The 113,303-nt window shown below is 66.7% G+C and carries 111 protein-coding genes, 2 tRNA genes and 1 pseudogene (2 of these 114 cut by a window edge); 67 read left to right on the plus strand and 47 right to left on the minus strand.

Annotated features, from left to right (window positions below; translation table 11 throughout):
- From ACZY0X_RS08970 to ACZY0X_RS08995, 6 genes are all read left to right on the plus strand, one after another.
- A protein-coding gene (locus tag ACZY0X_RS08970; RefSeq protein WP_463769529.1) for an acyl-CoA dehydrogenase crosses the window boundary here: on the plus strand, positions 1-9 show its 3' end. 2,220 nt of this gene lie to the left of the window's left edge; the window shows 9 of its 2,229 coding nt (coding positions 2,221-2,229); its start codon lies beyond the left edge, outside the window; the stop codon is at positions 7-9.
- Between the two features lie 46 nt (positions 10-55).
- Positions 56-1,264 carry a thiolase family protein gene (locus ACZY0X_RS08975; protein WP_463769531.1) on the plus strand — a complete coding sequence of 403 codons (1,209 nt, stop codon included), beginning with the start codon at positions 56-58 and terminating at the stop codon, positions 1,262-1,264.
- A gap of 17 nt (positions 1,265-1,281) precedes the next feature.
- On the plus strand, positions 1,282-1,695 hold the full coding sequence (locus tag ACZY0X_RS08980; RefSeq protein ID WP_354523756.1) for a Zn-ribbon domain-containing OB-fold protein: 414 nt from the start codon (positions 1,282-1,284) through the stop codon (positions 1,693-1,695).
- A 193-nt stretch (positions 1,696-1,888) separates the two neighbouring features.
- The gene (locus ACZY0X_RS08985; protein WP_463769533.1) at positions 1,889-2,524 is read left to right on the plus strand and encodes a TetR/AcrR family transcriptional regulator; all 636 of its coding nucleotides are present in this window, start codon (positions 1,889-1,891) and stop codon (positions 2,522-2,524) included.
- A 40-nt stretch (positions 2,525-2,564) separates the two neighbouring features.
- Complete coding sequence (locus ACZY0X_RS08990; protein ID WP_463769535.1) at positions 2,565-3,644, plus strand: oxygenase MpaB family protein; 1,080 nt, start codon at positions 2,565-2,567, stop codon at positions 3,642-3,644.
- A gap of 3 nt (positions 3,645-3,647) precedes the next feature.
- Positions 3,648-4,022 (plus strand): hypothetical protein, encoded by a 375-nt coding sequence (locus ACZY0X_RS08995; RefSeq protein WP_463769537.1) that lies wholly within the window; start codon positions 3,648-3,650, stop codon positions 4,020-4,022.
- A 30-nt stretch (positions 4,023-4,052) separates the two neighbouring features.
- On the opposite strand, the gene ACZY0X_RS09000 is transcribed toward ACZY0X_RS08995, so the two are convergent.
- The gene (locus ACZY0X_RS09000; protein ID WP_463769538.1) at positions 4,053-4,997 is read right to left on the minus strand and encodes a manganese catalase family protein; all 945 of its coding nucleotides are present in this window, start codon (positions 4,995-4,997) and stop codon (positions 4,053-4,055) included.
- Between the two features lie 434 nt (positions 4,998-5,431).
- Between ACZY0X_RS09000 and ACZY0X_RS09005 the strand changes: the two genes are divergently transcribed.
- Positions 5,432-5,989 carry a CsbD family protein gene (locus tag ACZY0X_RS09005; RefSeq protein ID WP_463769540.1) on the plus strand — a complete coding sequence of 186 codons (558 nt, stop codon included), beginning with the start codon at positions 5,432-5,434 and terminating at the stop codon, positions 5,987-5,989.
- 24 nt (positions 5,990-6,013) lie between these two features.
- Entirely contained in the window at positions 6,014-6,691 is a 678-nt protein-coding gene (locus ACZY0X_RS09010) for an IF2 family translation initiation factor (RefSeq protein WP_463769542.1), read from the plus strand.
- A 90-nt stretch (positions 6,692-6,781) separates the two neighbouring features.
- Here the strand turns inward: ACZY0X_RS09010 and treS are convergent, their stop codons facing one another.
- Positions 6,782-9,034, minus strand: a complete 2,253-nt coding sequence (gene treS, locus ACZY0X_RS09015) for a maltose alpha-D-glucosyltransferase (protein WP_463769544.1) — start codon at positions 9,032-9,034, stop codon at positions 6,782-6,784.
- A 142-nt stretch (positions 9,035-9,176) separates the two neighbouring features.
- On the minus strand, positions 9,177-10,163 hold the full coding sequence (locus ACZY0X_RS09020) for a GlxA family transcriptional regulator (protein ID WP_463769546.1): 987 nt from the start codon (positions 10,161-10,163) through the stop codon (positions 9,177-9,179).
- Positions 10,164-10,308: 145 nt separating this feature from the next.
- Here ACZY0X_RS09020 and ACZY0X_RS09025 point away from each other — a divergent pair, with 145 nt between their 5' ends.
- Positions 10,309-10,956, plus strand: a complete 648-nt coding sequence (locus tag ACZY0X_RS09025; RefSeq protein WP_463769548.1) for an HD domain-containing protein — start codon at positions 10,309-10,311, stop codon at positions 10,954-10,956.
- Positions 10,957-10,967: 11 nt separating this feature from the next.
- Here ACZY0X_RS09025 and ACZY0X_RS09030 read toward each other — a convergent pair whose 3' ends face one another.
- Positions 10,968-11,396, minus strand: coding sequence for a hypothetical protein (locus ACZY0X_RS09030; RefSeq protein WP_463770651.1), 429 nt, complete (start codon positions 11,394-11,396; stop codon positions 10,968-10,970).
- Positions 11,397-11,512: 116 nt separating this feature from the next.
- On the opposite strand from ACZY0X_RS09030, the gene ACZY0X_RS09035 reads away from it, so the two are divergent.
- From ACZY0X_RS09035 to ACZY0X_RS09045, 3 genes are all read left to right on the plus strand, one after another.
- Complete coding sequence (locus ACZY0X_RS09035; protein WP_463770577.1) at positions 11,513-12,166, plus strand: LmeA family phospholipid-binding protein; 654 nt, start codon at positions 11,513-11,515, stop codon at positions 12,164-12,166.
- A 49-nt stretch (positions 12,167-12,215) separates the two neighbouring features.
- Entirely contained in the window at positions 12,216-13,178 is a 963-nt protein-coding gene (locus tag ACZY0X_RS09040) for a flavin monoamine oxidase family protein (RefSeq protein WP_463769550.1), read from the plus strand.
- A 199-nt stretch (positions 13,179-13,377) separates the two neighbouring features.
- A complete protein-coding gene (locus ACZY0X_RS09045) occupies positions 13,378-14,202 on the plus strand; it encodes an alpha/beta fold hydrolase (RefSeq protein ID WP_463769552.1) in 825 nt (274 codons plus the stop codon).
- A gap of 24 nt (positions 14,203-14,226) precedes the next feature.
- Here the strand turns inward: ACZY0X_RS09045 and ACZY0X_RS09050 are convergent, their stop codons facing one another.
- Positions 14,227-14,376 carry a hypothetical protein gene (locus ACZY0X_RS09050; protein WP_463769554.1) on the minus strand — a complete coding sequence of 50 codons (150 nt, stop codon included), beginning with the start codon at positions 14,374-14,376 and terminating at the stop codon, positions 14,227-14,229.
- A 335-nt stretch (positions 14,377-14,711) separates the two neighbouring features.
- Here ACZY0X_RS09050 and ACZY0X_RS09055 point away from each other — a divergent pair, with 335 nt between their 5' ends.
- Positions 14,712-15,950 (plus strand): KasA/KasB family beta-ketoacyl-ACP synthase, encoded by a 1,239-nt coding sequence (locus ACZY0X_RS09055; RefSeq protein ID WP_463769556.1) that lies wholly within the window; start codon positions 14,712-14,714, stop codon positions 15,948-15,950.
- On the opposite strand, the gene ACZY0X_RS09060 is transcribed toward ACZY0X_RS09055, so the two are convergent.
- A complete protein-coding gene (locus ACZY0X_RS09060) occupies positions 15,927-16,145 on the minus strand; it encodes a hypothetical protein (protein ID WP_463769558.1) in 219 nt (72 codons plus the stop codon). The genes ACZY0X_RS09055 and ACZY0X_RS09060 overlap by 24 nt on opposite strands.
- Before the next feature lie 28 nt (positions 16,146-16,173).
- Positions 16,174-17,535, minus strand: a complete 1,362-nt coding sequence (locus tag ACZY0X_RS09065; protein WP_463769560.1) for a WS/DGAT/MGAT family O-acyltransferase — start codon at positions 17,533-17,535, stop codon at positions 16,174-16,176.
- A 54-nt stretch (positions 17,536-17,589) separates the two neighbouring features.
- Here ACZY0X_RS09065 and ACZY0X_RS09070 point away from each other — a divergent pair, with 54 nt between their 5' ends.
- The 3 genes from ACZY0X_RS09070 (at position 17,590) to ACZY0X_RS09080 (ending at position 19,713) form a co-directional block, all read left to right on the plus strand.
- Positions 17,590-18,462 carry an alpha/beta fold hydrolase gene (locus ACZY0X_RS09070; RefSeq protein WP_463769562.1) on the plus strand — a complete coding sequence of 291 codons (873 nt, stop codon included), beginning with the start codon at positions 17,590-17,592 and terminating at the stop codon, positions 18,460-18,462.
- 44 nt (positions 18,463-18,506) lie between these two features.
- A complete protein-coding gene (locus tag ACZY0X_RS09075) occupies positions 18,507-19,043 on the plus strand; it encodes a cysteine hydrolase family protein (RefSeq protein WP_463769564.1) in 537 nt (178 codons plus the stop codon).
- 124 nt (positions 19,044-19,167) lie between these two features.
- Positions 19,168-19,713 carry a type 1 glutamine amidotransferase domain-containing protein gene (locus tag ACZY0X_RS09080; RefSeq protein ID WP_463769566.1) on the plus strand — a complete coding sequence of 182 codons (546 nt, stop codon included), beginning with the start codon at positions 19,168-19,170 and terminating at the stop codon, positions 19,711-19,713.
- Between the two features lie 12 nt (positions 19,714-19,725).
- Here the strand turns inward: ACZY0X_RS09080 and ACZY0X_RS09085 are convergent, their stop codons facing one another.
- Positions 19,726-19,905 (minus strand): hypothetical protein, encoded by a 180-nt coding sequence (locus ACZY0X_RS09085; protein ID WP_463769568.1) that lies wholly within the window; start codon positions 19,903-19,905, stop codon positions 19,726-19,728.
- A 122-nt stretch (positions 19,906-20,027) separates the two neighbouring features.
- Between ACZY0X_RS09085 and ACZY0X_RS09090 the strand changes: the two genes are divergently transcribed.
- From ACZY0X_RS09090 to ACZY0X_RS09110, 5 genes are read left to right on the plus strand one after another with little or no spacing between them, the layout of a single operon-like run.
- Positions 20,028-20,735 (plus strand): glycosyltransferase family 2 protein, encoded by a 708-nt coding sequence (locus ACZY0X_RS09090; protein ID WP_463770579.1) that lies wholly within the window; start codon positions 20,028-20,030, stop codon positions 20,733-20,735.
- On the plus strand, positions 20,732-21,688 hold the full coding sequence (locus ACZY0X_RS09095; RefSeq protein WP_463769570.1) for an acyl-CoA dehydrogenase family protein: 957 nt from the start codon (positions 20,732-20,734) through the stop codon (positions 21,686-21,688). The genes ACZY0X_RS09090 and ACZY0X_RS09095 overlap by 4 nt, the downstream gene beginning before the upstream one ends.
- Positions 21,685-22,452, plus strand: coding sequence for a PIG-L deacetylase family protein (locus tag ACZY0X_RS09100; RefSeq protein ID WP_463769572.1), 768 nt, complete (start codon positions 21,685-21,687; stop codon positions 22,450-22,452). Before ACZY0X_RS09095 ends, ACZY0X_RS09100 begins: the two co-directional genes overlap by 4 nt.
- Positions 22,449-23,120, plus strand: a complete 672-nt coding sequence (locus ACZY0X_RS09105) for an SAM-dependent methyltransferase (RefSeq protein ID WP_463769574.1) — start codon at positions 22,449-22,451, stop codon at positions 23,118-23,120. The genes ACZY0X_RS09100 and ACZY0X_RS09105 overlap by 4 nt, the downstream gene beginning before the upstream one ends.
- A 53-nt stretch (positions 23,121-23,173) precedes the next feature.
- Positions 23,174-23,626, plus strand: coding sequence for a hypothetical protein (locus ACZY0X_RS09110; RefSeq protein ID WP_463769576.1), 453 nt, complete (start codon positions 23,174-23,176; stop codon positions 23,624-23,626).
- A 12-nt stretch (positions 23,627-23,638) separates the two neighbouring features.
- On the opposite strand, the gene ACZY0X_RS09115 is transcribed toward ACZY0X_RS09110, so the two are convergent.
- Positions 23,639-24,001, minus strand: a complete 363-nt coding sequence (locus ACZY0X_RS09115; protein ID WP_463769578.1) for an STAS domain-containing protein — start codon at positions 23,999-24,001, stop codon at positions 23,639-23,641.
- A gap of 174 nt (positions 24,002-24,175) precedes the next feature.
- On the opposite strand from ACZY0X_RS09115, the gene ACZY0X_RS09120 reads away from it, so the two are divergent.
- From ACZY0X_RS09120 to ACZY0X_RS09140, 5 genes are read left to right on the plus strand one after another with little or no spacing between them, the layout of a single operon-like run.
- Entirely contained in the window at positions 24,176-25,039 is an 864-nt protein-coding gene (locus ACZY0X_RS09120; RefSeq protein ID WP_463769580.1) for an STAS domain-containing protein, read from the plus strand.
- A gap of 27 nt (positions 25,040-25,066) precedes the next feature.
- Complete coding sequence (locus tag ACZY0X_RS09125) at positions 25,067-25,459, plus strand: STAS domain-containing protein (RefSeq protein WP_463769582.1); 393 nt, start codon at positions 25,067-25,069, stop codon at positions 25,457-25,459.
- A gap of 25 nt (positions 25,460-25,484) precedes the next feature.
- Positions 25,485-25,868 carry an ATP-binding protein gene (locus ACZY0X_RS09130; RefSeq protein WP_463769584.1) on the plus strand — a complete coding sequence of 128 codons (384 nt, stop codon included), beginning with the start codon at positions 25,485-25,487 and terminating at the stop codon, positions 25,866-25,868.
- On the plus strand, positions 25,865-26,488 hold the full coding sequence (locus ACZY0X_RS09135) for a SpoIIE family protein phosphatase (RefSeq protein WP_463770581.1): 624 nt from the start codon (positions 25,865-25,867) through the stop codon (positions 26,486-26,488). Before ACZY0X_RS09130 ends, ACZY0X_RS09135 begins: the two co-directional genes overlap by 4 nt.
- The gene (locus ACZY0X_RS09140; RefSeq protein ID WP_463769586.1) at positions 26,488-28,665 is read left to right on the plus strand and encodes a SpoIIE family protein phosphatase; all 2,178 of its coding nucleotides are present in this window, start codon (positions 26,488-26,490) and stop codon (positions 28,663-28,665) included. The genes ACZY0X_RS09135 and ACZY0X_RS09140 overlap by 1 nt, the downstream gene beginning before the upstream one ends.
- 71 nt (positions 28,666-28,736) lie before the next feature.
- Here the strand turns inward: ACZY0X_RS09140 and ACZY0X_RS09145 are convergent, their stop codons facing one another.
- On the minus strand, positions 28,737-29,105 hold the full coding sequence (locus ACZY0X_RS09145) for a hypothetical protein (protein WP_463769588.1): 369 nt from the start codon (positions 29,103-29,105) through the stop codon (positions 28,737-28,739).
- Positions 29,106-29,271: 166 nt separating this feature from the next.
- On the opposite strand from ACZY0X_RS09145, the gene usfY reads away from it, so the two are divergent.
- Together usfY and ACZY0X_RS09155 are read left to right on the plus strand one after the other, a co-directional pair.
- Positions 29,272-29,583: a protein UsfY gene (gene usfY / locus ACZY0X_RS09150; RefSeq protein ID WP_463769590.1), complete on the plus strand. Its 312-nt coding sequence runs from the start codon at positions 29,272-29,274 to the stop codon at positions 29,581-29,583.
- Positions 29,584-29,593: 10 nt separating this feature from the next.
- Entirely contained in the window at positions 29,594-29,881 is a 288-nt protein-coding gene (locus ACZY0X_RS09155; protein ID WP_463769592.1) for a hypothetical protein, read from the plus strand.
- An 8-nt stretch (positions 29,882-29,889) separates the two neighbouring features.
- Here the strand turns inward: ACZY0X_RS09155 and ACZY0X_RS09160 are convergent, their stop codons facing one another.
- On the minus strand, positions 29,890-30,381 hold the full coding sequence (locus tag ACZY0X_RS09160; protein ID WP_463769594.1) for an STAS domain-containing protein: 492 nt from the start codon (positions 30,379-30,381) through the stop codon (positions 29,890-29,892).
- A gap of 255 nt (positions 30,382-30,636) precedes the next feature.
- On the opposite strand from ACZY0X_RS09160, the gene ACZY0X_RS09165 reads away from it, so the two are divergent.
- From ACZY0X_RS09165 to ACZY0X_RS09185, 5 genes are all read left to right on the plus strand, one after another.
- The gene (locus ACZY0X_RS09165; protein ID WP_463769596.1) at positions 30,637-30,894 is read left to right on the plus strand and encodes a DUF7218 family protein; all 258 of its coding nucleotides are present in this window, start codon (positions 30,637-30,639) and stop codon (positions 30,892-30,894) included.
- A 31-nt stretch (positions 30,895-30,925) separates the two neighbouring features.
- On the plus strand, positions 30,926-31,426 hold the full coding sequence (locus ACZY0X_RS09170) for a DUF6328 family protein (RefSeq protein WP_463769598.1): 501 nt from the start codon (positions 30,926-30,928) through the stop codon (positions 31,424-31,426).
- A gap of 145 nt (positions 31,427-31,571) precedes the next feature.
- Positions 31,572-31,784 carry a hypothetical protein gene (locus ACZY0X_RS09175; RefSeq protein ID WP_463769600.1) on the plus strand — a complete coding sequence of 71 codons (213 nt, stop codon included), beginning with the start codon at positions 31,572-31,574 and terminating at the stop codon, positions 31,782-31,784.
- Positions 31,785-31,837: 53 nt separating this feature from the next.
- The gene (locus ACZY0X_RS09180; RefSeq protein ID WP_463769602.1) at positions 31,838-32,836 is read left to right on the plus strand and encodes a GNAT family N-acetyltransferase; all 999 of its coding nucleotides are present in this window, start codon (positions 31,838-31,840) and stop codon (positions 32,834-32,836) included.
- Complete coding sequence (locus tag ACZY0X_RS09185) at positions 32,836-33,672, plus strand: shikimate 5-dehydrogenase (RefSeq protein WP_463769604.1); 837 nt, start codon at positions 32,836-32,838, stop codon at positions 33,670-33,672. Before ACZY0X_RS09180 ends, ACZY0X_RS09185 begins: the two co-directional genes overlap by 1 nt.
- Before the next feature lie 10 nt (positions 33,673-33,682).
- Here ACZY0X_RS09185 and ACZY0X_RS09190 read toward each other — a convergent pair whose 3' ends face one another.
- From ACZY0X_RS09190 to ACZY0X_RS09200, 3 genes are all read right to left on the minus strand, one after another.
- A complete protein-coding gene (locus ACZY0X_RS09190) occupies positions 33,683-34,519 on the minus strand; it encodes a hypothetical protein (protein WP_463769606.1) in 837 nt (278 codons plus the stop codon).
- Positions 34,520-34,577: 58 nt separating this feature from the next.
- Positions 34,578-35,273, minus strand: a complete 696-nt coding sequence (gene lpqN, locus ACZY0X_RS09195; RefSeq protein ID WP_463769608.1) for an envelope biogenesis lipoprotein LpqN — start codon at positions 35,271-35,273, stop codon at positions 34,578-34,580.
- A gap of 94 nt (positions 35,274-35,367) precedes the next feature.
- Positions 35,368-36,339, minus strand: coding sequence for a linear amide C-N hydrolase (locus ACZY0X_RS09200; protein WP_463769610.1), 972 nt, complete (start codon positions 36,337-36,339; stop codon positions 35,368-35,370).
- An 89-nt stretch (positions 36,340-36,428) separates the two neighbouring features.
- Between ACZY0X_RS09200 and ACZY0X_RS09205 the strand changes: the two genes are divergently transcribed.
- Both ACZY0X_RS09205 and ACZY0X_RS09210 read left to right on the plus strand, forming a co-directional pair.
- The gene (locus tag ACZY0X_RS09205; protein ID WP_463769612.1) at positions 36,429-37,106 is read left to right on the plus strand and encodes a DUF5642 family protein; all 678 of its coding nucleotides are present in this window, start codon (positions 36,429-36,431) and stop codon (positions 37,104-37,106) included.
- A gap of 34 nt (positions 37,107-37,140) precedes the next feature.
- The gene (locus ACZY0X_RS09210) at positions 37,141-37,770 is read left to right on the plus strand and encodes a DUF5642 family protein (protein WP_463770583.1); all 630 of its coding nucleotides are present in this window, start codon (positions 37,141-37,143) and stop codon (positions 37,768-37,770) included.
- Here ACZY0X_RS09210 and ACZY0X_RS09215 read toward each other — a convergent pair.
- Both ACZY0X_RS09215 and soxR read right to left on the minus strand, forming a co-directional pair.
- A complete protein-coding gene (locus ACZY0X_RS09215) occupies positions 37,767-38,363 on the minus strand; it encodes an alpha-ketoglutarate-dependent dioxygenase AlkB (protein WP_463769614.1) in 597 nt (198 codons plus the stop codon). The two genes, ACZY0X_RS09210 and ACZY0X_RS09215, sit on opposite strands and share 4 nt — an antisense overlap.
- Positions 38,364-38,393: 30 nt before the next feature.
- Entirely contained in the window at positions 38,394-38,825 is a 432-nt protein-coding gene (soxR, locus tag ACZY0X_RS09220; protein WP_463769616.1) for a redox-sensitive transcriptional activator SoxR, read from the minus strand.
- On the opposite strand from soxR, the gene arcA reads away from it, so the two are divergent.
- Entirely contained in the window at positions 38,824-40,071 is a 1,248-nt protein-coding gene (gene arcA / locus ACZY0X_RS09225; protein ID WP_463769617.1) for an arginine deiminase, read from the plus strand. The two genes, soxR and arcA, sit on opposite strands and share 2 nt — an antisense overlap.
- A gap of 67 nt (positions 40,072-40,138) precedes the next feature.
- On the opposite strand, the gene ACZY0X_RS09230 is transcribed toward arcA, so the two are convergent.
- Positions 40,139-40,990, minus strand: coding sequence for a hypothetical protein (locus tag ACZY0X_RS09230; protein WP_463769619.1), 852 nt, complete (start codon positions 40,988-40,990; stop codon positions 40,139-40,141).
- Positions 40,991-41,101: 111 nt separating this feature from the next.
- Complete coding sequence (locus ACZY0X_RS09235) at positions 41,102-42,577, minus strand: dolichyl-phosphate-mannose--protein mannosyltransferase (RefSeq protein ID WP_463770585.1); 1,476 nt, start codon at positions 42,575-42,577, stop codon at positions 41,102-41,104.
- Positions 42,578-42,670: 93 nt separating this feature from the next.
- Here ACZY0X_RS09235 and rsmI point away from each other — a divergent pair, with 93 nt between their 5' ends.
- Positions 42,671-43,507 (plus strand): 16S rRNA (cytidine(1402)-2'-O)-methyltransferase, encoded by an 837-nt coding sequence (gene rsmI, locus ACZY0X_RS09240; protein WP_463769621.1) that lies wholly within the window; start codon positions 42,671-42,673, stop codon positions 43,505-43,507.
- Here rsmI and ACZY0X_RS09245 read toward each other — a convergent pair.
- On the minus strand, positions 43,463-44,731 hold the full coding sequence (locus tag ACZY0X_RS09245; RefSeq protein WP_463770587.1) for an aminodeoxychorismate synthase component I: 1,269 nt from the start codon (positions 44,729-44,731) through the stop codon (positions 43,463-43,465). The genes rsmI and ACZY0X_RS09245 overlap by 45 nt on opposite strands.
- Positions 44,732-44,927: 196 nt before the next feature.
- On the opposite strand from ACZY0X_RS09245, the gene ACZY0X_RS09250 reads away from it, so the two are divergent.
- Entirely contained in the window at positions 44,928-46,229 is a 1,302-nt protein-coding gene (locus tag ACZY0X_RS09250) for an MFS transporter (RefSeq protein ID WP_463769623.1), read from the plus strand.
- Complete coding sequence (locus ACZY0X_RS09255; RefSeq protein WP_463769625.1) at positions 46,226-47,866, plus strand: amidohydrolase; 1,641 nt, start codon at positions 46,226-46,228, stop codon at positions 47,864-47,866. The genes ACZY0X_RS09250 and ACZY0X_RS09255 overlap by 4 nt, the downstream gene beginning before the upstream one ends.
- On the opposite strand, the gene ACZY0X_RS09260 is transcribed toward ACZY0X_RS09255, so the two are convergent.
- The 4 genes from ACZY0X_RS09260 to metG form a co-directional block, all read right to left on the minus strand.
- Positions 47,845-49,374, minus strand: coding sequence for a PucR family transcriptional regulator (locus tag ACZY0X_RS09260; RefSeq protein WP_463769627.1), 1,530 nt, complete (start codon positions 49,372-49,374; stop codon positions 47,845-47,847). The genes ACZY0X_RS09255 and ACZY0X_RS09260 overlap by 22 nt on opposite strands.
- A 45-nt stretch (positions 49,375-49,419) precedes the next feature.
- The gene (locus ACZY0X_RS09265) at positions 49,420-50,319 is read right to left on the minus strand and encodes an RNA polymerase sigma-70 factor (protein ID WP_463769629.1); all 900 of its coding nucleotides are present in this window, start codon (positions 50,317-50,319) and stop codon (positions 49,420-49,422) included.
- Positions 50,316-51,518 (minus strand): NAD(P)/FAD-dependent oxidoreductase, encoded by a 1,203-nt coding sequence (locus ACZY0X_RS09270; protein ID WP_463769631.1) that lies wholly within the window; start codon positions 51,516-51,518, stop codon positions 50,316-50,318. The genes ACZY0X_RS09265 and ACZY0X_RS09270 overlap by 4 nt, the downstream gene beginning before the upstream one ends.
- A gap of 103 nt (positions 51,519-51,621) precedes the next feature.
- The gene (gene metG / locus ACZY0X_RS09275; protein ID WP_463769632.1) at positions 51,622-53,193 is read right to left on the minus strand and encodes a methionine--tRNA ligase; all 1,572 of its coding nucleotides are present in this window, start codon (positions 53,191-53,193) and stop codon (positions 51,622-51,624) included.
- 26 nt (positions 53,194-53,219) lie between these two features.
- Between metG and ACZY0X_RS09280 the strand changes: the two genes are divergently transcribed.
- The 3 genes from ACZY0X_RS09280 (at position 53,220) to rsmA (ending at position 56,225) form a co-directional block, all read left to right on the plus strand.
- A complete protein-coding gene (locus ACZY0X_RS09280; RefSeq protein WP_463769634.1) occupies positions 53,220-54,089 on the plus strand; it encodes a TatD family hydrolase in 870 nt (289 codons plus the stop codon).
- Positions 54,090-54,192: 103 nt separating this feature from the next.
- Entirely contained in the window at positions 54,193-55,320 is a 1,128-nt protein-coding gene (locus ACZY0X_RS09285; protein WP_463769637.1) for a transglycosylase family protein, read from the plus strand.
- Entirely contained in the window at positions 55,317-56,225 is a 909-nt protein-coding gene (rsmA, locus tag ACZY0X_RS09290; protein ID WP_463770589.1) for a 16S rRNA (adenine(1518)-N(6)/adenine(1519)-N(6))-dimethyltransferase RsmA, read from the plus strand. The genes ACZY0X_RS09285 and rsmA overlap by 4 nt, the downstream gene beginning before the upstream one ends.
- A gap of 29 nt (positions 56,226-56,254) precedes the next feature.
- On the opposite strand, the gene ACZY0X_RS09295 is transcribed toward rsmA, so the two are convergent.
- Positions 56,255-57,052 (minus strand): serine/threonine-protein kinase, encoded by a 798-nt coding sequence (locus tag ACZY0X_RS09295; RefSeq protein WP_463769639.1) that lies wholly within the window; start codon positions 57,050-57,052, stop codon positions 56,255-56,257.
- 153 nt (positions 57,053-57,205) lie between these two features.
- Here ACZY0X_RS09295 and ACZY0X_RS09300 point away from each other — a divergent pair, with 153 nt between their 5' ends.
- The gene (locus tag ACZY0X_RS09300; protein WP_463769642.1) at positions 57,206-58,162 is read left to right on the plus strand and encodes a 4-(cytidine 5'-diphospho)-2-C-methyl-D-erythritol kinase; all 957 of its coding nucleotides are present in this window, start codon (positions 57,206-57,208) and stop codon (positions 58,160-58,162) included.
- A 295-nt stretch (positions 58,163-58,457) separates the two neighbouring features.
- Positions 58,458-60,095, plus strand: a complete 1,638-nt coding sequence (locus ACZY0X_RS09305; RefSeq protein WP_463769644.1) for a fatty acyl-AMP ligase — start codon at positions 58,458-58,460, stop codon at positions 60,093-60,095.
- A gap of 129 nt (positions 60,096-60,224) precedes the next feature.
- Here the strand turns inward: ACZY0X_RS09305 and ACZY0X_RS09310 are convergent, their stop codons facing one another.
- Positions 60,225-61,439 carry a YbfB/YjiJ family MFS transporter gene (locus ACZY0X_RS09310; RefSeq protein WP_463769646.1) on the minus strand — a complete coding sequence of 405 codons (1,215 nt, stop codon included), beginning with the start codon at positions 61,437-61,439 and terminating at the stop codon, positions 60,225-60,227.
- A gap of 408 nt (positions 61,440-61,847) precedes the next feature.
- On the opposite strand from ACZY0X_RS09310, the gene ACZY0X_RS09315 reads away from it, so the two are divergent.
- From ACZY0X_RS09315 to ACZY0X_RS09335, 5 genes are all read left to right on the plus strand, one after another.
- A complete protein-coding gene (locus ACZY0X_RS09315; RefSeq protein ID WP_463769648.1) occupies positions 61,848-62,246 on the plus strand; it encodes a RidA family protein in 399 nt (132 codons plus the stop codon).
- Positions 62,247-62,266: 20 nt separating this feature from the next.
- Complete coding sequence (locus ACZY0X_RS09320; protein WP_463769650.1) at positions 62,267-63,904, plus strand: amidohydrolase; 1,638 nt, start codon at positions 62,267-62,269, stop codon at positions 63,902-63,904.
- Entirely contained in the window at positions 63,901-65,274 is a 1,374-nt protein-coding gene (locus ACZY0X_RS09325; protein ID WP_463769652.1) for an amidase, read from the plus strand. Before ACZY0X_RS09320 ends, ACZY0X_RS09325 begins: the two co-directional genes overlap by 4 nt.
- The gene (locus ACZY0X_RS09330) at positions 65,271-66,344 is read left to right on the plus strand and encodes an urea transporter (protein ID WP_463769654.1); all 1,074 of its coding nucleotides are present in this window, start codon (positions 65,271-65,273) and stop codon (positions 66,342-66,344) included. Before ACZY0X_RS09325 ends, ACZY0X_RS09330 begins: the two co-directional genes overlap by 4 nt.
- A gap of 117 nt (positions 66,345-66,461) precedes the next feature.
- A complete protein-coding gene (locus ACZY0X_RS09335; protein WP_463769656.1) occupies positions 66,462-67,019 on the plus strand; it encodes a helix-turn-helix domain-containing protein in 558 nt (185 codons plus the stop codon).
- Positions 67,020-67,029: 10 nt separating this feature from the next.
- On the opposite strand, the gene ACZY0X_RS09340 is transcribed toward ACZY0X_RS09335, so the two are convergent.
- Complete coding sequence (locus ACZY0X_RS09340; RefSeq protein ID WP_463769658.1) at positions 67,030-67,653, minus strand: AAA family ATPase; 624 nt, start codon at positions 67,651-67,653, stop codon at positions 67,030-67,032.
- 49 nt (positions 67,654-67,702) lie between these two features.
- The gene (locus tag ACZY0X_RS09345; RefSeq protein ID WP_463769660.1) at positions 67,703-68,227 is read right to left on the minus strand and encodes a DUF6611 family protein; all 525 of its coding nucleotides are present in this window, start codon (positions 68,225-68,227) and stop codon (positions 67,703-67,705) included.
- A 183-nt stretch (positions 68,228-68,410) separates the two neighbouring features.
- On the opposite strand from ACZY0X_RS09345, the gene ACZY0X_RS09350 reads away from it, so the two are divergent.
- The 3 genes from ACZY0X_RS09350 to ACZY0X_RS09360 all read left to right on the plus strand — a co-directional run bounded on the left by ACZY0X_RS09350 (position 68,411) and on the right by ACZY0X_RS09360 (position 71,337).
- On the plus strand, positions 68,411-69,367 hold the full coding sequence (locus tag ACZY0X_RS09350; RefSeq protein WP_463769662.1) for an ATP-binding cassette domain-containing protein: 957 nt from the start codon (positions 68,411-68,413) through the stop codon (positions 69,365-69,367).
- Positions 69,364-70,218 (plus strand): ABC transporter permease, encoded by an 855-nt coding sequence (locus ACZY0X_RS09355; protein ID WP_463769664.1) that lies wholly within the window; start codon positions 69,364-69,366, stop codon positions 70,216-70,218. Before ACZY0X_RS09350 ends, ACZY0X_RS09355 begins: the two co-directional genes overlap by 4 nt.
- Positions 70,219-70,302: 84 nt before the next feature.
- On the plus strand, positions 70,303-71,337 hold the full coding sequence (locus ACZY0X_RS09360) for a 4Fe-4S binding protein (RefSeq protein WP_463769666.1): 1,035 nt from the start codon (positions 70,303-70,305) through the stop codon (positions 71,335-71,337).
- 80 nt (positions 71,338-71,417) lie between these two features.
- Here ACZY0X_RS09360 and pth read toward each other — a convergent pair whose 3' ends face one another.
- The 8 genes from pth to ACZY0X_RS09400 all read right to left on the minus strand — a co-directional run bounded on the left by pth (position 71,418) and on the right by ACZY0X_RS09400 (position 77,441).
- The gene (gene pth / locus ACZY0X_RS09365) at positions 71,418-71,996 is read right to left on the minus strand and encodes an aminoacyl-tRNA hydrolase (RefSeq protein ID WP_241403508.1); all 579 of its coding nucleotides are present in this window, start codon (positions 71,994-71,996) and stop codon (positions 71,418-71,420) included.
- Positions 71,997-72,022: 26 nt separating this feature from the next.
- Positions 72,023-72,682 carry a 50S ribosomal protein L25/general stress protein Ctc gene (locus ACZY0X_RS09370; RefSeq protein WP_463769668.1) on the minus strand — a complete coding sequence of 220 codons (660 nt, stop codon included), beginning with the start codon at positions 72,680-72,682 and terminating at the stop codon, positions 72,023-72,025.
- A gap of 130 nt (positions 72,683-72,812) precedes the next feature.
- Positions 72,813-73,679 (minus strand): oxidoreductase, encoded by an 867-nt coding sequence (locus ACZY0X_RS09375; protein ID WP_463769670.1) that lies wholly within the window; start codon positions 73,677-73,679, stop codon positions 72,813-72,815.
- A 25-nt stretch (positions 73,680-73,704) separates the two neighbouring features.
- On the minus strand, positions 73,705-74,319 hold the full coding sequence (locus ACZY0X_RS09380; protein ID WP_463770591.1) for an LpqN/LpqT family lipoprotein: 615 nt from the start codon (positions 74,317-74,319) through the stop codon (positions 73,705-73,707).
- Positions 74,320-74,384: 65 nt separating this feature from the next.
- The gene (gene arsC / locus ACZY0X_RS09385) at positions 74,385-74,723 is read right to left on the minus strand and encodes an arsenate reductase (glutaredoxin) (RefSeq protein ID WP_463769672.1); all 339 of its coding nucleotides are present in this window, start codon (positions 74,721-74,723) and stop codon (positions 74,385-74,387) included.
- Between the two features lies 1 nt (position 74,724).
- Positions 74,725-75,705 (minus strand): ribose-phosphate diphosphokinase, encoded by a 981-nt coding sequence (locus ACZY0X_RS09390; RefSeq protein ID WP_463770592.1) that lies wholly within the window; start codon positions 75,703-75,705, stop codon positions 74,725-74,727.
- Positions 75,706-75,807: 102 nt separating this feature from the next.
- Positions 75,808-77,277, minus strand: coding sequence for a bifunctional UDP-N-acetylglucosamine diphosphorylase/glucosamine-1-phosphate N-acetyltransferase GlmU (gene glmU, locus ACZY0X_RS09395; protein ID WP_463769674.1), 1,470 nt, complete (start codon positions 77,275-77,277; stop codon positions 75,808-75,810).
- A gap of 92 nt (positions 77,278-77,369) precedes the next feature.
- Positions 77,370-77,441: transfer RNA gene (locus ACZY0X_RS09400), tRNA-Gln, on the minus strand.
- A 119-nt stretch (positions 77,442-77,560) separates the two neighbouring features.
- Here ACZY0X_RS09400 and ACZY0X_RS09405 point away from each other — a divergent pair.
- On the plus strand, positions 77,561-78,154 hold the full coding sequence (locus tag ACZY0X_RS09405) for a TetR/AcrR family transcriptional regulator (protein WP_241405503.1): 594 nt from the start codon (positions 77,561-77,563) through the stop codon (positions 78,152-78,154).
- Positions 78,155-78,189: 35 nt separating this feature from the next.
- On the opposite strand, the gene lysA is transcribed toward ACZY0X_RS09405, so the two are convergent.
- Entirely contained in the window at positions 78,190-79,530 is a 1,341-nt protein-coding gene (gene lysA, locus ACZY0X_RS09410) for a diaminopimelate decarboxylase (RefSeq protein WP_463769676.1), read from the minus strand.
- A 130-nt stretch (positions 79,531-79,660) separates the two neighbouring features.
- Here lysA and mfd point away from each other — a divergent pair, with 130 nt between their 5' ends.
- Together mfd and ACZY0X_RS09420 are read left to right on the plus strand one after the other, a co-directional pair.
- Complete coding sequence (gene mfd / locus ACZY0X_RS09415; protein WP_463769678.1) at positions 79,661-83,359, plus strand: transcription-repair coupling factor; 3,699 nt, start codon at positions 79,661-79,663, stop codon at positions 83,357-83,359.
- Positions 83,360-83,393: 34 nt separating this feature from the next.
- On the plus strand, positions 83,394-84,377 hold the full coding sequence (locus tag ACZY0X_RS09420; protein ID WP_463769680.1) for a nucleoside triphosphate pyrophosphohydrolase: 984 nt from the start codon (positions 83,394-83,396) through the stop codon (positions 84,375-84,377).
- A 71-nt stretch (positions 84,378-84,448) separates the two neighbouring features.
- Here the strand turns inward: ACZY0X_RS09420 and ACZY0X_RS09425 are convergent, their stop codons facing one another.
- Both ACZY0X_RS09425 and ACZY0X_RS09430 read right to left on the minus strand, forming a co-directional pair.
- Positions 84,449-85,720, minus strand: coding sequence for a Dyp-type peroxidase (locus ACZY0X_RS09425; RefSeq protein WP_463769682.1), 1,272 nt, complete (start codon positions 85,718-85,720; stop codon positions 84,449-84,451).
- Positions 85,717-86,643, minus strand: a complete 927-nt coding sequence (locus ACZY0X_RS09430) for an EfeM/EfeO family lipoprotein (protein WP_463769684.1) — start codon at positions 86,641-86,643, stop codon at positions 85,717-85,719. Before ACZY0X_RS09430 ends, ACZY0X_RS09425 begins: the two co-directional genes overlap by 4 nt.
- Positions 86,644-86,880: 237 nt before the next feature.
- On the opposite strand from ACZY0X_RS09430, the gene ACZY0X_RS09435 reads away from it, so the two are divergent.
- The 6 genes from ACZY0X_RS09435 (at position 86,881) to ACZY0X_RS09460 (ending at position 95,137) form a co-directional block, all read left to right on the plus strand.
- Complete coding sequence (locus ACZY0X_RS09435) at positions 86,881-87,612, plus strand: lytic transglycosylase domain-containing protein (RefSeq protein WP_463769686.1); 732 nt, start codon at positions 86,881-86,883, stop codon at positions 87,610-87,612.
- An 83-nt stretch (positions 87,613-87,695) separates the two neighbouring features.
- Complete coding sequence (gene eno, locus ACZY0X_RS09440; RefSeq protein WP_463769688.1) at positions 87,696-88,982, plus strand: phosphopyruvate hydratase; 1,287 nt, start codon at positions 87,696-87,698, stop codon at positions 88,980-88,982.
- Between the two features lie 12 nt (positions 88,983-88,994).
- The gene (locus ACZY0X_RS09445; protein ID WP_463769690.1) at positions 88,995-89,717 is read left to right on the plus strand and encodes an FtsB family cell division protein; all 723 of its coding nucleotides are present in this window, start codon (positions 88,995-88,997) and stop codon (positions 89,715-89,717) included.
- The gene (locus tag ACZY0X_RS09450) at positions 89,710-90,201 is read left to right on the plus strand and encodes a DUF501 domain-containing protein (protein WP_463769692.1); all 492 of its coding nucleotides are present in this window, start codon (positions 89,710-89,712) and stop codon (positions 90,199-90,201) included. The genes ACZY0X_RS09445 and ACZY0X_RS09450 overlap by 8 nt, the downstream gene beginning before the upstream one ends.
- A complete protein-coding gene (locus ACZY0X_RS09455; protein ID WP_463769694.1) occupies positions 90,198-91,163 on the plus strand; it encodes a Ppx/GppA phosphatase family protein in 966 nt (321 codons plus the stop codon). Before ACZY0X_RS09450 ends, ACZY0X_RS09455 begins: the two co-directional genes overlap by 4 nt.
- 332 nt (positions 91,164-91,495) lie before the next feature.
- Positions 91,496-95,137 carry an Ig-like domain-containing protein gene (locus ACZY0X_RS09460; RefSeq protein ID WP_463769696.1) on the plus strand — a complete coding sequence of 1,214 codons (3,642 nt, stop codon included), beginning with the start codon at positions 91,496-91,498 and terminating at the stop codon, positions 95,135-95,137.
- Positions 95,138-95,397: 260 nt separating this feature from the next.
- Here the strand turns inward: ACZY0X_RS09460 and ACZY0X_RS09465 are convergent, their stop codons facing one another.
- Positions 95,398-97,281, minus strand: a complete 1,884-nt coding sequence (locus tag ACZY0X_RS09465; RefSeq protein WP_463769698.1) for a propionyl-CoA synthetase — start codon at positions 97,279-97,281, stop codon at positions 95,398-95,400.
- Between the two features lie 60 nt (positions 97,282-97,341).
- Here ACZY0X_RS09465 and ACZY0X_RS09470 point away from each other — a divergent pair, with 60 nt between their 5' ends.
- Positions 97,342-98,292: an alpha/beta fold hydrolase gene (locus ACZY0X_RS09470; protein WP_463769700.1), complete on the plus strand. Its 951-nt coding sequence runs from the start codon at positions 97,342-97,344 to the stop codon at positions 98,290-98,292.
- A gap of 77 nt (positions 98,293-98,369) precedes the next feature.
- Here ACZY0X_RS09470 and ACZY0X_RS09475 read toward each other — a convergent pair whose 3' ends face one another.
- Genes ACZY0X_RS09475 through ACZY0X_RS09500 form a run of 6 tightly spaced genes read right to left on the minus strand, consistent with a single transcriptional unit; the run spans position 98,370 to position 106,374 of the window.
- Positions 98,370-99,050 carry a response regulator gene (locus ACZY0X_RS09475; RefSeq protein WP_463769702.1) on the minus strand — a complete coding sequence of 227 codons (681 nt, stop codon included), beginning with the start codon at positions 99,048-99,050 and terminating at the stop codon, positions 98,370-98,372.
- Positions 99,051-99,058: 8 nt separating this feature from the next.
- Entirely contained in the window at positions 99,059-101,575 is a 2,517-nt protein-coding gene (locus ACZY0X_RS09480) for a sensor histidine kinase (protein WP_463769704.1), read from the minus strand.
- 7 nt (positions 101,576-101,582) lie between these two features.
- Positions 101,583-102,458 carry a potassium-transporting ATPase subunit C gene (locus tag ACZY0X_RS09485; RefSeq protein ID WP_463769706.1) on the minus strand — a complete coding sequence of 292 codons (876 nt, stop codon included), beginning with the start codon at positions 102,456-102,458 and terminating at the stop codon, positions 101,583-101,585.
- 2 nt (positions 102,459-102,460) lie between these two features.
- A complete protein-coding gene (gene kdpB, locus ACZY0X_RS09490) occupies positions 102,461-104,611 on the minus strand; it encodes a potassium-transporting ATPase subunit KdpB (protein ID WP_463769708.1) in 2,151 nt (716 codons plus the stop codon).
- A 2-nt stretch (positions 104,612-104,613) separates the two neighbouring features.
- On the minus strand, positions 104,614-106,284 hold the full coding sequence (kdpA, locus tag ACZY0X_RS09495) for a potassium-transporting ATPase subunit KdpA (RefSeq protein WP_463769710.1): 1,671 nt from the start codon (positions 106,282-106,284) through the stop codon (positions 104,614-104,616).
- Positions 106,285-106,374 (minus strand): potassium-transporting ATPase subunit F, encoded by a 90-nt coding sequence (locus tag ACZY0X_RS09500; RefSeq protein WP_241403530.1) that lies wholly within the window; start codon positions 106,372-106,374, stop codon positions 106,285-106,287.
- Positions 106,375-106,706: 332 nt separating this feature from the next.
- Here ACZY0X_RS09500 and ACZY0X_RS09505 point away from each other — a divergent pair, with 332 nt between their 5' ends.
- The 3 genes from ACZY0X_RS09505 (at position 106,707) to ACZY0X_RS09515 (ending at position 108,759) form a co-directional block, all read left to right on the plus strand.
- On the plus strand, positions 106,707-107,903 hold the full coding sequence (locus ACZY0X_RS09505; RefSeq protein WP_463769712.1) for a hypothetical protein: 1,197 nt from the start codon (positions 106,707-106,709) through the stop codon (positions 107,901-107,903).
- A gap of 132 nt (positions 107,904-108,035) precedes the next feature.
- A tRNA-Leu gene (locus tag ACZY0X_RS09510) sits at positions 108,036-108,109 on the plus strand.
- Between the two features lie 455 nt (positions 108,110-108,564).
- Positions 108,565-108,759, plus strand: coding sequence for an excalibur calcium-binding domain-containing protein (locus ACZY0X_RS09515; protein ID WP_463769714.1), 195 nt, complete (start codon positions 108,565-108,567; stop codon positions 108,757-108,759).
- Positions 108,760-109,208: 449 nt separating this feature from the next.
- Here ACZY0X_RS09515 and ACZY0X_RS09520 read toward each other — a convergent pair.
- A pseudogene (locus ACZY0X_RS09520) lies at positions 109,209-109,346 on the minus strand (YegP family protein); the annotation flags it as partial.
- 709 nt (positions 109,347-110,055) lie between these two features.
- On the opposite strand from ACZY0X_RS09520, the gene ACZY0X_RS09525 reads away from it, so the two are divergent.
- A complete protein-coding gene (locus ACZY0X_RS09525) occupies positions 110,056-111,465 on the plus strand; it encodes a hypothetical protein (protein ID WP_463769716.1) in 1,410 nt (469 codons plus the stop codon).
- 583 nt (positions 111,466-112,048) lie between these two features.
- Here ACZY0X_RS09525 and ACZY0X_RS09530 read toward each other — a convergent pair.
- On the minus strand, positions 112,049-112,795 hold the full coding sequence (locus ACZY0X_RS09530) for a gamma-glutamyl-gamma-aminobutyrate hydrolase family protein (RefSeq protein ID WP_463769718.1): 747 nt from the start codon (positions 112,793-112,795) through the stop codon (positions 112,049-112,051).
- Positions 112,796-112,936: 141 nt separating this feature from the next.
- On the opposite strand from ACZY0X_RS09530, the gene ACZY0X_RS09535 reads away from it, so the two are divergent.
- Positions 112,937-113,303, plus strand: the 5' portion of a protein-coding gene (locus tag ACZY0X_RS09535) for a type III glutamate--ammonia ligase (RefSeq protein ID WP_463769720.1). The gene runs 965 nt beyond the window's last position; 367 of the gene's 1,332 nt are visible here — the first part of the coding sequence; the start codon lies at positions 112,937-112,939; its stop codon lies beyond the right edge, outside the window.

Genomic DNA, 113,303 nt, shown 5'->3' on the forward strand with positions numbered 1-113,303 from the left:
CGCAAATGACGGTCGCCTCGACCACAAGTGAGTACTCGAACGCCGGAGGGTAGTAATGGGTTTACGTGGTGAGGCCGCGATAGTCGGCTACGTGGAGCTGCCGCCCGAGCGGATGCAGTCCGCCGCGCCGGCGCCGTTCACGATCGAGCAGTGGGCCCAGCTGAGTGCCGCCGCCCTGGCCGACGCGGGCGTCTCGGCCGAGCGGGTCAACGGAATCGTCACCACGCACCTGGGGGAGTCGGAGATCTTCGTGCCCTCCACGGTGGCCGAATACCTCGGGATCCGGGCGGATTTCGCGGAGATGGTCGACCTCGGCGGTGCCAGCGCCGCCGGAATGGTGTGGCGCGCGGCGGCCGCGATCGAACTCGGCATCTGTGACGTCGTGTTGTGCACCGTGCCGTCGCGCTACATCACCGCGATGTCGGAGAGGAAGCCGAAGCCGATCGTGGACGCCATGTTCTTCGGCGCGTCGAGCAACCAATTCGGTTCCCCGCAGGCCGAGTTCGAGATTCCCTACGGCAACCTCGGCCAGAACGGCCCCTACGGGCAGGTAGCCCAGCGCTACGGATCGGTCTACGGCTACGACGAGCGGGCGATGGCCAAGATCGTCGTCGATCAGCGGGTCAACGCCAACCACACCGAGGGTGCGATCTGGCGCGACAAGCCTCTGAGCATCGAGGACGTGCTCGCCAGCCCCGTCATCGCCGACCCCCTGCACATGCTGGAGATCGTGATGCCCTGTGTCGGCGGCGCCGCCGTCGTGGTCGCCAACGCCGATATCGCCCGGCGCGCACGCAATCGCCCGGTGTGGATCAAGGGATTCGGCGAGCACGTGCCCTACAAGACGCCCACCTACGCCGAGGATCTCCTCGACACCCCGATACGACGGGCGGCCGAGACCGCGTTCGGGATGACCGACCTGACCCGCGACCAGATGGACATGGTCTCGATCTACGACTGCTACACCATCACCGTGCTGCTCAGCCTCGAGGATGCGGGATTCTGCGAGAAGGGCAAGGGCATGGAGTTCGTGAGCGAGCACGACCTGACGTTCCGGGGCGACTTCCCGCTCAACACCGCCGGTGGTCAACTGGGCTTCGGCCAGGCGGGGCTGGCCGGCGGCATGCACCACGTGTGCGATGCCACCCGCCAGATCATGGGCCGTGCCGGTGACGCGCAGGTGCCCGACTGCGACCGCGCCTTCGTCTCGGGTAACGGCGGCATCCTCAGCGAGCAGACCACCCTCATCCTGCAGGGCGACTGAACGGAGCCATCATGACCATGCCCAGCTTCGAACGGCCCATGCCGGTCAAGACGCCAACCAGTGCGCCCTTCTGGGATGCGCTGGCGCGTCATGAGATAGCGATTCAGTACTCGCCCTCGGCGCAGACCTACGTCTTCTACCCGCGGGTGCTTGCGCCGCGGACACTCGCCGATGACCTCGAGTGGCGCACGATATCCGGTATGGGCACGCTGTACTCGTACACGATTGCCCGCCGCCCCGTCGGCCCGCACTTCGTCGACGCCGTCCCGCAGCTTCTGGCGGTCGTCGAATGGGATGAGGGACCCAGGTTCTCGACCGAGATGGTCAACGTGGCACCGGAGGAGTTGAGTGTCGGCATGCGGGTGGCGCCGGTGTTCTGCGACTACCCCGACCACGACGTCACCATGCTGCGCTACGAACCGGCCACCTGAGCGGCTCGCACAACAACCCACGCACGCCCACAACGACCCGCGCACGCCGAGACTGCGGGGAGATCGCGCTTTCGACTGAGAACGCGATCTCCCCGCAGTCTCGGCGTGGGGTGATGACGTTGTGACCAGCCGGAACCTACACATGTGTAGCAAATTCCTACACATGTGAAGCTTCCGGTGGTACGTTCGTGTCATGCCGACGCTGGCGAAGGCGAAACCGCGAGGTCGGGCCGCACATCTCGGCCCGGAGCGACGCCGTCCGCAGGTGCTCGACGCCGCGCTGGAGATCACCGTCGAACAGGGCGTCGCCGAGGTGACGATCGGTGCGATCGCCGACCGGCTGGGCGTCACCCGGCCCGTGGTGTACGCCTGCTTCGCAGACCGGATCGAGATCATCACCGCCCTGCTGGAGCGCGAGACCGCCTACCTGCGCGACGCACTGGTCGAGACGCTGCGCTCGGCACGCGGCGACGACCCGGAGTCGGTCTTCGTCGGTGGTTTCGTGTCGCTGTTGAATGTCGTCGCGGCCCACCCCAACTCGTGGCGGGTGGTCTTCTCGGCCCGGCCCGATCCCGCGGTCCTCGGCCGCTTCAAACGGGTCCGCGCGGAGTTGGCGAGCAAGGCCGCGCACTGGATCGGCCCGGCCCTGACCGCCTGGTGGGGCTTCACCGACCTGGACGCCAAGCTGCCCGTGCTCATCGAGTTCTTCATCTCCTCGTGCGAGGCGGCGGTGCGCACACTGCTCGACACCACGAACACCTGGACGGCCGATGACCTCGGCGCGATGTACGGGCGCATGGTCTGTCACGCCCTTCAGGCCGCCAAGTAATCCATCCGACAACAGCATCCGATGACAAGGGGAGTAATCGATGACGATCACAGGTACCGCTAGACCGCCCCGGGGGAGTGCGGCGCAGCCACACGAGGACTACGGATTCTTCGGTCCGGACTCGGTGACGTGGAAGGTGTGGGGCTATCCGACGTCGCTGACCGTGGGGTTCCAACGGTCCGTCGTCGTGGAGGAACTCGACCCCAACCTGGTCGCCGCGGTCGACAAGACGCACGATATCTACAAGCGGCCCCGCACCCGATACGACCGCACGCTGCGCTACTTCGCGATGGTCGCCTTCGGAGGGTCGCGCGAAACTGCCACTGCCGCTGATGTTCTGGTGAAGATCCACTCCAAGGCGATCGGCACCGAACCCTATGGTGGCGGACGATACGATGCGAACGACCCGGCCTCGCAGCTGTGGATCCACCTCACCGCGTGGCATTCGATTCTCTACGCCTACGAGAAGTACGGGCCAGGCCCGCTCTCGCCGCAGGATGAGGCCCGGTACTGGGAGGAGTGCGCGGTCGCCGCCGAGCTGCAGACGTGCTCGCCGGATGACGTCCCGCGCACACGCGACGGAGTGCGACGCTACTTCGAGTGGATGCGACCGCAGTTGCAGGCCAGCGAGATCGCCGTCCAGGCGATGGACCATCTACTCAAGGCCGACGTGATGCTGCCACCCATGCCGCGAGCCGCGCGACCCGCGTCCTGGCTGGTCAGCCGGGTACTGCGGGCGGGCACCATCGCGACTATGCCGCGGTGGATGCGGGAGATGAGCGGGCTGCAGCAGCCCAGGATCGTCGATGCGCTGGTGCGGCCGATCCTGTGGACGAGCTTTCACGCGATCCGCATCAGCCCCCGTGCGGAGTTGATGGCGCTCAAGATCCTGTCACCGATGACGCATCCGGTGGTGGCACCCATCAAACTCGGTGTGGCGCCGGTGAACCCGGAGGTCGTGACGCCGGCCGAGGCGCGAAGCCGGTACGGACTGGCTCGACCGGCCGAGGCGCACCAGGAGTTACGGGCTCGCCAGGCGGAGCGGGTCTTCGGGGAGGGCATCGAGCCCAGCGACGAGGGCCTCGTCGAGTCCGAGCCGATCCTCGGTCGGATGAGCTGACCGGTGAAATGGGTTGCAGTCCTTCGTGACCGCGTCGTCCTCGCCCTGGTGGCGGTGGCGATCCTCGTCACGGGACTCTTCGCGCTGTATCTGCCGACGGCACTGGATGATTACGACAAGTGGGGATTCCGGATCACGTGCGGGTCCGCGTTGTCGGCTGACTACGATCAGGCCGCGACCGCCGACGCACACGCGGCAGGCGCCGGCGACTACGCCGACCAGTGCCAGTCCGCGATCTGGTGGCGCCGCGGCTGGGCCAGCACGCTGGTGCTGATCGGCGCGGGTCTGTCGATCGCCCTGCTGGTTTCGGTGGCAAGGAGTCCATCGTCGCAACCGGCCGGGGGAGGCGGGTCGCGGGGTCCAACCGGCGGGAGATGAAGCGACGCCGACACCCGACCCCGCGTGCCGCTACTTGTCGGAAAGATCCTTGGCGGACTGGATCTCGACCTCGGCGGTGGCCTGGATAAGCGCCAACAGTTCTTTGTCCAGACCGGGAGCGAACTCCTCGCGCCGTTCCGGTGCGATGGTCATTGGGAACCCCTCCGGCATGACCGCGGTGCTCAGCTCGGTGCCGTCGTTGGACGGCGACGCCCCTCGATACAGCTTCGCCGCCTGGCTCTGGTCGTCGGAGCTGAAGGTGTACTGAATGCTCTGCAGTCCCAGATCGAGGAGCTTCTTGACCTCAGGGAACTTTGCGGCATTCGTCTTGGGGATCGGCAGCGCCGCACCCCAATTCACCCCGAGGCTCTCAAGTGCCTTGGCGAATGCGTTCTCATGAGCCTGGTCGCGAACGATGAGGTAGGCGATGGTGGAACGGGCTGCCTTGTTGTCGGTCATCTGGTAGATCCGGCACTTCTGCAGCCGTCCCGTCGACTCCAACATCAGGTTGTACAGCAGGTCGAGGACCAGGTTCCCGCTGTTGTAGACGTAGGACCCGAGCCACGGATTGCCTGCGGCATCGACTGGTAGCGCACCCTGGGCACCGACCAGGTAGTGGTGAATGTTGCTGGTGTCCAACGCGATCTTGAGGGGCGTTGCACCCTTGGCTCCCGGCTGATCGACCGTGTCTGTCTTCTTGCCGTTGTACTCCGGCGACCCGTCCAGCAGACGCGCGATGGTCGTACCGATGAGCTCCACGTGGCTGATCTCCTCGGTGCCAACGCCCTGGAGCAAGTCCTTGTACGGCTTCGACTTCGCGTCACCGCGGAAGTTCATGCTCTGGAACAGGTACTGCATCATGGTGCGCATTTCGCCGAACTGGCCACCAAGGCCCTCTTGTAAAGCGTTGGCGGCGGCTGGATCGGGCTCGTCGACAGCGATCTCGTTGATGAGTTGTTGAGTGTGCAAGTACATGGTTCTCCTTCGTCAACTTCCGGCGCTTTGACGCAGCATCGCGCTAGTCGGAGTTCGATCAGTGGGTGGCGGCGCATGTGCCGACCGGATCGGTCGACGTATCGGATGGGGCGCCTTCTTCGTGATTCGCCGGCGATGCTCAGGTTTCTGGAAGCATGCGGTTCAGGCTTGATACCCAGGCATTTTCCGCGCAAACGCCGGTGTCGCACCCTTATGAATCACTTGGCGCACACCGACGTGTGACGCGGGTCGCGCGGCAATGGCCACGGTGTGAGGTTTCAAGTTGTTGAAACGGTGTATCCCTGTGCAGTAGCAACGGGGTTGGACCTTGCCGCCGGCGGCACGCTGGCCCGCGAGTCCGTGGCTGACCAATTCAGGGCCATTCAGCGGTGGCTTCGCGGCCCTAGGGCCTCACGACGATCTCTAGGAGAGACATGACAGAGCACGACAAGGCTGACGAAGCCCGCAAGGGACTCTTCGACTCGGTCAAGGGCAAGGTGAAGGAATTCGCCGGCGCGGTGACGCGAAACGACTCGTTGACCGCCGAGGGCCAGCTTGAGCAGATCCAGGCGCAGGAGCGTAAGGAGGCGAACGCTGTCGAGGCGGTCGCCGACGCCGAGGCCAAGCAGGCCCGAGCACAGGCCGCGGACGCCAGGCTGGAGGGCGTCGAGGAGCGCATGGCGGTGGACGCCGAGACGGCGGCCGCCGAGACGTCCATCAAGAGTCAGCAGGACGCGCAGAAGCGTGCAGTCGAGCGGGCCGGGGCTCAGGAAGCCGTGCGCGGGATGACCCAGGCTGAGATTGATGCCCAACGCGACGTTGAGCGGGCCAAGGTCGAGGAGCGCCAGGAGATCAACGCTGCCACCGGCGAGTTCGTGGATGCCGTCGGCGCGCATCAAGCATCGGTGCAGGAGGCTTCCGCCGAGCAGGCCGAAGCCGATCGCATCCGAGCACGCGCCGACCGCCTGACCAACGACGCCGACCTGCCCTGAGCCCCTCGGATCTAGGAGAGATCAATGAGAATCACCGAACTACCGATCGCAGTTCTACGCTTTCAGTACCAGCTTCTACGGACTCCGCTCGAACTAATCGAAGACCGAGTGGTGTCGCGGATGGGCGCGGAAGCGCCTGCGCGACTGTTCTACGAGCGCTCGCTCGGCGTGCTCGACGCGACCGTTGGCAGCGCACTGGGTGATCCGAGGTTGGAGAGGCGCGGCTCAGCGCTTGTCGACCGCAGCGACGCGCTCAGCCGGGCAGCACAACTCGAGGAGACTGCGGCCCAGAAGAAGACGACCGCCGATGCCGAGCTGGCGGCCAGTCGCGACAAGGTCGCAGAGGACCGCGAACGGGCCAGCGAGGACAAGAAGCAGAGTATTGAGGAAGCTCGCACTGAAGCAGAGCAGCGCAAGCGTGCCGCAGCGCAGGAGGCGCAGGAACGCACCGTCGCGGCTAAGCGGCAGGTGGACGAAGTGGCGGCCCGGCGCAAGAACGCAGCCGAGGAGATCAAGCGCAACGAGCAGGCGAAGATCCGTGCAGCCGAGCAGAAGGTCACTTCGGCAGCCGACTCCAAGCTCAAGGATGCCCAGGACAAGCGTAACGAGGCTGAGAGCAAGCGTGCGCAAGCGAATCGGGTTGAGCAGTTGGCCGACGTCGAGAGGCAGAATCGTCAGGCCCAGCGGGCTGCCAAGCCCTAACGACTACGACAAGTGTGCCCCTCCGTCGTTCCGATGGAGGGGCACACTTGTCGTCAGAGCTTGCGGTCAAAGGGTCTGCGACACAGTGCTTCAGGGACTGCTCGACTCTGCGACTGCCGGCTCCTGAACGGGCGCCTCGACGAGAAGCGACATACCGTGGTGGGCCGGCATCTCGACGGTGAAGCTGTGTAGATCATCCACTGTCGCAAACGGCTTGCCGGTGAACATGTCCGATACCACCCCGCTGGGAGGCAGCTTCTCGGACCGCACGGTACCTGCGACATCCTCGTTGGCGAAGTTGAGCACGGTGAGCTGATACTGCCCCTCGTCGGCCAGTTGATGCACCAGCACCAGCATGCCGCGGTGTGAGACCTCGGGGATGTCGATCTGGCGGCTGGTGGCGATTCCGTAGTGGGACCGAACTCGCAGAATTGCCTGTAGCTGGCGCAGGAAACTGGCGTCGTCGGCCATCTGCTCGGGAATGGAACCGTAAAGGCTTCTGCCTCTGGGCATTCCGGCCAGCGATTGAGTCGCCGACGGGTTGACGCCCATCAGGTCGTGAGCCGATCGGTGAATCCAGCGGGTGTCGCCCCCGCGCAGCAACTCCGGGATGTTCGAGGGTGGCAAGGTCAGCATCCCGCACAGATCCCATCCCGACAGTGCGAAGACACCGGGCTGCAGGGCGTTGAACATCGCCAGCAGGAGATGAGCCCGTCTGATGTGATCGATATCGTCGATGGTGTCCAGGTCGGTGACGCCGAGGGTGGCAGCGATGACGGTGGCAGTGGTGCAGGCGATTCCGTTGGTGGTGAAAACCAGGTTGTAGGGACCGTTCTGGCCCGTGAGCTTCTGGGTGAGGTCGGCGCGGATCGTCTCGCCGAGCGCCTCTCCGGTGATCTCCTCGCCCTTGTAGGTGAAGACGTCATCGCGGTGGCCGGTCGACCAGTGCACCAGTTCGTAGGTCAGCTCGTCGTGGTTCTGCAGCGCGTGCACCAGGGAGGCGGGGTCGACTCCGAGTTCGAGCGTGGTGCGCAGTGTCAGCCGGAGGAACTCCGTGTCGGCGGTGGCCAGCGCGTGTTGATAGGCAGGTCGGTTGATGAAGTCATAGGACAGGTCCGCACCAGCCGCGCCGACGTCTCGTATGTCGTCGATGGTGAGGTTCAGCTCCTGGAAGGTGAAGCCGCCGACCTTGCGCACCATGCTCGCGATCAGGTGGTTGGCGGCCTCCGACAGAGGATGGCCCTCCGACCACGCCGTGCTGTCCTCGGCGGCGGTCTTCTCCGCGCCCAGGAATCCGTTCGCGTCCAGTCGAAGTCCACCGGTGCCCAGGTCGGTGAGCGAGTGCAGGGCGTCCCCGATGACCAGGCGCATGCCGGCGAAGGACGGGTCCAGCCAGTTGATCGAGGGCTGACCGTCCTTGAAGTAGTGCAGGTAAACCCATCGGCGCTGCACACCGTCGGTGCCAAGCACCGAACGGGTGACACTCCAATTGGTCTCCTTGACGCCCTCGGCGTAGAAGATCACCCGCTGCAGCCGGCCGATGATGTAGCCGGCCTTGTCCAGCCACTGCTCGGTCTCGGCGTCAATGTTCACCGAATCGGCTCCGGGCGGCACCGCGGGCAGGTTCTCCCAGTCGCGCTCGTCGATCTCGACCATGTGATAGATGCCGGGGTAGTCGGCGTACTTCATCTCCGCCAGCCGGAAGTCCGCGCCCTTGCCGGTGTGCCCCGGCACGATGTCGTCGATGATGGTGCCGCCGTACCAGTTCGCGGTGCCGCACATGGTGCGGAACTCGTCCTCGGTGCCGAAGGCTGGGTCGATCTGGGTGCTGATGCGGTCGAAGTGGCCATCGACGCTGGGGGTCTGCTCCCATCCGGAGAGACCTCCGGCGCGTTTGACGGGACCGGTGTGGATGGCCTCGATGCCGATCTCGGCGAATGCCTTCCACATGCCCTCATCGGCCATGGCCTTGAGGAATGACTCGTTGGGACGGGTGATCAGCGACAACGGATACGCGGTGAACCACACCGAGGCGGTGTCGACCGCGTGGCGGGGGCTCGGGGTGGCATACGGGTTCTGCCACATCGAACCCTGGCCGGAGAACTGCTGACTGATCTCGTTGGCGTCGGCCAGCATCGATTGCGTGAGCAGCCAGGACACATATGCCGGGTTGTCGGCGGTCGCGGGCCCGTCCTGGGCAACGGAACGCCGGGTGAACGGTGCTCGCACACGCGGGCGGAACCGAAGCGAGCGCGGGCGCGCCGGGTGCAGATGTTCGTCGAAGGTGGGTTCGGAGGGCTCGTGGGCCTGATCGTCGGGTTCGGACTCTGCCGCCTCAGACATGTGCCCCCTTCGCGATGTGTTGGTCGTCGACCGGTTGTCGTGTCGCAGTATTGCCAGCGCGACGTGGGGTTGAAACAAGTCGTGCGTTCCAGCCTCCAACGTAGCGCGGCTCGGTGCCGAGCACCGGGCTCGGCCATCGCGGCTAGCGGGACGCGTGCCGACGTGCCGTCTCGAAGCGCTTGCGGTAGGTGCCGGGTGTGATGCCCAGTTCGCGCTTGAACAGTCGGCGCAGGGATTCGCCGGATCCGGTTCCCGTCCGTTCCGCGACGTGATCGAGGGAGTCGTGACCGCTGGTGAGCAGGGTGCAGGCCGCCTCGAGCCGCGTCCGGTCGACGAAACGTTGTGCCGTGTAGCCAGTCTCGGCGAGGAACAGTCGGGATAGGTGGCGAGCGCTCACCCCCGCGGCCTCGGACAGCGAGCGCAGGGAGTGGTTGTGACTCGGATCGCTGGTGATGAGGTTCATGACGTTCCGCACGATGGAGCTGTCGGTGGGCAGCGCGTCCAGGCGGACGCTGAACTGTGATTGGTCACCGGGGCGGGCCATGAAGACGACCAGCTCCCTGGCGACTTCGCGGGCCAGTGTCGCGCCGTGGTCGTGCTCGATCAGCGACAGGCTGAGGTCGATACCCGCGGTGACACCTGCCGATGTGACGTAGTCACCGTCGGTGACGAAGATTGCGGCCGAGTCCACAGTGAGTTCGGGAAATCGGGCGGCCAGGTGGTTTGCGAGCTTCCAGTGGGTGGCGACCCGTCGCCCGTCGAGCAATCCGGTTGCCGCAAGGGGGAACGCTCCGGCGCAGATGGAGACCGTGCGGCGGCTGCGTTTCGCCAGTGTGCGGACGGCGTCGATGAGGGCGGGGTCGCTGATGCTCCTCTGCCAGTTCGGTGCACCGGGCACCAGGAGCGTGCCGATGGGCTGCGGCAGCGCGTCCACCGCCATGTCGACTCCGAGCCGGATCCCCGAGCTGGCGACCACGTCCTCGCCGGTGAGTGAGGTGTTGATGATCCGGTAGTGCGCGCCGAGGGCGTTGGCAGCCGCGAAGGCGTCGATGGGTCCCGTCACGTCGAGCGACTGGATGCCGTCGTAGAGCAGTACGACGACGGCATGGGGGACTGGGCCTGGTGCCATGGTGGCCAATCTGCGCCGTTGTGGCGGCCATGTCCACATGTGAGGGTTTCGCGTCCATCTGGACGCTGCCGCTCCACGCTCGGGCGGCCGATGCTGGAGGAACCGGGAGCCGCGTCGGCGCCCCAGCGCAGAGGAGAGGAATACCATGGCCAACACCCCTGAAGTCATTGCCGGAGTGAGCATCCCAGACAGCGTTCTCGCTCGGGAGGCCACCGAGTTGATCCGGGACACCACCAATGAGCTGATCTTCCATCACTCGCGACGAGTGTTCCTGTTCGGAAGTCTGCAGGCGCGCCGCCAGGGCGCAACCCCCGACCCCGAACTGCTCTACATCGCCGCCATGTTCCACGACACCGGTCTGGTGGCGCCCTATCGTGGTACCACGCAGCGGTTCGAGATGGACGGTGCCGATGCGGCGAGGAAGTTCCTCATCTCGCGCGGGCATTCTGAGCAGGAGGCCCAGATCGTATGGACGGCAATCGCGCTGCACACCACGCCTGAGGTGCCCCACAAGCTGGATCCGGTGATCGCCGCGACCACGGCTGGGGTGGAAACTGACGTCGTCGGGCTTCGGCTGGACGCGATCACCGTCGGCGAGATCGACGCCGTTACCGCGGTGCATCCGCGGCCGGACTTCAAGAACCGGATTCTGCAGGCGTTCGTCGACGGATTCGGTTACCGGCCCGAGACCACCTTCGGCACCATGAACGCCGACGTGCTCGAGCACTTCGTGCCGGGGTTTCATCGGATCGACATGGTCGACCTCGTCAAGAACTCGGCCTGGCCCGAATAGGTCCGGGGCCGTCAGCTGCGATTTCGGCGATCCGTGTTGTTCTTCAGGCAGAATCGCAATGGTGACGACGCCGCCGCGGGGCCCCGGCCAGCCTGGTTGGCGCGACAGGGGGACTCAGCCGCCTCCCGACCCTGAGACGCGACGGATTCCGCGCCCCCGGCAACCCGAACCTCCGACCGAGCAGATCCGGCGCAGACCGCCACCACCTGCGGGCCGTCCGCCGGCTGGGGGTCCGCCGCCGGGATACCGGCCACCCGGTGGTCGCCCGCCACCGCCACCTCCGCGTGCAGCGCCACCGCCCCCGCCGCTGCCTCCGCGCGCAGCACCCCCGCCGCTGCCTCCGCGCGGAGCACCCCCACCGCTTCCGCCGCGGTCAGTGCCACCGCCACCTCCGCCGCGGGTAATGCCGCCACCACCACCGTCACCAAAGGCGCCGCCACCGCTGCCGGACAGTCCGCCATCCAAAGGTGAAGAGCCGAAGAGGTTCTCACAGTTTTGGAACCGGCAATCGATCATCCTGGTCGCGGTCATCATCATCGCGATCCTGACGGGTGGACTGGCCGGCGGGGAACTCTATGCGCGACACCGCGCGGACAGCATCCTGGTGGCGGTTGCCGAGTGCGTCGTCCAGGACGGTGCCACCATCTCCTTCGGCGTGAACCCGCCATTCCTGTGGCAGCACATCACCGGGCACTACACGAACATCTCCGTGGAGACCGCGGGAGACCGGGTCCAGGACGCCGATGGCATGACGGCCGACGTGACGCTGGCCGACGTGCGACTGCAGGAGACCGACGACGCCAAGGGCACTATCGGATCCTTGGAAGCCACCCTCACCTGGAAATCGGCAGGCATCAAGGACACCGTGGCCGCGAATCTCCCCGGGGTGGGCAGTCTGATCACCGGTGCCCGCACCGATCCCGCCGCGGGCACGATCATCCTCGAAGCCGGAGACAACAGTGTGACGGCCAAACCCGTGGTCGCCGATGGCGATCTCAATCTGCAGGTTCTCGACGTCAACGGCCCGCTGCCGAAGGACGCGGTGCAGACGGCGCTGAATGACCTCACCAAGAAGCTCAACGACAACTACCCGCTCGGCATACACGCGGACAGTGTCGAGGTGACCGCTAGCGGCGTCGTGGGGAAGTTCTCCAGTCAGAACGCGTCGATCCCCAAGGAGGACGCGGACCCCTGCTTCGCGCGCCTGTAGGAGTGGCCGGTACTCCCGACGACCTCACTGAGCGGTCTGCAGGCACGGCATGACGATGGCGAAGGGGTGGTGTTTGGACCTCGCGGTGTGCGCCCCGGTGTTGTGGCCGAAAGCCTCTGAAACAGCGACACAGTATCTGCAGCGGCTCGGCATTGGCAGCACGAACTACCCGTTGGCCCTGCTTGGAATTCAAGTCGATCACGAACAGTTCGACGCGTATCCGGCCGCCGAAATCGTCGAAACTCTCACGTCCTGCTTCGATGTGTCGAAAACGGGCAAGATTGAACCCGACGGTTACGCGGGTGACTTCAAGCTGCTGGCGCCATACGACGAAATCCCCACAGCTGTGGCTGAAGGCGTCGATATTCGGTACAACACAGTTGTCAACACCATTCAGTATTCCGAAAACGGAGTGACGATACAGGCCGGGCCTGAAGCACTCGAGGCGTCCAAGTGCATTGTCGCGGTGCCCATCGGGGTTCTGCAGCACGACGACATCACATTCGATCCTCCGTTGGAGTCGGACCGACGTAAGACGATCGACGGCATTCAGCAGACGGTGGCCTTCAAGACGATCCTCGAATTCGATCACCCGGTACGGCCCGAGGGCTTTGACATGGTGAACCAGCATGATGTGGGTCCGTGCCAGTTCTGGGACGAGTCAACGGGCATGCCTGGTTACGACGGGCAACTCATTGTTGCGTGGGACACCGGTGACCGGGCACGTGAATTGCTGACTCTGCCTGAGGAACAGCGGTTCGCGGCGGCGCTTGAAGGCGTCCACAAACTGACGGGTGATAGGGGGCTGCGGTACCTCAACGCCTCGAACTACGACTGGCGGAACGACAAGTTCGCTTACGGCGCGTACGCCACTGGCGAACGGCATCCCGAAGTCATCTACAAACCGATGAAGGACACCGTCTTCTGGGCGGGTGCGATTATGAGTTCGGTGGCCAAGGCCCACTCGAGCGGGCTCGACGCAGCCGGAACCACTCTGAAGGTTCTCAACTAAGTCGTAGCGGCGGGTGCGATGGGTCGCGGCGAATACGCCGCAGCCCATCGCCTCCGCCGTGTTGCTTGGCCTGCGCGGCATTACCGCTACCGGGTCTCTCTGCTACCGGATAGCCGTAATCCCGTGGTCTTTCGAGCGGCCGGCGGTGGTCGACGTGCGACGATCGTGGTCTTAGAGTCCACTGCGCAGAGAGGTCATCATGCCCACGATCACCACGACCGATGGTACCGAGATCTTCTACAAGGACTGGGGCACTGGGCAACCCATCGTCTTCAGTCACGGTTGGCCGCTATCGGCCGACGACTGGGACAACCAGATGCTGTTCTTCCTGGCCCAGGGCTACCGCGTCATCGCCCACGACCGCCGTGGCCACGGCCGCTCCAGCCAGACCGGTGACGGCCACGATATGGACCACTACGCCGACGATCTCGCAGCGGTGGTCGAGCATCTCGATCTGCACGACGCGATCCACGTCGGGCACTCGACCGGTGGCGGCGAGGTGGCCCACTACCTCGCGCGCAACGGCCAGGACCGGGCAGTGAAGGCAGCGCTCATCAGCGCGGTGCCCCCGTTGATGGTGCAGACCGACGCCAATCCCGAGGGCCTGCCGAAATCGGTCTTCGACGACTTGCAGGCGCAACTGGCGGCCAACCGGTCGAAGTTCTACCGCGACCTGCCGTCGGGGCCGTTCTACGGTTTCAACCGGCCGGGGGTGGAGCCCGTCGAAGCCGTCATCGCCAACTGGTGGCGGCAGGGCATGATGGGCGGGGCCAAGGCGCACTACGACGGAATTGTCGCGTTCTCCCAGACCGACTTCACCGAGGATCTCAAGAGGATCACCATCCCGGTGCTGGTGATGCACAGCGAGGACGATCAGATCGTGCCGTACGTGGCGGCCGGCCCGAAGTCCGCGGAACTGCTACCGAACGGAATCCTCAAGACCTATCAGGGATTCCCGCACGGTATGCCCACCGTGCAGGCCGACGTGATTAATGCTGACCTGCTGGCATTCCTGCGGTCCTGACGGCAGGGCCATCGGCCGAGTTCGTCACCCGCTGGGTTCGTCCTCGTCGTCTGCCTCGATCACGTCGGGAGTGGGCTTGTCGATGTCCACGTCATCAGCCGACTGCATGGGCCGGCCGCGGTCGTCCTCGTCCGGTTCCTCGGAGTTGTCGTACAGTCCCGTTCCGCGTGGCACAGCCACACCTGTCCTCTCTTTGCGTCAGGCGGGCGTTAACGCCCGTCACCACGGGGAGGATGCCCGTCAGTCTCCCGGTGAAACGACGGGATGCCGACTTGTGACGGGCCCCACGCGCCCGGGGTGATTTCCCTCATCGCCGGTGTGGCCTTCGTGACAGCGCAGGCGTGGCTATTTTGAGTTTCGCCGAGGTGGCGATAAAAACGGTGGCAACAAGTTTTGGGAGTATCCGTCGGTGGCTACCTCTGCAGAGCAAACGGCGGCATGTTTCCTGGCGTTTTGGGGTATCTGGCGCGGTGACGTTCTAGCGTCGGCTATCAGAGAGGCGGATAACCATGCAGAGTCCACTTCCCGACGTCGTCATCACCGGTGTCGCGCTCACCACGTCGCTGGCAGCGAACACCGAGGGCACTTGGTCTGCGCTGGTCGAAGGCCGTAGCGGCATCGGCCCGCTGTCGGCGCCCAATCTGGAAGGCCTGGACCTGCCGGCCAAGATCGGCGGGAAGCTCCTGGAGGACTTCGACGCCGAGTTGTCCCGCGTTGAACTTCGGCGTCTGTCGTATCTGCAGAAGAACGCGCTCGTGTTGAGCCGACGCGCGTGGGAGGACTGCGGATCACCCGAGGTCGACACCACGCGGCTCGGCGTCGCCGTGGGCACCGGGCTGGGCACCACCGAGGAGGTCATCCACGCCTACGAGGCGATGCGCAGCAAGGGGCTCAAGGCGGTCTCGCCATTGGTGGTGCAGATGTTCATGCCCAACGCGCCGGCGGCGACAGTCGGGTTGGACCGCGGTGCCCAGGCTGGTGTCACCACACCGCTGCGGGGCGATGCGTCCGGCGCGGCCGCGGTCGCGGAGGCGTGGCGGAGCATCCAGTTCGGCGATGCCGACATGGTCATCTGCGGTGGGGTCGAGTCGCACATCGAGGCTGTTCCGATCGCCGCGTACTCCCAGATCGAGGGCGTTCTGTCGACCGACAACGACGATCCGCAGGGCGCGTGCCGCCCGTTTGACCGCGATCGGACGGGCACGGTTTTCGCGGAGGCCGGCGCCATGCTCGTCATGGAGACCGAGGAGCACGCCAAGGCGCGAGGCGCCCGCATCCTCGCCCGTGTCATGGGTGTCGGGATGTCATCCGACGGCTATGACACGTTCTTCGCCGATCCCGGCGCCGAGCAGCAGGCCTATGCGATGGAACGGGCGATAGAGCTCGCGGGGCTCGCTCCGACCGAGATCGACCACGTCAACGCCCACGCCGCAGGCGTGGTGTCCGGTGACCTCGCCGAGGCGACCGCGCTGAAGAAGGTGTTCGGGGAGCACCGCCCCGCGGTGTACGCGTCGAAGGCCGCGCTCGGACACTCCTTCGGGGCGGCTGGCGCCGTCGAGTGCGCTCTGACCGTGCTCACGCTGCGCGACGGCATCGTGCCGCCGACACTGAACCTGCGCCACCTCGACGAGCGGATGGACCTCGATGTCGTGACGGGCGAGGCCAGACGGGGTGACTACCGGTATGCCGTCAGCAACAGTTTCGGCTTCGGCGGCAACAACGTGTCAATAGTCTTCGGGCGGTACTGACTCGTCGGACGGCGGTGAGGGCTCACCGCGCTCACCGAGGACGTACGCACGGCAGTCGCACTGCTGGTAGGGATGGTCATCATCCTCGTCGACGATATCGTCGGTGCAGTTCAGGCAGCCACGGCACCTCCCGAACATCGTGTGTTCGGGGTGGCGATGTCCGCACAGGCAGCGGTCGTAGATTCCGTGACTCATCGAACCGGATCCCGTGTAGCGAGGGCGGTCAAATGCCGACAGCCTTCTCGAGCTGGGCAAGGGAGTCCTCGAGGTGGCCCAGGAGACGCTGCAGGTGCGGCACGCTGCGTCGACAACCGACCAGACCGAAGTCGAGGTTGTCGGCGTTGTTTGTGAGTGAGATGTTGAGCGCCTGACCGTTGAGTGCGATGGAGAAAGGATAGTTGCCGTCGAGCCGGGCGCCGTTCCAGTACATCGGCTCACGCGCACCGGGCACGTTGGAGATGACGATGTTAAACGGTGGTGGCGTCGATGAGACGACGCCGGGCACCAAGCCGAGCGCGATGCCCGACATCAGGAATGCGGATAGCGCCAGAGCCTGGGTGCGCGGCAACTCGGCGAACACCTGCTTGTTCTCGCGCATCGACCTGTTGATCGCCTCGAGGCGTTTCGCGGGGTCCTCGATATCGGTGGCGAGGTTGCACAGGATCGTGCCGACCATGTTGCCCCCGGCGTCCTGCTCGTCCTCGGCTCGCAGGCTCACCGGAACCATCGCGATCAGCGGGGCGTCCGGCAGCGCCTCGTGGTCGATGAGGTAGGCGCGCAATGCGCCCGAGCACATGGCCAGTACGACGTCGTTGACCGTCGCACCCGTCGCGGACGTGATGCCCCGAATCCGTGCCAGCGGCCACGACTGTGCAGCCACCCGACGGGCGCCGCCGATCGGTACGTTGAACATTGTCTTGGGTGCCCGGAACGGCAGCGTCAGTTGCTGTTCGAGGAGGGCGGCTTTGGCCAGGGACAGTCCCGACGGAGCGAGCAGGGCCAGGGAACCAGCATTGTCGAGGAGCGACTTCAACGGTGACTTCGACCGCTCGACCGCGGTGCGCTTCTTCGGCCCGATCGTCCACGGCACCAGGGGGTCGCGGTCATCGGAGTCCGGTGTGAGCGAGCGAATCAACAGGCGCTGCGCCGAGACGCCGTCGATAAGCGAGTGGTGGAACTTGACGTAGACCGCGAAGCGGCCGTCGGCCAGACCCTCGACGAGGTGTGCCTCCCACAGCGGCCGGTGCCGATCGAGCAGCGTGCTGTGCATCCGCGACGTCATCTCCAGCAGGTCACGTACCCGACCGGGGCGTGGCAATGCCGATCTGCGCACGTGGTAATCGATGTCGATATCGTCGTCGAACGCCCACGCCACGTTGGAGATACCGCCCAGCAAGCTGCCAGGGTGTTTACGGAATGTCGGCTGGATGTCGTCGCTCTTGACCATCACCTCGTAGAGGTCCCGTAAGTAGTCGGGTCCCGCGTCGGCGGGTGGCTCGAACAACTGCAGGCCGGCGACGTGCATGGGATGCTCACGTGACTCACCCACGAGGAATATCGAATCCGTGGGCGAAATCAGCTTCACCTGCGAAAGGTTACCCGCCGGTAGGCTGGAAGTCCGAAGGGATCGGAGACCGCGGTGACAGAACTGAAGTTCATCGACATTCACGGCGAGCGGTTCGCCTTCCACGACGAGGGCGAGGGTGAGGCGCTGCTCTTGATTCACGGCATGGCCGGGAGTTCGGAGACCTGGCGTGCGATCCTGCCGCAGCTCGCCAAGAAGTACCGCGTGATTGCTCCCGACCTGCTGGGCCACGGTCAGTCGGCAAAGCCGAGGACCGACTACTCGCTGGGGGCGTTTGCTGTGGGTCTGCGCGACCTGCTCGACGAACTCGGAGTCGACTCGGCGACCGTCGTCGGTCACTCGCTGGGCGGTGGTATCGCGATGCAGTTCCTCTACCAGCATCCCGAGTACTGCAGTCGGCTCGTGTTGATCAGTAGCGGTGGACTAGGCCAGGACGTCGGCCTGATTCTGCGCCTGCTGTCGGCGCCGGGCGCCGAACTCGTCATGCCTGTCATTGCGCCCGGACCCGTGCTGCGGGTGGGGAATTCGGTGCGCGGCTGGCTGACCTCGATGGGGCTGCGGTCACCGCGGGGCGCCGAGATCTGGAACGCGTACTCGTCGTTCTCCGACCCCGCGACGCGTGAGGCGTTCCTGCGCACGCTGCGGTCGGTCGTGGACTATCGGGGCCAGGCGGTCAGCGCACTCAACCGGCTGCAGTTGCGCGCCGAGATGCCGACTCTGGCCATTTGGGGTGAGGACGACACCATCATCCCGGTCGATCACGCGTACGCCGCGCTCGATGCACGGCCGGACTGCCGCGTCGAAGTGCTGTCCGGCGTGGGCCATTTCGCGCATGTCGAGGCACCCACCGAGGTGGTCGACCTCATTGACGAGTTCATCACGAGCACTGCTGAATCCGTGGCCGACTCCTCGGGATTCCGCACTTAGCTGACTCCGCGCATGGCGGCGGAATTGGTGGGTACTCCGGTTCGGTGACTAGAACCGCGGTGCTGGTGATCGACATGCTCAACACCTACGACCATCCCGACGCCGAGCAGCTCGCGGCGAACGTGGCCGAGATCATCGACCCGCTCGCCGATCTCATCGCGCGCGCCCGGTCGCGAGACGATGTCGACCTCGTCTATGTCAACGACAACCGCGGCGACTTCAGTGCAGACACGCGGGACCTGGTACGGGCCGCGCTGAACGGCGAACGAGCCGACCTGGTCGAGCCGATCGCGCCCGGCGAAGGGTGCATGTTCTTGACCAAGGTGCGCCACAGCGCCTTCTACGCCACGCCGCTCGACTACCTGCTCGGCCGGATAGGGGCGCAGCGCGTCGTCCTGACCGGCCAGGTCACCGAGCAGTGCATCCTCTACTCGGCGCTCGACGGGTACATCCGGCACCTCGACGTGGTGGTGCCCACCGATGCCGTCGCGCCGATCTTTCCCGAACTCGGCGACGCCGCACTCACGATGATGCGGCGGAACATGTCAGCCGATCTGGTGTCGGCAGCGGACTGTCTGTGACAGTGGCTATTGCGGACATCAGATAGGGGGTGCGCGTCGCGACAAGCTGACGCGTTTCACTGGGCTGGTTGCCGGGAAGCTCCATCTGGAGGCTGAGATTCAACCCGAACGGAAGGGGTTCGCCGTGAGCAATGTCCTTGATGGCAAGCGGATTGCGATTCTCGCGACCGACGGTGTCGAGCGCCGCGAACTCGCGGAGCCGCGGAGTGCGTTGAGTGATGCCGGCGGTCAGACCGAGTTGCTGTCACTGCAGGCCGGACAGATCAGCGCCCGTGACCACGACCTCGAGCCGGCGGGCGAGTTCGACGTCGACCGCATCGTGAGTGATGCGGCCGTGGACGAGTATGACGCGCTGTTGATCCCGGGCGGCACCGTCAACGCGGACAAACTTCGACTCGACAGTTCCGCGGTCGACTTCGTCCGCGACTTCGTGCAGTCCGGCAAGCCCGTCGGCGTCATCTGCCACGGTCCGTGGACTCTGGTGGAGGCCGGTGTCGTCAAGGGCCGCACCTTGACGTCGTATCCGAGCATTCGCACCGACCTGCGCAACGCGGGGGCGAATCCGGTCGATGAGGAGGTCGCGATCGACGGAAACCTGGTGTCGAGTCGATCACCCGACGACTTGCCTGCGTTCTGCAAGGCCATCGTCAGCCAATTCGCCGGCGGCTGACAGCCAGACCGCTCAGTCCGGCTTGCGGTGCCTGCCACGAGCCTCGGCACCCGACTCGCCGGCGTCGAAGTCGTCGTCGGGAGCTGTGCGGCCCACGTGTGAGTCGCCATCGTCTGAGTCGGCGCGCGAACTCGCCACGTGCGGGTCCGCCTCGACGTCGGGCTCTGAGCGTCCGGATTCCCGAGGTGTCATGACCGTCCTCTCGTCAGGTGATCAAGTCTGCGATTACCCGCATTCCGACGCCTACAACCACTGATCGGGGAGGGTTTCGGAGCATTCTCGCGGGGTAGATCTAAACCGTGCTTGATCAGCAGATGACCTACCAGCAGGCTGTCGTCGTCGTTCCGGCGCATGATGAGGCGCGGCACCTACCGATGTGTCTGAAGGCCGTCGTGACCGCGGCGGCGTGTCTGCCGGTCCCGGTCCTCGTGGTGGTGGTGCTGGACTCCTGCACCGACGATTCGAAGCGACTGTCGGGGCGTTTCGGCTCCGACGTGCACTTCGTCGAGATCGAGGCGGGCAACGTCGGTGCGGCCCGTGCCGCGGGTTTCTCGTACGCGCGGTCGACGTGCGGCATGGGCTCGGATCAGTCCTCCGTTTGGTTCGCCACCACCGACGCCGACAGCGTGGTGGATCCGGACTGGCTCGTCCGCCAGACGGCATCGGGTGCCGACATGGTGCTCGGCGTGGTCCGCGTCGCGAATTGGAGGCACTATCCCGCGGCGGCGATCCGTCGCTATCTCGCCGCCTACCGGGCCAAGCGGCGGCCCGACGGTCACGGACACGTGCACGGAGCCAACATGGGCTTTCGGGCCGAGGCGTACTGGCGGGTGGGCGGTTTCGCGAACCTGCCCAACGATGAGGACGTCGACCTGGTCAGGCGATTCGAGGAACACGGCTACCGCATCGACCGTGACGCGCGGCTTTCGGTGGTGACCTCTGCGCGGCAGATCGGCCGGGCGCCACGGGGATTCGCGGCGCATCTGCGCTCGGTGCAGCTCGCACGGCAGGACCAGGTGTGAGCCCGGAGGGCGGCAGTGTCGAACTGCTCTGGCGCTGGCTCCAGTCAGGACACCTCGACCTGCCGGCCCCCGGGTCGGGACAGACCGCCGCCCGCTGGTGGAAGCTGGCCGCGATGACCGAGAATGACGTCGTGGCAGGACGATTGGCCGAGGCCCACACCGACGCCGCGGCGATCCTGACCGAACTGGACGGTCCGACTCCCGAGCGCGACCAGCTCTGGGGTGTGTGGGCCGCGGAGGCACCGGACAATGTGGTGGTCGCCTCGGACGCTCATGACGGCGTGATGCTCAACGGAAGCAAGGCGTGGTGTTCGGGAGCCGGATTGTGCACGCACGCACTGGTCACCGCCCGACGCGACGACGACCACCGTGGCCTGTACGCCGTCGATCTCCGCACCGACGGCGTGCAACCACTGGCGGCGAGCTGGCGCAACGCCGGTATGCGTGACAGCGATACCCGGTCGGTGCAGTTCACCGACGTGCCCGCGGTCCCCGTCGGCGCCCCGGGGGAGTACCTGAGCCGGCCCGGATTCTGGCACGGCGCCATCGGTGTCGCGGCCTGCTGGCTGGGTGGCGCGCGGGCCGTCGCAGGCCCGCTCTACCGTGCTGTGGCCGACGAGCACAGCTCCGCATCGGCGGACGCTCACGCCCACGCGCACCTGGGTGCGATCGATGCGGCGCTGGCCGCCGCCGAGGCCATGCTGGTATCCGCCGCGTGCGTGGTCGACTCCTCGCCCAATAACGTTCGCGCCGAACTGATCGCGCGCCGGGTCCGCGCCGTGGTCGAACATGCCGTCGACGAGGCGATCACCCGCACTGGCCGGGCACTGGGCCCGGCGCCGCTGGCGCTGGACGGTCGGCATGCCCAACGGGTCGCGGACCTGACGATGTACGTGCGCCAGAGCCACGCCGAACGTGACCTCGCAACGCTGGGCCGGTTGGCGGCGCGATGACGACGGCGCGGATCAGCAACTGCGCCCGGTTCGCCGAGCGGTCCATCGCCGGGGGCGGCACGCCGAGCAGTGCGTGGCTCGGGTGGCGTCGCGACGTCGAATCGCTGGACCTCGACGAGTGCCCATCGCTTATCGTCGTCGCGCCTCACCCCGATGACGAGACACTGGGTTTCGGCGCGACCGCGGCGTCCCTGCGGATGCGCGGCGTGGACGTCACGGTTGTCGCGGTCAGCGACGGTGGCGGCGCCTACCCCGGCCTGTCTCCTCTGGAGCGCCGCTGGTTGGAACGCGACCGCCGTGCGGAGACCGAACTGGCGACCAGGATGCTGGGTCTGGCCCCCCCGATCTGGTTGGGTCTGCCGGACGGCGAACTGGAACGTCACGAGGATGCCCTCGCCGACGTGCTGACCGAGTTCCTTTCGGCCGCCGCGCCGGGATCCTGGTGCGCGGCGACGTGGCGGGGCGACGGCCACCCCGACCACGAGGCGGTCGGCCGGTCCGCTGCGGCGGCGTGTGCCGCCACGTCGGCGACACTGCTGGAGTACCCGATCTGGATGTGGCACTGGGCCGAGCCAAACGACGCCGACGTGCCGTGGCAGCGGATGCGCCGCCCCGTCGTGGACGGCGGCTGTTCGGTCCGGAAGCGCAACGCCGCCAATGTCTTTCGCACACAACTCGCACCGTTCGAACCCGGTGGTGACCCCATCTTGCCGCCGTTCGTCGTGCAGAGACTTATGGCGGTCGGCGAGATGGTGTTCCTGTGACAGGGCGGCTTTCCGACAGCTACTTCGACGATATGTATGCGGCGTCGCGTGACCCCTGGCAACTCGAAGAACGGTGGTACGAGGCGCGCAAGTACGCGATCACCATGGCGATGCTGCCGCGGCGGCGCTTCCGGCACGCGTTCGAGCCGGGATGCTCAGTGGGCGTGCTCACCGAGATGCTGAGCCAACGGTGTGACCGGGTGACGGCCACCGACGTCGCAGGGGTGGCGCTGCAGCGTGCCCGCGAGCGGCTGTCTTACGGTGACCAGCTCGGCGGCGTCACGCTGCTCCAGTCCTCCCTCGACGGGCCCTGGCCCGCCGACGTCGACCTAGTCGTGTTGTCCGAGGTGGGCTACTACCTTGACGCACCCTCGCTGCGCGCCGTGCTGTCCCGAGAGTGTCCTCGACTGCCGCGCGGGGCCACGCTGATCGCGGCGCACTGGCGCCATCGGGTCGATGACTACCCGCTGACGGGTGACGAGACCACCGACATCGTGGCGCACACACCCGGATTACACCTGCAGGCGCGCTACCTCGACGATGACGTCGTCATCGGCCTGTTCAGCGTCGGTGCGGCACCGTCGGTGGCTGCCAGCACCGAGGTCCCCGGCGCGTTCAACCCGCCGGAGGGTCGTCAGGGTTTCCGCACTCGGCCACCCGGGTATTGACACATGCAACGAAGACGTCGTCACCGGGACGACGCGAACCAGCGGAGAAGGACATGGCCTCACGGCACCGAGTGCGGGAACGGGGACTCAGCGGGGCAAATTTCACGATTGCGGCAATCTCGGCGGCCGTTGCGTTCGCCGCGGTGGTCTCCGCTGCTGTCGTGTACTTCATCGGGTCCACGGTGTCCTACGCGGGTGAGGCCTCCGATACCGTCGTACCGACCCCGCAGACCATCGGTCTGGAGGGCACGATAGTTGCCGTATCGGCAGATTCGGTGACCGCACGCGGCGCGGATGGCTGGGACCGCACTTACCTCGTCAACGCCGACACCACGGCGATCACCGGTGCCGGAAGCCAGGTCGGCAGTGCCGGTTCGACTTTCGCGGTCAACGACAAGGTGTCCATCGTCGGCGTCATCCTGGACGGCACACCCGTCGCGACGGCCGTCGCCGACCGTTCGGTTTCGAACCTGAATGGTCCGCCGATGGATTACGCGCTTCCGTAGCTAGCGCGTCCGTTACTGCGCAGCGTCGCGCAGACCCGTCAGAGCGTCCTCGACCGACGGGTAGAGCGCCAGGAACTCGTCGAGGCGGGTCAACTGAATTGGCCGTGCCGTCACCGGGCCGGTGGCCACCACGGCGAATCTGCGCGAACCGCCCAGTCGTTCGTGCGTCTCGGCGAGGATCCGCAGTCCGACGGACGCCAGGAACGTCACGGCGGTGAGATCGATGACCACACCGGCGGGCCCGTCGTCGAGCAATTCGGTCAGGAGGTTCTCCAGGGCTGGCGCGGTGGCGAGATCCACCACACCGTCGACTGTCAGTACGGTGACATCGTCCCGTCGCTCAACAGAGGTCGAGATCCCATCATCTGATGACAACGGCCATCCCCTCCCTCTCTCCCCGTGGCGCATCACAACACCATTCCCTGCGCGAGCCTAGTGCCCGCCGACGACCCGCTGACATTATTCGAGTCTGCGGCTCGCCGGGTGTCGCCAGGCTAGTGTCGAATTCGGCGATGCGCACAGTGGTCCGCGACTCGGTGGGAGAGCAGAATGTCTGAGGACTTGGAGATCGACGCGGTATCCAGCGAGAGCTTGCTACCTCAACTGGTGAAACACCTCAGACAAAACCGCACCGTGCTCCGTGAGGAATGGGCTCGCCGCATCACGGTGGCCGAATTGCTGACGGCCATGACACCCGAGGAGTTGTTCTCCGAGGCGACCGCGGTCTATGACAACTACGTCGAGGTGCTCGAGACGGGCAGTGTTGAGGCACTGCAGGCCTACGCCCGCGACCTGTCCGAGCGCATCATTCCCCGTGGTGTCGAGACAGACGAGGTGCTCGGCATCGTGCTGTTATTGCGCGACGTCCTCGCGCGCTCGCTGTTCGAGAAGTACCAGACCGACTTCGACCTGCTCAACCGCGTGCTCGACGCCTACGAGCCCGCCGCCAACCGCATCGCAAACACCGTGGGCGTCAGCTTCGTTCAGGAGCGCGAGCGCATCATCCGTCAACAGCAGGAGGCCATCCGCGAGCTGTCCACCCCGGTGCTTCAGGTGCGCGAGCAGCTGCTGATCCTGCCGATCATCGGCGTACTCGACAGCCCTCGCGCCCGTCAGCTCACTGAACAGTTGCTGCGGGCGATCCGCGCCAACCGCGCCAAGGTCGTCGTCATCGACATCACGGGTGTGCCGACCATCGACTCGACGGTGGCCAACCACCTGGTGCAGACAGTCGACGCGTCGGGCCTCATGGGCGCCAACGTCATCATCACGGGGCTGTCCTCTGACATCGCGCTCACCCTGGTGACGATCGGCCTGGACCTGTCGAAGATGAACGCGGTCGGCGATCTGCAGGGAGGCATCGAAGAGGCCGAACGCCTCCTCGGCTACGACGTCACGCGCGCCGGCGACTAGCGCGCCAGACGTCGCACACGGATTCTCATGCCAGTACCCATCCTCAAACAGGGCGCGATCCTCATCGCGACAGTGCAGGCCGCCCTGACCGACTCCGATACCGAGCGGCTGCGCCAGGACTTGATGGAGCGCGTCAGCCGGTTCCGTGCGCGCGGCATCATCGTGGACGTCACGGCGATCGATGTCATGGACTCCTATGCGGCGCGGTCGCTACGCAACATCGCGCACATGACCCGGCTGCGTGGGGCGGACACGGTGATCGTGGGTTTGCAGCCCGAGGTTGCCTTCGCGATGGTGCAGCTCGGGCTCGTCTTTGACGGGATGCACACCGCACTCGACCTCGAGGAGGGTCTGGCGCTGCTCAATCGGCAACTGGCATCGCGTCGAAAATCGATGAACGGCCGAGACATTGACGACTGAAAAGCCCGCCGTCACCGTCGTCGACGTGAACGACTCGGACGACATCGTCACCGCACGACAGGCGGGTAACCAGCTCGCACGAGACCTCGGCTTCTCGCTGACCGACGTCACGATGATCGCCACCGCCATATCCGAGATAGCCCGCAACATCACGAGTTACGCCGGCAGAGGTGCGATCCGCATCGACGTGCAGGTCCGCGAGGGGCGCCGCGCGCTGGTGGTGCACGCCGAGGACGCGGGCCCGGGAATCCACGACATCGACCGCGCCATGGAGGAGGGCTACTCGACGGGCCGCGGCCTAGGGCTAGGACTCCCCGGCGCCCGGCGCCTGATGGACAGGCTGACCGTGGACTCGGTGCCCGGTCGCGGCACCGTCGTCGAGATGTGGAAGTGGACGCCGCAGCGGTGAACGACATCGGACGCATCGGACCCATCGAGTGGGCAGTCGCCGCACGCCCACTCCCCGGGCAGGACGTGTGCGGTGATCTCGCCGTCGTCATCGCGGTCGACGCGGAGGCCGCCGTCTTCGGCGTGATCGATGGGCTCGGTCACGGTCCCGACGCGGCGCTGGCGGCACGACGCGCGGTTGCCGTCGTCGGCGAGCACCGGGGTGAGTCTCTCGAGGAGATGGTGACGCACTGTCACCGGGCGCTGGCGAGCACGCGAGGCGCGGCGATGACACTGGCTCGCATCGACTTCACCACCGACACGGTGAGGTGGGTGGGGGTGGGAAACGTCGCCGCCCATCTCGTCTCCCGTGCACCCAGTGGGTTGGAGACGAGCTTCTCGGCACGCCTGGCCAGTGGAATTGTGGGTTTTCAGTTGCCACGCGTCGACTCATCAGAGTCGGCCGAGATGCGTCCAGGCCACCTGTTGGTGATGACCAGCGACGGCATCACCGATGACCATCTCGACGCGCTCGACTTCGGCGCGCCAGCCGAGACGATTGCGGAACGGATTCTGCGGGAACACTGCCGCGTGACCGATGACGCACTGGTCCTCGTTGCCCGGCACCGAGGCACTCTGTAATGCCAGGTGGCGACTTCTTCCAGAGCTATGGGCAAGCCTTGCGGCGCTACCTCAGCGATGGTGAGGAGGCGAGCCTGGCCGCTGGTCACGAACTGGGCCGTCGGGCGCTGGAGGAGAAGGTCAGCCTGCTCGAGATCATCGAGGAGCACTCCCGCGTGGGCGATCAGGAGTCGGCGTCACCGGCAGCGGCGCTGCCGTTCCTGCTCCAGACACTCGCCACCTTCGACGTCGCGACGAGCGGCTTTCTGGACGGTGCCAAGCGCTATGCGCAGCAGCGTGCCCGGGCCGATGACCTCGCCGACCGCGATGCGTTCCGAACTGCGCTGGTGAACTCGCTCCAGGAGGGATTCTTCGTCGTGGAGCGCGACGGCACCATTACCGAGGTCAACGAGGCCTTCGCCGCCATCACCGGGTGCGGGGCCGACGGTCTGCCCTACCGCTGGCCCTATCCCTGGCTGGTCGACGAACAGGTGGCCGCACAGCGGCTTCGTCAGCTCGTCGCTGAGGGGACTCTGCAGTCCGAGACCCCGATCCAGCACCGCAACGGGCGCATCACGTGGGCCGCTGTGAGCATGAACGCGGTGACCTCCGACGGGGATGACCGTGGCGCCTACGTCGGCACCATCCGCGATATCACCGCAGCGCGCGCGGCGGAGGCGCGCAGAAGCGCTGTGGTCCGCTTCGCAACGGACATCGGTGTGGCCACGAGCGTCACCGAGGTGCTCGACATCCTGCTCGATGAGTGCCGCACGATCGAGGTGAGGCGCATCGTGGTGGTGCGGTGGACGCGGGCCGGCGCGGAGCCCATCGTCCGGGCCACCGATCGCAGCACTGCGTGGCGTGACCTCGATACTGCGCTGCAGGTCGCGTTTGACGGTGCCCGGCGGTGGCCGCCGTTGTCGGTCGAACCGGTCGGAGTGTCGGAGGCAAGCCCGCTGTCGACGGGCATGATGACGGTGTTGTCCGGCGCGGACGACACGGCGCTGTGGCTGGAGTACGGGCAGCCACGGATGACCAGCGACGAGGACCGGCTCCTGGTGGCGGCGCTGGTCGGCCATCTGAGTCTCGCCGTGCAGCACGTGCGTCAGTTCGAGGCGGCCCGCGAGGCGTCCCTGACGCTGCAGCGCGCCATGATGCCGACCACCAGACCGCCGGTCGGATTCGCGGTGCGCTACGAACCTGCGGTGTCGCCGCTGGAGGTCGGTGGCGACTGGTACGACGTGCTGGTGATCGGAGACGATCGGATCGGCATCATCGTGGGGGACTGCGTGGGAAGTGGGCTGGGCGCCGCTGCGGTCATGGGCCAGCTCCGGAGTTCGGCGCGCGCACTGTTGGTCAACGGCGCTGAACCCGCCCGGCTGATCGAGGAACTGGACTCCGCGGCCATGCTCATCCCCGGCGCCTACTTCACCACGGTGTTCGTCGGCACGCTCGACACGTCGACGGGCGATCTGACCTACAGCAGCGCTGGACACCCGCCCGCACTGCTGGCCGCACCCGACGCGGCCATCGAGATGTTGACCGAGGCGAGTGCGGTGCCATTAGCGGTGCAGCATCCCATCACTCGTCCGCAGGCCTCGACGAGGCTGCAGCCGGGTGCCACGCTGATGCTCTACACCGACGGTCTGGTCGAGCGCCGCGGCCTGGTGATCGATGACGGAATCCGCAGTGCCGGTGACATCCTGGTAGACACCCTCGGCTCCTCGGCGGAGGATGTCGCCGACGCGATGCTCGGAAGTCAGACGCCCCCTGGTGGATTCGACGATGACGTGGCCATCGTGGTGTATCGGAGGCCGCCCACTGCGCTGCGGCTCGAGGTGGTGGCGACACCAGATAAGTTGGCCGACATCCGTGCTCGCCTGGCTGACTGGCTGCGGGCCGTCAGCATTCCCGACGAACTCGCTGCCGACATCACCCTCGTCGTCAACGAGGCCTGCACCAATAGCATCGAACACGGGTACCGCGGCAGGCCAGCGGGCCCCATGTGGGTGAGCGCAGAGGTGAACGGTCGTGAGATCTGCATCGAGATAACAGATTCCGGCTCCTGGAAGACGCCCGATCCGAACCCGCGAGTGCGTGGACGCGGGGTTCCGCTGATGCGGGCGGTGAGCGGTGGAATGTCGGTCGATGGCACCTCGGCGGGGACCACCGTCACCATGTCGTTCCCCTTCGACTGAATTCCCGAAGCCCCTGCGTACGACGGGTTGACGCGCCGATCCCCAGAGTGAATCGCCGTGGCCGGACGTCCCTAGAAAGTGGTCGCCAACAGCACTGCCGCTGCGGCGAGCAGCGCCCAGCCGAGCCCAGGCACGACGATGCCCCAACGGCGGCGAGCGGTGAACGCCGAGACCGCCACGGCGAGCACGGCGACCGCCGGCGTGCCGTAGAGGATGAGGCCGAAGGTGGTCTCGTTCGGTCCCAGTTCGGTGCACGTGTTGCTGGTGCATCTCGCTGTACCGAGCACCTGTAGGTAGGCGTACCCGACGACGGCCAGAGCGCCGGGGATCAGCAACGCGGCGAGCACCCAGTTCAGGATGGTCCTCCGGCGATGGCGCTGCGGCGAGGTGGAGTCCTGTGACGTGCCTCCGACGTTCTGTGCGGTGGATGACGCGGACATTGAGTCGCCTCCGGGGTCGGATGAATTCGGTGGGAGATGGCTACCCCCATACCCTCCGCACCGAAACTCCTGGGACGCCGACCATCTTGGCGTTTCGTGCGATTGGCGCCGGGTATCCGAGGGAGTGCGCGCGCCACGGCGACGGGTGCGCAGGAGGGAGTCCGACATGGGTGATGATTCCAAGGATCCGATCGATCACGCCAGGACGACGCGGCAGCACGCGGGCGAGACGATGAAGAACGGCACCAACGCCCCTGGTCTGGTCATCTTGGCACTCGGCGTGATGGCGATGGTCTTCGGACTTGCGGCCTTCGCCTCTGGCGCCGCCACCGCGGGTTCGATCGCTGCGGTCATCGCCGTCTGCGCCTATGTCGTGGGCGGTGCATGGCTCTTCGTCACGCACCGACGCGTCCGGCAGCAGGAGCTGAGGTGGGCCGCCGAACGTCCGCACGCCGAGGCGCCGCCTCCAGCCAGTTGAGGATCGTGCCATGGCGAGAAGTGGGCCGGGTCCCACCGACTTCTGGGAGCCCCTTGTGGGACTCGTCCTCGTCATCGTCGGCATCGCGTCGGTCGGTGCACTGCTGGTGGCTGCGGGCGGAGGCTACGCAAGTCCGGCGTTGATCCTGACGGGTGCGGCAGCGCTTCTGCTCGGCGGGGGCCTGATGCTGATGACGCATTCCGGACGGCACGACCGAGGCCTGCTCGGGACCCATACGGATGCCGAGCAGCGCCGCCGCTACCGCGCTGAGTTCCGCATCAGGCGGTCCGGGCGCTGACCGTCTTTCTAATCGGTAGTTGTCTGGTGCGCAACGAGTCTGAGATGTGCCCGGGGCGGCCGCACCGCGGTGTGGATCGCACCCTGCAGCGAGCGCGCCACAGGGAGTGCGCCTGCCGGATCACAGATCCGCAGCAGCCGGTTGACCTCGTCGCTCGGCAGCACCACGAGGTTCACACCGTGTTGCGAGCATGCGACGTTGATTCGGTGCAGGACCGAGAACCCCGCGGTGCCGAAGAAGGTCAGCCCGCGCAGATCGAGGATTAGTCGCTTGGCCGTGCCGAGGTGGTGCTCGACGAAGTCCGACAGGTTGGTCGCATTCGAGGCGTCGATCTCGCCCGCGACGGTGTGCAGCGAGATGTAGGAACCGATGGGCCGCGCGGTGAAATGCGTGCCGCGGTGCCGGGATGTGCCCCGGCTGCGTTGGTGTGCAAGTGACATATCGAGAATTCCATCCGCGATGACGTACAGGAGTGAGTTCGGCCCGCGTTGGTGGGCCACTGCCGCAGTGTGAATTGCGGATTCCGATGCCGTTGTGTGCGGGGCTGGGGGTCTCAACCTCCACTGAAACGATAGTGCGCAAACCCCTGCTCGACAATGGTTCTTAGTGTCTTGTAATAGTGCCTGATCAGTTTGTTGTTCTTCGGCATGCGGCGCTGGCGAGCCCAGGTCGGGGTCAGCGCGACGGATTCCGCTGTTTGCCTCCGACTGCAGTGGGAATCCCTCTCCAAATCGAGGTATGGAGGTGTGAGGACGATGCCCAATCCGTCGCTCAAGAACGAGGACATGTACGAGGAACTGCGCAAGCAGGGCAACTCGAAGGAGAAGTCCGCACGCATCTCGAATGCCGCCGCCGCGCGCGGTAAGTCGGCCGTGGGGCGTAAGGGCGGCGAGTCCGGATCGTATGACGACTGGACTGTCCCCGAACTGAAGAAGCGCGCGAGGGAACTCGGCATATCGGGCTACTCGGATCTGACGAAGGCCCGCCTGGTCGCAAAGCTCCGGAATCACTGAGTCGGCACCAAGAGACCGGCCGGAGTTGGTCATGGACGTCGACCATCCCCAGGCCAATCAAGCCTGGGATCGCGACGCCCGCGGTGAGACGGAAGTCCAGCGACTGGACCGCAACTGGTCGAGTCTGCTGCAGGAACTTCGGGTAGTGCAGACCGGTGTTCAGCTGCTCACCGGATTCATGCTGACTCTTCCATTCCAGCCCCGATTCGACATGCTCGATGAGGGCATGCGGATTGTGTATCTGGCCAGTGTGGGCTGTGCCCTGGCGGCCACCGTTCTGCTGGTCGCGCCGGTCGGATTGCATCGGGTGTTGTTCCGGCAGCGCCGCCTCGCATCCCTGGTGGCGGCGGCGCATCGCCTCGCGTACGGGGGCCTGCTGCTTCTGGGTGCGGCGCTGGTGGGGATGACCGTCATCGTCTTCGACGCGGTGGCGGGCCATCAGACCGCCTACATCGCGGGCAGTGTCGCGACGGCGGCCTTCGCGATGTTCTGGGTGATTGTGCCGGTGGTGATTCGCGTCTCACATCGGTGACCGCGATCGAGAACTCTTCCCGTATTTGGGAATGACGGGAGCGGTGATCCGGGTTGGTTCTAGTGGGATGTCACCCGCAAGGGATCCCGGACACCAGGAGATACGAAACGTGAACGTGACTGCAAGAGAACCAAAATCAATAGCGGTGATCGTCGGCAGCGTCGCCGTCGCGGCGGCCGCCATCACCGTCGGCGTACTACAGGGGTCTGCGAATTCGGAGACCTTTGCCGGTGATATGAGCACCGGGGTGACCGTGACCGCGACCACTGCGCCGAGCGAGGCTCCCGTCCCCGCGGCGGCGCCCGCGATAAAGGGCCCGGCCCCGTTGCCACTAGAGGAGCAGGGGCTGCCCGGCTGACGTGTTTGGCCACTTCCTTGCCGGTAGCGACGGACCCGCCGTAGCCTCGGGACGTGGCGGCTTCCGACACTGTCAGCCCCGACGAACTGGCTGGCATGGGGTTCTTCGCCGGCTGCCCGATTGAATCGTTGGGGCCGCTGGCGGCTCAACTGCGACCCCTGTCCGCCGTGCCCGGCGAGGTGTTGATGCGTCAGGGCGAGGATGCCGTCTCGTTTCTGCTGATCGCGTCCGGCCACGCCGAGGTCTCACATTCGGATGCCGAGGGCGTGACCACCGTCGGCACTGTCGGCCCTGGCCTGATTGTCGGTGAGATCGCTCTGATGCGCGATACGCCGCGTTCCGCCACGGTGAAGGCTGCGGAACCGCTCAGCGGGTGGATCGGGGGCCGCGAGGCCTTCGCGACCATGCTCGACGTGCCGTGCATGATGACGCACTTGGTGCGCACGGCGCGTCAACGGCTGGCGGCTCACGCCAAGCCGATTCCGGTCACGTTGCGCGACGGTAGCCAGATGTACCTGCGGCCGGTGCTGCCCGGCGATAACGAGCGCACCGTGCACGGACCGGTGCAGTTCTCCAGCGAGACGCTGTACCGACGCTTTCAGAGCATGCAGAAACCGACTCCGACACTGATGAGCTACCTGTTCGAGGTCGACTACGTCGATCACTTCGTCTGGGTGATCACCGATGGGCCGGACGGACCGGTGGTCGCCGACGCGCGATTCGTCCGGGAGGGAGCCGACGCCAGCGTGGCCGAGGTGGCCTTCATCGTCGGGGATGACTACCAGGGCCGGGGGATCGGCACATTCCTCATGGCCGCCCTGGCCGTGGCGGCCCGCAGCGACGGCGTACACCAGTTCACCGCCCGGGTGCTGGCCGACAACTACGCCATGCGCGCGATCCTGGAGCGCTACGGCGCCCTGTGGCATCGCGATGACCTCGGCGTGGTCACTACGGTGATCGACGTGCCCACTCTGCGCGAGTTGTCCCTGCCGCCCACGGTCTACCGCGAGATCAGATCACTGGCGAGACAAGTGATGCGGGCGTTGGGCTGATGGCGAACTCGGCCGGCAACCGACCTCCGTTGAGCAAGGACACACGGCTGTGCATCTCGCTGGCGGCAAGGCCGAGCAATATCGGCACCCGATTCCACAACCACCTGTATGACGTGCTGGGACTCGACTTCATCTACAAGGCGTTCACCACCACCGATATCGCGGCGGCGATCGGCGGGGTGCGCGCACTGGGGATCCGCGGGTGCTCGGTGTCGATGCCGTTCAAGGAGGACGTCATCGACCTCGTCGACGAGGTCGAGGCATCGGCGCGGGCCATCAACTCGGTCAACACGATCGTCAACGACGACGGACACCTTGTGGCCTCCAACACCGATTACCTTGCCGTGCAACGCCTGATAGACGACCACAGGCTGGATCCGTCGTCGACGGTGCTGATCCGCGGCAGCGGTGGAATGGCGAGTGCCGTTGGCGCGGCCTTCCACGACTACGGTTTCGACACGGGCACCGTCGTCGCCCGCAACGCCGATGCGGGACGCGAACTGGCGGCGCGACTCGGCTACGAGTACAGCGCCGAGGTGGCCGACCGTGTTGCCGCGATCATCGTCAACGTCACGCCGATCGGGATGGCGGGTGGACCGGAGTCCACCGAACGAGCCTTCGACGAATCGACTATCGCCCAGGCGAACACGGTGTTCGACGTGGTGGCGCTCCCGTCGGAGACACCGTTGATTGCCGCGGCCCGCGCGGCGGGCGCCCACGTCATCACCGGGGCCGAGGTGATCGCTCTACAGGCAGCCGAACAGTTCGAGCGCTACACCGGGGTGCGGCCGACGGCGGAGCAGGTGGCTGAGGCGTCGGCGATCTCGCGGGCGTGACGCTGCGGTGTCACGCGTTCGCCACGATGATTCCTCGGCGTACCTCTTCCGGGATGTGGTCACTGGAACCCGCGTAGAGCAGCCGCGCCCCGATGAACCACGACAGCGACGAATGCACGGCATCGGCGGTGGGGGATGCGTCGTCGGGCAGCGCAAGTTGGAAGGGCAGCGTCAGCGGCGATCCCGTCTTGAGTGCAATCGCCTTGCCCAGATCGATGATTGGCCCGTCCAATGCACTCAACTGGGCGGGCTGGCGGACCATGGGATGAGACTCGCGGTGGCGCTGCCAGTGCACCGCGAGATCGCCGTCGGGTAGGTCGGTGGCAGGGGTGAGAACCACGTGACCGGACACCGTGTCGCCTGCCCTGAACACCGATGCGGCCAACACGATCTCGAGATCGGTCTCCGCGACACCCGACACCCGCTCCATCGGCGCCACGAGGGCCTCCACCGGGTCGACGTCCTCGACCCCGATCAAGACAGTGAAGTCCCCGCGGGTGCCGATATCACGCCCACCGCGTTCGATCGCTACCCGGCACGACCACCGGGCGATCTGTTCGGATGATCCGGGCGCCCACGATGGCACCGTGAAAGTCGATGTCGTTCCGGCGAACTCGCCCGTGGTCACCGGAACGTCGACGCGGCTGACGCAGACCCAGTCCTCGGCGTCACGCTCGCCACCGTGGTACCGGTAGAAGTTGTCATAGCCCCACTCCAACCGCACCGAGTCGACCCTGTCGAGGGGCCTGTCACTGGTGACGGTCGCGGTGACTGACTGGCGCGGCCGAACCGCGTCCGGTGCCACCGCAACACGCACGCCACCCGCGCCGCCGCCGAAGAGGCTCACTACGTCTTCCTCTGCGACTCCGCGTACTCCTCGGGATGGTGCGGTTGCGGTGCCGCGGTCATGGCGTGATGACGGTCTTCTCGTCGATCTCAGACGTGGCGGTCATCAGCGGATTGATCTGGTCCTCGAGGCCGTCGGCGTTGAGCTGGACGACGAACAGGCCGTCCGCACCGGGGATCACGATGGTCTTCTGGGCGATCATGCGCTTCACGCCGTCACGGACGTAGGTGCCACCGATCTGGTAGGTGTCGAATCCGCTCAGGGTGCCGGTCTTACCGTCGCCGCCCTCGAATCCGGGCAGGTTCTTCAGTTCGCCCGGCGCGTACTCGATGACCTGCGCGGGGTCGACGTCACCGGTCAGCTTCGACATCAGCGTGACAATCGTCGGCGGGTCGGTGGCCATCGCCGGGTCGCCCGTGAACAGGATGGCGCTCCACGCATAGGGCGGGGTCCGCTGGCCGGCGTCCTCCCAGCCCGCTGGAATCGGTAGCTCGAGGGTCGGCGAACCGGGATCTCCACGCTTGACCGGAGTTTCGGTGATGCCGCTCTTCTTGATGTAGTCGGCAATGGTCTCGTTGGCGGTGGACGGTGCCGCCGAGGTGGGCGCGGCAGCGCTGGTCTCGCTGGTCTCGCTGGTCGATGACGGGGACGACGACGTGGCCTCCGTCTTGGAGTCCGATCCGCAGCCCGAGAGGGTCAGGGTCAACGCGACGACGGCGACCGCAGCACCGCCGGCCTTGGTGAACGTGTGCATATGCAGTCTCCTGTCGTGGAAAAACAGCCTGAGCCTACGGTCAGCAATCCGAAAAAGCACGTAGAACGAGCCCGTGGTGTCAGAACCCGTGGTGTCAGAAACCGATGTCGTGGGTCGTGAACCGCCCCGTGACATCGCCTGCCAGTGATTCGTCGTGGGGATCGACCGCCAGCGTCGGGGCACCCTCGTGCAGGTCCAGCCCGGACATCTGAACCCAGATCGTGCTTGGGCTCGTGCTCAGCTCGAACACGTAGAGGCGGTTCGTCGTATCGCACACGGTGCGGTACTCGGTGTTGTAGACGCCGAACTCGCCGTACGGCGCGCCGAACGGTACCGACACGTTGCGCATCACGGCCAGCACGCTCGCGACGGCCTGACGCTCGCTGGTGGGTTCAGGCAGCAGAGCGCTGTAGTAGGCGGCGCGCTGAAACCTGTCGACGGGATTGACGTTGCCGGGCAGCGGCATGTCGCGGCTGGGGTGGGAGAAGTCCTGCTTGGACAGCAGCGCGAGCTGTTCGTCGTAGGTGGGATCGTTGGTCATCAAGGTGAACTCGCGGCCGTGGTGCACGACGAGCTTGCCCGCCTCGAGTTCGAGGATGGCGCTGTCGCCGGTGGCGTCCTCGATGGCCAGGTGCAGGGTGGCGTCGTGACCGTTGGCGCCGACCATCACCAGCTGGACGCCGTCCATCAGCGCCAGTGCCTCGGACACCGTCGCGGCCTGATCGAGCAGGTACTGCGCCCACACGCCGGTGTGCAGACCGGGCAACGCGGTGTCACGCGGTCCGACGTCGGTGGACTTCAGGTACAGCGCGTGGACGGCCAGCCCACGCTCGTTGAGACCGTCGACGGTGCCCAGCCCGTAGACCGTCGTCACGAGGCTGCCGTGGGTGCTCGTCCACCGCAGCGGGTTGTCGGGCACCACGACCTCGGTGAGCAGCAGTCCGCCGTTGCGGGCGCGGCCCCTCGGAAACGCCACGATCAGCGGTTCAGTGGACTCCGGCCAGTCCATGCTTCGGCCCGATAGCACTGCTAACTGGTTGGTATTCCACAAGACTCGCGTGCACATGTGGGCTCAGCTCCTCCTCGCGTTTCCGCCGGCGGCGTGTCCTGAGCCGACTTCGGTGCGGGTCAGCGTAGCTGTGATATCAAGACGACGTGCGCGTACCCGCCCTCTGTTCGGCGGCAGTCCTCTGCGTGGCGTGCGGTTCATCCGTTGCGCCCGAACCGTCCTCTGCAACAACGGGGCTCCCCGCGCACGCCGCGGTCGCCGAACCGGCGAGGATCGGCGCGGCGCGCAGCGATCTACCGCCGGGATACGAGGTTGGCGACCTCGCCGGACGCGCCGCTCCGGTGGCGCTCTGGGGTCTGGGCGAACCGTGGACGGTGGAGCCACCGCAGTGCACCCCGCTGGTAGACCCGCCGCTGGACTCGGCGACCGTCCGTGGGTGGTCGGCGTCGGGGCCGGGCGGCATCGTCTATGCCGTGGCGGGCTCGGTGGCCAGCGGTCTGGACGAGCCGCTGCGCGAACAGTGCGGCACGTTCTCGGTGATCACGGGGCGCACCACCGCGAAGGTCGAGACAATCGACGCGCCCGTCGTCGACGGCGCATCGACGCTCGGCCTGCGCACCGAGGCAGCCACCGTCGTCGAGGGCGGTACTGAAACCCATTCCCACGCCGATACCTTCACCGCCTACCTGGGCGACGTCATCACCTACGTCACCGTCGTCACCGACCCGGGGTCCACCGGTGCGCCGCTCGGACCGGGGTTCGCCGCGGAGCTGCTGACCTCGACCGTGTCGGCGCTACGCGGTTCGCCAGCCCCCGGCGGGTAGATTGGCGGCGGTGTCGAGGACGTGGGTGGCCCTGATGTTTGTCGTGGTGCTCACGGCTTGCTCGAGCGGATCCGATGAGTCGTCGGGCGACATCGCCAAGGTTGTCGACCTGGCGTCGAGCTTCGGCCCCGAGTTCAAGGTGACCGAGGTGGACCCGACGGGCATTGACCCGCGTCTGCTTGCGCCGCAATCGCTTCCGCCGGGCGTCACATTCGATCCGGCCGACTGCGCCAAGTTCGCCACCGGCCTGGCGGTACCCGAGGGGCTCAAGGGCAATATGGCCGCGGTCACGGCCGAGGGTGCGGGAAACCGGTTCATCACCATTGCCCTCGAGACATCCGAGGAGATCCCGCTGCCGGAGCCGGGCGAGGGCTGCCACAAGGTCGCCTTCGCGGGGCAGGGCTCCCGTGGTCTCGTCGAGGTGGCCGAGTCGCCGACAATCGAGGACGCCCGCACCCTTGGCACGCATCGCGTCGTGCAGACGATGGTGAACGGCAAGCCCGCCGCGGGTGAGATCTACAACTACGTAGCCGGCTTCGGTCAGTACCTGGTGATCGTCACCGCCAACCCCCTGGTGCTGCCCGACAAGCCGGTGGGTCAGGTGGACACCCAGCGGGCCCGCGACCTGTTGGTGTCGGCCGTCGCCGCCATCCGCGGGTCCTAGCGCACGTCGCGTACGCGGAACTGGATGCTGATCCGGGGGCCCTTGGGCCGGGCGGTCTTCGGCACCGCGTGCTCCCACGTGCGCTGACACGAGCCGCCCATGACCAGCAGGTCACCGTGCCCCTGGGGCAGTCGTAGCGAGGAGCCACCCGCGCGGGGCCGCATGGCGAAAACCCTTGTCGCGCCGAGGCTGACGATCGCGACGGTGGTGTCCTCGGTGCTGCTGCGGCCGACCGTGTCACCGTGCCACGCCACGCTGTCGGTCTCATCGCGGTACAGGCACAGGCCGGCGGTGGTGAAGGGCTCACCCATGTCGCGCGCGTAGATGTCGTTGAGCCGCACACGCAGCCTGGCGAGGCCCGGATGCGGGGGAGGTTCGGCGGTGAGGTCGTGGAAGCTGACCAGGCGGGGGACGTCCAGCACCCGGTCATACATCTGTCGACGCTCGGCGCGCCACGGTATCGACGCCATCAGCTCGTCGAAGAACTCGTCGTGGTCGCCCAGCCAACCGGCGCGGACGTCGATCCACGCGCCGTCGCCGAGGCTACGCCGCTCGGCGCAGTCGAAGAGAGACCCCTGAACCGACAAGGACACGACCGAATGTTATCGCACAGGCGTTCGAATTCACAGATTGGCCGCCCCGGGGCCCTGCTCGGCCAGGACGTCGCCCGGATTCGCCAGAGAACACGTCTTGAGGCTCAGGCAACCGCAGCCGATGCAGCCGGTGAGGTTGTCACGCAGGCGTTGCATGTGCAGGATCCGCTCGTCGAGATCGGCGCGCCAGGTCGCCGACAGGCGCGCCCAGTCCTTGCTCGTCGGTACGCGGTCCGTCGGGAGCGTCGCCAGGACCTCGCGGATGCGGGCCAGCGGGATGCCGAGCCGCTGCGACATCCGGATGAACGCCACGCGGCGAAGGGTCTCGCGGGGGTAGCGCCGCTGGTTGCCCGACGTGCGCCGGCAGTGGATCAGGCCCTCGCGTTCGTAGAAGTGCAGCGCGGAGACCGCCACCCCGCTGCGGTGTGACATCTCACCCGGTGTCAGTTCGATTGTCTCCATGACCTCAACGATAGTTGAGGTGCGGATTGGCGTTACGGTGCTAGACGTGACGGAAACGCAGCTGGGCGCCGATTCCGAGGTCGGCACGCTGCGCGCCGTCATCGTGCACCGGCCGGGTGCCGAGCTGCAGCGACTGACACCGCGCAACAACGACAGGCTGCTTTTCGACGGCCTGCCGTGGGTGGCCAAGGCGCAGCAGGAACACGACGCCTTCACCGCGCTGCTGCGCTCGCGGGGCGTCGAGGTGCTGCTCCTGGCCGACCTGCTGACCGAGGCACTGTCCAGTGGAGCGGCTCGCATGCACGGCATATCGGCGGCCGTCGACTCGCGTCGCCTGGGACAGCCGCTGGCGCAGGAACTCTCGGCCTACCTGCGCTCGCTGGAGGCCGGCCCGCTTGCGCACGTGCTGATGGCAGGCATGACATTCAACGAGTTGCCGCACGGTGAGCTCTCGCTGGTGCGGCGCATGCATCACGGCGGTGACTTCGTCATCGATCCGCTGCCCAACCTGCTGTTCACCCGCGACTCGTCGTTCTGGATCGGGCCGCGGGTGGCGATCACCTCGCTGGCCCTGCCCGCCCGCATCCGCGAGACCTCGCTGACCGACCTGGTGTACGCGCACCATCCCCGATTCCTCGGGGTGCGCCGGGCCTATGAGTCGCGCTCCGCGCCGGTCGAGGGCGGTGACGTCCTTCTGCTGGGGCACGGTGTGGTGGCCGTCGGGGTGGGGGAGCGCACCACGCCCGCGGGTGCGGAGGCGCTGGCGCGCAGCCTGTTCGACGACGATCTCGCGCACACCGTGCTGGCGGTGCCGATCGCCCAGGAACGCGCCCAGATGCACCTCGACACCGTGTGCACCATGGTCGACGTTGACGCCGTCGTGATGTACCCGAACATCGTCGACTCCCTGTCGGCGTTCACGATTCACCGCACCCCGGGTGGCGTGCGGATCGACGACGCGCAGCCGTTCGTCAGGGCGGCTGCCGAGGCGATGGGCATCGAGGCGCTGCACGTCATCGACACCGGCCTCGATCCCGTGACCGCCGAGCGTGAGCAGTGGGATGACGGCAACAACACGCTGGCCCTGGCGCCCGGCGTTGTCGTCGCCTACGAGCGCAACTCCGAGACCAACGCGCGGCTGGCGGATTCGGGTATCGAGGTGCTGGCGATCGCCGCCTCGGAGTTGGGCACTGGCCGCGGCGGTCCGCGGTGCATGGCGTGCCCCGCCGCCCGCGACCCCCTGTAGCCCACCTCCCGCCGACGACGGCCGTGAGACTGCGCCCAGGGTCGTGATTCGCGCGCAGGCACGACCCTCAGCGCAGTTTCACGTGATGGCCGCGTCGCGCGAACGCATCTGCGGTCCGCGTGATGACGAATCGCCGCGAGTGTTCGGCCACGACGTGCAGGTCGATCCAGCCCTGGCGCCTGACGAGTTCGTTGCGGCCGATGTCGTGGACGTAGCGAGGGCGACTACTGCGGTGTTCTTCGCCGTCGTAGTCGGCGCCGACCATGGGCTCCTCCCAACCCATGTCGAGGAACGCGTTCGCGAATCCGTCGGTGATGTGTATCTGCGTGGTGGGTCGAGGAAAGCCGGCGTCGATGTACCACAGGCGCAGTCGGGTCTCCCTTGGTGATTGTCCGCCGGCGTCCATCAGGTCGAGTGCGATTCCCGCGCGGCGGAGTCCACGCGCGCGACGATGCCGGGAGGCCAGCGAGAGCGCTTCGGCTGCGGTGACGTTGCAGGCCCCCGCCAGGGCATCGAGATGTCGAACCGCGTCGTCGCGCGGAAGGTGGCGGCCGAGGTCGAGTGCGGTGCGTGCGGGTGAGGTCACCAGCATCCCGCCGATCTCGACGACCTCGTCGGCGTCGATCCTCTCGTTGCGCATGATGATGCCGTTCGGCGAGCGGTCGCGTCCCCCGATGAGTTCGATCGGCGTGACATCGTCGATCCACTTCGCACCGTGCAACGACGCCGCCGCGCGTCCGGCGATGATCCCGTTGCGACCCGACCACAACCATGCGGCGGCGATGCGCGATCGAAGATTGGTGATGGCGGTCTTCGGCAGGTAGACGCCTGGGAAGATCGGCGAGTAGTTCCAGCGCAGCTGGCTCCGCGTCAGGCCGCCGCTGGCCAGTCGCTCGCTGCCGACGAAGATCTCGCGCATGCGGTCATACTCGGTAGTCGAGGCGACAAATCCGCGCCGTCGCGGTGAGACTGCGCGTAGGGCTGTGGATAACTCGAATTCACGACCCTGGGCGCAGTTTCACGCGCAGGGTTAGCGCCAGGACGGTAGCCAGATCTGCATGTGCCACGTCGACTGGGAGATCGGCAGGCCGGTGAGAATGGGGAACATCCAGGCGAAGTTCGTGATGACCGCCGCGACGTAGAAGCACACCACGAACAGGCCGAGGGTGTGTCTCTCCGCGTTTTGCCTTGGCGCGTAGAGGATATCGCCGAGGATCAGTGCGATCGCCATCACCAGGAACGGGGCCATCGGCGCGGCGTAGAAGAAGTACATCTGCCGGTCGATGTCGGCGAACCACGGCAGGAAGCCCGCGAAGTAGCCGACGAGGACGGCGGCGTAGCGCCAGTCTCGTTTGACGAAGGCCCGCCATATCGCCCAGCCCAGCACCGGTACCGCGATGAACCACATCGCCGGCGTGCCTGCCAGCATCACGGCCTTGACGCAGGACTGTGCGCCGCATCCCGCGATGTTGTCCTGATCGATGGCGTACAGCACGGGCCGCAGCGACATCGGCCACGTCCACGGCTTGGACTCCCATGGATGGTGGTTGCCATCGGCGTTGGTCAGCCCGGAGTGGAACGTGTACACCGAATACGTGTAGTGCCACAGTGACCGGATCGCGTTGGGCAGCAACCCGTCGTCACCGATCGTGCGGCCCTCCTCGTGCCGGTAGGCCCCGGTCTCGGAGGCGAACCATCCCGCGAACGACGCCAGGTACACGCCCAGCGGGATGAGGCCCATCACGTACACCGTCGGGCCGAGATCGCGGCGCAACGTCCCCAACCACGGCCGCGGTACCCGGTACTGGCGCCTGGCCGCGACATCGAACGCCAGCGTCATGAGGCCGAAGAACAGGATGAAGTACAACCCCGACCACTTGGTCGCGAAGGCAAGGCCCAGCAGCACGCCCGCACCGAACCGCCACCAGCGCACCCCCAGTCGCGGACCCCATGCCGTCTCGCCGATGCGGCCTTCCAGCAGCGCGATGTGCATGCGCTCCCGCATCTGGTCGCGGTCGACGATCAGCGCACCGAACGCCGCCACCACGAAGACCACCAGGAACACGTCGAGCAGCGCGGTCCGTGCCGACACGAAGCTGACACCGTCGGCGATGATCAGCAGCCCGGCGATGCCGCCGATGAGCGTGGATCGCGTCATGCGGCGCACGATGCGCGCCACCAGCAGCACGATGACGACACCGCAGACCGCGCCGCTGAACCGCCAGCCCAGCCCGTTGTAGCCGAAGATGGCCTCGCCTGCGGCCATGAGCAGCTTGCCGACCGGCGGATGGACCACCAGGCCGTAGCCGGGATTGTCCTCGACACCGTGGTTGCCCAGAATCTGATACGCCTGCGGCGCGTAGTGCTTCTCGTCGAAGATCGGCGTGCCGCCGTCGGTGGGCGAACCGAGGTTGAGGAACCGAGTGATGGCTGCCAGTGCCGTGATCACAGCTGTCATGACCCAGCCCTGCATGCGGTCCAGCGGGCCGAAGTCCGGCACCGGCATCAGCGGGGCGGGACTGATCACCGGCACCGCGCGTGGGGTAGCCACGTGGTCGACGGGCGGGGCGGTCACGCTTGCGATCGTAGGCTGTGCGGTGTGACAGATGGCCGACTGCTGCTGGCAGCCACACCGTTGGGCCAGGTCGGCGACGCCTCGGCGCGTCTGATCGAGGCATTGGGCAGCGCCGACGTGATCGCCGCCGAGGACACCCGGCGTGTCCGTGGGCTGGCTCAATCGCTCGATGTGAAGCCCGCGGGACGCATCGTGAGCTTCTTCGACCAGAACGAGGCCTCGAGGGTGCCGTGGCTGATCGAGGAGATCACCGGCGGCGCGACGGTACTGGTCGTCAGCGATGCCGGCATGCCGCTCATCAGCGATCCCGGGTACCGGCTGGTCTCCGCGTGCGCCGACGCCGGACTGACGGTGAGCTGTCTGCCCGGTCCGTCGGCGGTGACGACGGCGCTGGCCGTCTCGGGCTTGGCCTCGGACCGGTTCTGCTTCGAGGGTTTCGCGCCGCGTAAGCACTCCGCGCGCCTGACGTGGCTGGCCGCGCTGGCCAAGGAACAACGCACATGCGTCTTCTTCGAGTCGCCGCGTCGGCTGGGCGAACTCCTGCGCGACGCCGTCGAGGCCCTGGGTGCAGACCGTCGCGCCGTCGTGTGCCGCGAGCTGACCAAGACCCACGAGGAGGTCAAGCGGGGCTCACTGGCCGAGCTCGCCGACTGGGCCGCCGACGGTGTGCTCGGTGAGATCACCGTCGTCCTGGCGGGTGCCGTGCCGAGTGCCGACCCCGACACGATGGTCGCGGAGGTCATCGCGCTGGTGGACGACGGTATGCGGGTCAAGGACGCCTGCGCTCAGGTGGTGGCCGCCAACCCGGGTGCCCCGTCACGGCGTGAGTTGTACGACGCCGTCCTGCGCGCTCGCGATTAGCTCCCCGATGCGGTCGGCGCCGACGATCGCCGCGGCCTTGTGCAGGCACTCCTCCCACTCGCGGGCGGGGTCGGAATCGGCCGTGATGCCGCCGCCGACACCCAGCACCGCCGAGCCGTCGGCGGCGAACTCCACCGTGCGGATCGCGACGTTCAGTTCGCAGCCGGCGACCGGCGAGGCCAGCCCGACTGTCCCGCAATAGATTCCGCGTCTCGCCCGCTCCCACGTCGTGAGCAGTTGGCGGGCGCGGGTCTTCGGTGTACCGGTGACGGAGGCGGGCGGGAACGTCGCGTCGAGCACCGCGGCCATCGGCAGGTCGACGTCGACGCGCGCCGTCACCGTCGACACCAGGTGCCACACACCCGGCGCGGGTCGGACCACCAGCAGCTCGGGCACCGTCACCGAGCCGGTGACCGCGACGCGACCGAGGTCGTTGCGGACCAGGTCGACGATCATCACGTTCTCGGCGACGTCCTTGACCGACGCGCGCAGCGCCGCCGGCGGCTGGTCCAGCGGCAGCGTGCCCTTGATGGGGCTTGACGTGACGTCGTGGCCCCGTCGGCGCAAGAAGAGCTCCGGCGACAGCGATGCCACCGCACCCCAGTCACCCGTGACGAACGCCGCGCGGGCGGGTGCGGTGCGTGCCACGGAGTCGGCGAACAGGTCGACGGGCGCACCGTCGATCCGCCCGACGAACTGGGTGCACACGCAGGCCTGGTAGACCTCGCCCGCGCGGATGGCCTCAAGGCAGGCGGCCACCCCACGGTGGTGGGTGGCGCGGTCCGGCGCCTGCCAGTCGAGGTGGTAGGGGCGAGTGTCCGGCGGCGAGCGGAGCGCGTCGGTGATCCAGCTGGGAAGTGCTGCACCGGAGAGGCTTTCGTACCACCATCGGCCGCCGACGTCTTGGCGTAGCACGCTGTCCGTCCACCCGCCAGCGGCGACCGGGATGGTGGGGCCGCGGCCGTCGGCACCGGGATCCGGATAGGACAGGTAGCCGATCCATCCGCCGCCGACAACACCGGTCTGGGCGCCGGGCGCGACATCGAACACCTCGTCGACACCGACAGGTGCGACGTCGACGCTGGGGGCGATCACGGCGCGGGAGCCGAACCAGTCACCGGTCAGCGCGGCCGGTGGCGGCAGTCCGAGCCGGGACGTGGCCGCGGTCAGAGCGCGCAGCACCGCCGGGGCGTTACCCGGGTCCGGCAGCGGCTCAACGTGCACTGTGCCAGCTTGCTGCGTCGTGTACTCCCAGGCAAAGCGCCGCAGGTAGAGCCTGGACATTTGTCGACTCAGGAGCGATGGACTCAACGAATGTCACATTGTGTCCGTCACAACTCGCTCCATAGCGTGATCACGAGCACCTCGCGTCCCAGCGGCGTCGTGCATTCCGGCAGTCTTCGTTCAGTAAGGAAAAACAGTGGCGAGAGATTCGGTCCCAGAAGCGCGGCCACGGCGGGCGGCATTGGCCGCCCTCGCCGGAACCAGCATCGAGTGGTACGACTTCTTCATCTACGCGACGGCCGCCGCGCTCGTCTTCCGTGAAGTGTTCTTCCCTCCCGACATGGATCCGGTGCTCGGCACCATCGTCGCGTTCGGCACCACCTCCTTCGGCTATCTGGGCCGGCCGCTCGGCGCATTCATCTTCGGCTACTTCGGTGACCGATTCGGTCGAAAGCCCGTGCTCATCAGCACCCTGCTGTTGATGGGCATCGGCACGGTGGGCATCGGTCTGCTGCCGTCCTATGAGTCAGTCGGCGCCATCGCACCGCTGCTCCTGATAACCCTTCGCCTGCTGCAGGGCGTGGCAATGGGCGGCGAGTGGGGCGGTGCGGCGCTGTTGGCGATCGAGCACGCCCCGGCCGACCGTCGGGCGTTCTTCGGGTCGTTCGCCCAGCTCGGCTCCTCAGTGGGTGCGACGCTGTCCGCCGCGGTGTTCGCCGTTTCGGCACATATTGGCGACGGCCTTGCCTCGGGCTCCTGGCGGATACCGTTCCTGCTGTCAGCTGTGCTGGTGGTCGTCGGACTCATCGTCCGCCTGGTGGTCGGGGAGTCGCCGGAGTTCGCCCGTGCGCGCGCTGCTCAGGAACTCTCGGCGACGCCCGTGGCAGAGGTGTTCCGATCACCGCGGCCCCTGCTCATCGGATTGGGCGCGATGCTCGTGGCGACGGGCGGTTACTATGTCACATCGTCGTTCTTCCTCGCCTACGCATCCGAGGAGGCCGGAGTTCCCGTCGACCTGTTGCTCAACGCGCTGATCATCGGCGGTCTCTTCGAGATGGTGTTCGTTCCCCTCGCCGGTTGGCTCGGCGACAAGTGGAAGCCGCAATACGTGGTGGTGGTCGGCCTCATCGGTATCGCCGTCATCTCGGTGCCGCTGTATCTGCTCGCACACACCGGATCGTTCCTGGTGATCACGGCGATGCTGGTGGTGACGGCCCTGTTCACCGGATTCAACTACGGACCGATCGCGGCCGTACTCGCCAGCATCTTCCCAGTTCGGGTGCGCTACACGGGAACATCGCTTGCCTACCAGGGTGCGGCCCTGACGGCCGGCGCGTTGACGCCGATCGTGCTGCCCACCCTGCTCGGAATGTCGGGCGGTTCGCCGATCCTGATCTTCGGCTACCTCGCGGTGCTCTGCGTCGCGGCCGCCAGTTGCGTGCTGGCAACGCGGAAGCTCACCGTCCTGGTCGGTACGTCGAAGGAAGCGGTTGCATGACAAGCGATCTCAACGAGGTGCTGATCGTCGGGGGCGTCATCCGGCCACACGCGAGTGATGCTGCGGTAGCGGCGATGCTGATACGCGGCGACCGCATTGTCGCGGTGGGGACCGAAGCCGAGTGCCGCTCGCAGGCCACGGGCGAGGTCGATGTCATCGACGTCGACGGAGCCACGGTGCTTCCGGGCTTCGTCGACGCCCACTGCCATCCGCTCATGCACGGGCAGTTCGCGTCATGGGTCGACTGCAGCTGGGAAGCGGCGCCGACGATTGACGACGTCGTCGCGGCGCTCGCCGAGCGAGCGGCCAGCCAGCCTGGCGCGGTGCGCGGCAGGGGTTTTCACCACGGCAATGTGGCCGAGGCACGACTGCTCACCCGCCACGACCTCGATCGCGTCGCCCAGGACCGGGAAGTGCTCGTCTTTCATTCGAGCGGGCACGGCGCCATGGCGAACAGTGCGACGCTGCTCGCGATGGGGGTCACGGCCGACACCCCTGATCCACCCGGCGGGCACTTCGGTCGAGAGCCTGACGGCACACCCGACGGCACCGTCTGGGATGCGGCGGCGGACTGGCTCACCGGGCGTCACGGCGTGAAGATCACCAACAACGGCCCGAACTTTCACCTTTCCGACGATGCCGCGGCACTCGACGCACAACTGCTCGCCGCACAGGCGGAGATGCACTCACGCGGCGTCACCACGATCGTCGACGCGCAGGTGACGGCTCGCGAACTCAGCGCGTATCTGCGTGCGAACAAGGCCGGTGCGCTGACCATCCGCGCCGAGCTGCTGATGATCTCGAGCCTGATCGGTGAACTCGAGAACCTGGGAATCTGTGGTCGTTTCGGCGACGACCGCCTCGCCATCGCGGGCGTGAAGCTCTACGCGGACGGCGCGCTCACCGCCGGCACCGCGCGCTTCTCGGAGCCGTACTGCTGCAGCCCCGACGACTTCGGCTACCTCTACCATCCGAACGGAGAACTCGCCGATCTCATTGCCCGGGTGACCGCGCTCGGCCTGCAGGCGGCAACGCATGCACAGGGCGACGCCGCGATCCAGTTGGTGCTCGACGCGCACGCCGGCCTGCCCGCGCCCACGCGCGACGCACGCCACCGGATCGAGCACTTCGGCGGTCCCAGCGAGGAGCAGGTGCACCGTTGCCGCGATCTCGCGCTGTGGCCGATAACGCAGCCGCAGTACCTCCTGCGCTACGGCGACGAGTTGACAGGTGCGCTCGGCGAGCGTGCGCAGCGTCTGACCCCGCTCGGCGAGATCCGGGACGCGGGCGTCCCGGTGGTGCTGTCCTCGGATGCTCCGGTCTGCCCGCCGCATCCACTGGAAGCGGTGGCCGCCGCCGTCCAACGTCGAACCCTGTCGGGACAGCGACTCGGGTCAGACGCCCAATGTCTCACCGTTGCGCAGGCATTGCGGGCGCACACCCTCACGGCGGCGGCGTCGGCGCACCGCGAGCACGCCGTCGGTTCCCTGGAGGCAGGAAAGTTCGCCGATTTCGTCGTGCTCGCCCGGGACCCGTTGACCGTCGAGGCCGAGGAACTCCCGGGAATCGACGTCGAGGCGACGTGGGTGAGCGGGCGAAAGGTGTTCGACCGCAGTCATTCCTCGGTCATCAGCTGAACCGCGGTCCAGAGTTCCAGGCGGTCGCGCAGCTTGTCCAGGTCGAGGCCGAGCAGGCGCCCGGCCAGCTGCATCCGGTTGCGCAGGGTGTGGCGATGGATGCCAAGCTCGCGAGCCGTCGCGTCCCACGCGCATTCGTTCTGCACCCACACTCGTACGGTCGTGAGAAGTTCGGCGCCCTTGTCCACGTCGTGCTCGTGCAGAACGCGCAGGATGCCGCGGGCCACCGTGCCCACCTGATCGCGGCGCAGCAGTCCGAGCATGCCCTGGTCGAGGAACTCGGGGAAGGCCACGCTCGGACGCCCGGTCTCGACGGCGTGCCGTAGCGCGCGTTCGGATTCGGCGACCCCGCGGGACAGCGCCTCGAACGGCACGGCGGCCGATATGCCGACGGGAATCGAGTGGCGGGCGAGCAACTGCAGGAGTTCCTGGGGCGGCGGACTCTCGGCCAGCATGACGATCCGATCGCCGCGCTGGGTGAAGAAGACACGGCCACGGCGTTCCTCGGCCTCCCGCTCGAGGGCATCCAACAGGAAGTCGCTGTGATGCGGCCGCGGTGCGACCATCACGGTCACGGGTTCAGCGGGCAGCCCGCCCCAGACTGACGTCGCCGTGCGCATCGCGAGCGCCCGGTCGCCCTTCAGGAGTTGCTCGAACAGACCCGACCGCAAATGGTGATACGCCTTGTCGAGGGCCCGATTCTGCGTGAGCGCCAGGCTCGCAAGGGCGATAACACTGTTGACGAGATCGGCGGCCGCCGGATCGGACCACTCCAGACCCTCCAGTACGAGCGCCCCGTCGAGGCGTTTACCGTGGCCGATCGTCTGGACGGTGAATTCCCGATCGCCGAGCTCGACACGTGACGAGGAGCGCACGCCACGCTCCAGCGAGGCGCGCACCGCGTCACGAATCGCGTTGTCCAGCTCCGTGATCGGTGGATCTGTTGGAGACCGGATGCGCGAGCCCGCGGCGTCGAACAACTGCGCTGAACAGTCCAACTGCTCGGCAAGTTCGACCAGGATGGACGTCAGGCCATCGGGCCGCAGCGCCGCCCGCGCGATCGCCCGCTGGGCGTCGAGTGACCACCGGATACGCGCGTGCTGTTCCTGAGCCAGCTCATCGGCCACATATCGGGCGATGGCCAGAAACGGTGTGAGATCGATGATCAGGAACAACGGCAGACTGTGCCGACGGCACGCGGACTCCAGCTCTGGTGGCATGTGAACGTGAATCAACGGGGTGCCGAAGCCCAGGCCGAGTATTCCGTTCGCGCTGAGCCTCGCGACGTAGGCGTCGTAGATCTCCTCATCATGCGACCCGCGCGGGAACTGGGAGCCGTCGGTCAGCAACAGATGCCCCGCGTCGAGAAACGGGGTCGGGTCGGGCAGTTCGGAACTGTGCACCCACGTCACCGGTTCGTCGATCGACGGTTCGGCCTCCCCGCCCCCGACGACAAGCTGGGTGCTTGCGTCCCAGCGCGCCAGCAGGGAGCGAATCGTGACGGGCATGGAGTTGACAGTACGACGCCCTCGCTGCCGGCTACGCCGGGATGCCTAGCGGCCGATCGCGCGCGACACCGTCACGCCCGCCAGCTTCTCCGGGTTGCGCATGGCGTAGAAGTTCGTGATCTTGCCGTCGACGATCTCCACCGACACGACGCCCTCGAGGTTGTCGCCGAGGTAGAGCACGAGTGCCGGCGCACCGTTGTAGAAGGCGGGCTCGGCGCGACCGTCGGGCCCGCCGAGTCGGATGAGGCCGATGACCAGGCGCGCGACGCTGTCCGCCCCCGACACCGGTCGGCGTGCGGCACTGACCTTTCCATCGCTGTCGGCCGTCCACACCACGTCGGGGGCGAGCATGCTCATCAACCCGTCGATATCGCCCGTCGACGCGGTCACGAAGAACTGCGCCGTGAGTTCCAATGAGGTCGTGGGATCGACGGGCTCGAAGCGCTTGCGCCGGGCCTGTACGTGCTCGCGGGCGCGATGGGAGATCTGGCGCACCGCGGTCGTGGACTTGCCGATGGCCGATGCGATCTCGCCGTGCTCGAATCCGAACACCTCGCGCAGCACGAAGACCGCGCGCTCATCGGGGGTCAGCGTCTCGAGCACCACCATCATGGCCATTGACACCGACTCGGCGAGTACGACGTCCGACGACGCGTCGGGGGCGTCGAGCAGCACGGGTTCGGGCAGCCACGGCCCGATGTACTCCTCGCGCCTGCGGGCCTGGGCACGCAGCGCGTTGAGCGACTGCCGGGTGACGAGCTGGGCGAGGTAGGCCTTGGTGTCCTGCACCTCTGACAGGTCGACCTCGGCCCAGCGCAGATAGCTGTCCTGCAGTACGTCGTCGGCCTCCGTTGCAGCGCCCAGGATCTCGTAGGCGATGGTGAACAGCAGCGGACGCAGCTGCGTGAATCGTTCGGCGTGTTCGTCACCCGACAGTGTGCTCATCGGACGGCAGCTGCCCTCGCCGCGGCCAGACGCTGCGCGCGCTTGCCACCCTTGAGCCAGAAGTACGAGCCCGGCTTGCGTGCCTCCTTGGCCAGGAACCCGACCGTGCCCTTGCAGATGGTCTCCTTGATCATCGCCGCGGTGCGTCCACCGATGTAGAGCGGAATCACCCGATCGTCGAAGTGGGCCAGCTGGATGGTGGCCGCGTTGCGCCCGAGGCTGATGCACTGCCCGGTGAACGCCTGGTTGATCACCGCGGGTTCGGAGCCCTCGATACGGCTCAACACCGTGTTGGCGGCCTGCGCGCCCAGCGGAATCGCTGCCTGGCAGCTCATCCGCAGTGGTGAATCCGATGGTGCCGAGGCATCGCCTGCCGCCACGATGTAGGGGTTGTCGACGCTGGTCAGCGTCTCGTCGGTGAGTAGTCGCCCGATGGCGTCGGTGGCCAGACCGCTGCGGACGGCCAGGTCGGGCACGCCGAATCCGGCTGTCCAGATCGTCACGGCGCTCCGCAGTTCACGCCCGTCGGTGAGTCGCACGGAGTCCGCGCGGACCTCGGTGACCAGTGTGTCGGGCCCGTCGACGACCTCGACGCCCAGCTTGCGCATCACCTTGGCCACCGACTTGCGGCCCCTCTCGTGCAGGTACGGGCCGAGCACGCCGCCGCACACCAGCGTCACCGCGTGCCCCGTCTCGGCGAGCTCGGTCGCCATCTCGATGCCGGTCGGACCCGCACCGACGACCGTCACCGGTTCGCCGGGCCGAATGCCGGCGATCGCCTCGCGCAGCGGGGCACCGTGCTCCAATTCCGATAGGGGGTGCGCGAATTCGGCGGCGCCGGGCACGGTCAGCGCGGCACCGGTGCTGCCGACGGCGTAGATCAGGTAGTCGTAGTCGACGGTGCCGCCGGAGGCCAGCGTCACGGTGCGCGCCGGGGCATCGATCCGCTGCGCCGTGTCGACCAGCAGTCGGATATCTGCGCCGAGCATGTCGGCGTAGTCCACCACCGCGTCATCGGAGCCGGTGACCAACTGGTGCAGTCGAATCCGTTCGACGAACTCCGGTCGCGGATTGATCAGCGTGATGGTCACGTCGGGGTTCAGTCGTAGGTGATTGGCCGCGATGACGCCCGCGTATCCACCGCCGATCACAACGACGTTGGTCCGCTGGCCCGCTGCGGCTTCTCGCTCCGGTGTCATGTCCACTCCTCTGGGGTCGATCCGGCTCCTCGTTGAACCGGGCTGACCTCAAGACACCTGGTAGCGCCGAAGTGTGACACGTGGCGACCGAATGTGGCTCAGGTCACTCCACCAAATACCGCGGGAACACACCCTCGGGTTTCGGCAGCGCCGTTCCGGGGCTCAGGCGGGTGCTGATGGCCTCGAATGACCTCGCGTCTGCGTCCTGGCCGAGCAGGTCGAGCAGTTTGGCCGCAGACTCGGGCATCACGGGCTGCACGAGCAGTGCGGCGATCCGCACGGTCTCCAGCGTCGTGTAGAGCACCGTGCCGAATCGCTCCTGGTCCTGCGCGGCCTCGGACTTGCGCAGTACCCACGGTTCCTGCGCGGAGAAGTAGCGGTTGGCCGCCCCCAGCACCGACCAGATGGCCTCCAGCGCCAGATGCATCGCGGGCACGTCGAAGTGCGCGCGAACCTGCTCCAACAACCCGTCCGCCAGCGCCAACATCTCACGGTCTGCGGCGGAGAACTCGCCTGGCTGCGGGACGGCGGCGTCGAGGTTCTTGTTCACCATCGACAACGAGCGCTGGGCCAGATTGCCCAACTCGTTGGCCAGGTCGGCGTTGATCCGGCCGATGATCGCGTCCTCGTTGTAGCTGCCGTCCTGCCCGAACGGCACTTCGCGCAGCAGGAAGTAGCGGACCTGGTCCAACCCGAAGGCGTCGACCAGCGCGATGGGGTCGACGACGTTGCCGACCGACTTGCTCATCTTCTCGCCACGGTTCAACAGGAAGCCGTGCACGAACACCCGCTTGGGCAGGGCGATTCCGGCAGACATCAGGAAGGCGGGCCAGTAGACGGTGTGGAACCGAATGATGTCCTTGCCGATCATGTGCAGATCGGCGGGCCAGTACTTCTTGAACGCCTCCGAAGAGGTGTCCGGATATCCCGCGCCGGTCAGGTAATTGGTCAACGCGTCGACCCAGACGTACATCACGTGGTCGGGATGATCGGGGACCTGGACACCCCAGTCGAATGTGGTGCGTGAGATGGAGAGGTCGCGCAGCCCACCGGAGACGAAGCTGACGATCTCGTTGCGCCGGACGTCGGGCCCGATGAACTCGGGATGAGCCGCGTAGTGCGCCAGCAGTCGCTCGGCGTAGGCCGACAGCCGGAAGAAGTAGGTCTGCTCCTCGGTCCACGTGACGGGGGTGCCCGTCTCGGTGGCGATCCGGGTGCCGTCGGCCTGCACCTCGAGTTCGTCATCGGTGAAGAAGCGTTCGTCGCGCACCGAGTACCAGCCCGCGTACGTGTCGAGGTAGATGTCACCCGCGGCGTTCATCTGGTTCCAGATCGCGATCGAGGCCTCGATGTGGTCGGCATCGGTGGTGCGGATGAAACGGTCGAACGAGATGCCGAGCTTGTCCTGCATCGCCTGGAAGGCGTCGGAATTGCGACGCGCTAGGTCGGCGGTCGGAATCCCCTCCGCGGCGGCGGTCTGGGCCATCTTGAGCCCGTGCTCGTCGGTGCCGGTGAGAAAGCGGACGTCGACACCGTCGAGCCGCTTGAACCGGGCGATCGCGTCGGTGGCGATGTACTCGTATGCGTGCCCGATGTGCGGTGCGCCGTTGGGGTACGCGATGGCGGTGGTCACGTAGAACGGTTCCCGCGTGGTCGGGGGTGTCGAGGTGCTCATCGCGCTTCACCCTATTGTTTTGTGTTGTGTCTGGGACAGTCGATGGTCCGGTGGCTCCGCCACCGAGGGAGAAACGCCAGCCCCCGCCGCTGCCCGAGCCATTGGCACCACTAGTCGACGCGCACACTCATCTCGATGCGTGCGGCGCGACCGATGCCGACGACGTGCGCGCGATCCTCGACCGCGCTGAATCCGTCGGTGTGCGTGCAGTCGTCACCATTGCCGACGATCTCGATGCCGCGCGATGGGCCACCCAGGCGACGGAGTGGGATCAGCGGGTCTACGCCGCGGTGGCACTGCATCCGACACGCGCGAACGCGTTGACCGATGACGCGCGTGCCGAACTCGAGCGGCTCGCCGAGCACCCCCGTGTGGTCGCCGTCGGGGAGACCGGGATGGATCTGTACTGGCCCGGCCGGCTCGAGGGCTGTGCGGATCCCGTTGACCAACGCGAGGCGTTCGCATGGCACATCGATCTGGCCAAACGCACCGGCAAGCCGTTGATGATCCACAACCGCGATGCCGATGCCGCAGTCCTCGATGTTTTGCTGGCGGAGGGGGCTCCGGACACCGTGATCTTCCACTGCTTTTCCTCTGGGCCCGAGATGGCCCGCGAATGTGTGGACGCGGGGTGGTTGCTGAGCCTGTCCGGAACGGTCAGTTTCAAGAACGCGACACAGCTTCGGGAGGCGGCCCGGTTGATCCCGCCGGGGCAGCTCCTCGTCGAGACCGACGCGCCGTTCCTGACCCCACATCCCTACCGGGGTGCACCGAATGAGTCGTACTGTCTGCCGTACACGGTGCGGGCATTGGCCGAGGTCGTGGGTCGGCCCGCAGAGGATTTAGCGCGGGAGACCGCGGAGACTGCGACGGCGACCTACCGAATCCGCATGTGACGTCAGTTGCCGCCACCTGACCCTTTGGTTACCGTCCTGTTATAGAAACGGCCTTTCCAATCGAATGTTCGGCGCTGGCCTTACCAGTCGGGGATAACCAATTTTGAATGCCTTACACAAACTAAATGACACTCGCTCGCCTTTATTGAAGGTCTGCGTCGCGCTGCTGCTTCTGGGTCTGGCGTTTGCGGGCAGCGTAGCTGTGACCGCGCATAAGACCGTCAAGCTCGTCGTCGACGGCACCGAGATGACGGTGTCGACCATGAAGTCGCACGTCATCGACGTCGTCGAGGAAAATGGCTTCGACCTGGGTGAACGCGATGACCTCTACCCGGCCGCCGATGCCGATGTGAGCCAGTCGGACACCATCGTGCTGCGCCGCAGCAGGCCTCTGCAGATTTCGCTGGACGGCCGGGACAGCCGTGAGGTCTGGACGACGGCGTCCACGGTGCAGGAGGCGCTGGCCCAGCTGTCGATGAATGACACCGCGCCGGCCGCCGCGTCACGCGCCACCCGCGTGCCGATCGGCGGCATGTCCCTACCGGTCGTCAGCGCGCGCACGGTGAACATCAGCGATGCGGGCGTGATGCGGACCGTCCACCTGGCGGCGGCGAACGTGGCCGGCCTACTCGAGGCCGCGGGCGTACCCCTGCAGCAGAGCGACACGGTCGTGCCCGCCGCGTCCTCGCCAGTCGTCGAGGGAATGCGGGTCGACGTCACTCGGGTGCGTGTCGAGAAGGTGACCGAGCGCGCACCACTGGTGCCGAACAACCACCAGGTTCCCGACCCCACGATGAACATGAGCAGGAAGGTCGTCGAGGACCCGGGCATGCCCGGAACCCAGGATGTGACGTTTGCCGTGGCACGTGTGAACGGCGTCGAGACGGGCAGACTGCCAGTAGCCAATGTCGTCCTCACGCCGGCCCGCGACGGGGTGGTTCGAGTCGGGGCGAAGCCCGGCACCGAGGTACCGCCGGTGTCCAACGGGGCCACTTGGGACGCGCTCTCGCAGTGCGAAGCGGGTGGTAATTGGGCTATAAACACCGGCAACGGATTTTACGGTGGCGTGCAATTTGATCTGAACACATGGGAGCGAAGCGGCGGGTTAAGGTATGCTCCTAGAGCTGATCTGGCCACGCGGGAAGAGCAGATCACGATTGCTGAGGTAACTCGGGCACGCCAGGGTTGGGGTGCCTGGCCGACTTGTAGTGGAAGGTTGGGAGTCCGCTGACCATCAGGCTCCTCGGGCGGACCGAGATAAGGCATCTGGCGAAGGAACTCGACTTCAGGCCGAAGAAGTCTTTCGGTCAGAATTTCGTTCACGACGCAAACACTGTGCGACGAATCGTGTCGGCGTCGGGCATCAATCGCCATGACCACGTGCTCGAGGTCGGTCCCGGCCTCGGGTCATTGACATTGGCGCTGCTCGATCGCGGGTCCCGTGTGACGGCGGTCGAGATCGATCCGCTTCTGGCGCGTCAGCTGCCGAAGACGGTCGCCGAGCACTCCCACAGCGAGATCAGTCGTCTGTCGGTGTTGAACGCAGACATCCTCAAGCTCGGCAACGCCGACATCGAGGATGCGCCGACCGCCATGGTCGCCAACCTGCCGTACAACGTGGCCGTCCCCGCGCTGTTGCACCTGCTCGCGGAGTTCCCGACCATCCGGACCGTCATGGTCATGGTTCAGGCCGAGGTCGCCGAGCGACTCGCCGCCGAGCCCGGTGGCAAGGACTACGGGGTGCCGAGCGCGAAGATGCGCTTCTACGGCAGTGTCCGCCGGTACGGCATGGTGTCCCCGACGGTCTTCTGGCCGATCCCGCGGGTGTACTCCGGTCTGGTGCGCATCGACCGCTACGAGACGTCGACGTGGCCGACGGACGCGGAGTTCCGCGACGAGGTCTTCAAGCTGATCGACATCGCATTCGCACAGCGCCGCAAGACCTCGCGTAACGCGTTCGCCGAATGGGCGGGCTCGGGCAACGAGTCTGCCGAGCGACTGCTGTCGGCCAGCATCGATCCGGCCCGTCGCGGTGAGACGCTGAGCATTGCCGACTTCGTCCGTCTTCTGCAGCGCTCGGGGTGGAAGCCTCAGCAGCAGCCGAAGACCACCGAGGAACAACAGCGCGTCCTGTAGCTCGGTGGCGGCGCTGACATCGGCGCCGATCACCCCAGCGCGCGAGTCATCAACCGGATGAACTCCGCACATGCCGTATAGCGATGGTCGGGGTCCTTGGCCATGGCCTTGGCGAGGACCGAGTCGAACGCATGCGTCATTCCGGCAACACGACCCGCGAAGCGTGGCACCGGACGGTTGAGGTGGGCGTCGATCAGATCCGTCGTCGTGGTCGGGGCGTAAGGCTCTCTCCCGGTGAGTAGTTCGACCGCGGTGCAGGCCAGCGCGTACTCGTCGGATGCAGCAGATGGTGCCCGCCCACGCAGCAGTTCCGGCGCGGCGTAGGGCAGGCTGGCCTCGACGTGCGTCGGTCGATGGTGAGCGTCCTGCGCCAGTGAGTGCGCCACTCCGAAATCGATGAGCACGACGCCGCCGGATGAGAAGTCTTGGCGGACAAGCACGTTCGATGGCTTCACGTCGCAGTGCACGATGCCTCTCCGATGCGCGTGGTCGAGCGCATCGGCGACCTGGGCCAGCGCGGTGAGACGGTCGGTCATAGTGTCGAGGTTGGTCACCAGGCCCCCGTCGACCAGTTCCATTGCCAGCCAGGCCGCACCGCACTCGTACACAGTCACGACGTGTGGATGACGCAGTCGTCCGGCGAAGTCGAACTCGCGCCGGATGCGGTCGAATTGAGCGGTTTGTCGGTGTCTGTCATCGAGAACCTTGAGTGCCACCGCGCGGTTCGGCTCCGAGACGTGGTGGGCTCGGTAGACCGTCGCGGATCCGCCGTGGCCGACGGCCTCATCGATGACGTAGGCCGCGAACCGATCGTCGGGCGCGAGCACAGTCTCAGGCTACGGTGATCCTTGACACATCTTCGCGGCGATCACTAGCGTTGCCTCTAGCGGGTTTTGCCGCCCGCTGTGAGCGGCGGGATTAACGAGGGGTATCTCACCACTTGGTACCTGCCCCGGGCGCCACGGCGATATTGTCTTGGCGTGCCTGCCTCCGACGGTAATACCGCATCCGATTGGGTTCCGTCGGGGTCGGTGACCGTCCGCGTCCCCGGCAAGGTCAACCTGTATCTGGGTGTGGGTGATCTGCGCGACGACGGCTATCACGAGCTGACGACCGTCTTCCATGCCGTCTCGCTGTTCGACGAGATCACCGTGCGCAACGCCGAGACGCTGTCGCTGGAGACCTCGGGTGAGGGTGCTGCCGACCTGCCGACCGACCGGACCAACCTGGCCTGGCAGGCGGCCGAGCTGATGGCCGAACATGTGGGCCGTTCGCCCGACGTCGCGATCCTCGTGGAGAAGTCGATACCTGTCGCCGGCGGTATGGCCGGTGGCAGTGCCGACGCTGCGGCGGTCCTGGTGGCGATCAACGCCCTGTGGGAACTCGGTGTGCCGCGTCGCGATCTGCACGCTCTTGGGGCCACGCTTGGCAGTGACGTGCCGTTCGGCCTGCACGGCGGTACTGCGCTGGGCACCGGTCGGGGAGAGCAACTCGCAACGGTTCTGGCGCGAAACACATTTCACTGGGTGCTGGCGTTCTCTGAGCGCGGGCTGTCCACGCCCAAGGTGTTCGACGAGATCGACCGACTGCGCGCCGCCAAGGGGGGTGGGCCGGCACGGTTGGAGGACCCCGAACCGCTGCTGGCGGCGCTGGCGTCGGGTGACGCCGCGCAACTGGCGCCACTGCTCGGCAACGACCTGCAAGCCGCGGCGCTGAGCCTGGACTCTCGCCTGCGCCGGACCCTGCAGGCGGGGGAGGAGGCGGGCGCACTGGCCGGGATCGTCTCCGGTTCGGGGCCGACGTGCGCCTTCCTGTGCTCGTCTGCCTCGGCCGCCGTCGACGTCGGCGTGCAACTGGCGGGGGAGGGCGTGTGCCGCACCGTGCGGGCGGCCAGTGGGCCGGTGCACGGCGCACGCGTCGTTCCGTCGCAGGCTTAGCGGCGGCGGCCTGCGCGAGTGTGACCCAGGCCTCATTTCTGTCGTAGGTTTGGTAGTTACTTAAGAGTCTCTTAAGATGGACAACGGTGAAAGCTAGCGGTGACGCGGCCTACGCGACGATTACTCGCCTCGGGACTCCCGGCGGGCGGATGCGCAGCGGTCGTACCGGCCGATCGGCATCATCATTTTGCAACCCAACTGCTCCCAAATCGTATGTGCGTGCCTTCGGTGCAGCGGCCGCCACTTGGCGGAGCATGGAAGACCGGGCAGTGGCACCTGGACCCAGGAGGTCGTCGTGAGCAGATTTACCGAGAAGATGTTCCGCAACGCCCATGAGAGCGATCGCGGCATGGTGACCGGCGAGCCGCACGAGCCCGTGCGGCACACGTGGCTCGAGGTGCACGAGCGTGCCCGTCGCATCGCGGGCGGACTCGCCGCAGCAGGCGTTGGACCCGGTGACGCCGTGGGCGTGCTGGCCGGTTTCCCGGTCGAGATCGCACCCACCGCCCAGGCCCTGTGGATGCGCGGCGCCAGCCTGACGATGCTGCACCAGCCGACCCCGCGGACCGACCTCGCCGTCTGGGCCGAGGACACCATGAACGTCATCGGCATGATCGAGGCCAACGCCGTGATCGTCTCCGAGCCGTTCCTGGTCGCGATCCCCGTGCTCGAGGAGAAGGGCATCAAGGTCCTCACGGTCGGCGCGCTGCTCGAGGCCGACCCGATCGACCCGGTCGAGACCGGTGAGGACGATCTCGCGCTTATGCAGCTGACGTCGGGCTCGACCGGCTCGCCGAAGGCCGTGCAGATCACGCACCGCAACATCCACTCCAACGCCGAGGCGATGTTCGTCGGCGCCGAGTACGACGTCGACAAGGACGTCATGGTCAGCTGGCTGCCCTGCTTCCACGACATGGGCATGGTCGGCTTCCTCACCATCCCGATGTACTTCGGCGCCGAGCTGGTCAAGGTCACGCCGATGGACTTCCTGCGCGACACGCTGCTGTGGGCCAAGCTCATCGACAAGTACAAGGGCACCATGACCGCGGCGCCCAACTTCGCGTACGCGCTGTTCGCCAAGCGCCTGCGTAAGCAGGCCGAGCCGGGTCAGTTCGACCTGTCCACACTGCGGTTCGCGCTGTCGGGCGCCGAGCCAGTCGATCCGGCCGACGTGGAGGATCTGCTCGACGCGGGCAAGCCGTTCGGGTTGCGGGCCGATTGCATCCTGCCGGCCTATGGCATGGCCGAGACCACGCTCGCGGTGTCGTTCTCCGAGTGTGGTGCAGGTCTGGTGGTCGACGAGGTCGACGCCGACCTGCTGGCCGCGCTGCGTCGCGCCGTACCCGCGACCAAGGGCAACACCCGCCGGCTGGCCTCGCTCGGCCCGCTGCTGCAGGATCTCGAGGCCCGTGTCGTCGACGAGAATGGCGATGTGATGCCCGCCCGCGGCGTCGGCGTCATCGAACTTCGTGGTGAGTCGCTCACCCCCGGCTACATCACCATGGGCGGGTTCCTGCCGTCGCAGGACGCCCACGGCTGGTACGACACCGGTGACCTCGGCTACCAGATGGACAACGGGCACATCGTCGTCTGCGGTCGCGTGAAGGACGTCATCATCATGGCGGGCCGCAACATCTACCCGACCGACATCGAGCGGGCTGCCGGTCGCGTCGAGGGTGTCCGCCCGGGCTGCGCTGTCGCGGTGCGCCTCGACGCCGGGCACTCGCGTGAGACGTTCGCCGTCGCCGTGGAGTCCAACGCGTGGAAGGACCCGATCGAGGTGCGTCGCATCGAGCACCAGGTCGCACACGAAGTGGTGACCGAGGTCGACGTGCGTCCCCGCAACGTCGTGGTTCTCGGGCCGGGCACCATTCCGAAGACGCCGTCGGGCAAGCTGCGCCGGGCCAACTCGGTCTCGCTCGTCACCGGCTAGGCCTTCAACTCGACACGCAGCGACACCAGCGCCGCCATCGCGGCGAAACTGCGCGTACGGCTGTTGGCGGGTCGAGATAACGACCCTTGGCGCGGTCTCGCCGCAGCCGGCCGCTGCTCACTCGATCTGCTAGCGCTCCGTCGTCGGATGGGGGCACAGCACGACCATCACGGAAGCCGCGACAAGTAGCGCAAAGGATATCCAGAAGCCGCCGCTGATTCCCCAGCTTCCGTCGGCGATCATTCCGGAAAGCACCGGTCCAAGGGCCTGCCCAAGCGAGAAGGCGACCGTTAGCAGCGCGATCGCTCCGGTCCAGACCGCTTGAGGCAAGGTGCGTTGCACGATGATCATCACGACAGCTGGCCCAGCCATGAAGCCGATGCCGAAGACGGCTGCGGATGCGAATGCTCCCATGGTTCCTGGGATCAGGAGTACGGGAAGTATGCCGAGTGCGACAGTCAAGCTGACGACCGCCGGAGCGATGCGCGAATCAAGCCGATGGAGCACGTACCCCCACACGAAGAGTGTGCCAGCCATGCATGCGACCCCCAGCACGATGAAGAAGACCGCGACCGATTCGCGAGATGACCCCTGCTGCTTGAGAAGCGCAGCGACAAACGTCATGTAGGTGACGTAGCCCGCGCCGAACAGGATGTACCACACGAAGGTTGGCCACAGGCGAAGCGAAATCCTGTCCAGGGTCGCCCGACCCGGGGTCACCTGCGCGCATTGACGTGCCCCGTACACCGCCGGAACAACGAGCACAGCCGCCGCAATGCCCAGTATCAGCCAGCCTTCACGCCAACCACTCTCGCCCCAATGCTCCAGTGACCAAGGCACGCCAATGCCTGCGAGAACGATCCCAACGCCGACGCCAGACATATAGATGCTGATGATCTGCGACGAGCGTCCCTGCCCCGAGGCCGTGACCCGCGAAGCCAACGCCGTGCCAACGATGAAGACGACGGCGGTGGCGTAGCCGCCTGTTGCCCGAATGAGGTTCAGCCACACATAGTTTGACTGCACCACGGTCAGCAGCAGCGCCACGGCGCTGATCGCCATCCCTCCCGCGAAGCACCGAAACTCGCCGATGCGCCTGGCGGCAAGTCCTGTTGTCGCCGCACCGATGAGGTAACCCGCCGCATTCGACGCGGTGATCCCGCCCGCCACGGCGAAACTCCACCCCAAGTCTGCGCGCATCGGCGGGAGTAGCAGCGTATAGGCGAATCGAGTGAAGGCCAGCGCGACCACGGGACCCGCCGATAGGCACAGCGCAATGACGACCGGGTGCACGGCACTGCGCGTCGCAGGGCCACCAACGCCTGCTGTGGGAATGGTGTTCATCAGTTGAATGACCTTCCGGGGGAGGACTCGTGCGTGCATTCCGCACGGGCGAACCGACTATCGGGTCACCGAGGTCGGCGGCACCGTAGTTCTACAATAGGGGAATTCGTGAGTCGCCCTCAAGCGGTCGGAGAAACTGCAACCCATGACGCGAATCCCCGTCGATCGGGCCAGGCTGTCGCCCTCTGAACCTAGCCAGCACGCTTCGGCCCGTGAATTAGGCTGATGTAACTGCGATTACGAGGAGAACCCAAGGCGTTCGGATCTGGACGACCTGGTCGATCCGCCGTCGTTCAACAACCCTTGGCAACCGAGTGGACGTGATGTACCGTATCTCCAATACAAGAAATGATCCAGCGATGGTGACGTCTTAGCCGATGACACGGCGCCGGTCTCTGACGGAGGAGAATGAAGTTGTCAACTACGAGTGAGCTAGCAAGCCCGCTGGGTCCCTATAGTCATGCAGCGACCGGCGGCGGTCTCATCTTCTGCGCCGGACAACTGGCCCTCGACCCGGATACGTCGGAACCATTGACGCACCTGGACATTGACCGGCAGACCAGGATCGTGCTCGCGAACTTGGTGACAGTCCTCGACGGCTACGGTGCCACATTGGGCGATGTCCTTCGCACCACCGTTTACCTGCGCAGCCTTGACGACTATGCGTCGATGAACGCGGTCTACCGCGAGTTCTTTGGCGAACACCGGCCGGCGCGCGCCACCATGGAGATCAGCGCCCTCCTCGGCAACCTGGCCGTCGAGATCGACGCTGTAGCCGCCCTTCCGGTCCCGAACCCACACCGTTAAAGCACTGTGACAGGAGAATCATGACGTCTACCTCAAACCCATTCATCGTCGCGGCGAGTCAAATCACCACTCTCGCAGGCGCTGACGTGGAGGCGATGGCAGTCCTGGGCGACCGGGTGGCCGCGGTCGGAACGCTGCGTGATCTGCGCGACCAGTTTGCCGCTGCGGAGGTCGTCGATCTTCCCGACGCCCACATCGTGCCCGGCTTCAACGACGCGCACTGCCATCCGTCGGTCACCTCCGAGACGCGTCTTCGCTTGGACGTATCGCCTGCGACCGTCACCACCGTCGAGGACCTCCTGTCTCGCCTCAAGGACCGTGCCGACTCTGTCGCGGACGGTGAGTGGATCTTCGCGGCGGGATTCAATCCAAACCGCCTACCGCGCAATGAGCCTCGTATTGATCGCCATATGCTCGACCGAATCTCCACGACGAAGCCGATCGCTGTGGTGCTGTTCAACTGGCATATCGCTGTGGTCAACACTGCTGCGCTTCGACTGCTCGACGTCGACGACCACACGCTGGATCCCGTCGGTGGCGAGTACGGTCGAGACAGTGCGGGACGTCTCGACGGCTGGCTTATCGAGCAGGCCTTTCTCAACCCGTACTGGGCGGCCACCGGTCAGACCCCCTGGGTCGCGGACCTACCGCAGGACATGCTCGTCGACGCGCTGGTGGAGGAGAACGACTTCCTGCACTCCGTCGGCATCACCTCGTATTGCGACGCCATCGTCACCCCTCGCATATGGCGGACCTACGAGGCCGCCCGGGCACGGGGACAACTGACACCTCGAGTGGGGATGCTGCTGTGGAGCACGTATTTCGAGAGCATCGCACAGCTGGGCCTGCGTTCGGGTTTCGGTGACGAGCATCTCCGCTTCGTGGGCGTCAAGGTCATGTACGACGGGGCACTGAGCGGCGGAACGTGCCTGTGCACCCAGGCCTATGCCAGCGGTACGGGCAGCGACAACGGTCTGCAGTTGGTTGACCGCGGCGAGTTCAACCAACTCGTAAGCGATGTACACGAATCAGGTAATCGGATCTGTGTTCATGCCAACGGCGATCGAGCGATATCGGAAGTTCTCGATGCGATTGAACTCGCCAGAAGCCGTGATCCCAGGAACGGCATCAATCATAGAATTGAGCACTGCAGCATGGTCGACGCCACCTTGCTCGAGCGGATCAAACGCTCGGGCACCACGCCCGTTCCCTTCAGCGGCGCCATCCGGCAGCATGCCAGTCACATGGTGGAATACTACGGCCGCGAACGTACTGCTCAGATCCTTCCGCACAAGGCCTTCCTTGACAGCGGCATCACCGTCGGCGGATCGTCGGACTACCCAACGACCCCGGTTGAACCCTTGACTGCTCTGCAATCGCTACTCACTCGCGCCTCTGCGACCGACGGAACGGTGCACGGTGCGGACCAACGACTCTCGATCCGCGAAGCCCTCTCCATGTACACCATCGGCTCGGCCGTTGCCACCGGCGAGCAGCACCTCAAAGGGCAACTGAAACCTGGGATGCTGGCCGATTTCACCGTGCTCGACACGAACATCGTCGAGAATCCCGACAGTGTCAGCTCGGCCTCCGTGGTGCAGACATGGGTCGGCGGCACCAATGTCTGGAGCGCTCGCGGATACGGGCTGAGCCGATGAGCGTGAAAGAACTGCCGGTCGAACCATGTGACGGCGACGTCGCCCAACTGCTGAGCCGGTCGACGACGTACGTGCGCCGGTTGTTCCTATCAGGAGACGTGTCACCGGTAGCCGTCACCCGTGCAGCCCTCGACCGTATCGAGAGCAATGCGCGCCTCGGCGCGTTTGTCGAGGTGGATCGTGAGGGCGCTCTCAAAGCCGCAGCCGCCTCGGAGGATCGGTACCGGCGAGCCGTCAGCCACGGCCCCCTCGACGGCATAGCCGTCTCCGTCAAGGACATCATCGCCGCCGAGGGATTGCAGTGGGAGGCCGGATCAGCTGTCCTGTCCGGCCAGCGAGCAGCTCAAGACGCGGCGGCGGTTGCGACCCTGCGGCAGCAAGGCGCTGTCATCGTGGGTAAGACCGCTCTCGACGAATTCGCCCTGACCACAACCGGACCTGTCCTGAACCCCGTGTCTGAGAATCTGACCGCAGGTGGCTCCAGCTGCGGGTCCGCGGTCGCCGTTCGGACGGGTATGTCCTTTGCCGATCTCGCTACCGACACCGGCGGCAGCGTGCGCATTCCCGCTCACTGCTGTCACGTCACCGGGTTGAAGCCCACCCGCTCACTGCTGCCCCTCGACGGAGTGTTGCCGCTCGCACACTCGCTTGATCATCTCGGGATAATCACACGCACCGTGGAGGACAGCGCTGTCGTTCTCGGCGGGTTGCTGACCGGCGGCTCGCCCGTCGACGTCCGATCGATCCCGGCGCCGACGGACCTCCGAATCGGTGTACCGACGAATCTTCGCTTCCACGGCACCCGCTCAGAAGGCGAGTACTGGCGATCAGTGCACGCGCTGGAGTCGCTCGGTATGCGTCGCGTCGATGTCACGCTTCCTGATCTCGACGTGGTCGCCGACGTGCATCAGGCGATCCTGCGCACGGAGATGCGTGGCTACCACGACGGGAGGTTCGGTCGCAGTGAGAACCGCTACGGCCCTGGCCTCCACGAGTTCATCTGGGGCCAGCCTGCCGTGACCGCCGGGCAGTACCTCCAGGCTCAACGCGTACGCGCCGAGCTTGCCGGCGCAGTCAGCAAGCAGCTCGGCACATGTGATGTGCTGGCATTGCCGACGCTTCTCGTCGACATTCCCTCGGCCGGTCAGTACGAGATCGACCTCGACGGAACGCCGACGTTTGCGACCAGTGCAATGGTTCGACTCACCGCCCTCTTCGACCATACGGGTCATCCAGCGGTCACGGTCCCACTGAACACCGGCTCGCACAACACTTTTGACAGAATTCAACTTGTAGCAGACTATTTCGACGACGCGTTCCTCCTCGCATTCGGACAATTCTGTCAACAGCTTCTCCAGGACGCGAGATGAGCACCCTTGCCGCGCTGGGCCGGATGTCGCTGACCGTCGGTTCGGCATGCACAGGAACGATGCCGAAAGTGGCAGAACGTCTCAGCCGCAACAGCTTGGCTGGTTTCATGGACGCCGCGCTTCGGGGCGTCGGAATGGCTGGGTTCGCGAACAACCCCCTCAGTGGGATGCTGTTCCTTGCTGCCGCCTTCTCGATATCGCCCTGGCTTGGGTTTTCCGTCATCTTCGCTGGAATGGTGTCCACGGGCACCGCGCTAGCGCTGTCATTGGATCGCCACGACGTCCGAGCCGGCTTGTACGGCTACAACGGGGCGCTCGTCGGCGGTGGGTTTGCGACATTTCTGGCGCCGGCATGGGATGTTGCGATCGTCTGCTACATGATCGCAGGCGCGGCGTTGTCGACAGTCGTCATGGCCGGTCTCATTCACGTAATGGCGAAGGGGTGGAACGTCCCTCCGGTGGCAATTCCGTTCAACCTCATCGTCATCGGGTTCCTTCTTGCTGCGCAGACAGTCGACCGTGGGCACACCGGCCCGCTTGTCGGCACGAGCGAACCCGTCAGCCAGGTGGCAGTGAATCAGCCAACCGCCATCAACATCGCCGACGCCCTCGCACATGGCATTGGTCAGGTGGTGTTTGCGGGAACTCTCACTGCCGCTTTGCTCGTGTTGACCGGGATACTGATCTGCTGCTGGTACAGCGCACTACTCGCGGTCCTGGGTTCGGCAACCGCCGCGTTGACTGCGGCGGCCCTCGGCACAGACCCCTCCGCGATCAACATGGGACTGCTCGGGTTGAATGGCTTCTTGACGTGCGTCGCCCTCGGAGCCATCTTCGTGCAGCGGCGCACCGTCTACACAGTGATCCTCGGCATCGTCGGCGCAGCCACCGCCACCGTTACGGCCCTGGCGCTCAACAGGATTGTCATCGAACTGGGTCTACCTGGATCGATCACCCTCGCTTACTGCATCGTCACGCCGTTGTTTGTCGGCGCGAAGTTCCTCTCTCCGCGACTGCATCCCGAAACATCGGCCGCGGTCTCGCGTGCCTCAGCACCGGTGACGAGCTGACCTGCCGTGCATCACACAGCAGGTCGAATCTCATCGGCGGACGTGCCAACTACTCATGTCGTCGTCCACATGACTGACAACAAGGAGACCAGCCGCCTTCGGTAGGCTGCGCAGATCATGCACGACGAAGTCGCCTTCGGTAAACGAGTCCGGGAGATGAGGCATCAGTCCGGACTGACCCTCGACGCGCTGGCATCGAGAAGCGGAGTTTCGCGAGCAGCGCTGTCAAAGATCGAGCGATGCGAGCGGAGTCCCGGCCTTGAGATCGCTGTGAAGATCGCCGATGCTCTCGGAACCAACCTGGCACAACTACTCGGTGGCGTCGAGGAACCCGCCGGGTCCGAAGTGCTACGAGGCGCCCAGCCCTCGATCACAGATGAGGCCACTGGCGTTAGACGCGAATCGCTGTTTCCCACGACTCCAGGGGTCGAGGTCGTGCGATTCACGTTTCCCCCAGGCGTGGGTGCGGGCCCATTCTCATCTCACGGACCCCGGAGCCAGGAGATCTTTGTCATGCTCGATGGGTCGGTGTCGATACAGACAGGAAGCGGAATCCTTCATCTCGGCGCGCACGACATCGCGACGATCTCGGGAGCCGAAGAGCACTCCCTGCGCAATGTCGGACAAGGCGAAGCGACGCTGCTCGTTTTCATCATCAGGCCCGAGACGACCTGAACTGGGTCACCTAGAGCCTGATATGCCGAATTCCGACCGCCGCACGGCGTAGTTGGTAGCGCGCCGGGCCCAATCTGGGCTGCGCGAGCGGCAGACCCGCGCGGGCGGCGACATCCTCCACCACGTCGTCGATCTGGCGGTGATCGGTGTCGACGTGATCGGCGAACCGGTCGGTGGCCAGCGCCGTGACACAACGGTCGATCTGCGCCATGGCCCACGTGTCCTCACGCCCAACCGCTCGGCCCAGCCAGGACGAGCCACGGGTGCGCAGACGCCGGCGCAGGGTCTCCGGTGACGCCACGAGGGAGAAGTGCCGTACCGGGACGCCCACCTCGCGAAGGCCGGTCATCACCTCATCGAAGTAGGACGGCTCGACCAGCGTCATCGGCACGATCACCGGGCCCGGCATCACGGCCCGGTGCGCCGCCACCGCGTCGGCGAGGGTGGCTACCACAGCGGCGCGCCACTGCGGCCGATCCTGAAAATCCTCGCGTGCGCCGGCCGGCAACATCTTGTGGATGGCGAAGCCGATCAGCTCGGGGTCCGCGACATGGGACCCGTGGACGCGGCGATGGAGTTCGAACGCCGTCTGAGTCTTCCCGGCACCGAATGCCCCGTTTATCCACACCAGCATCGAGCCAACTCTAGCGACGGCCGTGTGGCAGCATCCCAGGGTTATCGGTCTACGTCACCGAGGCCTGTCGCGCAGGCATGGCGTCGTAGACCCGCCACACCACTGCCTCGTGCTCGACGGTGCTGAGCGCGCCCGACGCGAGCCTGGCGTCGGCGTCAACCAGGGCCAGCGCGAGCGTGCAGAGACGCGTAAAGGCATCGTTCACCGACGGATCGTCGATGCCGGCGATGCGCAGGACCGTCAGTGTGCGGACCCCGCCACGGGCCGGCCCCGCCATCGCCATGAGCGCCGCACCCGCGCCGAGGCAGATCGATGTCGAGATCACCAGCGCCGGTATGGATCCGAACATCGCCATCAGCACGATCTCCGAGAGGAGCCAGGCAACGGTGCCCCAGATGGGCCAGGTGCGCCACAGGCGAAGCACGATGCGCTCGTCGCGCGAGATACCGGGCGGGAACAGAACCAAGTGATACCGCGAGATACCGCTTCGGCCGGCAGATATGTCCAATGCTCCCCAGCTGTGACCACGGTCAAACAGACGCCGGACGAGCGCAGTGCGCGTCGGGTGACTCATGTGTCCAGGTCTACGCCGCGGAACGCCCGGAATCCGTCGTCCATACGGAATCCTGACGGCCCGCTGCCCAACCTTGACGATTAGTTTCCCTTGACGATGAGTTTCGTGATTGCGACAGGTCTGACTCATCGTGCGCAGGAAAAGCAATGGCAGATCGTCGGTACCCGTCGCTACGGTTGAACCATGACTGACCCGGCCATCGAGGCCATCGATCTCGTCAAGCGCTTCGGTGACTTCACCGCCGTAGACGGCGTCAGCTTCAGCGTTCCGCAGGGCACCGTCATGGGGCTGCTCGGCCCGAACGGCGCTGGCAAGACCACCACGGTCCGCATGATGACGACGCTGTCGGCGCCCACCAGCGGGACGGCCAGGGTGGCCGGGTACGACGTCCGCGCGGAGCCCGACAAGGTGCGCAGCAACATGGGCCTGACCGGTCAGGTGGCCACCGTGGACGAGCTGCTCACCGGCCGGGAGAACATCCGGATGATCGGCGGCCTCTACGGCATCGGACGGCGGGACCTCGTCAAGCTCGGAGACCGACTGCTGGAGCAGTTCTCGATCGCCGACGCGGCCGACCGTCCGGTGAGGTCGTACTCCGGCGGTATGCGGCGACGGCTGGACCTCGCGGTCAGCCTGATCGCGTCACCGCCGGTGCTGTTCCTCGATGAACCCACCACAGGACTGGATCCGCGCAGCCGCAGCGATCTGTGGGAGGTGCTGCGTGAACTCGTGGCGGCCGGCACCACACTGCTGCTGACCACGCAGTATCTCGAGGAGGCCGACCAGTTGGCCGACGACATCGTGGTGATGGACCACGGCCGAATCATCGCCAGGGGTACGCCGCTGCAGCTCAAGGAGCAGGCAGGCAACGCCAGCCTCGTCGTGACGGTGTCCCACGCGGCGGACCTGTCAGCCGCGCGCGACCTGCTGCTCCGCACGGGCGCCGAGGTGCACGTCGACACCGGCGCGCGGCAGCTCACCGCGTCGGCCGAAGGCATCGCCGCGCTGACCACGGTGGCCGGCTGGCTGCAGGACAATCGCATCGAGGTCGACGACATCGGACTGTCCCGGCCCAGCCTGGACGACGTCTTCCTGTCCCTCACCGGACACCGCGCCGAGGACGAGGAGAAGTCCGCATGACCACCGTCGCATCCCAGACCGATTCCGGCACGGCGGCGCAGCGTCCGTTGATCCGCCCCACCAATATCGCGCAGCAGTCCTGGATCATGGTGAAGCGGAACATGATCCACACCAAGCGGATGCCTGAGATGCTGAGCGACGTCACGGTGCAGCCGATCATGTTCGTGCTGTTGTTCGCCTTCGTGTTCGGCGCGTCGATCGCGACCAGGGGTGGCGCGTCCTACCGGGAGTTCCTGCTGCCGGGTATCCAGGCCCAGACCATCGTGTTCACGGCGTTCGTGGTGTCCACCGGTATCACCGCCGACCTGGAGAAGGGCATCATCGACCGGTTCCGGTCGCTGCCGATCCGGCGCTCGGCGGTGCTGATTGGCCGCAGCGTGGCCAGCCTGCTGCACTCCTCCATCGGTGTCGTGGTGATGGCAGTGACGGGGTTGTGCATCGGGTGGCGGATCCGGGGGAGCGTCGCTGAGGCCGTACTCGCGTTCGCGCTGATCCTGGTGTTCGGGTTCGGGATGATCTGGTTCGGCATCCTGATCGGCTCGATCATGCGCTCGGTCGAGGCCGTCAACGGCGTCATGTTCACGGTGTTGTTCCCGATCACGTTCCTGGCCAACACGTTCGCGCCGACCGAGCCGATGCCGCGGTGGCTGCGGGTGGTCGCCGAGTGGAATCCGGTGTCATCGCTGGCGCAGGCCATGCGCGAGCTGTGGGGCAACGGGCCCGCTGCGCCGCCGGACGCGCAACTGCCCCTGCACCATCCGGTGCTGGCCACCATCCTGTGGTCGGTGGCGATCACCGCGGTCATCGCTCCGTTCGCGCTACGCGCATACGCGCGACGGACCTCCGACTGAGCGACCCCCCCAGCCTCGGTTGCCCCAGGGCCCGTGCCGCGTCCTGTTGACAAGGCCTGAGTTCATCAAACTATACTCAGCGATATGACGGCTGAGATATCTCCGCGCATCGCCAACCACCCGACCGTGCGCAAGATGGCCGGCCGCACACATGACCGCCCCGCGGTGATCGACGCTGAGTGGCTGCGCCGAGTCTGTCTCGAGGCCGGGGCGGACGATGCGGCGTTCGCCAGTGTCGCCGATCCTCAGCTGGAGTCCGAGCGTGAGCATGCCGATGAGGCGTTGCCGGGTGCGCGCAGCTTCATCTCGCTGGTGGTCAAGATGAACCGCGACAACGTCCGCTCGACTGCCAGAAGCGTTGCCAACCAGGAGTTTCACCGCAGCGGCGAGATCATCAACGAGGCGGCGCACCGCATCACCCGTGTACTGCAGGACACGGGCTATCGCGCACTCAACCCGTCGGCGACGTTCCCGATGGAGATGGACCGCTACCCGGGGCGGATCTGGGTGATCGCGCACAAGCCGGTCGCGGTCGCCGCTGGGCTCGGTGTGATGGGCATCCATCGCAACGTCATCCATCCCCGGTTCGGCAACTTCATCCTGCTCGCCACTATCGTCGTGGACGCACCGATGTCGAGTTACGGTGAGCCGCTGGACTACTCGCCGTGCCTGGAGTGCAAGATCTGCGTCGCGGCGTGCCCGGTCGGCGCGATCGGGAAGAACGGGGAGTTCGACTTCGTCGCGTGCTCGGTGCACAACTACCGCGAGTTCATGGGCGGTTTCACCGACTGGGCGCAGACCATCGCCGACAGCGAGGACGCTGCCGACTTCCGCAGTCGCGTCAGCGATTCGGAGAACGCATCGATGTGGCAGAGCCTGTCCTTCAAGGCTAACTACAAGGCCGCCTACTGCCTCGCGGTCTGTCCGGCGGGCGAGGAGGTCATCGGCCCCTATCTCGACGATCGCAAGGCGTTCATGGCCACTGTGCTGCGACCGCTGCAGGACAAGAGCGAAACCCTCTACGTGCTACCGGATTCGGAGGCCAAGAGTTACGCCGAGAAGCGTTTCCCGCACAAGCCGATCAAGATCGTCGACAGCGGAATCCGGGGTGTCCGCTGAGACTGCTGTGAGCGCGTCGAAATGCTCGAATTCGCGATCTCACAGCAGTCTCGGCGAAGAAGAATAGGGGGAGAGCTGGCTCAGGCCCAGGCGTGGACGAGATTCTGGGCCGACTCCAGGCCATCGCGGATCAGGAGTTCGGTGGCGTCGGCGGCCTGCTCGCAGATCGTGCCGACCTCGGGCCGCTCTGTCGAGGTGAAGTTCTCCAACACGAAAGCCGCCCCCGACTTGCGCCCCGGTGGGCGGCCGACGCCGATCCGCACGCGCTGAAAGTCATTGGTGCCCAGCGCTGAACTGACCGAGCGCAGACCGTTGTGGCCGGCGGCCCCACCGCCGAACTTCAACCTGATCCGGCCGAAGTCGATGTCGAGTTCGTCGTGAATGATGATCACATCGGCCGGGGCCACCGAATAGAAGTTCGCCAACGGCCCGACCTGGCGCCCCGACTCGTTCATGTAGGTACGGGGCTTGGCCAGCACGACCGATCGGTCGCCGAGGCGGCCCGTCACCACCTCGGCCCCCGACTTCTTGTGCACCTTGAACCCCGAGCCGATGCGATCGGCGAGGATGTCGGCGACAAGAAAGCCGAGGTTGTGCCGGGTGGTGGCGTACTGCGGTCCGGGATTGCCCAGGCCGACCACCAGCAGCGGTTCGGCCACGATCTCAGATCCGCTCTACTGGGGGGTTACTCGGACGCGGACTCGGCCTCGGCGTCACCTTCGGCGGGGGCCTCGGTGGCACCCTCAGCGGCCTCGCCGCCACCCTCGCTCTCGAGGTCTGCCGCGGTCGGCGCCGGGATCACGTTGACGACGAGCAGCTCGGGATCGGAGATCAGCGACACGCCGTCGGGCAGCGGAACCTGCGCGGCAGTGAACTGGGTTCCTGCGGCGGCGCCCTCGACCGACAGCGTGAGGCTCTCGGGGATCGACATGGCGTCGGACTCGATCTCGATGGTGCTGGTCTCCTGGTTGACCAGGGTGTCCGGGCCGGCGTCACCCTCGACGGCGACGTGGACCTCGACGGTCACCTTCTCGCCGCGACGGACGATGATGAGGTCGACGTGCTGGATGTTGCGGCGGATCGGGTGGACCTCGATCGCCTTCGGCAGCGCCAGGGCTTCCTTGCCGTCGATGTCGAGCGTCAGCACCGCGTTGGTGCCGAAGTTGCGCAGGACGGCGGCGAACTCGCGGGCCGGCAGAACCAGGTGCTGGGGCTCGGCGCCGTGGCCGTACAGCACGGCGGGGACCTGGCCATCGCGACGGGCCTGACGCGACGCGCCCTTGCCGGTCTTCTCGCGGACCTTGGCGGTCAGATTGTTGGCGCTGTGGGCCTGGGTCTTGGCCATGTGATTTGCTCCTGTGCCTATGCGGTGGTCGCACGGCCAGGGTCACGCGCAGTTGCGCGGAGGTTCCCGTCGATAACGGTGGCCTGGCCACCCTCGCCGTGATCGCCCGCAAGGCTAGCGCACGAGCGTGCTACAGCGGAAATTCAGTACCCGTGAGCTGCGCGGACAGGTCCCACAGTGCTTCGGCGGTCTTGGCGCTGCTCGCCAGCGGACTGCGCGCAACCGGTTGGGTTGGGCCCCTCATCGCGAAGCGCGGCCCAATGAAGGAGTTGCCTGCCACGTCCTGGGACGCCGCGAACAGTGTCTGGCGGGCACCGAAGTCGGCATCGGTGGCCAGCTTGTTGGCCGCCAGCCACACCTTGGTGCCCAGCGCATTGCCGGTATGGCCCTGCAGATTGGTGGCCGAGTAGCCGGGGTGGCAGGCCACGGCGCGCAATGGTGATCCAGCCCGGTCCAGCCTGCGTTGCAGCTCCTTGGTGAACAGCAGGTTGGCCAGCTTGGACTGCCCGTAGGCCGGCCAGGCGAGGTATGGCCGGGACTTCCAGTTCAGGTCCTTGAGGCTGATGACACCGAGTAGATGCATCATCGAGGACACCGTCACCACGCGGTCGGAGACCTTGGGCAGCAGAAGGTTGGTCAGTGCGAAGTGGCCCAGGTGGTTGGTGCCGATCTGGCTCTCGAACCCGTCCACGGTCTGCGCGTACGGGACGGCCATGATGCCCGCGTTGTTGATCAGCACGTCCACCTTCTCGACGCCGTCGGCGAACGCGCGGACCGACGCGAGATCCTGCAGGTCGAGCTGGCGGACCTCCACCGCGCCGGTCATGCCCGCCGCGGCGGCGTCACCCTTGGCGGTGTTGCGGACCGCGAGGATGACGTTCGCGCCGACGCGGGCGAGCTCACGCGCGGTGACCTCGCCGAGGCCGCTGTTGGCGCCTGTGACGATGACGGTGCGTCCAGCGAACGAGGGCAGGTCTGCAGCGGTCCAGTCGCTCATTGCTGAAGCGTAGTTGGGAGACCGGCTACTTCGCCGCGACCGTGAAACCCTTGATGATCTTCTCGATGTCGGGGCCGTTGGCCTGCGCCTGGTCGGCGAAGCTCGTCACGGTCAACTGAACGAGGTAGCGCTGTCCGGGCACGCCCGGTCGCACCGGTGTCCCGGTCGCGATGACGATGCGGTTGTAGCTCTGCATGCGCTGCCCGTTGAGGTCGTAGGAGCCCTCGATCATCGACGACGGGAAGCCACGGAAGTCCGCGTCGGATGCGTTGAGTTCCTTGAAGTTCTCCGACATCTTCGCGTCGGCGTCCGCGTGCTTGAGCGCCTTGGCGACGTCGAAGTCGCCGTTGAGCTCGAACACGATGATCATCGCGGTCGGGTAGGTATCGCCCTTGGCGATGGTCCTGGTGCCCGGCGACAGGTTGGCGTTGACATAGGGCTGCCACCCCTGCGGGCTGGGAACGTCCACGGTCAGGTCGGTGAGCTTGGCGGGGGAGACGGGCGCGCCGGTGACGCCGACGTTCTCGAGGTACTCGGAGAACGGGATGAGCGGTTCGGCTCCTGGCGATGTCGTCGTCGTGGTGGGCGTCGTCGACCAGATCGACTGGTAGTCCGGGGTCGCGGGGCCGCAGCCGGTCATGGCGGCGACACAGAGCGCGACCGAGGCGGCGACCGCGATGGAGGCGGAGCGCGCGCCTGAAACCGTCACAGAATCTCGCGAACCGTGTCGATCGGCCGGGCCAGTCGTGTTCCCTTCGGCGTCGTGACGAACGGGCGCTCGATCAGGATCGGGTGCTGCGCCATCGCGTCGAGCAGGGCGTCATCGGATGCGTCGGCGAGGCCGAGTTCGGTGTAGAGCGACTCGCGCTTGCGGACTGCTGTCCGGACATCGATCCCGGCATCGGCGATCATCGTGACGAGCTCGTCGCGGGTTGGCGGAGTCTTCAGATAGAGCACGATCTCCGGCTCGATGCCGTTGTCCCGCAACAGGTCCAGAGTCTTGCGCGATGTCGAGCACTTCGGATTGTGGTAGATACGGGCCACACTAGGCCGATCCGTCGAAGAGGCTGGTGACAGAACCGTTGTCGAACACGGCGCGGATCGTGCTGGCCAGCAGGGGCGCGATCGACAGCACCGTCAGCTGGGCGAACTGCTTGTCCTCGGTGATCGGCAGCGTGTTGGTGACGATGACCTCGCGGGCGCCGCATTCGGCGAGCCGTTGCGGGGCGGGATCAGACAGCACGCCGTGCGTGGCGGCGATCACGACGTCGTTCGCGCCGTTCTCCTTGAGCAGCTTGACCGCGCCCGCGATGGTGCCACCGGTGTCGATCATGTCGTCGGTGATGATGCAGGTCTTGCCTCGCACGTCGCCGACGACGCGGTTGGACTTCACCTGGTTGGGCACCAGGGGGTCGCGGGTCTTGTGGATGAAGGCCAGCGGAACGCCGCCAAGCGAGTCGGCCCACTTCTCGGCGACACGCACGCGGCCGGAGTCGGGGGACACGACCACCATGTCGTGATCGGCGTAGTTCTCGCCGATGTACCCGCACAGCAGCGACTGGCCACGCATGTGGTCCACCGGACCGTCGAAGAAGCCCTGGATCTGGTCGGTGTGCAGGTCCACCGAGACGATCCGGTCGGCACCCGCGGTCTTGTAGAGGTCGGCGACCAGTCGCGCCGAGATGGGCTCGCGACCGCGGTGCTTCTTGTCCTGGCGGGCGTATGGGTAGAAGGGCAGGATCGCGGTGATCCGCTTGGCGCTGCCGCGCTTGAGTGCGTCGATCATGATGAGCTGTTCCATCAGCCACTGGTTCAGTGGCGCGGGATGGCTCTGCAGCACGAACGCGTCGCAGCCGCGCACGGATTCCTCGAAGCGGACGAAGATCTCGCCGTTGGCGAAGTCGCGTGCCGTCTGCGCGGTGACGTGAACGTCAAGCTCCTTGGCCACCTGCTCTGCCAATTCGGGATGCGCGCGCCCCGAGAACAGCATTAGATTTTTGCGGTTGTCGGTCCAGTCGGTGCCCACTGTGCTGCCTTCGACGTCGGGGATCGAAATACTGGGCAATCGTACGTAGCTTCCCTGCGCCCGCGTTGCCGGGTTACCAGAATGCCAACGGAAGGCGTCGAGTTACGGCGTCGACTCGGGGTCGGCGGGGCTCTCGGCGGTCGCCTTTCGGGCTGCCTCCGCGGCGGGACTGCCTGGGCGCTTGCGCTGCACCCAGCCCTCGATGTTGCGCTGGCTGCCCGCTGACACCGCCAGCGCGCCCGGCGGGACGTCGTCGCGCACCACGGTGCCCGCTCCGGTGTAGGCGCCGTCGCCGATCGCCACCGGTGCGATGAACATCGTGTCCGAGCCGGTGCGCACATGCGAGCCGATCCGGGTCCGCCGCTTGGTCTCGCCGTCGTAGTTGACGAAAACGCTGGAGGCGCCGATGTTGGAGTGCTCGCCGATGTCGGCGTCGCCGACGTACGTCAGGTGCGGCACCTTGGTGCCGGTGCCGATGACCGCGTTCTTGGTCTCGACGAAGGCCCCGAGCTTCCCGTCAGCGCCGAGGTCGGTGCCCGGCCGCAGGTAGGCGAACGGACCGACTGTGGCGGCGTCGCGGATGGTCGACGAGCTGCCGTGCGTGCGGACCACGGTCGCGGTGTCGCCGACGGTGACGTCGGTCAGGGTGGTGTCGGGTCCGATCTCGCAGCCGGAGCCGATGCGGGTGGTGCCCAGCAGCTGGGTGCCCGGCCTGATCACGGTGTCCGGCCCGACGGTGACGTCGATGTCGATCCAGGTGCTCGCGGGGTCGATCACCGTGACCCCGGCCCGCTGATGGCGGGCCACGATCCGGCGGTTCAGCTCGGCTGCCAGCTGCGACAGCTGGACACGGTCGTTGACGCCGGCGACCAGCGCGCTGTCGTCGATGTGGTGGGCGCGCACCACATGACCGCTCTGCCGCACGATCGAGATGGCGTCGGTCAGGTACAGCTCGCTCTGGGCGTTATCGGATCGCAGCTGGCTCAGCGCGGCGCGCAGATCGGCGATGTCGAAGGCATACACGCCGGCGTTGACCTCGCCGATCGCCCGCTGTTTGGGGGTGGCGTCGGCCTGCTCGACGATCCCGATGACCTCGCGGTCCTGGGTGCGCAGGATGCGCCCGTAGCCGGTCGGATCGGGCACCGTCGTGGTCAGCACTGTCGCGGCGGCCGACTCGGCACCGTGGGCGTCGGTCAACTCGGCCAGTGTGACCGCGTCGAGCAGCGGGACGTCACCCGCGGTGATGACGACGGTGCCTGCGAAATCCTCGGGAAGCGCGCTCAGACCGCAGGCCACCGCGTGCCCCGTGCCCAGCTGCTCGTCCTGAACCGCTATGTCGATTTGTCGGCCCAGCTCGTCGGCGAGTTCGGCGACGGCGGCCGAGACTGCCTCGCGTTGGCGGCCGACCACCACCACCAGATGCTGGGGTGCCACCTTCGCGACCGCGTGCAGCGCGTGCGACAGCATGCTGCGGCCTGCCAGGGCATGCAGAACCTTGGGGGTCTCCGAGCGCATCCGAGTGCCGGATCCGGCCGCCAGCACGATGACCGCGGCCTCGCCTCGTGTCGTCATGTGAACTCCCAACGCGCGACTGTGCGATTCGATGTGGGCCAGGCCGTCGCACCGCATGACACGGCTGCGCGGCGGGCAACTCCAGTTACCAGCTCCGTCGCCAGGACTCGAACCTGAACTATCTGAACCAAAATCAGAGGTGCTGCCGATTACACCACGACGGACTGTCGGTGAGACTTTAGTCGACGTTGTCATCGGTGAAGAGTGGGTGCGAGGCGACCCTAGGAATAGGCTCCTCAGTGTGGCTGCACCGGAGAAGGAGGCGCGTGCTCCTCGCGCGCGCATGACCGGCACCGAGCGCCGTCAACAACTGGTCGAGATCGCCAAGTCGCTCTTCGCAGAGCGAGGCTACGACGCCACCTCCATCGAGGAGATCGCGCAGCGTGCCAATGTCTCCAAACCGGTCGTTTACGAGCACTTCGGCGGTAAGGAGGGGCTCTACGCGGTGGTCGTCGACCGGGAGATGTCGGCGCTGCTCGACGGCATCACCTCGTCGCTGACCAACAACCGGTCCCGGGTCCGGGTCGAACGCGTGGCACTCGCGCTGCTGACCTACGTCGAGGAGCGCACCGACGGGTTCCGCATCCTGATCCGCGACTCGCCCGCCAGCATCAGCTCCGGCACGTATTCGAGCCTGCTGAACGACGCGGTCAGCCAGGTCGCCTCGATCCTCGCCGGTGACTTCTCCCGTCGCGGGCTCGACCCCGAGCTCGCTCCGCTGTACGCCCAGGCGCTGGTCGGATCGGTGTCGATGACAGCGCAGTGGTGGCTGGACACCCGCGAACCCAAGAAGGAAGTGGTGGCCGCCCACCTGGTCAACCTGATGTGGAACGGGTTGACCCACCTGGAGTCCGACCCGATCCTGCACCAGGGCTAGCGCTCAGCCCGCCCGTCGGGTCTTCGCGCGAGCGCTCAGTTCACGTCCCGGAGGAGCAGGTCCGCCGTCGTCTCCCGGCGCACCATCAGATCGGCGCGGCCGTCTCGCACCGACACCACCGGTGGCCGGCCGACCATGTTGAACGTCGAGGCCATGCTGTGGTGGTAGGCGCCGGTGCACGCCACCGCGAGGACGTCACCGGGATGCAGGTCGACCGGCAGCGCCACATCGTGGGCGATCGCGTCGCCCGCCTCGCAGTACCGCCCGACGACGGTCACCGGCTGCGTCGGGCCGAGCGGGTGACGATTGGCGACCGTGACGGTGTATCGGGCGCCGTAGAGCGCCACTCGCGGGTTGTCGCTCATGCCGCCGTCGACGGACACGAAGGTCCTACCTCCGGGCTGATGCTTCACGGCCACCACCCGGTAGACCGTCACCCCGGCGCGCGCCGACAGCGCCCGACCCGGCTCGACGACGACCACGGGGCGCGGAAAGCGTTCCGCCCCGCACGTCGTGTCCAGTGCGTCGTCGATGACCTCGGCCAGCGCCTTGAGATCGAGGCCCGCGTCGCCGTCGATGTACGGCACACCGTGCCCACCGCCGATGTTCAGCTCTGAGAGCAGGACTCCGTACCGGGCGCGGACGTCGGCCATCAGGGTGACGATCCGATGGATCGCGTCGCCGTAGGGCGTCGCCTCGGTGACCTGGGACCCGAGGTGGCAGTGCAGTCCGACGAGCCGCAGCATCGGCTGATCGAGGACGCGACGGATCGCCAGCAGCGCCTGACCGTCATCGATGGCGAAGCCGAACTTCTGGTCGGTGACTCCCGTGGTCACCGCGGCGTGGCCGTGAATGTCGACGTTGGGGGTCACGCGGATCAGAACGTCCTGTGGCTGGCGCAGCTGGCTCGCCAGCAGCGCGATCTCGGTGCCGCAGTCGATGACGACGCGGCCGACGCCGGCGTCGGTGGCGGTGCGCAGTTCGCCGGTCGTCTTCGCGTTGCCGTGCAAGATCATGCGGCGCGGATCCACGCCGCCCGCGAGCCCCGCGGCCAGCTCGCCCAGCGAGCAGATGTCGAGCCCGAGGTGCTCATCGGCCACCCAGCGGGCGACGCGGGTGGTCAGCAGGGCCTTGCCCGCATAGACGATCCGGATGCCCCGCAGCGTGGAGCGGTAGGTCGCGGCGCGGTGGCGGAAGTCAGCCTCGTCGAGGACATAGGTCGGGGTGCCGAACTCGTCGGCGATATCGGTCAGCGCGACACCGCCGACGCACAGCCGGCCGTCCACGTCCACCCTTGCCGTCAGCGGCCAGATGGCCGGTTCGATGCGCATGGGGGCGGCGCGGTGCAGGGACGGCAACTGGTCGAGAAGGGTCATGTCTCCACGGTGCGCCCGCAAGAGGCGGGTATCGCAAATCTTGACGAACCCCTCACGGCGGGCAGCGCAATTTTGACGGGTTGAGCGGGTTGAGCGCCTCGCCGTGCGGCTCATTAGGATGAAGGACACCATGAATGCACCGGGGTACACCCATGTCCAGACCCCGTTGGCCGGGCTCGTTGAGCTGGCCCTGACTGACCCCGGTCTCCGGGACATCACCACCTCCGCCGCCGAGGGCGCAACAGAGGGTGCCCTCGTCGGACCGGCGGCCGCGCGGTTGTTCGTCGCGGCCGCACTGGCGCAGGCGGGTCCGCTGCTGGTCGTCACCGCCACGGGGCGCGAGACAGAGGACCTGACCGCCGAGCTGCAGGCCGTGCTCGGTGGCGCCGTCGCGACGTTCCCGTCCTGGGAGACCCTGCCGCACGAGCGGCTGTCTCCCGGCGTCGAGACCGTCGGCGCGCGGATGATGGTGCTGCGCCGACTCGCCTATCCCGACGACGCCCGGCTGGGTCCACCGCTGCGGGTGGTGGTCACCACGGCGCGCTCACTCCTGCAGCCGATGCCCCCGGCCCTCGCTGCCGTCGAGCCCGTGACGCTGACCGTCGGCGCCGAGGCCGACTTCGAGGCCGTGATCGAGCGGCTCGTCGAGCTGGCCTACACACGCGTCGACATGGTCGGCAAGCGCGGCGAGTTCGCGGTCCGCGGCGGCATCCTCGACCTGTTCGCGCCCACCGCCGAACACCCTGTGCGCGTCGAGTTCTGGGGTGACGAGGTGTCCGAGATGCGGATGTTCTCGATCGCCGATCAGCGCTCCATCCCCGAGATCGAGATCGAGACGCTGGTAGCCGTGCCGTGTCGGGAGCTGCTGCTCACCGAGGATGTGCGCGAGCGTGCCGCGGCATTCGCGGCGGATCAGCCCCACGACGACAATCGCGTCGGCGGCACCATCGGCGAGATGATGGCCAAGCTCTCCGAGGGCATCCCCGTCGACGGTATGGAGGCGCTCCTACCGGTGCTGCGGCCGGGCGAGCTGTCGCTGCTGTCCGACCACCTGCCCGCGGGCGCCCCAGTGCTGATCTGTGACCCCGAGAAGGTCAGGACCCGCGCCGCGGACCTGGTCAAAACGGGACGGGAGTTCCTCGAGGCGTCGTGGTCGGTCGCGGCCATGGGCGCCGACGCGCCGATCGACCTGGAGGAGCTCGACGGCTCCGGATTCCGCGACCTCGCAGACGTCCGGGCCGCGGCCACCACCGGCGGACACCCGTGGTGGACGCTGAGCCAGCTTGGAGACGGGTCGGCGAAGGAGCTGGACATCCGACCGGCGCCGTCCGCGCGCGGTCAGCAGCACAATCTCGACGAGATGTTCGCGATGCTGCGCGCCCATATCGCGACCGGTGGACTGGCTGTCATCGTCACCCCGGGCACCGGCACGGCCCACCGCGTCGTGGAACAGCTGGCCGAATCAGACACGACCGCAGCGATCTTGGAGTCCGGCGAGGCGCCGAAGGCAGGTGTCGTCGGCGTGCTCAAGGGGCCGCTGCACGACGGTGCGATGCTGCCGGGGGCCAACCTCGTCGTGTTCACGGAATCCGACCTGACCGGAAACCGTGCCGCCGCCGTCGAGGGCAAGCGGCTGGCCGCCAAGCGCCGCAACGTCGTCGACCCGCTCGCACTGACCGCGGGCGACATGGTGGTGCACGACCAGCACGGCATCGGCCGCTTCGTGGAGATGACCGAGCGCACCATCGGCGGTGCCCGCCGTGAGTACCTGGTGCTTGAGTACGCGTCGGCCAAGCGTGGCGGCGGATCGGACAAGCTGTACGTGCCGATGGACGCACTGGATCAGTTGTCCCGCTACGTCGGCGGACAGGAGCCGACGCTGAGCCGCCTCGGCGGCAGCGACTGGACCAACACCAAGACCAAGGCACGCCGTGCGGTTCGCGAGATCGCCACTGAACTGGTCGAGCTGTACGCCAAGCGCCAGGCCGCACCCGGCCACGCGTTCGGACCGGACACCCCGTGGCAGGCCGAGATGGAGGACGCCTTCGGCTTCAGCGAGACGATGGATCAGCTGACGGCCATCACCGAAGTCAAGAGCGATATGGAGAAGGCGGTCCCGATGGACCGTGTGATCTGCGGTGACGTCGGCTACGGCAAGACCGAGATCGCGGTGCGCGCGGCGTTCAAGGCGGTGCAGGACGGCAAGCAGGTCGCGGTGCTGGTGCCGACGACGCTGCTGGCCGATCAGCACCTGCAGACCTTCACCGCTCGGATGGCCGGATTCCCGGTGACGGTGAAGGGTCTGTCGCGGTTCACCGACCCCGCCGACTCGCGGGCGGCGCTCGAGGGCATGAAGGACGGTTCGGTCGATATCGCGATCGGCACGCACCGACTGCTGCAGACGGGCGTGACCTGGAAGGACCTCGGGCTGGTCATCGTCGACGAGGAGCAGCGCTTCGGCGTCGAGCACAAGGAACACATCAAGTCGATGCGCACGCACGTCGATGTGCTCACGATGAGTGCCACGCCGATTCCGCGCACCCTGGAGATGAGCCTGGCGGGCATCCGCGAGATGTCGACAATCCTCACCCCGCCCGAGGAGCGGCACCCCGTGCTCACCTACGTCGGGCCGCATGACGACAAGCAGGTGGCGGCGGCCCTGCGGCGCGAACTGCTGCGCGACGGGCAGGCGTTCTACATCCACAACCGGGTGAAGTCGATCGACTCGGCGGCCGCGAAGGTCCGCGCGCTGGTGCCTGAGGCGCGTGTTGTCGTCGCGCACGGGCAGATGCCCGAGGAGCAGTTGGAGAAGACGGTCGAGGGGTTCTGGAACCGCGAATTCGACATCCTGGTCTGCACCACGATCGTCGAGACGGGGCTGGACATCTCGAACGCGAACACCCTCATCGTCGAGCGGGCTGACACGTTCGGGTTGTCGCAGCTACATCAGCTGCGCGGACGCGTGGGGCGCAGCAGGGAGCGTGGTTACGCCTACTTCCTGTACCCGCCGGAGGTGCCGCTCACCGAGACCGCGTATGACCGGCTCGCCACCATCGCCCAGAACAACGAACTCGGCGCAGGCATGGCCGTGGCGATGAAGGACCTCGAGATCCGCGGTGCGGGCAACGTGCTGGGCGCCGAGCAGTCCGGTCACGTCGCCGGGGTGGGGTTCGACCTCTACGTCCGCCTGGTGGGCGAGGCCGTCGAGGCCTATCGCGCCGCCGTGGATGGCAAAACCGTTGCTGCCGTTGAGGAACCGAAGGATGTTCGGATCGATCTCCCGATCGACGCCAACCTGCCGCCGGAGTACATCGGCAGCGACCGGTTGCGGCTGGAGGGTTACCGGCGACTCGCGGCCGCATCGGACGAGGCGGGTATCGGCGCGGTCGTCGATGAACTCATCGACCGGTACGGTCCGCTGCCCGAGCCGGCGCAACGGCTCGTCGCGGTGGCACGGCTGCGGCTGCTGTGCCGCCAGTACGGCGTCACCGAGGTCGGTGCGGCGTCCGAGTCCACGGTGCGCATCTCGCCGCTCCCGCTGCAGGATTCTCAGCAACTGCGCCTCAAGCGGATGTACCCCGGCGCGACGTTCCGTGCGACGACGTCGACCGTGGCGATGCCGATCCCTCGGGTCGGCAGCGGTATCGGCGCTCCCCGCATTCGTGATCTTGAATTGGCCGGTGCCGTAGCCGGTCTGCTGTTGGCGCTGGATGGTAAACCGCAGACAGATGTTGATATAACCAACTTCGAACAGTGGCGCGGTACGGCCTCCCGCGATGAGAAGGGCGCGGCGGCAAGTGCCGGCGCGACCGGCACCAAGAAGAAGTGAAGGAACTCATGACGAACGAGTCCCGGCGATCAGGATGATTGTCGTCCTGGTGGATCCTCGGCGCCCATCGCTGGTACCCGTGGAGGCCGTCGGACTGCTCGCTGGGGACGTGCAGTACACCGAGGAAATGCCGATCAGGGTGCCGTGGTCGCTTCCTGCGTCACGGCCATGCTTTTCCGGTGCCCCGGATGAGGAAGCTGCACCCGTGCTGCTGTCATCCGATCCCGACCACCCGATGGTCAAGGCCCGCCTCGCCGCAGGCGCCAAGCTCATCTCCGCGCCCGGCCCGCAGCCGGGGGAGCGGCTGCTCGACGCCGTCGCGCAGATGGACAAGCTGCGCACCTCGGGCCCGTGGGAGAGCGAGCAGACGCACGACTCGCTGCGGCGCTACCTGCTCGAGGAGACCTACGAGCTGTTCGACGCCGTGCACAGCGGTAACGCCGACGAGGTCCGTGAGGAACTCGGAGACGTCTTGTTGCAGGTGCTCTTTCACGCGCGCATCGCCGAGGACGCGTCGGAGGGCTCGTTCACGATCGACGATGTCGCCGACGCGCTCGTGCGCAAGCTCGCCAACCGCGTGCCCGCGGTGCTCGCCGGGGAGTCGATCTCACTGGAGGATCAGCTCGCGCAGTGGGAGGAGCGCAAGGCGCTGGAGAAGACCAGGGCGTCGGTCATGGATGACGTCCCGACCGCTCAGCCCGCGCTCGCGCTGACGCAGAAGGTCTACCAGCGCGTGATCGCCGCGGGTGTGCCTGTGGACCTGCTGCCTGAGGACATGGCCGCGCTCGGGGCCGCCCAGGGCGGGGACGCCGAGAATGCGTTGCGCGCCGCGACGTTGCAGTTCATGAATGCCGTGCGCGGTGTCGAGGCGGCCGTGGCCGCTGCGCGGCGCGGGACGGACACGCCCGCCGAACTCGATGCCGCGACGCTCGGCAGGATCTCTGAGGACGAATGGCGCACGCACTGGCCGACTTTCGCGGAGTTGGACGAGGGTGACGACACCGACGAGACTTCCTGAGCGTCGAGATAGCGCTCACGGTGGCCGCTACTCGAACTTTTGCGCCGTCAGCGCTATCTCAACGGTGAGGTTCAGCCGACCAGCTGATCGCCGAGGAAGCGATCCTCACCCGTGACGCCGGGCAGGATGAAGAAGAACCCGCCGCCCACCGGCAGGATGTACTCCTCCAACGGCTCGCCCGTGAGACGCTTCTGCACCGCGAGGAAGCCGTTGTCCAGACTGCGCTGGTAGGCGATGAAGGCCAGGCCCTGGTCGAGGCGGCCGGCTCCGTCGAATCCACGCGAGTAGTTGAAACCGCGGCGCAGGATCAGGTTCTCGTCAGTGGCGGGCGTGCGGGGGTTGGCCAGCCGGATATGGGCGTCGAGCTTGATCCGCTTGCCGTCGGGATCCTCGGGGTAGTCGGGATCGTCGAACTCGTCGTTCAAGCCGAGCGGTGCGCCGCTGACCTTGGCCCGCCCGATCAGGTTCTCCTGCTCGACGAGCTGGGTGCGATCCCAGAACTCGACGAACATCCGGATGATGCGAATGGCTTGATACGAACCGCCTGCCGCCCACTCGGGCTCCCCGCCGCCGGGCTGCACCCACACATGGCGATCCATCACGCCGGGGTCCTCGACGTCGAGATTTGCCGTTCCGTCCTTGAATCCCAACAGATTTCGCGGAGTCCGCGCATCCGAGGTCTGGCCCGCCCCGATACCGCGCGCATACCCGTCGATCATCCACTTGAGGACCAGATCGCTGCGGGTGCGGCGCATGATCTGGCGCAGCGCGAACTGCACGGTGTCATTGTGGCCGGCCTCGAAGATGATCGACACGTCACCGTGGGACAGCTTCGGATCGAGTTTGTCGTTGGCCAGGAACGGCATGGTGACCAGTTCCTTGGGCTTGCGGTCCGCCAGACCGAACCGGTCGTCGAACACCGACGCGCCCAGCCCGACCAGGATCGACAGGTTGTCGGGGGGCGGTTGCTCCCCGAGTATTCCGGAGTCGACGGGCGGATAGGCGGGGCCCCGTACCTCGGGCGGTTTGCCCGCCATCAGTCCGCGGATCTCGTCGGTGAGTTCCTGCAGCACCGATGTCAGGCCGGCCCGAGTTCTGGTCTGAAGGTTGAACGACGCCACCAAACCTTGTTCGGGAATTGGCAGCGTCGTGATTCCCGCCTGGTGCGGACCCTCGAAGGCGGTGAAGCTCGGGTCCGGACGACCGCGCCGGTGCTCGGGTTGCTCCGAATCGGTGAGCGCCAGGGTAGCGCCAACACCGACAGCCGCCCCGGCACCGGCGCTCAGGGCACCGGCAACGAAGCCGCGTCGTGAAAATCCTTGGCGTGGTGGCCGATCGGTCACTGCAGGCCCAGCACTCCCGGCACCTGAGAGAGGTTCTCCGACAGCCCCGCCAGCTGGCCCTTAAGGGTGTCGACGACCTGCGGAGTGACGGTGACAGCGGTGCACCGAGCCGACGGGAAGGGATCGTTCTCGGTGCAGAACAGCACCCAGCCGTCACCCTGACGCAGCGGCGCCAGCGTGGCGTAGATGTCGGAGATACCACCGTCGATCTTGCCCAGCAGGGCGGGATCGGCCTGCTCCAGGGCGGGGGTCAGCTTGTCGACCGCTGCCTGCGAGCCCTGCAGGTTGGCGTCGAAGTCCCACAGGTCGGTCTTGGAGTAGCGGTCCTCCTCGCCGGTGATCTTGCCCTGCGACACCTCTTCGATCAGCTCAGCAGCGCCGGTGGCGACCTTCAGCGGCGGAACTTCGAGCTTCGCGATCTCGTCCTTCAGTCCGGCGATGTCCTTGTCGAGTTGGTCGGCGAACGGTGCGCCACCCTCGGTGGTGTTCTTCTCGAACAGCAGGAACTCCAGGCGGTGCCAGCCGGTGAAGGCTGCGTCCTCGGGGCCCTCGAAGTCGTCGACACGGGAGTCGACCTTGCCGTCGATGTCTGGGATGAGTTCGGCGAGCGGCTCGATGCGCTCCCACGGCATGCGGGACGGCGCGTACGCGTCCTGTGCGGCCTTCAGATCGTCGGCGCGCACGGCGTCGGTCAACACCTTGACAGCCGCGACGAGCTCGTCGACCTGTGCGACCGCGTACGCCTTGTACTCGTCGCCCGCCTTCGCTGCGAGCGGGTTGGGCTCCGCGGCAGCCGACGTGGACGTCGCGGCGCTGCTCGATTCACTGCTGCTCGCCTCGGTACTGCTGCTGTTGTTGGAGCAGCCGGACAGGACCAGGGCCGCCGCTACGAAGGGCACAGGCCAGGCGAGATGCAGTTTCATGGAGCCTCCTTGAAGTAGACGCGTGAACACTACATCCAGAACCGTGGACAGGGTAGGCACCCCTAAGAAACGCGTGAATGGGTGATGCCCACTGCGCTTCCCCCGGCGCGTTGCGTGCATGCTGGCTTACCGTAGGGGCGAATTGTTCGAGCGTCGGTTGCCGTTGAGTTGGTGACGACGCGACGGTCAGGCCCGCAAGCACCAGCCGGGCGGATCGGTTGTGGTCAAGGGAGTCCGGTGTCGCCAGTGCGTTGGTGGCGCGCCGTTGCGGTGATCGCCGCAACGGCGCTGCTCATGGCGTCATCGTGCTCGTTTCAGACCGGTGCGCCCATCCCGGAGGGGGTACCGCCCCCGGCCGGGGATTCGGTGCCCAAGATCGACACTTACGCCAAGGGCAGGCCCGCCGACCAGCTGCGCGAGTGGGCCGCCGAACGTGCACCGGCACTCGGCATCCCCGCGCGTGCGCTGGAGGCCTACGCCTACGCAGCGCGTGTCGCCGAGGTCGAGAATCCCAATTGCCACCTGGCGTGGACCACGCTGGCGGGCATTGGCTGGGTCGAGAGCCACCACGGCACCTACCGGGGGTCGAAGGTGCTGCCCAACGGCGACGTGGAACCGCCGATTAGGGGACTGCTGCTGGACGGGACCATGGGCAACATGGAGATCGCCGACACCGACGGCGGCCGGCTCGACGGTGACGCCAAGCTCGACCGGGCGATGGGGCCCATGCAGTTCATCCCCGAGACGTGGCGACTGTATGGCGTCGACGCCAACAATGACGACGTGATCAACCCTGACAACATCGACGACGCGGCGCTGTCGGCGGCCGGGTATCTGTGCTGGCGGGGCAAGGACCTGGCCACGCCGAAGGGGTGGATGGAGGCCCTGCGGGCCTACAACCTGTCCGACCAGTACGCCCGCACGGTGCGGGACTGGGCGACGGCGTATGCCAACGGGCACCCGCGATAGGGCCGGACCTCGGGAGCACGGCATCGGCGCACCCTCTAGGCTGATGTGCGCAAACGTGTAGTACCGACGAAAGGGCGACGACAGTGTCCATGATCGAGCAGGTCGGAGCCCGCGAGATACTCGACTCCCGTGGCAATCCCACGGTCGAGGTCGAGGTGGCCCTGAGCGACGGTACGTTCGCCCGCGCCGCGGTGCCCTCAGGTGCGTCGACCGGTGAGCACGAGGCCGTCGAACTCCGTGACGGCGGTGACCGCTACGGCGGCAAGGGTGTCGACAAGGCGGTCAACGCCGTTCTCGACGAGATCGCCCCCGCGGTCATCGGACAGAGTGCGGATGACCAGCGGCTGATCGATCAGGCGCTGCTGGACCTCGACGGCACGCCCGACAAGTCCCGCCTGGGCGCCAACGCGATGCTGGGCGTCTCGCTGGCCGTCGCCAAGGCCGCCGCCGAGTCCGCCGGGCTGCCGCTGTTCCGCTACATCGGTGGACCCAACGCGCACATCCTGCCGGTGCCGATGATGAACATCCTCAACGGTGGCGCACACGCCGACACCGGCGTCGACGTCCAGGAGTTCATGGTCGCCCCGATCGGCGCGCCCACCTTCAAGGAAGCGCTGCGCTGGGGTGCCGAGGTGTACCACTCGCTGAAGTCGGTGCTGAAGAAGCAGGGCCTGTCCACCGGTCTCGGCGACGAGGGCGGTTTTGCCCCCGACGTGGCTGGCACCAAGGCCGCACTCGACCTGATCGCCACCGCGATCGACGCCACCGGCTTCAAGCTGGGCACCGACGTGACGTTGGCGCTGGATGTCGCGGCCACTGAGTTCTACACCGATGGAACGGGTTACGCGTTCGAGAAGCAGACCCGCACCGCCGCGCAGATGATCGAGTTCTACGCCGATCTCATCGACTCCTACCCGCTGGTCTCGATTGAGGATCCGCTGTCCGAGGACGACTGGGATGGCTGGGTGGCCCTGACCGCCGCCATCGGTGACCGGATTCAGCTCGTCGGTGACGACCTGTTCGTCACCAACCCCGAGCGTCTCGAGGAGGGTATCGAGCGCGGTGCCGCCAACGCGTTGCTGGTGAAGGTGAACCAGATCGGCACGCTCACCGAGACTCTCGACGCGGTCACGTTGGCCCACAACAGCGGCTACAAGACGATGATGAGCCACCGGTCCGGTGAGACCGAGGACACCACCATCGCTGATCTCGCCGTCGCCGTGGGTAGCGGGCAGATCAAGACCGGCGCGCCGGCTCGCAGCGAGCGCGTCGCGAAGTACAACCAGCTGCTGCGCATCGAGGAGATCCTCGGGGATGCCGCGCGGTATGCCGGTGACCTCGCGTTCCCGCGCTTCTCGCCTGCGAGCTAGTAGTTTTCAGTCATGCCCGACGCCAAACGGCCCGACCCCAAGCGACGCTCTCCAGCGCCGCGACCGGGCAAGGCCGGGAAGTCCGGTGAGGCGGCCAGGGGTAGGTCCCGCAGCGCCTCACCGGTGCGCCGGGAGCCGCGTGCGGCAGCACCCCGCCCCGCCGAACCCGATGTCGAGGTCGAGGACACTGACGAAACCGAGCAGGGCACGGTTCTCGAGCCGATCCGCCAGTCGATCCTCGAGGCAGCCGAGCATCAGTCCGAGCAACGGCTGGGGTCGGCGGCTCGGCGCGCTGCGATCCTGGCGGCGGTGATCTGTGTGCTGACGTTGACGATTGCCGGACCCGTTCGCACGTACTTCTCGCAGCGGGCCGAGATGAAGCAGCTGTCCGACGTCGAGGCGCAACTGCGTACGCAGATAGCCGATCTCGAACAGCAGAAGGTCAAGTTGGGCGACCCGGTGTTCATCGCCGCGCAAGCCCGCGAACGCCTCGGCTTCGTCATGCCCGGTGAGATCCCCTACCAGGTGCAGCTGCCGAATCCCGTTGGATCCGAGGCGATTCCCAGTGAGGAGGTCGCAACGGTCCCCAGCGGGCAACCGTGGTACACCTCGCTGTGGCACACCATCGCCGACGCGCCGCACGGACCTGCGCCGGCTCCAATTCCGCCACCGGGACCGGTGCCCGCACCGCCCATCCCGCCTGATGCCCCTCCGGGCCCCCCTCCCGGTGGTTGAGCCCGCCGACCTCGAGGCCGTCGCGCTTCAGCTGGGCCGTGAGCCCCGCGGAGTGCTGGCGATCGCCTACCGCTGCCCGAATGGTCAACCGGGCGTGGTGAAGACAGCCCCGAGGCTTCCCGACGGCACCCCGTTCCCGACGCTGTTCTACCTGACCCATCCGGCGCTGACCGCCGCCGCGAGCCGGCTGGAGTCCTCAGGGCTCATGCGGGATATGACCGAACGCCTGCAGGCTGATCCGGAGTTGGCGGCGACCTACCGGCGAGCGCACGAGTCCTATCTGGCCGAGCGTGACGCCATCGAGTCACTGGGCACGACGTTCTCCGGTGGCGGCATGCCCGACCGGGTCAAGTGCCTGCACGTGGTGATGGCCCATTCGCTGGCAAAGGGGCGGGGTGTCAACCCCTTTGGTGACGAGGCGCTGGCAATACTGGCCGTCGAGCCGGCGATGGTCGGCATTCTCGATAAGGGGATCTGGACATGACAGTGCCGCGCTCGCGAGGAGCAAGAAGAGTCGCTGCGGTCGACTGCGGCACCAACTCCATCCGTCTGCTGATCGCCGATTTCGTGGACGGCCGGCTGCACGATGTCCACCGTGAGATGCGGATCGTTCGCCTCGGTGAGGGCGTGGACGCGACGGGGGAGTTCGCGCCCGCGGCGCTGGCCCGCACCCGTGAAGCTCTGACGGACTACGCCGCGTTGATGCGGGAGCACTCGGTGCCCGCGGTGCGGATGGTCGCAACGTCAGCGGCCCGGGACGCGGGCAACCGAGACGAGTTCTTCGCGATGACCGCCGAGGTTCTCGGGTCCGCGGTGCCGGGTGCGATCGCCGAGGTGATCAGTGGCACGGAGGAGGCGGCCCTGTCGTTTCAGGGTGCTGTCGGTGAATTAGATGACGCCGCAGGACCGTTCGTGGTGGTGGATCTCGGCGGCGGCTCGACCGAGGTGGTTGTCGGCGACGCCGGGGGAGTGAAGGCGAGTTTCTCGGCCGACATCGGGTGTGTGCGCCTGCGGGAACGGTGTCTGCACAGCGATCCACCCACGCCCGACGAGATTGCCGCTGCGCGCGCCGCGGCACGTGACGGCCTGTTACAGGCATTTCGTGTGGTGCCGGTCGAGGCGGCACACACCTGGGTGGGGGTGGCGGGCACGATGACGACGCTGGCCGCTCTCGGGCAGGGCTTGACGACGTACGACTCCGAGGCTATTCACCTGTCGCGGGTCGGTTTCGATGACCTGCTCGTGGTGTGTGAGGACCTCGTTGCGATGACCTACAAGCAGCGCGCTGCACTGGGTCCCATGCACGAGGGCCGCGTCGACGTGATCGGCGGTGGCGCGATCATCGTCGAGGAATTGGCGCGTGAACTCCGCAGCAGGGCCGGCATCACCGAACTCGTTGTGAGTGAGCACGACATCCTGGATGGCATCGCGCTGTCGATCGTCTAGTGCCCGCAACTCGCGGGTGACTCATTGCGATGCTCGTCCAGATTGCGCATTCTTCACGTCGACTTCTGCAGGAGCGTCGTCGGCAGGCGCGAATCACGACGCTGTTGCAGATCTCGCGGCAAAGACTCACCTGAGTTCGGTCGACCGCGGGCTCCCGCGCGGGTGCGATCGTTAGCGAACCGAAAGACCATTCGACGCAATGCATTTCACGCGCCGAGACATATGCGGTTTGATTTCATCTTTTTGCTGACGCAAACAGTTCGCTGCCCTTACCATCCTCTTGCTCGATTATTTGCCTCGGGCGTCAATAACTTTAGTCCAGGGATGGGTTGGTGTCTGAGATGTCCGAGTCGAGCCAGGTCGGAGCCGTCGTGTCGAACACCGCGGGTGGATCCGCGCGTCGTCGTTCCGACAACTTCAAGGTGCGGAGCTGGCTCGTCGTGGGCGCGGCGTCGGTCGGTGCCGCGCTCGTCGTGATGGGGCCGGCCGCGGTGGCCGCTGCCGACGACGGCGGCTCCTCGTCCTCGTCCTCGTCGAATTCGTCCGATTCGTCGAGTGCGTCGGGTTCCAAGTCCGAGTCCGGGACGAAGACCCCTGCCGGGCCGAAGCGTGACGCGCCCGACAAGCCCTCGGGCACCAAGGACTCCGACAGCAAGGACTCCGACACCAAGGACGCGGACAGCACGGACTCCGCCAGTACGGACTCCGGCAAGAAGGACCCGGTCAAGAAGGGCTCGGACAAGAAGGGCTCGGGCAAGAAGGGCGGCGACAAGGAGTCCGACACGGAAGCAGGCAAGAACGCGCCCAAGGGCTCGGCCGCCACCGGCATCAAGCGCGTCCAAGATGCCAGGCACGCCACGGAGAACGACGGCGCCAATGCCGATACCGCAAGCGCGGCAGCCGAAAGCGCGACCTCGAGTGTCACGAAGACATCCGCCCAGCGCGACCAGGAGCCGGCTCCCGCGGCCGACGTCAGCACCGTCGTGTCGGCGAGCAGCACGCCTCAGACGCAGGTGACCGCGGGTGTCGCCCCGGCAGCGCTACCGGTGCCGCACTTCACGATCGCAGCAGTCCCGGGTCTGCCGAAGCTCTACCTGCCGACGCCCGAGGACTTCGTCGGCTTCTTCATCGGCAATGGCACCGCCTACCGTCCGAACGGCGGAATCCTCATCGGCAACGGTTACTCATGGACTTCCGAAACCTGCCCGACGGTCTGCAGGGGCGGCAACGGCGGACTGTTCGGAAACGGCGGCAACGGTTTCAACGGTGGTAACGGCGGCTGGGCCGGGTTGGTCGGCTACGGCGGTAACGGTGGGGCAGGCGTCGCCGGCCTCAACGCAGGCAACGGTGGCAATGGCGGCAACGGCGGCCTGCTCTACGGCCACGGCGGCGTCGGCGGCGCGGGTGCCGAGACCATGAGTGGATCGTCCGGTGGACGCGGTGGCTCGGCAGGCCTGTTCGGCAATGGCGGTAACGGTGCCAAGGGCGGCACGTCGCGGGGTGACTTCCGCGGCGGCGACGGCGGCGCCGGTGGCGCGGGTGGCTGGCTGCTGGGCAACGGCGGTTCGGGTGGCGCTGGCGGCAATGCGATCTTGAACGGTCAAACCGGCGGTGCCGGTGGTGCCGGCGGAGACACTGGGACGTTCTCGTTCTGGGCGATTGCCGGAAATGGTGGCGCTGGCGGCAACGCGAGCTATGGCGGTCGCGGCGGCGATGGCGGCAGCGGCGGGATGCTGTCGATGTACGCGGTCGGCGGGAGCGGTGGCACCGGCGGCGACAGCCCGCACAAGGGCACCGGCATCGACCACGGCGGCGACGGCGGAAACGGCGGCACTGGCGGACTCTGGATGGGCAATGGCGGCGCCGGCGGCGAGGGCGGCGACGGCGGCGGTGACGGCGGCGCAGGCGGCAACGTCGGGTTCTTCTCGCTCGTCGGTCGCGGTGGTGACGGTGGCGACGGCGGGGTGGGCCAGACCGGACTGCCCGGCTCCAACGGCACGGCCGTCATCATCGACGGCGGCGCGGCAGGTGCCGGCGGTCAGGGCGGCAGCGGTGGTCGGGGTGGCCAGGGCAGCTTCGTCCTCGGCGCCGGTGGTAACGGCGGTACCGGTGGCCGTGGCGGTAACGGCGGCAAGGGCGGTGCCGGCTACGTGGGAGTCGACGAGTTGTCCGCGGTCGGCGGTGACGGCGGCCGGGGCGGCAACGGCGGGGACGGTGGCACGGGTGGGGCCAGCGGCGCCCTCGGCGGCGAAGCGGGCACGGGCCGCTTCCTGTTCTTCGTCTCCTCCACTGGAGTTCGCGGTGGCAACGGTGACGGTGGCAAGGGTGGCGACGGTGGCGCCGGGGCATCCGGCGGCTACACGATGGACCCCAATGGTTCGGCCGGTCCGGGCGGCAACGGCGGAAACGGAGGCGCCGGTGCGCCTGGCGGTGTGAGCTCGGACGACGACACGGGCACAGCCGGCGGTGACGGTGGCAACGGCGGCGTTGGTGGCAACGGCGGTGACGGTGCCGCCTTCAACGAGGGCGGCAACGGCGGCAACGGAGGTAATGGCGGGGCCGGCGGCGCGGGCGGTGCCAACACCGGCACCGGCACCGGTGGAACCGGCGGCAAGGGTGGCGACGGCGCCGCCGCGGGCACCGGCGGCAACGGGACCGTTGCCGGCGTCGGCGGAGACGGTGGCAACGGCGCTGACGGCGGCACCGGTGGAAGCTCTGGTGGCACAGGCGGACTCGGCGGAGACTACGGCGACCGCGGCCTCGGCGGAAAGAAACCGGACGGGACGCGGGCCGCCGCTGGTGCTAACGGAGATCCCGGCACCACCGGCGGTGAGGGCGCTGCTGCGCCGGTGAGCCTCGCGGTCACCGCGGCCGCACCGCAGTTCAACATGCAGTCGATCTTCGCGCCGCTCGCGGGCATCCAGTCGTTCCTGGCCGATCTCGGGAATCAGATCTCGTATGTCTTCTTCAATCGGACGCCGTCGATTTCGCCTTCACAGGGCAGCCAGGTCACGTCGACCGGCGAGGTGGTCGTCTACCTGAACGGTTCGAGCAACACCTCATTCGGCGTGAACTACACCATCGTCGAGGGGCCGAGGTACGGCACGCTGACACCCGGGGCGGCCGGCACCTACACCTACACGCCGGACCCGCGGCTCGCGACGATGGGCATCACCGATTACATCACCGTGCGCGTCGACAATGGCGCGGCGGCGAGGCTGCCCGGGTTGGCAGGCGTGGTGCAGCGCATGCTGCACTCGGGCGCCGTAATGCTGGGCATCTCCAAGCCCGACACCATCGAGAAGCGGGTTCGGATCACTGTCAACGGCAATGGTCTGGTCGGCAACGCGCAGTACGCCGCGCAGAACTACTGGACCAACCAGAGCTTCGACAACTGCGTGCTGCAGGCGACGTCGATGGCCGTTGCACAGGCCACCAACACCACCCCGCGATCCGAGCAGTACATGGTGGACCTGGCCAAGGCCACCGACAGCGTGACCCAGCCGGGCGCGAAGATGTACCTCGGCGAGAACATCTCGGACGGTGTCTCCGGCGGGGATGCGGTGGCCTTGATGAACGAGCATCTCGGTGTCAACGCCACCTTGACGAAGTACTACTCGGTCGACGCCGCCGGTAACCAGGTCAGCACGATGCAGGACGGTCAGGCGGCGCTGAACGACATGATGGCGGCACTGGCCACCGGCAAGGCCACGATGGTCACCTACTCGGTCGCGATCGTCTGGTCTGCGGCCTGGGGTTATGTGCCCGACGAGGACACGTCCTACTGGGGTGCCGATCACGCGGCAGTGGTGACCGAGGTCGATCTGGAGAACGGCTTCGTCTACGTCAACGACAGCTCGGCCGGGCCCGCCGGCCAGGAGACCGGTAGGGGCATGAAGGTCAGTCTCGGGGCGTTCATGTCCGGTTGGCAGGCGGGCAACTACGCCTTGACCACCGTCGAGGCGCGGACCTAACCCGCAGAAAAGAGAACGGCCGCCGTGGAAACCACGGCGGCCGTTCTGCTCTCAGCTACTACTTACGTGCGTTGCAGTTGGGTGGGTTTCCGCAGTGGTGTCCACCGTCGCACGCGTTGCAACGACAGGTGCAGGATCCCTTGGTCTGAGTAGTGCGCATCGCAGGTCAACTCCTTGAATCCGAATATCAAGATATGACTACTTCACAATAGTTCGACGCAGGCTGAGCGTGAACCCATCGAGACGTGATCGTTGCAGTACTAGTGCTCCAGGATCGGCCGCAGCGCGTCGATCACGGCGGGATCCTCAATGGTCGAGGGCAGCGGTTCCTCGCGGCCGTCGGCGATACCCCGCATCGTCTTGCGCAGGATCTTGCCCGAGCGGGTCTTCGGCAGGGCCGCGACGACATCGACGCGCTTCAGGCTGACCACCGCGCCGATGGTGTCGCGGACCGAGGCGACGAGTTCCTCGATGAGCCCCTCGGCGGACGCGCCGGCCTTCAACACCACGAATCCGCGCGGAGCCTGCCCCTTGAGATCGTCGGCGACACCGATCACCGCGCACTCGGCGACGGCCGGGTGCGAGGCCAGCACGGCCTCGATGGAGCCGGTCGAAAGGCGGTGCCCCGCAACGTTGATCACGTCATCGGTGCGGCCCATGACGAACAGGTACCCGTCCTCGTCGAGGTAGCCGCCATCACCGGAGAGGTAGTAACCGGGGAAGGCCTTGAGGTAGGAGGACACATATCGGTCGTCGTCACCCCACAGGGTGGGCAGGGTGCCCGGCGGGAGTGGAAGCCGCACGCAGATCGCGCCCTCCTCGCCGACTGCACACTCGTCACCGTTCGCGGTCAGGATGCGCACGTCATAACCCGGCATCGCGACCGTGGCTGAACCCGGCTTCACCGGCATTTTCTCGATGCCCATCGGGTCGGCCGCGATGGACCACCCCGTCTCGGTCTGCCACCAGTGGTCGATGACCGGGATGCCCAGATTCTCCGACGCCCAGTGATAGGTGCCCGGATCGAGTCGTTCGCCGGCCTGGAACAGGTACTTCAACGCCGACAGGTCGTAGTTCGCGAGGTGGGAGGCGTCGGGGTCCTCCTTCTTGATGGCGCGTATCGCGGTGGGTGCGGTGAACAACACCTTCACGCCGTACTCGGCGGCTACCCGCCAGAACGCCCCCGCATCGGGCGTGCCGACCGGCTTACCCTCGTAAAGCACCGTCGTCGCGCCCAGCAGCAGCGGGCCGTAGACGATGTAGGAGTGGCCGACCACCCAGCCGACATCCGAAGCGGCCCAATAGACATCGCCCGGCTCGGTGTCGTAGACGTGGCGCATCGTCCACAGCAGGGCCACCGCATGGCCACCGTTGTCGCGCACGATGCCCTTGGGCTTACCGGTCGTCCCCGAGGTGTACAGCACGTAGAGCGGGTCGGTCGCGGCCACCGGCACCGGGTCGACGGGTTGCGCGGTCGACATGGCCTCGGCCCAGTCGACATCACGCCCGGGGACCAAATCGCACGGGTGGTTCTCGCGCTGCACGATGACGCACTTCGGCGTGACGTGCTCGGCGGAGTCCAGCGCCGCATCGAGCATCGGCTTGTAGGCGACGGTGCGGGTGGGCTCGATACCGCATGACGCCGAGACCACCACCGCGGGCCGGGCGTCGTCGATACGGGCGGCGAGCTCATGTGCGGCGAAGCCCCCGAACACCACCGAGTGCACGGCACCCAGGCGCGCGCAGGCCAGCATCGCGATCGCGGCCTCCGGGATCATCGGCATGTAGATCACCACGCGGTCGCCCTTGTTGACGCCGAGTTCCCGCAGCACGCCGGCGAACCGCGCGGTCTGGTCCAGCAGTTCGCGGTAGGTGTAGGTGCGCTTCGTGCCGGTGACCGGTGAGTCGTAGATGAGCGCGGCCTGCTCGCCGCGACCGGACTCGACGTGCCGGTCCAGTGCGTTCGCGCAGGTGTTGAGCTCGGCGTCGGGGAACCAGCGGTAGAACGGCGGGTTGGAGTCGTCGAGGATGCGTGTCGGCGGCTTGGTCCACGTCACGGCCTGTGCGGCGGCGGCCCAGAACGCCGACGGGTCGGCGATGCTGGCGTCGAGGACTTCTCTGTAGGTGGATGCTGACCCGGTCATAGGGGAACCGTAGCGCGTACGAGGTTGTCTCTCCGTTGCAAGGATTCCTATAGTCAGATCATGGTTACTGACACTGGGTCTAATAGCGCGACGGGCAACAACGTGCCGGACAACAACGCGTTTGCCCGCAGCACCGAGCCGCCCGCCATCGCGGGTGTGCGCAGGTCGTTCATCGAGGCCCGCGGCGTCCGGTTCCACGTCACCGAGGCCGGCGACCCCGACGGACGGCCGGTCATCGCGCTGCACGGCTGGCCACAGCACCACTGGGCCTACCGCGATCTGCTGGGCAACCCGCCGCCGGGGCTTCGCATCATCGCCCCGGATCTGCCCGGGTACGGATGGTCGGGGCCGGCGCCGCATCGCTGGTACAAGGAGGAGATCGCCACCGACGTGCTGGCTCTGGCCGATGCGATGGGGCTGGATCACTTCCTGCTGCTGGGCCACGACTGGGGCGGGTTCGTCGGTTACCAGATGGTGCTGGCCGCCCCCGAGCGCATCGACGGCTACCTGGTGCTGAACATGGCCCACCCGTGGCAGAGCCCCCGCACGGTCCTGCCGCACCTGTGGCGGTTCCTGATCTACCAACCGATGGTCGCGGCCGCCGGGGTGACACTGCAGCAGCGCACCGACTATTTGAAGCGCGTCATCTACGCTGTCGGCCCCGCCGCGCACCGGCTCGACCCCGCCGCTGTGCGGGTGTACACCGAGCGGTTCCGCGATCCCGTGGTCGCGCGGGCTGCCCGCGACACCTACCGGACCTTCCTGTTGCATGAGCTGCCGTACGGGGCAAGGCATCCCGAGAAGCGGCGCGCGACGGTGCCGATCCGCGCGCTGTTCGGACTCGCCGATATCGCGGTGCATCCGTCCCTGGCTGCGCCCAAGACCGCCAACGCCGACGACTACACGTTCGAGGGTGCTGACACCGGACACTTCATCGTCGACGAGCGCCCGGATCTGGTGCGGGCCCGGCTGATCTCGTTGGCGGAGGAGACGAAGTCGGCTACGGGCTGAACCGCCGCGTGTGAATCTCACGACGGTTTGGAGCGGATTTCGTCGTGACGTTCACAAACGGGTGTGAGAGTGGGCGCTCACGTCGCGAAGCGGTAGCCCATCCCGGCCTCAGTCAGAAGATGCTTGGGGTGGCTCGGATCGTCCTCGAGCTTGCGTCGCAGCTGGGCGAGGTACACCCGCAGGTAGTGGGTCTCCTTGGCGTAGGCCGGCCCCCACACCTCCTTGAGTAGCTCCTCGCGACCCACCAGCTTGCCCCGGTGGCGCACCAGCATCTCGAGCATGCCCCACTCTGTGGGGGTGAGGTGTATCTCGGCGCCCTTCTTGGTCACCTTCTTCGCCGCGAGATCCACGGTGAACGACGAGGTTTCGACGACCGGCTCATCGGGCTCGGAGGCCGCCGCACCGCGGCGCACCGCCGCGCGCAGCCGGGCCAGGAACTCGTCCATGCCGAACGGTTTGGTGACGTAGTCATCGGCACCGGCGTCGAGGGCCTCGACCTTGTCCAGGGAGTCGGTGCGGGCCGACAACACGATGACCGGCGCGCTGAGCCAGCCGCGTAGCCCCTCGAGCACCTCGATACCCGACATATCGGGTAGCCCGAGGTCCAGTATGACGACGTCGGGCTTGCGCTCGGCCGCGGTGCGGAGCGCCTGGGCGCCGGTGGCCGCGATGTCCACCTCGTAGCCGCGCACCGAGAGGTTGATGCGCAGCGCCCGAAGGATCTGCGGCTCGTCATCGATCACCAGTACTCGGGTCATGTCGTTATCTATTCTGGTGCAGCGAGTTCGACTACGACCGTCAGTCCACCACCGGGCGTGTCGGCGACGGCGATCGAGCCACCCATGGCCTCCACGAAACCGCGCGCCACCGACAGGCCAAGACCGACGCCGGACGTGTTGTCATTGTCGCCGAGGCGTTGAAACGGTTCGAAGAGCTGGTCCCCGGCACCGCGCCGTATCCCTGGCCCCTCGTCGACGATGTTGATCAGCACGCGATCGCCGACCTGACCCGCATTGACGCGCACCGTGCCTTCCGGTGCGTACCGCAGGGCGTTGTCGATGACGTTGACCAGGACCCGCTCGAGCAGCCCGCTGTCCGCCATCACCGCGGTGTCGCCGACCTCGACCTTGACCTGCTCGCGTCCCGAGAAACCGCGCGGGATACCGAGAATGGCGCGGTGCACGGCCTCCTCGAGGTAGACGACGCGCAGTTGGGGATGCACCACACCGGCGGCCAGCCGAGAGGAGTCGAGCAGGTTGCCGACCAGCCCGGTCAACTGGTCGACGGACTCCTCGACCGTGGCGAGCAGTTCGGCGGTGTCCTCGGGAGAGAAGTCGATGTCCTCGGAACGCAGGCTCGACACCGCCACCTTCGCGGCGGCCAGCGGGGTGCGCAGGTCGTGGCTGACGGCGGAGAGCAATGAGCGGCGCAGCTCGTCGGCTCGGGCGATGGCCTCGGCACGCCCGGCCTCCTCGGTGAGCTCTGCCTGTCGTACCAGGCCGGCCGCCTGCTTGGCCACCGCGCCCAGGACCCGACGGTCGCGAGCTGGCAAGCGCTTGCCTGACAACAGCATCCAGAATTCGTCATCCCCGACCTCGACCTCGATGGCGGTGTCGGCGGAATCCGGATCGACGCAGGGGTCGACGCCCACACACGCGACGGTGACAGACCCCTGGCCCGGGGTCTCACGCAGCAGGCTCACGGCCCGTTGCGAGTACGTCTCGCGAACGCGCTCCAGAAGCGTGGTGAGATCGGCACCGCGGAGCACCGAACCGGCGAACAGCGCCAACAGCTCAGCCTCCTGCGACGCGCGGCGTGCCTCCCTGGCCCGCTTGGCCGCACCGTCGACGAGGGCCGCGACCGCCACCGCGACGGCAAGCAACACCACGACGGTGATGGCGCTGTCGGGCGAGTTCATGGTGAACGTGTGGCGAGGCTCGACCAGGAAGTAGTTGAGCAGCAGTCCCGAGAACACCGCCGACAGCGCGGCCGGCGCGACGCCACCGAGCAGTGCCACGACCAGCACGCCGATGAAGAAGAGGGCGCTCTCCCCGCCGATGCCGAGGAAGGGATCCAGCAGCATCGCGGTGACCGCGCAGATCACCGACGGCACGACGAGCGCGGCCAGCCAGGACGCCAGATGGTGCTGTCGTGGCGTGAGCGAGCCCCAGGACCAGCCGGGATTGGCCTCGCCGTGGGTGACCATGTGCACGTCGATCTTGCCGGATTCCCGCGCCGTCGCTGCGCCGATGCCCTCGTCGAAGATGCGGGCCCAGCGTGACCGGCGTGAGATGCCGAGCACCAACTGCGTGGCGTTGCGCTCCCTGGCGAAGTCCAGCAGTGCGTCCACGACATCGTCACCGACGACGGTGTGCACCGTGGCACCCAGGCTGGCCGCGACCTCGCGAACCTTGCCCATGTGCGGCGCCGACACCCCGGACAGGCCATCACCGCGCACGACGTGAACGACCATCAACTCCGCGCTCGACTTCGAGGCGATGCGAAACGCGCGTCGTACCAGCGTCTCCGACTCCGGACCGCCGGTGACCGCGACCACCACCCGTTCGCGGGCCTCCCAGGTGTCACTGATCTCGTGGTCTTGGCGGTACTTCGAGAGTGCCGCGTCAACCTGATCAGCCAGCCACAGCAGCGCCAGTTCGCGCAGCGCGGTCAGGTTGCCGCGACGGAAGTAGTTGCTCAGCGCTGCGTCGATGCGCTCGGGGGCGTACACGTTTCCGTGGGAGAGCCTGCGCTGCAACGCCTCCGGTGTGATGTCGACCAGTTCGATCTGTTCCGCCTGACGGACCACCTCGTCGGGCACGGTCTCCTGCTGCTCGATGCCGGTGATCTGCGCGACGACGTCGTTGAGGCTCTCGAGGTGTTGCACGTTCACCGTGGAGATGACGGTGATCCCCGCCTCGAGGATCTCCTCGACGTCCTGCCAGCGCTTCGCGTTGCGGCTGCCGGGTGTGTTGGTGTGCGCGAGTTCGTCGACCAGCACGACCTGAGGCGCCCGACGGAGCACCGCGTCGACGTCCAGCTCGGCGAACTCCGACCCGCGATACGACACGTAGTGCGGCGGAACGACTTCGACACCGTCGAGCAGATCCGCGGTCTTGCGGCGGCCGTGTGTCTCCACGACCGCCGCGACCACGTCGGTACCGCGTTCCAGCCTGCGATGCGCTTCGCCGAGCATGGCGTAGGTCTTGCCGACGCCGGGTGCCGCGCCAAGGTAGACGCGCAGCTCGCCCCGCTTCTTGGGGTGCAACGGCGCGGTGCTCACCTACCTATCATCCACCCATCTGGTCGAGCGCGATGTTGACTTCCAGCACGTTCACGACGGGCTCACCCATGAAGCCCAGTGCGCGTCCGTCGGTGTGGGCCGTGATGACGTCGCGGACCTGCTCGGGGCTGATGCCACGAGCCTGCGCGATGCGGTCCACCTGCAGATCGGCGTAGGCCGGGGAGATATTGGGGTCAAGGCCACTGCCGCTGGCGGTGACCGCGTCGGCCGGCACGAGGGGCCCGGCCGACGCGGCGCCGCGGATCGGCACTATCTGGCCGATCGTGTAGTCATCGCCTGGTTTCGCGCACTCGACCCGCACACCCTGGTAGGCGTCGAGGAACGGGACTGTGGTGGTGTCGCACGGCTCGTTGACGCTGACTACCCGGGTGGGGTGAGTGACCTGACCCGACGCATCGCGGGGGCCCATCACCGACAGCACCGCACCCACGCCGCCGCCGGTGCAGAACGGCCGGGCCCCGGCGCTTTTGTCCAGCCCGTTGGTCTTGGCGATGTCAGCGCTGCGGCTGCACACCAGGGTCAGCAGGCTGGGCTTGTCGGGCACGTCGACGATGCTCTCGGGACCCAGGTTGCTCGCACTGGTGGCCATCGGGTCGTAGCCGTCGCCGGCGGCGGACGGTCGGCCCTGCAGGTACTGCGGCAGGGGATTGCCGTCGGGATCGGTGTACAGCTGGCCGATCAGGCTGCTGCCCAAGGGCTTTCCGTCGGCCTCGATAATGGATCCCTGCGCCTTGTCGTTCAGGCCGGGAAGCATCGCGATCAGCCAGATGGCCAGGGGGTAGGCCAGGCCGACGATCGCGGTGAGCACGAGCAGTGCGCGAAGCGCGGCCCAGTGCTGACGAATGACGGTTGAGAACTTCATGTTCAGGACATCCCGGGGAAGAGTTGGATTACCAGGTCGATGAGCTTAATGCCGATGAACGGCGCGATGATGCCGCCGAGGCCGTACACGTAGAGGTTGCGACTCAACAGCTTCGAGGCGCTGCTCGGGGTGTATCGGACACCCTTGAGTGCCAACGGGATCAACGCGACGATGACGATGGCGTTGAAGATCACCGCCGACAGGATCGCCGACTGCGGACTGTGCAGCCGCATGACGTTCAGTAGGTCCAGGCCGGGGAACAGTGACACGAACAGCGCCGGGATGATCGCGAAGTACTTGGCGATGTCGTTGGCGATGGAGAACGTGGTCAGCGCACCCCGGGTGATCAGCAGCTGCTTGCCGATCTCGACGATCTCGATCAGCTTGGTCGGGTCGGAGTCGAGGTCGACCATGTTGCCGGCTTCCTTGGCCGCCGACGTTCCGGAGTTCATCGCGACGCCGACGTCGGCCTGCGCGAGGGCGGGAGCGTCGTTGGTGCCGTCGCCCGTCATCGCGACGAGCCGTCCGCCCTCCTGCTCCCGCTTGATCAGCGCCAGCTTGTCCTCGGGGGTGGCCTCGGCGAGGAAGTCGTCGACACCGGCCTCGTCGGCGATCGCCTTGGCGGTCAACGGGTTGTCGCCGGTGATCATCACCGTGCGGATGCCCATGCGGCGCATCTCGTCGAAGCGTTCGCGCATACCGTGCTTGACGACGTCCTTGAGGTGGATGACGCCGAGAATCTCGGCCTTGCCCTGCGCCACCCGGGCGACGGCCAGAGGTGTGCCACCGGATGCGGAGATACCGTCGACGATGGTGCCAAACGCGTCGGGAACGGTACCGCCCCAGGTGCGTACCCAGTCGGCCACAGCGCTGGTCGCGCCCTTGCGCAGTGACTGTCCGTCACCGAGGTCAACCCCCGACATCCGGGTGCTCGCGGTGAACTCCACCCAGCGGGCTTCGGTCAGCTCTCCTGGCGTGCGGGCGCGTAGACCGTGGGCCTCCTTGGCGTACACCACGATCGAACGACCCTCGGGGGTCTCGTCGGCCAGGCTGGACAGCTGTGCCGCGTCGGCCAGCTGTTCGGCGGTGACTCCCGGAACCGGGATGAACTCGGAGGCTTGACGATTGCCCAGCGTGATGGTGCCGGTCTTGTCGAGCAGCAGGGTGTTGACGTCACCGGCGGCCTCGACCGCGCGGCCCGACATGGCGAGCACATTGCGCTGCACAAGCCGGTCCATGCCTGCGATACCGATGGCGCTCAGCAGCGCACCGATGGTGGTCGGGATCAGGCAGACCAGCAGCGCCACCATGACGATGCCCGAGATGCCGTCTCCGGTCAGGGCGAGGCTGTCGGGGACGCCGGGGTTGTTGGCCATGCTGTAGATGGCCAGTGGCTGCAGCGTGGCGACGGCGAAGACGAAGATGAGCGTCAGCGCTGACAACAGGATGTTGAGCGCGATCTCGTTGGGCGTCTTCTGCCGATTGGCGCCCTCGACCAGGGCGATCATCCGGTCGATGAAGCTCTCACCGGGCTTCTGCGTGATCTTGACGACGATCCGGTCGGACAGCACGGTGGTGCCGCCGGTGACCGCGGAGCGGTCGCCGCCGGACTCGCGGATGACGGGTGCCGACTCGCCGGTGATGGCCGACTCGTCGACCGAGGCGATGCCCTCCACCACGTCGCCGTCACCGGGGATAACCTGGCCGGCCTCGACGACGACCGTGTCGCCCTGACTCAGTGCGGGCGCGGCGACTGACTCCTCAGCGCCGGGCGTGCCGGGGGACCAGCCGATGAGTCGGCGGGCCATGGTGTCGGCCTTGGTCTTCCGCAGTGACTCGGCCTGCGCCTTGCCGCGCCCCTCGGCGACGGCCTCGGCGAGGTTGGCGAAGATCACCGTCAGCCAGAGCCAGAACACGACGAACCAGCTGAACCACGACGGCTCGAGGATCGCCAGGATGGTGCTCCACAGGGCGCCGATCTCGACGATGAACATCACGGGGTTGCGCCACAGGGTGCGTGGATTCAGTTTGCGCAGCGCGTCGGGCAGGGAGCGCCACAGCATCGTGGGATCCAGGAGCCCGCCCTGGACGCGATTTTTCGGTTCGGATTCGTGGCGCTTGTTGGTGCGCGCCTCGATGGTGGACAGCGTCATCGTCAGTGGATTCCTTCAGCGAGGGGTCCGAGTGCCAGCATGGGCAGGAAGGTGAGCGCGACGAGGATGATCGTCACGCCGGTCACCATCCCAATGAACTGCGGGCGGTGGGTGGGCAGTGTCCCGACGGATGCGGGTGTGCTGCGTTGTGCGGCAAGCGATCCGGCCAGGGCGAGTGCCAAGATTATCGGCAGGAATCGGCCGAACAGCATGGCCAGACCCAGCGCCGTGTTGTACCACTCGGTGTTGACCGAGAGGCCTGCGAACGCCGATCCGTTGTTGTTGGCCGCCGAGGTGAAGGCGTACAGAACCTCCGACAGTCCGTGCGGTCCGGTGTTGAGCATGCCCGCGCGTTGGCCAGGCATCGCCATCGCGATGGCCGTGCCGGTCAGCACGACCAGCGGCGTGACGAGGAAGTAGCTCGCGGCCAGCTTGATCTCGCGGGGAGTGATCTTCTTGCCCAAGTATTCCGGTGTGCGGCCCACCATCAGGCCGGCGACGAACACCGTGATGATGGCGAGGATCAGCATCCCAGTCAGGCCGGAACCCACACCGCCCGGGGCGATTTCGCCGAGCTGCATGTTGAACATCGTCATCATACCGCCGAGGCTGGTGTAGGAGTCGTGGAACGAGTCGACCGCGCCGGTGGACGTCAGCGTCGTGGCACTGGCGAACACTGCGGAGTTCGCGACACCGAGGCGCTGCTCGACACCCTCCATCGCCGAGCCGACGGCGGTGGGAACCGTGCCGTGCGCCTGGGTCTGGAAGAACATCATCAGCGAGACGCTGAGGATGGCGATGATGCCCATCACGGAGAGGATCGCGTAGCCCTGCTTGGGGCTGCCGACCATGCGGCCGAACGTGCGCGGCAGCGTGAACGCGATCACCAGGATCAGGAAGATCTCGATCCAGTTGGTCCACGCCGTGGGGTTCTCGAACGGGTGCGCGGAGTTGGCGTTGAAGAAGCCGCCGCCGTTGGTGCCGAGCAACTTGATGACTTCCTGGCTGGCGACGGGCCCGCCTGGGATGGTCTGCTGCGCGCCGGCGATGGTGTCGACCACCTGTGAGTGCAGGGCGAAGTTCTGGATGACGCCGCCGGTGATCAGGGCCAGGGCCCCGATGGCTGCGATCGGCAGCAGGATGCGAATGGTGCCGCGCACCAGGTCGACCCAGAAGTTGCCGAGTTCCGAGGTGCGCACGCGCGCGAATCCGCGGACCAGGGCCACTGCGACGGCGATGCCGACGGCGGCCGAGACGAAGTTCTGCACCGTCAGGCCGGCCATCTGCACGAGGTGGCCCTGGGTGGTCTCACCGGAGTAGGCCTGCCAGTTGGTGTTGGCGACGAAGCTGACGGCGGTGTTCCAGGCCAGCGCCGGGGTCATCTCGGTGGCGGGGTCGTTGAGGTGCAGCGGCAGCTTGCCCTGCACCAGCTGGAGGGTGAACAGGAAGAGGAGGCTGACCGCGGAGAAGGCCAGCACGCTGCGCGCGTAGGCGCCCCAGCCCTGCTGTGCGCTGGGGTTGGCGCCGATCAGGCGGTAGATGACACGTTCGACGCGGGAGTGCTTCTCGGAGTTGAAGACCCGGTACATGTAGTCGCCGAGGGGGACGTGCACCGCGGCGAGAGCCAGGGCGAGCGACGCGAGGAACACAATCCCCGCGGTGGTGGACGACACTTAGAACCTCTCTGGGAACAGGAGGGCAGCGAACATGAACACCGCGATGAGGACGGCCAGGATCAGGCCGACCGTGTTGGCGAGGCTCATGACTCGAGGGCCTTCTGGATGACACCGAACAGCGCGAAGACCGCGATGGTCAGCAGGACAAATGCGACAACAGCCATGTCGCCGAACCTAGGCGCGCTGACCTGGCGTTTTGCGGGCCCTAACGTTTTCTTGACGCACCTGAGCTGCGTCTTGACGGGTCCTTTGCGGTGACGTGTGCGGCGTCACGGGCCCTACGCGCCGAACCTCGCCTTTGTCGCCGGTATTCGCGAATCTCCGACGAAAGGCGAGGTTGAATCGAAGTTTGCCCCCGAGTCAATTACTGTCATGGCTCATTGGCCGCGTCAGCGGATCCCTCGAGGTGGGAGTTGTACATGGAGGCTTCGATCCGACCGTGGTTCACCACGGGAGTCGCGCTCGTCGGCGCTGGCGCGATAGCGATGACGCCTATCAGTCCGATCCCGACGGCGTCGCCGGCCAGTGAGGTGCGAGCGGCGACCGCGGCGATCTCCTCGCAGTTCGATCTCACCGCAGTGGAGTGGCCCTACGTCCTCAGCCTGCCGATCGTGCGGCAGCAGATCCTCAACTGGGGTGCGAACTGGGCGGTCTACCTGGCCGGACTTGGCAAGGCCGGTGTCGGAGTGGTGGATTCGCTGCTGGCGATCCCCGGCGTGACGGTGGAGATCATCCAGGAGATCTTCGCCCTCAACCTCGTCGGTGCCTTTGACACCTTCGCGACCGCGGTGCGCGACTCGGTCGTCGCCATCGGCCAGCCGCTGCTGGACTCGGTGATCTGGCGCAACCAGAAGTACCTGGTGGTGCAGGCCGCACTCGAGTCCGCTGTGCCGCGGGCGTGGATTGACCTGGCCAACGGGTTCCTGGCGGCCGGCAACGTCGTCACGACCTCGCTGATCCAGGGCACGCAGGACTTCGTCGCCGCCGTCCTCACGTTCAACCTCGGCAACATCATCGACGCCACCCTCGAGGGGACGAAGAACTTCCTCGTCGCTCTCGGTGACGGTGCGGGCTCGATCATCGCCGGTATCGAGGCCGCGCAGCGGGGGATCAGCGCCGCGCTGGCGACGCCGCCTCCGCCGCCGCCCGACTTCAACTACCGGGTGTCGGACGTGGCGGGGCTGCGCACGCTGGCCGTCGACAGCACCGTCAGCCTGACCGGCAAGCAGGACGTCGCCACGCTCGAGCAACCGGTGACGGACACCGCGGACCTCACGGTGGTCAAGGACCTCGAGCCCGCGGCTGACCCCGTCGTCGTTGCACCGGTGGACGAGACGACGGAGACCGACGTGGTCGACACCGGCGTCGTGACGGAGCCGGTGGACGAGACGAAGCCCGAAACGACACCGGTGAGCGACATCTCGGACGATGAGACTGAGGCTGCTGACCAGGTCAAGGAGGCCCCGAAGGCCGAGGACGTCGTCAAGAAGGATCCTGTCGCCAAGAAGGTGACCGCCAAGAAGGATGCCGTCAAGGACGCCGTCAACAAGCTGACCGCCCGGGCGAAGAAGGACGCGGGGTCCGACAAGAAGTCGGCCTCGGACTCAGGCGAGTAACTTTTACGGGCCGTCATCATTTGTTGACGCGCCGCGATCGAGGGTCAACTTTGCCTCCGCAACGGGCGGGGCGTCACGCAACGTGACGCCCCGCCCGTTGGGTAGCGTCAAATGCCGTCGCGAGGCGGCGTCGCCCCCATAGCCCAATTGGCAGAGGCAGCGGACTTAAAATCCGCCAAGTGTCGGTTCGAGTCCGACTGGGGGCACCGGGAAACGCCTGTTAGATGCGTTGGCGCGAAGGCGGGCGGTCTCGAATCGGTCGCTTTACCGGCGCTTTACCGGCGCGGGGCGGGGCATCGAATCCGCTAGTTAACCCATCGAACGTCGCCCGTGACTGCAGCGGCTTGCGGACGATTCGGCGTACACCATCTGGCTCTTAGTCGCGCTCCTCGCGGCAGCAGTGGCACCGGGCGACCGACCATGGTCATTCTTCTGGTGCACGTTCCTCTTGCTCGTTCCACTTGGCGTCGCGGCTGCGCTATTAGCTCAACCGAGGAGTTGCCGCGACGAATAGGTGCGGTTCGGCCGCGTATGCCCCGACGGGAGCGCCTTTGACGCATGCGACAGTTTTTGCTGATTCGCCTGCGCGCTTGGCTTCGCTGGCCCTAGCATTCCGCGAGGGTTCGGGGAACTCACGCAACATCCTTCACAGGGGGACCACATGCTCGTTCGTATGTTCATCGCTGCTGCCGCGATTTCCGCAGTTGCTATCGGGGTTGCCCCGGGCGCGTCCGCTGCGCCGTACAAGAACTGCACCGAGGCGCGTGCCAACGGCGATACGAACATCACGTCTGACTCGCCCTACTACGGCCCGTGGTTGGACAAGGACCAGGACGGCGTCGGTTGCGAGTCGTAACCTCGCGACTGTTCGGCGGGGCCGCATCGCTCATAGCGTGCGCGGCCCTGGCCGCAGTCCCGATTGCTAAGGCCGAACCTGGCGCATTCTCGTCCCAGGATGAGACGTTCTTCCGCCTGCTGACAGGCGGAACTGACGACACTCCTGGGCTCGCGATTACGAACTATCCATTGGTGCGAACCCAGGGTTTGATTACGTGCCAGAGGCGAAGCGCGGGGATTTACGGCCTCGACGCTATTCACATGCTTCAAGCCGAGGGGCCGTACTCATTCGACGTGGCGAACTCGATCTCATCCGCTGCCGCGGTGGCCTACTGCCCCGAGCACCTTGGGTTCTAACGGACGAGACTCAAGCCTGGCCACTGCCGAAGCCAAGCGGGATCGGCGATTTGGGCGTGTGTCCTCGACTTTGGCGTCCGGCGCGTTCTTCTTCTTCACCGACTCAACTCCCTGGAGAGCGTTGGCTTTCGACTTGTACCCCTCGCCGGTTGCAATGATCGCGCTGTTGCGACCTGAGGCACACCTTTGCCGTCCTCCAGCTGTCGGCGGACGTCCACTTCGTGCAGGGTGTCGAAGTGGCTGGTGCACAGCACTTTCACGTTGACTCTCGACGTCTACGGCGACGACATCCCCGAATAGGACGGCGGCGCGGTCAACGCCCTCCCGAACCGCCAGCCCCGACGAAGGTAGCGGACCTGTCGAGCGACGTCGTCAGTTTGTTTGGGCGGCAGGCTAACTAGGTTCAGTTACCGCAGGGTCACGCCTTACTGCTCGCAGAAACGCTATGTGCCTGTCGCCCTTCTCTCGCGAGTACCAGCGAAGTCGTGCTCCATCTCCGTGTAACTGATGCCTTGGCGCTCAGGCTCCCGCACCGTCCGCCTACCGAGAAAGCGTTGGTAGCAACGCCTGGGTTTTCAGCCTCCTTGCTCACATCTGCGGCTCGCCATCGCCGGTCGCTCAACCCCGTCGTCGTCTCAGTCGCAAGCGGTCCAGCAAGGTCATCATTTCGCCAGATCGGTAGACCGTCGTGAGATTGACGACGCAGGCGATGACTCTTCGTTGTGTCGACCACGTCAAATTGACGTCATATGACAATTTATGGTAGGCAACAAAATACCTGCTCCAGCTATGTAACTAGTACATCTATCAGTTGTCGAATCAAAAAATAGCTCGGCTAGTTTTCTCGAATTGAAACATGTTTCACTTCCCTAGCTGTAGGTTGCCTGGACGCCGGCTGTGTGTCGGCGCAGCTGGGAAATCAATCCACACGTCTACTGATCAGGAGTGGCTTAGCCATATGTCGAAGCACCGAAAGTCCACATCGCGCAGCGCCGCGCGTCCGCTCGTCACGACCGGTATGGCCGGCGTCGCGATGGCGGGGGCGGGCATCCTGTTGTTCGCCACTCCGGACATGCCCGCAGCGGGCACGGCATCCCCGGAAGTTCAGCTCGTCAACTTCGAATCGACTTTGGCTGAGCTTCCCGCGGCGCCCCGTTTGGATGTGCAGCAGACGGACGCCGCGTGGTGGCTGAGTAATGGCGGAAGCGGGGTTGGGCGAACGGCCGCGTCGGCGACGTCCTTCGCGGTGGCCAAGGCTCCGCCCATCGTCGGCAACGGTGGCTGGCTGATCGGCAACGGCCTCAACGCCGCGGCCGACTGCACGGGTACTGCGTGCAATGGCGGCAACGGCGGACTGCTCGGGGGCAACGGCGGCCACGGCGCCAACGGTGGTGCAGGTGGCAGCGCTGGTCTGCTCTGGGGCAACGGCGGTAACGGCGGCGACGCTGGTGACCCCAGTATCCACGGTGCCGACGGCGGCAAGGGTGGCCTCGCCGGACTGTTCGCCGGCAACGGCGGCAAGGGTGGTAACGCCAGTAGCAGTGGCGGCCACGGTGGCAGCGGCGGCGACGCCGGGCTGTTCTCGTTGACGGGCAACGGCGGAGCCGGTGGCAATGGCGCCCAGGGCGGCACGGGATATACCCCCGGGAGTAGCGGCTCGGACGGCACCAACGGTACGGACGGTGAAACCGGCGCGGACGGCGAGAACGGCACCGGTGCCAACGGCCAGAACGGTGGAGCGGGTACCAACGGCACCAACGGCGGCAATGGCAGTGGCGGCGGCAATGGCGGCGGTGGCGGCAAGGGCGGCAACGGCGGCAGCGCCGGGCTGTTCGGGCTCTACGGATCCGGCGGCAATGGCGGCAACGGCGGCACCGGTGGCACCGGCGGCATGGGTACCAACGGCGGCAACGGCGGCGCGGCCGGCAATGGCGGCAACGGCGGCAACGGCGGCACCGGTGCTGCTGGTGAAGCCGGCGGCTCCGGTGGCGCAGGCGGTGCTTCGGGTACGGCAGGTGCTGGCGGCTTTGGTGGCGCCGGTGGCCTTGGTGGTGCGGGCGGTGCGGGAGGCACCGGGGGTAGCGGAGGCCTGTTCGGTGTGAAGCCCAAGCCGGGCAGCTCGGGCGGGTCCGGCTCGCAGGGCAGCTCCGGGTCGAACGGCACGGCCGGGTCCAATGGCTCGGCGGGCAACCCCGGCTCGGCGGGCGCGTCGGGTGGGACAGGCACCGCCGGAAAGGCCGGCAACTCTGACTCGGCGGGCGCGTCGGGTGGGACAGGCACCGCCGGAAAGGCCGGCAACGCAGGAAGTGCCGCGAAGGGCGGCTCCAACAGCTCCAACAGCTCCAACAGCGACAACGGCTCGGATTGATCGCCGTAGAGTTTCGCAGCACGACTGGCTGATGGGTCAGTAGGTGATCACGCAGGCGCTCGGCTGGGCTAGCCCAGCCGAGCGTTTTGCGTGGGTGGTCGGCCTTTCGGCCACCAGCGGCGCCCACCAGCTGACCAACCATCCACCGTCGGAAAGCAATTCAAGCAGCCGTGCCACCCCCGGCCACCGACGGCTTCCACTGCCAGCGCCACTCGCGCGTCGCCGATCACTGCTCGAAAATCGGCAACCAGGTCGGGGGAATCGACGTGGACCACGTCGGCCCCGGCTGCTGTGAGCAGCACGCAAGGGCCCGACCGACCGCTTGAGTCAACTAGGAGAATGCGCACTTAGCCAACCCGTTTGCGCAGTTCAGGGGTGCGCGAAATCAGGTCAAGACTTGACCTAACACGAAAGTGCATGTGATCTGCGCCGACGGCGGTGCTGAAGCTGGCTTGACCCCCAGAGGTGCCTCGAAGACTATCGGGAGCGGCAAGAGCGGTGCAGGACCGTATTGCTGAACAACCTTGTAGTACAGAGAAAGTAGAACGATGGTGACCAGCTAAACAAGGGGAAAGATTGACGGCTAGCGTGCGGAGATTGCGCTGAGGGCCGTTGCGCGGCTGCGGCATTGATCGACAAACCCGCGGAGCAGATTCATCGCATGATCATCTGTGCGCCAAAGCAACTCGGGATGCCACTGCACGCCGACAGTCGCTTCATCGGGAACCTCGATTCCTTCCACGAGGCCGTCATCAGCCCGCGCGGTGACGCGGAGTCCGTCACCGACACGGTCGATGCCCTGATGGTGCTGGCTGTTCACAGCGATATCGCCGGCACTGCCAATCCAGGTGCTTAGTAGTGAGTTGTCATCGACCGAGACCGTGTGCAGGGGCCGCGCCAGTCCCTCTTCCGTGTGCCGATGCACGACCCCCGTCGGCCGGTCCCGACGCAGATCGCCGATGAGTGTGCCGCCGTGGGCGACGTTGAGCAGCTGTGCTCCTCGGCAGATGGCGAGCACGGGCTTGCTGGCCTTCTGGGCCGCGGAGATTAGCTGGATCTCCAGGTCGTCTCGCTGCGGGTTTGGGGCGCCGATCAGTGGGTCGGAGGTATCGCCGCCATAGCGGGCGGGGGAGACGTCGACCCCGCCGCCTATCACCAGGCCATCCACCCAATCGATGATCGACGTCAATCGTGGGTGCAACCGGTTTGTCTGCACGGCGATCGGCGTTGCCCCCGCAGCTGTGATGCCCTGAAATGCGTATGGCCACAGCACATACTTGTCCAGTTCGTCGGCATCGAAGGTCAGCGCGATGAGGGGTGTGTTCGTCATATGGCCTGGACTCCTCGTCCGATCTACATCGCCGCTGACGGCGAGATCGACCGACGATATTCGACTTCTGTGCTCGACACAATGCTTGCTTTCGAACAATTCCAGTGATTGACTGCTGGAAATCGAACACTAAGGAGTGCAATGACCTCAGTCGAGGAACTGACCAAGACGCTTTCCGACCAGGGAGTGAAGTACGTTTTCGGCTTCTATGTCGACATCCACGGCGTTCCCAAGAGCAAGTGTGTGCCCATCAGCTCGCTGCCGTCGATGGCAAAGGGTTCCGAGCTCTACACCGTCGGCGCTCTGGAGGGGATGGGCGACTTGGGCCCGCACGAGGACGAGTGTCAGGGCATCCCAGATCTCGACCGACTCGTGGTCCTGCCGTGGAACCGGGAGATCGCGCTCGCGCCAACCACCTTGAAGCTCAACGGAGATCGCTACGAACAGGATTCGCGGAATCTTCTTCTTCGACAGGTCGAGCGCGCAGCCGAAATGGGCTTCGTCGCCA

It is taken from the genome of Mycobacterium sp. IDUB_39 (genome assembly GCF_055419205.1).

Excerpts from the sequence above, each read along its gene's own strand:
- ACZY0X_RS09055 (WP_463769556.1), top strand. The coding sequence starts at position 14,712 with ATGCAGAGTCCACTTCCCGACGTCGTCATCACCGGTGTCGCGCTCACC.
- ACZY0X_RS09525 (WP_463769716.1), top strand. The coding sequence starts at position 110,056 with ATGTCGAAGCACCGAAAGTCCACATCGCGCAGCGCCGCGCGTCCGCTC.
- ACZY0X_RS08975 (WP_463769531.1), top strand. The coding sequence starts at position 56 with ATGGGTTTACGTGGTGAGGCCGCGATAGTCGGCTACGTGGAGCTGCCG.
- ACZY0X_RS09380 (WP_463770591.1), bottom strand. The coding sequence starts at position 74,319 with ATGACCGGCTGCGGCCCCGCGACCCCGGACTACCAGTCGATCTGGTCG.
- ACZY0X_RS09335 (WP_463769656.1), top strand. The coding sequence starts at position 66,462 with ATGCACGACGAAGTCGCCTTCGGTAAACGAGTCCGGGAGATGAGGCAT.
- ACZY0X_RS09465 (WP_463769698.1), bottom strand. The coding sequence starts at position 97,281 with ATGACCGGGTCAGCATCCACCTACAGAGAAGTCCTCGACGCCAGCATC.
- ACZY0X_RS09445 (WP_463769690.1), top strand. The coding sequence starts at position 88,995 with ATGCCCGACGCCAAACGGCCCGACCCCAAGCGACGCTCTCCAGCGCCG.
- ACZY0X_RS09085 (WP_463769568.1), bottom strand. The coding sequence starts at position 19,905 with ATGACACCTCGGGAATCCGGACGCTCAGAGCCCGACGTCGAGGCGGAC.
- ACZY0X_RS09040 (WP_463769550.1), top strand. The coding sequence starts at position 12,216 with ATGACGATGGCGAAGGGGTGGTGTTTGGACCTCGCGGTGTGCGCCCCG.
- ACZY0X_RS09470 (WP_463769700.1), top strand. The coding sequence starts at position 97,342 with ATGGTTACTGACACTGGGTCTAATAGCGCGACGGGCAACAACGTGCCG.
- ACZY0X_RS09005 (WP_463769540.1), top strand. The coding sequence starts at position 5,432 with ATGACAGAGCACGACAAGGCTGACGAAGCCCGCAAGGGACTCTTCGAC.
- kdpB (WP_463769708.1), bottom strand. The coding sequence starts at position 104,611 with ATGACGCTGTCCACCATCGAGGCGCGCACCAACAAGCGCCACGAATCC.
- ACZY0X_RS09045 (WP_463769552.1), top strand. The coding sequence starts at position 13,378 with ATGCCCACGATCACCACGACCGATGGTACCGAGATCTTCTACAAGGAC.
- ACZY0X_RS09350 (WP_463769662.1), top strand. The coding sequence starts at position 68,411 with ATGACTGACCCGGCCATCGAGGCCATCGATCTCGTCAAGCGCTTCGGT.
- mfd (WP_463769678.1), top strand. The coding sequence starts at position 79,661 with ATGAATGCACCGGGGTACACCCATGTCCAGACCCCGTTGGCCGGGCTC.
- ACZY0X_RS09010 (WP_463769542.1), top strand. The coding sequence starts at position 6,014 with ATGAGAATCACCGAACTACCGATCGCAGTTCTACGCTTTCAGTACCAG.
- ACZY0X_RS09230 (WP_463769619.1), bottom strand. The coding sequence starts at position 40,990 with ATGCGCGAGATCTTCGTCGGCAGCGAGCGACTGGCCAGCGGCGGCCTG.
- ACZY0X_RS09120 (WP_463769580.1), top strand. The coding sequence starts at position 24,176 with ATGTCTGAGGACTTGGAGATCGACGCGGTATCCAGCGAGAGCTTGCTA.
- ACZY0X_RS09375 (WP_463769670.1), bottom strand. The coding sequence starts at position 73,679 with ATGAGCGACTGGACCGCTGCAGACCTGCCCTCGTTCGCTGGACGCACC.
- ACZY0X_RS09025 (WP_463769548.1), top strand. The coding sequence starts at position 10,309 with ATGGCCAACACCCCTGAAGTCATTGCCGGAGTGAGCATCCCAGACAGC.
- ACZY0X_RS09155 (WP_463769592.1), top strand. The coding sequence starts at position 29,594 with ATGGCGAGAAGTGGGCCGGGTCCCACCGACTTCTGGGAGCCCCTTGTG.
- treS (WP_463769544.1), bottom strand. The coding sequence starts at position 9,034 with ATGTCTGAGGCGGCAGAGTCCGAACCCGACGATCAGGCCCACGAGCCC.
- ACZY0X_RS09455 (WP_463769694.1), top strand. The coding sequence starts at position 90,198 with ATGACAGTGCCGCGCTCGCGAGGAGCAAGAAGAGTCGCTGCGGTCGAC.
- lysA (WP_463769676.1), bottom strand. The coding sequence starts at position 79,530 with ATGACCCTTCTCGACCAGTTGCCGTCCCTGCACCGCGCCGCCCCCATG.
- soxR (WP_463769616.1), bottom strand. The coding sequence starts at position 38,825 with ATGGAGACAATCGAACTGACACCGGGTGAGATGTCACACCGCAGCGGG.
- ACZY0X_RS09315 (WP_463769648.1), top strand. The coding sequence starts at position 61,848 with ATGAAGTTGTCAACTACGAGTGAGCTAGCAAGCCCGCTGGGTCCCTAT.
- lpqN (WP_463769608.1), bottom strand. The coding sequence starts at position 35,273 with ATGCACACGTTCACCAAGGCCGGCGGTGCTGCGGTCGCCGTCGTCGCG.
- ACZY0X_RS09310 (WP_463769646.1), bottom strand. The coding sequence starts at position 61,439 with ATGAACACCATTCCCACAGCAGGCGTTGGTGGCCCTGCGACGCGCAGT.
- ACZY0X_RS09345 (WP_463769660.1), bottom strand. The coding sequence starts at position 68,227 with ATGAGTCACCCGACGCGCACTGCGCTCGTCCGGCGTCTGTTTGACCGT.
- ACZY0X_RS09270 (WP_463769631.1), bottom strand. The coding sequence starts at position 51,518 with ATGACACCGGAGCGAGAAGCCGCAGCGGGCCAGCGGACCAACGTCGTT.
- ACZY0X_RS09430 (WP_463769684.1), bottom strand. The coding sequence starts at position 86,643 with ATGAAACTGCATCTCGCCTGGCCTGTGCCCTTCGTAGCGGCGGCCCTG.
- ACZY0X_RS08990 (WP_463769535.1), top strand. The coding sequence starts at position 2,565 with ATGACGATCACAGGTACCGCTAGACCGCCCCGGGGGAGTGCGGCGCAG.
- ACZY0X_RS09370 (WP_463769668.1), bottom strand. The coding sequence starts at position 72,682 with ATGGCCAAGACCCAGGCCCACAGCGCCAACAATCTGACCGCCAAGGTC.
- ACZY0X_RS09325 (WP_463769652.1), top strand. The coding sequence starts at position 63,901 with ATGAGCGTGAAAGAACTGCCGGTCGAACCATGTGACGGCGACGTCGCC.
- ACZY0X_RS09320 (WP_463769650.1), top strand. The coding sequence starts at position 62,267 with ATGACGTCTACCTCAAACCCATTCATCGTCGCGGCGAGTCAAATCACC.
- ACZY0X_RS09330 (WP_463769654.1), top strand. The coding sequence starts at position 65,271 with ATGAGCACCCTTGCCGCGCTGGGCCGGATGTCGCTGACCGTCGGTTCG.
- ACZY0X_RS09505 (WP_463769712.1), top strand. The coding sequence starts at position 106,707 with ATGGAGGCTTCGATCCGACCGTGGTTCACCACGGGAGTCGCGCTCGTC.
- ACZY0X_RS09020 (WP_463769546.1), bottom strand. The coding sequence starts at position 10,163 with ATGGCACCAGGCCCAGTCCCCCATGCCGTCGTCGTACTGCTCTACGAC.
- ACZY0X_RS09125 (WP_463769582.1), top strand. The coding sequence starts at position 25,067 with ATGCCAGTACCCATCCTCAAACAGGGCGCGATCCTCATCGCGACAGTG.
- ACZY0X_RS09170 (WP_463769598.1), top strand. The coding sequence starts at position 30,926 with ATGGACGTCGACCATCCCCAGGCCAATCAAGCCTGGGATCGCGACGCC.
- arcA (WP_463769617.1), top strand. The coding sequence starts at position 38,824 with ATGACCTCAACGATAGTTGAGGTGCGGATTGGCGTTACGGTGCTAGAC.
- ACZY0X_RS09475 (WP_463769702.1), bottom strand. The coding sequence starts at position 99,050 with ATGACCCGAGTACTGGTGATCGATGACGAGCCGCAGATCCTTCGGGCG.
- ACZY0X_RS09100 (WP_463769572.1), top strand. The coding sequence starts at position 21,685 with ATGACGACGGCGCGGATCAGCAACTGCGCCCGGTTCGCCGAGCGGTCC.
- metG (WP_463769632.1), bottom strand. The coding sequence starts at position 53,193 with ATGAGCACCTCGACACCCCCGACCACGCGGGAACCGTTCTACGTGACC.
- ACZY0X_RS09500 (WP_241403530.1), bottom strand. The coding sequence starts at position 106,374 with ATGAGCCTCGCCAACACGGTCGGCCTGATCCTGGCCGTCCTCATCGCG.
- ACZY0X_RS09235 (WP_463770585.1), bottom strand. The coding sequence starts at position 42,577 with ATGCCGGTGCCGGACTTCGGCCCGCTGGACCGCATGCAGGGCTGGGTC.
- ACZY0X_RS09530 (WP_463769718.1), bottom strand. The coding sequence starts at position 112,795 with ATGACGAACACACCCCTCATCGCGCTGACCTTCGATGCCGACGAACTG.
- ACZY0X_RS09210 (WP_463770583.1), top strand. The coding sequence starts at position 37,141 with ATGTTTGTCGTGGTGCTCACGGCTTGCTCGAGCGGATCCGATGAGTCG.
- glmU (WP_463769674.1), bottom strand. The coding sequence starts at position 77,277 with ATGACGACACGAGGCGAGGCCGCGGTCATCGTGCTGGCGGCCGGATCC.
- ACZY0X_RS09110 (WP_463769576.1), top strand. The coding sequence starts at position 23,174 with ATGGCCTCACGGCACCGAGTGCGGGAACGGGGACTCAGCGGGGCAAAT.
- ACZY0X_RS09255 (WP_463769625.1), top strand. The coding sequence starts at position 46,226 with ATGACAAGCGATCTCAACGAGGTGCTGATCGTCGGGGGCGTCATCCGG.
- ACZY0X_RS09420 (WP_463769680.1), top strand. The coding sequence starts at position 83,394 with ATGATTGTCGTCCTGGTGGATCCTCGGCGCCCATCGCTGGTACCCGTG.
- ACZY0X_RS09185 (WP_463769604.1), top strand. The coding sequence starts at position 32,836 with ATGGCGAACTCGGCCGGCAACCGACCTCCGTTGAGCAAGGACACACGG.
- ACZY0X_RS09200 (WP_463769610.1), bottom strand. The coding sequence starts at position 36,339 with ATGTGCACGCGAGTCTTGTGGAATACCAACCAGTTAGCAGTGCTATCG.
- ACZY0X_RS09355 (WP_463769664.1), top strand. The coding sequence starts at position 69,364 with ATGACCACCGTCGCATCCCAGACCGATTCCGGCACGGCGGCGCAGCGT.
- usfY (WP_463769590.1), top strand. The coding sequence starts at position 29,272 with ATGGGTGATGATTCCAAGGATCCGATCGATCACGCCAGGACGACGCGG.
- ACZY0X_RS09515 (WP_463769714.1), top strand. The coding sequence starts at position 108,565 with ATGCTCGTTCGTATGTTCATCGCTGCTGCCGCGATTTCCGCAGTTGCT.
- ACZY0X_RS09145 (WP_463769588.1), bottom strand. The coding sequence starts at position 29,105 with ATGTCCGCGTCATCCACCGCACAGAACGTCGGAGGCACGTCACAGGAC.
- ACZY0X_RS09405 (WP_241405503.1), top strand. The coding sequence starts at position 77,561 with ATGACCGGCACCGAGCGCCGTCAACAACTGGTCGAGATCGCCAAGTCG.
- ACZY0X_RS08980 (WP_354523756.1), top strand. The coding sequence starts at position 1,282 with ATGCCCAGCTTCGAACGGCCCATGCCGGTCAAGACGCCAACCAGTGCG.
- ACZY0X_RS09090 (WP_463770579.1), top strand. The coding sequence starts at position 20,028 with ATGACCTACCAGCAGGCTGTCGTCGTCGTTCCGGCGCATGATGAGGCG.
- ACZY0X_RS09360 (WP_463769666.1), top strand. The coding sequence starts at position 70,303 with ATGACGGCTGAGATATCTCCGCGCATCGCCAACCACCCGACCGTGCGC.
- ACZY0X_RS09265 (WP_463769629.1), bottom strand. The coding sequence starts at position 50,319 with ATGAGCACACTGTCGGGTGACGAACACGCCGAACGATTCACGCAGCTG.
- ACZY0X_RS08985 (WP_463769533.1), top strand. The coding sequence starts at position 1,889 with ATGCCGACGCTGGCGAAGGCGAAACCGCGAGGTCGGGCCGCACATCTC.
- ACZY0X_RS09000 (WP_463769538.1), bottom strand. The coding sequence starts at position 4,997 with ATGTACTTGCACACTCAACAACTCATCAACGAGATCGCTGTCGACGAG.
- ACZY0X_RS09485 (WP_463769706.1), bottom strand. The coding sequence starts at position 102,458 with ATGAAGTTCTCAACCGTCATTCGTCAGCACTGGGCCGCGCTTCGCGCA.
- ACZY0X_RS09340 (WP_463769658.1), bottom strand. The coding sequence starts at position 67,653 with ATGCTGGTGTGGATAAACGGGGCATTCGGTGCCGGGAAGACTCAGACG.
- ACZY0X_RS09165 (WP_463769596.1), top strand. The coding sequence starts at position 30,637 with ATGCCCAATCCGTCGCTCAAGAACGAGGACATGTACGAGGAACTGCGC.
- ACZY0X_RS09060 (WP_463769558.1), bottom strand. The coding sequence starts at position 16,145 with ATGAGTCACGGAATCTACGACCGCTGCCTGTGCGGACATCGCCACCCC.
- ACZY0X_RS09140 (WP_463769586.1), top strand. The coding sequence starts at position 26,488 with ATGCCAGGTGGCGACTTCTTCCAGAGCTATGGGCAAGCCTTGCGGCGC.
- ACZY0X_RS09260 (WP_463769627.1), bottom strand. The coding sequence starts at position 49,374 with ATGCCCGTCACGATTCGCTCCCTGCTGGCGCGCTGGGACGCAAGCACC.